Genomic DNA, 112,693 nt, shown 5'->3' on the forward strand with positions numbered 1-112,693 from the left:
CGGCTGGCAGACCTGGACAACCGTCTCCTGCCCCGTCACCGGCGCGACCGGCACCCACGACCTGTACCTCAAGTTCACCGGCGGCAGCGGCTACCTGTTCAACCTGAACTGGTGGCAGTTCACCGGCAACGACGGGCCGACCGCCAGCCCCACGCCGTCTCCCTCGGCATCTCCCTCGGCGTCTCCCTCGCCGACGGGCACTCCGCAGGCGACGAACGCGATCCGGGGCACGGGCTCGGGCCGGTGCCTGGATGTCACCGAGGCCTCCCAGACCAACGGGGCGCAGGTGCAGATCTGGGATTGCAACGGGCAGTCCAATCAGCAGTGGGCCTCCACGAGCGCGAGTGAGCTGCGCGTCTACGGCAACAAGTGCCTGGACGTGAACGGCGCGGGCACGGCGGACGGCACGGCGGTGATCATCTGGGACTGCAACGGGCAGAACAACCAGAAGTGGCGCTTCAACTCCGACGGCACCATCACCGCGGTCGGGGCGAACAAGTGCCTGGACGTGTCGAACTACGGCACCGCCAACGGCAGCAAGGTGCACATCTGGACCTGCCACGGCGGCACCAACCAGCAATGGACCCGCATCTGACGCTGTCCCCAGTCACCCTGGCGGCCAGAGGATCGACCACATCAGGGGCGGCGCGCTGAGCACCGCCCCTGATGTGCGGGCGACAGCACAACCCTGAAGGATGAGCGGCGAACCCACGGAACCCGAGCGAGCGCCGGGCGCCGCGCGACGAGTGGGTTCGCCGCCTTCGCCGTCCGCAGGGCCGTCCGAAGACGCGCACGCCGCGGACAGGCCGCTCATGGCCGAGGGACGGGCCAACCCGCGCACCCCGGCTCTCGGACCGGCCCAGCCGCACGTTACGCGCGTCGGCGAGCGGCTCTCTCGATGATCGCCGCCCCGGTCTCGGACTCCAGCGCCGGGGTGTAGCCGGCGGCGCGCAACCGGGCCAGCGTCTCCTCCTCGCCCACCGCACTGATCAGCACAGTCGGGGCGATCTTGCGCAGGCCCAGCGTGCGCAGCGCCTGGGAGCGGGCGAGTTCCTCGACGAGCGCTTCGTCGTCGGAACGGAGGCAGCACCCGGAGCGCACCACCCGGACGCGCCCGTGCGTACGGGCGGTGTCCTTGATCAGATATTCCAGCGGTTGCGGCAGGGGCGCCTCGGCCACCTCGGTGAGCCGAGCGAGCAGGGCGCCGGCCTCGTGCCCCCGATCGAAGGCCCGGCGCACGGTCGAACCGGAGAAGCGCCAGACCACGGCGTGCCCCTCCGACTCGCGGTCGGCGACGTCGTCGAGCAGTTCGGCGAGCTCCGGGCCGGGCATCCCGCGGACCACGGCCGTCAGGTCGGCCTGGAAGAAGGCGCTGGCCTGCGCGGGCGGGAGCATGACCGCCAGGGCGGCGGTCAGCGCGGGCTCCGGCGACGTCCACGCCTCACCACTCAGCAACAGATCGCGTACGACACGGCCGACGCCGGTGAGGGCGCCCCTGGCGACCAGGCCGAGCGACTCGGCCTCACGCACGACGGCGCCGACCAGATCGTCGCCCGCCCCCGACTCGGCGAAGTGGTGCGGGCGGTGCCAGGCCGCCCGTTCCGTCACGTACGTCAGGCCGTCGGCGGAGACGCCCTTGCCCGGAGGAAGCGCGGCGAGCGCCTCGAAGACGGCGATCCTGATGCCGACCGCGTTCGGATCGTCGGGCTCGGTGAGGGCGACGGGCGTCCCGGCCTCCTCCGGCCAGAACGTGTAGACGGCCGGTATGGTCACCCAGGTGGCGATGATCGTCGCCAGCCGCTCGACGGGAGACCGCTTCAGCCAGTCGTCGTACTCCGTCTTGGGCAGCAGGCTCACGACCGGCTCAGGCAGCTTGCCGCGATGGCCCTTCGGCCGCTGCACCGGCTCGGCATGCAGGCCGAGCAGTCCGGCCTGTGTGGCCAGGTCGAGCCAGAGCCGGGTGACGTCATCGGCCACGCCGGCCGCTTTGGCGATCCGCTTGGTGTCGCGGACCGCCAGACCGCCGGCCTTGCGCAGGAGGGGAGGCTGGTCGGCGCACGCGGCGAGCACGCGCTCGATCTGGGACAGCGCGGCGGTGGCGGCCGCCTGGGCGGAACCGTCGGCCCCGGCGGCGTCGGGCAGGCCGGCCGGGGGCCGCGGCGGCTCCGGGGCGAACGGAACGCGCAGCTCGCCGAGGGCGGCCACGGCGACCTCGATCGGCACCTCCGCCGTGTCGTACGGCCCGGCGGGCAGGAGGAGCCCGCGCGCGGCCAGCCAGTCGGTGTTCGGGTCGCCGGAACCTCCGGGCCGGAAGGCGTACTTCGGCGCCTGCTGGTAACCGAAGCCGCCGCGCGCCTGATAGGCGTGGGTGAGCACCTGCGATCCGTGCCCGATGACGTCGAGCAGCCACTCCCGGGCGTCCGCGGGGGCCTGTCCGAGCAGGGCCCGCACCCGCTCCTGGTCGGTGAGCAGGCCGAGCACGTTCCGCTCCGCGCCCTCCCGCGCGCTGGCCTTCGGTAATCCCAGGGTCTCGGCGATCGCGTGGACCTCCGGAGCGTTGAAGTGGAGCCTGATGAGCTCGGCCGCCGGGCGGCCCAGCCCTGCTGCCTCGGCGAGGTGCGCGTGGAGGCCTGTGGACACGATCACCTGGTCGTCATGCGGCGGAAGCACCAACGCCGTGTCGGCGAGCGCGTCCAGAGTGGCGGCGGCGCGCGCCCGCAGGGCCGGATCGCTCCCGGCCAGCAGGCCGAGCACGTCCGCGCGGGGCACCGCCCTCGTGGCCGGGTCCGCGTCATGCCAGAGGTTGAGGAGCGGCCCGTGCCGCTGCGCCGCCAGCCACGCGACGGCCGACAGCGCCTGGTGCTGAGGAAGGGTGCAGAACCGCGCGAGCGAGAGCGCCGCACGCGGCTGGAGCAGCAGCCGGGCGAGGTCCTGCGGGGTCATGTCGTCATCGGAGGTGAACCCGACCCGGGCGAGGATCAGCCGCCGGTCCTCTGGCGGCTTCGTCTTCAACCATGTCGCCAGGCGGCGCCGGGTGCTCACCACCGCAGCGTATTACGCCGCGTCCGGTGGCCAGACCTGTCGCCGGTTCACGCCCCGATGCGAGCCGCCGGGTGGAGTCGCTTCTCCGCGGCATGGACTGCCGGACCCGCAAGCTCCCGGCAGGCGGCACGATCCGTGCGCGCCGACTCCCCCGGCGCGCAGGGTTTTCCCGTGCGGGCGTGGCGGCGCACCCCCGCCGCATCATGGCCCGGTGAGATAGCGCTGGACCGTGGGACTCAGCCAGGCGATGATCTCTTCCTCCGTTGCCGCCACCATCGGCGGGAATTTCAGGATGTAGCGGGACAGGGCCAGGCCCAGGAGTTGCGAGGCGACGAGGGAAGCCCGCATGGGAGCGCGCTCCGGATCGCCGGTCAGGTCGATCACGAGCGGCATCACCTGGCCGCCGAAAATCGTCCGCATGCGTTCGGCGGCGGCCTCGTTCGTCACGCCGGTGCGGAGCAGGACCTGCAGCCCTTCGTCGGCCTCCCACTTGCGCAGGAAGTGGCGGACCAGGCCGGCACCGGCCTGGTCCGGCGGCAACTCGGGTAGTTCCAGGTCGAATTCGGCCGCGGCGGCGAACAGCTTCTCCTTGGTGCCGAAGTAGCGCATGACCATGGCCGGGTCGATCCGCGCGTCGGCGGCGATGGCCCTGATGGTGGCCTTGTCGTAGCCGTCGGCGGCGAAGCGTTCGCGGGCCGCGGCCAGGATCACGGCCTTGGTCTCGGCGGAGGATTTCCTCATGTCAACGATTGTAGGCCAACAAGTGTTGACTTGCGACTCATGGCGGGCTTACGTTCATGCCAACAGCCGTTGACCAAGGAGGCGCCATGAACGCCGAAGTGCTCATCATCGGAGCCGGACCCGCCGGGCTCACCGCCGCGATCGTCCTGGCGCAGCACGGCAGGCAGGTCATGATCGTGGACGCGCAGGCGGAGGGCGCCAGCACCTCTCGCGCCGCCGTCGTGCACGCACGCACCCTGGAAGTCCTGGAGCCGTACGGCGTGGCGGACCGGCTGGCCGCGCACGGCATCCACACTCCGGTCTTCACCATCCGCGACCGCGACAAGGTGCTGATGCCGGTGCCCTTCGGCGGCCTGCCCACCGCCTACCCCTACACCCTGATGATCTCCCAGGCCGACACCGAGGCCCACCTGCTGGCCCGTTTCCAGGAGCTCGGCGGCAAGGTGATCAGGCCCGCCCGGGTGAGCCGCGTCGAGCACGACGCCGACGGCGTCACCGCCGCCCTGGACGACGGGCAGCAGATCCGGGCCGCCTACCTGATCGGCGCCGACGGCCTGAACAGCACCGTCCGCCAGAGCGCCGGGATCGGCTTCACCGGCGGCACCTACGCCGAGTCGTTCGTCCTGACGGACGTCCGCCTGTCCGGCGGGGTGCCGCGGAACGAGGTCATCCTGTACTTCTCGCCCGCCGGACTGGTCGTCGTCGCCCCGCTGCCCGGCGGCCTGCACCGCATCGTCGCCACCGTGGACGAGGCTCCCAAAGAACCCGGCATCCCCTTCGTGCAGCACCTGCTCGACACCCGTGGCCCCGAGGCCGAGCCCGCGCGGGTGCAGGAGCTGATCTGGAGTTCGCGCTTCCGGGTCCACCACCGCATCGCCGACACCTACCGCCAGGGCCGCCTCCTACTGGCCGGCGACGCCGCCCACGTGCACTCGCCCGCCGGCGGCCAGGGCATGAACCTGGGCATCGACGACGCCGTACACCTGGGCGAGGCGCTGGCCCGGGTGCTCGACGGCGAACCGGACAGCCTGCTCGACTCCTACGCTGCCACCCGCCGCGCGCAGGCCGAGCAGGTGGTCGCCCTCGCCGGGCGGCTCACCAAGCTGGCCACCGCCGCCGCCGGCCGCCGCGTGCTGCGCAACCTCATCCTCGCCCTGGCCGGCCACATCCCCGCCGTCCGCACCCGGCTGGCCTGGCAGTTGTCCGGCCTGAACAGACGGCACGCCGCGTGAACCTGTCCACGTTCCTGCCGGGCCTCCTCTTCCGGCCCACCTTCCGCAGCTTCGTGCTGGCCGATCTCGCGGCGAACGGCATCGCGGCCCAGCCGATCATCTACCGGCGGATCTGAAGCCGACCGTGACCGTCGCCCTGTCGATCCTGTGAGCGCGGCGAGCTAGGGAACTCTGCCCGCTATTCCTCAGGGTCGCTCACGGCCACTGTCGGCGCGTCGCCGTACATCGCGTCATGCTGCTTGCGTGGGGCGCAGACGCTGGCCTTGGAGCAGGCGCAGCGGCGGCCGCCCTCGTTGAGGCGGACGATGACGGAGTCGGACGGCACGTTGTGCCCCACCACCGTGCCCGGACCCTGCGGGGTGTCCACTGCGAGGCCCGTGCGCGGCGCCGACGCCCGGAACTCCTGGTAGAGCGGGTGCTCGTACTTCAGGCAGCACATCAGCCGGCCGCAGGCGCCGGCGATCCTGAGCGGGTTGACCGGGAGGTCCTGGTCCTTGGCCATCCGCACCGAGACCGGCTCGAAGTCCTTGAGGAACGTCGCGCAGCACAGGTCGCGTCCGCAGGGGCCGATGCCACCCTGGAGCCTGGCCTCGTCACGCGGGCCGATCTGGCGCAACTCGACCCGGGCACGCAGGTTGCGGGCCAGGTCGCGCACGAGCGCCCGGAAGTCGACCCGGTGGGGCGCGGAGAAGTACACCGTGTAGACGTTGTCGGCGTCCAGGTAGTCGACGCCGACCACCTTCATCGGCAGCTCGTGCCGTTTGATCAGGCGCTTGGACACGCTGCGGGCCTCCGCCCTGCGGCGGCGGTTGGTCTCGTCGCGGGCCAGGTGCTCCTCGGCCGCGACGCCCTGGCAGACGGGCAGGCCCTCGACGTCCTCGCTCACGTACTGCGGCGCCCACACGCACTCGGCGACCTCCGGGCCCGAGTCTGTCGGCACGAGGACCTTGTCGCCCACCTTGGGAGAGTGGCCGCCCGGATCGAGGTAGTAGAGCCGTCCGTAGCGGGTGAAGCTCACCGCCATCATCATGCCCAAGCGCCGGCCCTCCTCGATCCGTACGGCTAACGCGTCCGAACCCACCATACGTGCCCTACGGCACCGGCAATCATCGCCTGTGGACAACCTCCGGCGGACCGGGAGACCCGGCCCGCCGGAGGACTCCGCCTACAGGCCACCTACCAGGCCGCCGTCCGCGCGACGCCGCCGTCGTCCGTGAACAGCGTGCGGTATCCGGATTCCGTCACCTGTCCCGTCTCGTCCGGCCCGACCACCAGCACGAACCGCCCGGTGCCGTCCACATCCACACGCTCGAAGAGAGGCCGTCTTTCCTCATCGCGATAGAGGGTCTGCACGGCCTGCCCGGTGCCGACGTCGTACGCCACGACCTCGGCGACGGCCCCCGCGAGCTTGGTCACACCCTGCACCTGCGCCAGCCTGCTCCAGCCCACCGTGGCCAGGACACGTCCTCCGTCCGGCGTGAGGGCGACGTCATGGACCCCGCCCGTCGTCGGGGCGGACGATCCCCCCAGCGTGATCGCACGCACGTCGTCGAGGCCGCCGGAGGTGCCGGTGTCGAGCACCCACACGGTGCGGGACATCGAGCACTCCCAGGCGACCGCGGTCGCCGAGCCGGCGGAGGAAGGCGTCGTGCCCGAGACCGGATTCTCCGCCGGATTCTCCATCGTCCTGGCCGGTATCAGGCAGGTCCACCCCTTGGGCAGCGGCGGAGCGGAGGGCTCGGCCGACTCCGCCACGGGCTGCTCTCGCGGTGCGGCCCCCGCCTCCGGTTCCGCCGAAGCAGCCGGGAACGGCGCCGTCCCCGGTTCTTCCGGGGTCACGCGCGACTCCGGCAGGACGCCGCCGTCTTCCTGTGGGAGAGCCGATTCCACGGCGGCGGGGGATCCGGAGGTCGTCTCCGGCATGGCTTCCGGCTCCGCAGTGGCTTCCGGCTCCGCAGTGGCTTCCGGCTCCGCGGTGGCTACCGGCTTCGGGGGCGCTTCCGCCGGGACGGCCGGCTCCGTGATCACCTCCGTCGACGTGCCCCAGACCGCGCCGGCCCGGCGGAACACGAGGGTGCGCCCGTCCTCGCTCATCGAGACGTCCCGGACGGCCGACGTGCGCGCGGACGTCCAGGTGCGGCTGTCACCGGTCGCCATATCCGTGACGACCAGAGAGGCGCCCTTACCGCCCGGAGCACAGGAAGACAGCCCGTAGGCCAGCGTGGAGCCGTCCCCGTTCACCGCGAGCGAGGTGACGGCGGTGCCCTCCGGCGGCGTGAACGGGAGCGCGCCGATGGAGCCGACCTCCCCGCTGTCGCTGAGGCTGAACCGGTAGAAGCGGAACCGGCACGTGTCCTGCTCGGTCACGGCGTAGAAGAGCCGGTTGTCCCGGGTGGCCTGCACCTGGGTGAACCGCTCGCCCCCCGGTCCCGGCACCGTGGCCGTCACGTGGCCGTCGGCGACGCTCCTGACCGCCATGTCCCCGGAGCGGATCTGCACGAGGAAGGACGGCTGGGCGGCGGGGCCCACCGTCGTGCCGGCGGCCGTGTCCATGGTCCCGCCGCCGTGGCGCGCGACGGCCGCCCCGCCCGCGACCGCGACCGTCACGGCGGCCGCCGCCGCGACCGGAATCAACCAGGACCTCGTCCGCCTGGAGCCCGCAGGCGTACGGCGGGCGGGCGCGGCGGCCGGGTCGAACGGCGGGACGGCCTCGACCGTCTCCCCCACCGCGTGGGCGGCGTCCTGCAACCGGCGGATGACGTCGTCGTTCATCGGGTCTCTCCCAGGAGGCGGCCGAGCGCGTCGAGCGCCCGGGAGGTGGTGGACTTCACGGTGCCCCGGCTGATCTTCATGACCCGGGCCGTCTCCTCTTCGGACAGCTCGGCGTAGTAGCGCAGGACCAGGGCCTCCCGCTGGCGCGGGGGCAGGCGGTGGAGGGCCTCCATAACCTCCCGCCGCTCCGCGCCGAGGATCGCGGCCGACTCGGCCGACCAGACGGGCGGGTCGTACGTGCCGGCGAACCAGGACGGCAGCCGCCGCCTGCGCAGCACGGAGCGGGCGTTGTTCAGCACCGCGGCACGCACGTAGACGAGCGCCTTGTCCCGGTCACGCAGGCCGTCGAAGCGCCGGTGCAGGCCGAGGAACGCCTCCTGCACCACGTCCTCGGCGCTCTCCCGGTCACCGACCATGATCAGGGCCAGCCGAGTGAGGCCGAGGGCGTGGTCGGCGTAGAGCCCGCTGATCGTGTCGTCGGCGCCCGCCGACAGGGGCGGGACACTCACGGGCCCCCCGGATTGCTGATCGAGATCGAGCGTTTCGGCCTTCATGTACCAGAGACGCCGTACGCCCGCCGGGGTTGCTCGCGTCCTATGCGGGCGAGCGGAGAGCGAGGGTCATGGCCTCGACCGCGATCTGCGGGTTCACATTGGCCGCCAGCCGCTCCCGGCACTTCATGATCGCATCCGTACGGCGGAGCGTCTGCTCGGCGGTGGACGCGCGCGCGACCGCCTCCACCTCGTGCCTGCGGTCCTCGTTGGCCAGCTCGACCGGGGCCCCGAACTGCACGGCCAGCACGTCGCGGTAGAACGCCACGAGTTCGAGCAGCGCGAGGTCGAGGGAGTCGCGCTTGATGCGGGTCGCCCGCGACTTCTGCATCGTCTCGAGTTCCTTGAGCGCTCCCGCGCCGCCCCGCACGAGGCCCTTGTTGAGCCCCTTGCCGGAGGAGCCCTCGCCGTAGACCTTGCGCAGCTCGGCGGTCTCGACCTCGTTCAACGCGGTCGTGGCCGCGTCCGCGTCCTCGGTGGAGGTCTTCACCAGCCGCTCGGCGGCGGTGATGCACTCCGCCACACCGGTCAGCGACCGGGGGATCGACAGCACGTCGTCGCGCCGGCGCCGCGCCTCCTCGTCGAGCGCGAGCCGCCGCGCCCGGCCGATGTCCCCCTGGGCCGCCCGCGCGGCGTCGAGCGCCACGTCGTGGGGCACCCCGTCGCGGGTCACCAGCACGTTCGCGACCGCCTCGGTGGAGGGCGTGCCCAGCGTCACGACCCGGCAGCGCGAGCGGATCGTGATGATCATGTCGTCCGGGGAGGGCGCGCACAGCAGCCACACGGTCCGCGGCGGCGGCTCCTCGATGGCCTTGAGCAGCGCGTTGGCCGCCGCCTCCGTCACCCGGTCGGCATCGTCGAACAGCACGATCCGCCACCGGCCGAGCGTGGGCGCCCCCGCCGCCTTGAGCACGAGTTCGCGCGTCTGGCGCACGCTGTACGACAGGCCCTCGGGCCGGACGAACGTGACGTCCGGGTGCGAGCCGACCTCGACCTGATGGCAGTCGTCGCAGTGGCCGCACCCCTGGTCGGGGCAGAGCAGCGAGGCCGCGAACGCCGTGGCGGCCGCGGACCGCAGGGCCGGCCCGGTGAACAGCCAGGCGTGGGTCATGCCCGCGCCGCGCCCTCCGGCGACGGCCTCCGCGGCGGCCGAGGCGGCCCGCCGCATCACGTCGATCGCCCGGTCCTGCCCGATCAGATCCCCGAAAACGGTCATGTGCGGCTACCCGAAGTCGCGGATGGCGGGCATCGTGCCGGTGGCCTCCTCGGCCTCCTGCGGCACCGGGTCGGGCAGGATCTCACGCACCCGGTCCTGGATCAGGCGCGTCACCTCCCGCTGGTCAAGCGTGCCGTCCACCATGAGGTAGCGGTCGGAATCGGCCGCGGCCAGCGCCCGGAACTCCCGCCGCACCCGCTCGTGGAACTCCAGCGGCTCGGCTTCGATGCGGTCGGCGGGCGAGGCCATCCGCCGCAGCCCGACCGCGGGCGGCACGTCGATGAGCACGGTCAGGTCGGGGACGAGCCCGCCCGTCGCCCACCTGTTGATCCTCGCGACGTCCTCCTGGTCGAGCGACCGCCCGGCGCCCTGGTAGGCCAGGGACGAGTCCACGTACCTGTCGGAGATCACCGTCGAGCCGCGCTGCAGGGCGGGCCTGATGACCTTCTCCACGTGCTCGGCCCGGTCGGCGGCGTACAGCATGGCCTCGGCCCGCGGGGACAGGCCCTGGTGGGCGGCGTCGAGCAGGATCGCCCGCAACCGCATGCCGACCTTGGTCGAGCCCGGCTCGCGGGTCTGCACGACGTCGAAGCCCTGGTCGCGCAGCCAGATCGCGAGCAGCCGCGACTGGGTGGTCTTGCCCGAGCCCTCGCCGCCCTCGAAGGCGATGAACAGACCGCGCTCGGGGTCCGCCTCCTCCGGCACGAACCGCCGCCCGCGCAGGGCGGTCAGCAGGTCGACCGCGATGGGAACCCCCGGCCGGTCGTCCATGTGCCGCAGCGCGACCACCCCGACGGCGATCGCCAGCAGCGCGCCCAGGAGCAGCACGAGGTTCGTGCCGTCGAAGCGGTAGCTGATGCCGGCGACCCCGAGGGCGTGCGTGCCGAACAGCGCGGCCAGCGTCGAGGCCACCGCCACGACCAGCAGCAGCACCACCCGGGCCAGCGACTGCAGGAAGGAGAACGTGCGGCCGCGCAGCCCGTCCTCCACCTCCAGGCCGATCACCGTGTAGCCGATGATCCAGGCGATGCCGGCGCAGGCGCCCAGCAGCACGGTCAGCACGACCACGACGACCAGGTTCTGGATGAGCGCGACGGCGGCCAGCGTCAGCCCCGCGAGCACGATCGACAGCCCGAACAGCCGCCGCCTGGACAGGCCCTTCAGCAGCCGCAGGCCGAAGAACATGCCGAACGCCATGCCGAGGAAGACGGCGCAGAACACGGTGCCGTACCCCGCGTCACCGCCGCCCAGGGCCTGCACGTACGCCTTGGCAACGCCGACGACGGCGCCCCCGGCGGCGAACGCCCCGAGCATGCCGATGATCAGCCCGCGCACGATGCGATTGCCGCCGACGAACCGCCATCCCTCGGTGATCTGCCGGAGCACCGAGGGCGTGGACACGTGGCTGATGTGGTTCTTCGGAATGGCCCGCAGTGTGAAGACCATCACGGCGGAGGCGAGGTAGGCCAGCGCGTTGGCGTACAGCGCGACGCTGGTGGCCGCGACGTCGAACGACGGGGCGGCCGCCGAGATCGTCGTGACCACGCCCGACACGATCGCGAACAGCGCCGCGGCCACGGGGGCGGTGCCGTACGTGACGAGGAGGTTGAGCTGGTTGGCCTCCTCGAGCCGCTCCTTGGGCACGAGGTTGGGCACGGTGGCGTCCTTGGCCGGCACCCAGAAGAGGTTCACGCACTCGACCAGGAACGTCGCGATGATCACCCACTGGTAGTTGCCGACCAGCGGGATCGACAACACCACCGCGAACCTGGCGAGGTCGGCGACGACCATCGTCAGCCTGCGGTCGAACCGGTCGGCCACCGCTCCCGCGAGCGGGCCGAGCAGGATCGCGGGCAGCATCTTGGCGACGAAGACGCCGCCGATGGCGAGGCTCTGCGCCTGAAAGCCGGACCTCGCGGTCAGGTTACCGGCCAGGGCGGTCAGCGCGATGATGTTGAGCCAGTCGCCGAGGCTGCACGTCGCCATCGCCGTCCACAGCCTGCGGAACGGCGCGTTCGCCAGCACGTGCGGCTGCTTGCGGCGCGCGGCGGCCCGGCCAGTGGTGCTCATGATGTCAGCGTATCCAGGTGCTCGCTGGGCTTGGGAGACGGACGAGCGGGCCGCTGGGGCCTGCCCGTCGCCTGAGGGTATTACGTCCGCCTCGTCCTCGCTGTCGAGATGGCGCCAATGCTCTGCCCGATTCCGCTTCCGGGGATCCGGCGCGGTCAGGTGCGCAGCTCGACGAGGGTGATCTCGGGCGGCGCGCCCACGCGGACCGGCGGCCCCCAGAAGCCCGCACCTCGTGTCACGTAGACCTGGGTGTCACCGCCGCCCGTGCGCGGCACGCTCGCCAGCCCCGCCACCACGGGCTGCTGCAGCGGCACAAGCAGGTTGAACGGCGCCATCTGCCCACCGTGGGTGTGCCCCGACAGCTGGAGATCGACGCCGTGCGCGGCGGCCTGCGTCACCTGGACGGGCTGGTGGGCCATGAGCACGACGGGCCGGTTCGCGTCGCGGCCCCCGAGCGCCTTGTCGAGGTCCGGGCCGTCGCCCGACGGCACGCCGTTGAGGTCGTTGACGCCCGCGAGGTCCAGTACGGCTCCCGCGTGCCGGATCTCGACCCGCTCGTTGCGCAGCGGCCGGACGCCCAGCGAGCGCAACTCCTCGATCCATTCCTGGGGGCCCGCGGCGGTGTAGTACTCGTGGTTGCCGGTCACGAAATACGCGCCGTAGCGGGATTCGAGGGACCTGAGGGGCGTGGCGAGACGGCCGAGCTCGGCAACCGTGCCGTCCACCAGGTCGCCCACGATCGTCACCGCGTCGGCCTCCAGGCCGTTGATCATCCGGACGATCCGCTCGGTGTGCCCCCGGCCGCTCAGCGGGCCGAGGTGGATGTCGCTGACGACCGCGATGCGCAGCCCGCTCATCCGGGGGTCGAGCCGGGGCAGGCGAATCGGCACCCGCTCGATCACCGGATCGCCGAGGGCCCGGCTCACGCCATACCCCACGGTCGCGAGCGCTCCCGCGGCCACGACCGCGGAGGCCGTACGGGAGATGAACACCCGGCGGTCGATCGCCGGGGCGTCTGCCGCGGCCCCCTCCACCGCCGGCCTGCCTGTCGTGGCCGTGCCGTGAGCGGTGGCGCCTCCCCCGGCCGCCGCTCCGGCGAGGACCACCTCGTCCACCGGCGCCGTCTCCCCCTCGGCCCGCTCGGCCGGGGCCGCGGTTTCGGCCGTACGGAGGCGTCTGGACACGACGAACGTCGCGACCGCCCGGGGCACCTCCATGACCAGGCCGAACACGAACAGGTAGAACATCACGGCCAGCCACAGGTAACCGGGCCAGGCCACGACCCGCTCGACGTCCATGCCGAGGCCGAGCCGGCTCCCGGCGAAGGTCACCACCATCAGGGCGGCGAGGATCACGAGCGCCCACGTCAGCACCCGGCGCGGACGCGATCCCGGCGTCGTCGACGCCCTGACGAGCCGCCGCCACAGATAGACGTGCACAACGACGACGGCCGTCAAAATCATGCCGACGAACCCCACGAGAACTCCCCTCGACCGGCTGGCGATCAAGGGCCGGCTGACGACGATGCTACGAGCTCACGCCGACAGCCGCGTTCGTTGTCCACAGCCAGGCCGGGTGTCCACAGGCAGGCCGGGTGTCCACAGGCAGGCCGGGTGTCCACAGGCGCGGCGACGCGATGCACGGCCGCGCCCGGGCATGCCACCGCACCGGCCACCGCACCTGCCATCACACCGGCCCACCGCACCTGCCACCGCGCCCTGACGGGACCGCGAGACGCGGGAATCGGGGGTCAGGACTTCCCGGCGGGCTTCTTCGCGGCGGTCCTGGCCCGGGTCGTGCGCTTGGGGGCGGGCGCCCGCTCCCGCCGCTCGGCCAGCAGCTCCGCCGCCCGCTCCAGCGTGATGTCCTCGACCGTGTCCCCCTTGCGCAGGGACGCGTTGGTCTCGCCGTCGGTGACGTAGGGACCGAAGCGGCCCTCCTTCACCACGATCGGCTTCTTGGAGTTCGGGTCCTCGCCCAGCTCACGAAGGGGCGGCGCCGCGGCGGCACGGCCGCGTCCACGGGCCTTCGGCTGCGCGAACAGCTCCTTGGCCTGCTCGATCGTGACCGTGAGCAGGTCCTCCTCCGAGGTCAGCGAGCGCGAGTCGGTGCCCTTCTTGATGTAGGGCCCGAACTTGCCGTTCTGCGCGGTCACCTCCTCGCCGTCGATCTCGCCGACGACCCTGGGCAGCTGGAGCAGCTTCAGCGCCTGCTCCAAGGTGATCGTGTCGAGGGACATCGTCTTGAACAGCGAGCTGGTCCGCGGCTTGGGCGCGTCGGCCTTCTTCGTCCGCTTCTTTCCGTCGGCCGGCGCGGGCTCCTCGGGCAGGATCTCCGTGACGTAGGGGCCGAAACGGCCGTCCTTGGCCACGATCCTCCGGCCGGTCGCCGGGTCGACGCCCAGCTCGCGGTCGCCGCTCGGGCGCGAGAACAGTTCCTCGGCCTTCTCGGCGGTCAGCTCGTCCGGCGCCATGTCCTCGGGAATGTTCACCCGGGCGCCGTCGCGGTCGAGGTAGGGGCCGTAGCGGCCGACCCTGATCACGATGTCCGTCCCCCTGATCGGGAACGAGCTGATCTCCTTGGCGTCGATCTCGCCGAGGTCGGTGACCATCTCCTTCAGGCCCTCGTCGCCGTCGCCGCCGCCGAAGTAGAACCGGTGCAGCTCGGGCACCCGCTCGGCGCGGTCGTTGGCGATGTCGTCGAGGACCTTCTCCATATCGGCCGTGAAGTCGTAGTCGACCAGGTTGCCGAAGTGCTGTTCGAGCAGGTTGACCACGGCGAACGCGAGGAACGACGGCACCAGGGCGGTGCCCTTCTTGAACACGTAGCCCCGGTCGAGGATCGTTCCGATGATCGACGCGTACGTCGACGGCCGCCCGATCTCCCGGTCCTCCAGCTCCTTGACCAGCGACGCCTCGGTGTAGCGCGCGGGCGGCTTGGTCGAGTGCCCGAGCGCGGTCAGCTCGGCCGCCGTGAGCCGGTCGCCCTCGGTCAGCGTGGGCAGGCGCTTCTCCGAGTCGTCCCGGTCGGTCGAGGGGTCGTCCGCGCCCTCCACGTACGCCTTGAGGAAGCCGTGGAAGGTGATCGTCCGGCCGGTGGCGCTGAACTCCACGTTCTCGCCGGCGCTGGACGTGCCGCCGACCTTGACCGACACCGACTCGCCGACCGCGTCCTTCATCTGGGAGGCGACCGTACGCTGCCAGATCAGCTCGTACAGCCGGAACATGTCCCCGGACAGGCCGGTCTCGCCCGGCGTCCGGAACTCCTCGCCGGACGGCCGGATGGCCTCGTGCGCCTCCTGGGCGTTCTTCACCTTGCTGGTGTAGACGCGCGGCTTGTCCGGCACGTACGCCGAGCCGTACAGCTTGATCGCCTGGCTGCGGGCGGCTGCGACGGCGGTCTCCGACAGCGTGATGCTGTCGGTACGCATGTAGGTGATGTAGCCGTTCTCGTACAGCCGCTGGGCCACCTGCATCGTGTACTTGGCGGAGAAGCCCAGCTTGCGGCTCGCCTCCTGCTGCAGCGTCGTGGTCCGGAACGGCGCGTACGGCTTGCGCGTGTACGGCTTGCGCTCGACCGACCGCACCGCATAGGACACGCCCTCCAGACGGCCGGCGAGGGCCGTCGCGGCGGCCTCGTCGAGGTGGAGGACGTCGGAGCCCTTCAGCCTGCCGGTGGAGGCGAAGTCGCGGCCCTGGGCCACGCGCCTGCCGTCCACACCGGTCAGCGTGGCGGAGAACGTCCGGGTGTCGTCGCCCGCCCGGCCGGTGTCGAACAGCGCCTGCAGGTCCCAGTAGTTGGCGGCGGTGAACGCCATGCGCTCCCGCTCGCGCTCCACCACCAGCCTGGTGGCGACCGACTGGACACGACCGGCGGAAAGCCGCGGCTTGACCTTCTTCCACAGGACCGGGCTGACCTCGTAGCCGTAGAGGCGGTCGAGGATGCGCCGGGTCTCCTGGGCGTCCACCAGGCGGAGGTTGAGGTCGCGGGGGTTGGAGACCGCGTCCCTGATCGCGTGAGGGGTGATCTCGTGGAACACCATGCGGTGCACCGGGATCTTGGGCTTGAGCACCTCGCGCAGGTGCCAGGCGATGGCCTCGCCCTCCCGGTCCTCGTCGGTGGCCAGGTAGAGCTCGTCGGCTTCCTTGAGAAGCTGCTTGAGCTTGGACACCTGCGACTTCTTGTCCGGGTTCACGACGTAGAGCGGCTCGAACTCGTGGTCGACGTTCACCCCGAGGCGGGCCCATGCCTCGCTCTTGTACTTCTCCGGGATGTCATCGGCCTTCTCCGGAAGATCGCGGATGTGGCCGATGCTCGACTCGACGATGTAGCCGCGCCCGAGGTACCCGGCGATCGTCTTCGCCTTCGCGGGCGATTCCACGATCACCAGGCGGGTTCCGCCGGCGTTGCCGTTGTTGGCTGGCACGCTGCTTCCTACCTCGCTGTCCGCTGTCATTCCCCGTGCTGCCGGGCTTCGTTACTCCCGGCTCATGACACCCTCGTCGTCCGGGCCGGGGGCACTTACCCCCGTGGGGCGCCGACGAGGCGCCGCTTTGACGGTACCTGCCGCCGCACGTTCCTCCCCCTCGGGCTACCCGGTTATGTCCGGGAATGTAACCCGCCTGGCGCTGTTATCCACGGAGACGCAGAATAGAGCCCATCGAGTTCCCTAGCACGCCCCGGAGACCAATGGCTGTGCTCGACTACTCTTATCTGGACCTGTATCTCCCTCGGGGCACCCCTCGTGAGGTGGCGAGGCAGATGCTCACAGAGCATGCCGAGCACGGAGACTGGGAACTGGAGCGGCTACGCCTTTATCCCGACGGCAGCAGGCGCGTCCGGCTGCGTCGGAAGATCATACGGGCCGCCCGGACCATGTGAGCCCCGGGGGCGCGGACGCCACGGTCAAAAGGGCTTTGCCCATCCGCAATGTGGTCGACGCCATGACCGTAAGTGCTCCATCCGTCCCGAAACAGTACCCGACAAAAGGGCTTTGCCCGCCCCGGGCCGCGCCCCCGGAACGGGCAAAGCGTTCGTGCCTCCCTCCACTGGCGGTGGGGGGGCGTCCTGGTCGCCCGCGCCGGGAGCATCTGTCGGACACTCCCTGGCGCGGGCGAGTGATATCCCTCGCCTCCGTCAGCCGCGCGCCGCCGGATCACTTCCGTACGGCCGTCGCCGCCGGAGGCGTTCCCGTGCCGTCACGCGCGGCCGTACGACTACTTGCGGCCGAACCGGAAGCGGCGGGTGACGGCGAACAGGCTCGCCGAGGCGGCGAACATGGCGCCGATGGCCAGGGCGAGGAACGACGCCGGGTTCATCCCGGTCAGGCCGACGGGCTGCTCGGCGCTCATCAGCTTGAGGGGGCTCAGCTTGCCCAGCGGCAGCACGTCGGCGCTCTTCCCGAGGTCGCCCGTCGGGAGGTTGCGCGCCGTGTCGGAGACGGGCAGCGAGGCGGTCGCGTCCTCCAGCGTCTGGTTCGTGGGCAGCGAACGAGTCGCGTCGTCGAGCGTGCCGCCGGCCTTGGAGACGGCCGCGGGGGTGCTGCCACCCTTCGCGCCCTTCCCTGCGGGGACGGCGGGCAGGCTCGGCGTCTCCGGCAGGCCGAGCATGTTCGGCAGGTCCCCGACGACCGGAGCGGAAGGAGTGGCGGCGGCGCTCATCGGCTGCACCGTGTGCTTGCCCGACAGCACCGACGCGCCCGGCATGGCGGGCATGACCCCGCCGCGGGCGGCCTTGTGCTGCGGGTGGGCCCAGTAGCCGTGGCCCTTCCAGCCGCCCACCTGGGCGCCGCCCAGGCACCCCGCGGCGGCGTCGCCGAGCACGGCGACGGAGTTGCCGCAGACGTTGATCGGGGCGGTGATCGGGGCGACCACCTGGTTGCCCGCGAGGATCCCGTGCCTGCCCGAGGTGATGTTGCCGCCCGCACCGGCACCGCCGCCGAGGACCGAGGCGCCGCCCCGGCAGCCCGCGTGGGACCGGCCGATGACGCTCACCGCGTTGCCGCAGACGTTGATCGGGGCCGTGATCGGGGCGACCACCTGGTTGCCGCCCAGGATCGAGCCACGGCCGGACGTGACGTTCCCGCCCGCGCCCCAGTGGCCGCCGTGCCTGCTCCAGCCGCCGATCACGGTCGCGCCGCCGCGGCAGCCCGCGAAGGCGTGACCGACGATCGCGACGGCGTTGCCGCAGACGTTGATCGGCGCGGTGATCGGCGCGACCACCTGGTTGCCGCCCCCGATGCTGTGCACCCCGCTGGTGCGGTTGCCGCCCGCGCCGCCACCGGACCAACCGCCGGACCAGCCGCCGTGACCACCGTGCCCGCCGTGCCCGCCGTGACCGGGCGTGGAGCCGCCGTGGCAGCTGCCCGAGCCGTTGCCGCACACGTCGGCCGGCGTGGTGATCGGCGCGACCACCTGGGTGCCGCTGCCGGCCGAGTAGCGGCCGTCAGTGTCGTGGCCGGTCGAACCAGGACGGTGCCAGTGACCGCCTCCGTGGTGGCCGCCGTACCCACCGTGACCACCGTGACCACCGTGACCGCCGTGACCCCCGTGGCCGTGGCCGCCGTGGCCGCCGGAGCCGCCCACGGACGAACCGCCGCGGCAGCCCGAGAACGCGTTGCCGAGAACCGCGACGGAGTTGCCGCAGACGTTGACGGGCGCGGTGATCGGCGCGACCACCTGGTTGCCGCCCAGGATCGAGCCACGGCCGCTGGTGCGGTTGCCACCCGCGCGGACGCCGTCACGGCCGCCACCGACGAAGGCGCCGCCACGGCACCCGGCGGTGGCGTCGCCGAAGACGGCGATCGAGTTGCCGCACAGGTTGATCGGCGCGGTGATCGGCGCGACCACCTGGTTGCCGCCCCCGATGCTGTGCACCCCGCTGGTGCGGTTGCCGCCCGCGTTCGCGCGCCGCCCCGAGCCCTTGACCGCCGCGCCGCCCCGGCAGCCCGCGTCGGACCGGCCGAAGACGGACACCGCGTTGCCGCAGGCGTTGATCGGGGCGTTGATCGGGGCGACCACCTGGTTGCCGCCGAGGATGCTGCCCTCACCGGAGGTCCTGTTGTGTCCGGCGCCCACGCCCGCGCCCTGTGCGGTCGCGCCGCCCAGGGAGGAGGCCCGGGAGTCGCCGGCGACCGCCACCGCGTTGCCGCTGATGTCGATCGGCAGGGTCACCGGGATGTCGACCTGGTTGCCGCCGAGCACCGAGTGACTGCCGTCGGTGTCGGCGAAAGCCGTACCGCTGCCAAGGGCCATGACGCCGGCGGCCAGAAACGCCGCGGAGGCCGAGCCCTTCGCCCACGTTCGCATGATGAATGCTCCTAGTGGTTCTTCTAGGGGGGTTACCTGACAGCTCGCGACGCATGTCCAGGCCGCATGAGCACAGCGGAGCCGTGGACGGTCACGAGGATGGGAAATTCCGCGTCACCCGCGGGAGCCTGCCGCCCGGGCACCACGAGCGAGGGCAGGCGGTGGCACCGGTCGCCGTACGACGGGGACCGGCACGAAGGCGGGATCAGTCAGGAGAGAAAGACGGGTCGTCCGCCGCTGTGCGGACCACCGGGGGAACAACCGCCGCCAGTGGGGCGGGCAGCTTGGTGAAGCGCGGTTCGAACACGTCCCGCGCGACATCCCCGAACAGGATGTTTCCACCGCTCGACTGCGGGACCAGGCCCTGGTCTGCGGGCGCGTGGTCTGCGGTGGAGGGCGGAGGGAGCAGAGGCTTCGACTGGCTGGTGAGCCCGTCGACCGTGCGCCCCGCCATCGCCTCGGCGTTCGCCGAGACGTCGTCCGCCGCCGTGGGGAAACCGTCGGTGCTCTTCCCGTGGGACTCGACCGCGCCCGGCGAGGGCGGCAGACCGAGGTCCGGACCTGAGAGACGATCGGGAAGAACCGACCCGGCGACGTCATGTGAGGGTGCGGTCCCGGCCACGGACGTCGCCGTGCCGGAGACACCGAAGATCACGCCGAGCAGCCATCCGGCGGCGATCAGCCCGCCGATGACCAGCAGGCGGCCCAGACGGGAGCCGGCCGCGAACCGCGCCATCCGGCCCCGCTCCGCAGAGCCGGGAGACGTGACGCGCACGCCGGGAACGGCGGCGGGCGAACTCGCCCTCCGCCGTTCCTGCGACGTGCGCGTCACGCGACCTCCCCAAACCGCTGAGTCAACAGTCCGCTGGGTCAACCCGGTGCGGATCCAACCCCCAACGGAGAGTTACTGTAGCGGCACGGCACGTGATCGCAAGAGCTTTCTCAGCAGTATTCGAGGAAACGGTCAAGGACCCGGACGCCAAACCGGAGCGAATCAACCGGAACCCGCTCGTCGACGCCATGGAACATCCCGGAGAAGTCCAAGTCTTCGGGAAGCCGCAGCGGCGCGAAGCCGTAGCCGCTGATGCCGAGGCGGCTGAACGCCTTGAGGTCGGTGCCGCCGCTCAGCGTGTACGGCACGGCCCGCGAGCCCGGGTCCTCCTCGTGCAGCGCGTCCGCCATCGCCTTGACCAGCGGGCCCTTGAATGGGGTCTCGACCGCCACGTCGTGATAGACGAACTCCCTGGTCACGTTCGGCCCGAGCAGCTCGTCCACGGTCTGGAAGAACTCGTCCTCGTACCCCGGCAGGAACCTGCCGTCCACGTGCGCGGTCGCGATCTGGGGGATGACGTTCGCCTTGTAACCCGCCTGGAGCATGGTCGGGTTGGTCGTGTTGCGGAGAGTGGCGCCGATCATCCGGGCGAGCGGCCCGAGGGTGGCCACCGCCGCCTCCGCGTCCTCCGCCTTGACCTCCGTGCCGAAGACCTCCTCGAAGAACGCCTGCACGGTGGGCGTGAGCCGCACCGGCCACTTGTGACGGCCGAGCCTGCCCACCGCCTCGGCGAGCTCGGTCACGGCGTTGTCGTCGTTGAGCATCGAGCCGTGCCCGGCCCTGCCCTTGGCGGTCAGGCGCATCCAGGCGATGCCCTTCTCCGCCGCCTCGATCAGGTACAGCCGGCCCTTCTCGGTGGTCACGCTGAAGCCGCCGACCTCGCCGATGGCCTCGGTGCAGCCCTCGAAGACCTCCGGATGCCGGTCGGCCAGCCACTGGGCGCCGTAGTGGCCCCCGGCCTCCTCGTCCGCGGTGAAGACGAGGACGACGTCCCTGGGCGGCCTGCGCCCCTCGCTCAGCCGCCGCCGCACGACGGCGAGGATCATCGCGTCCATGTCCTTCATGTCGACCGCCCCGCGGCCCCAGACGCAGCCGTCGGCGATCTCGCCGCTCAGCGGGTGGTGGGTCCAGTCGGCGGCGTCGAACGGCACGACGTCCAGATGGCCGTGGAGGACCAGGGCGTCCCTGCTCGGGTCGGTGCCCTCGACCCGGGCGACCACGTTCGCCCGTCCGGGATCGGACTCGAGGATCGTCGGCTCCAGGCCGACCTCCGACAGCTTGCCGGCCACGTACTCCGCGGCCTCGCGTTCCCCGGGCCCCGCGTTGTCCCCAGCGTTGACCGAGTCGATGCGGATCAAGTCGCGGCACAGCTCGGCGACCTCGTCCTCCCCGTAGCGTGGGGTCATTACGCCTCCTCCTGCCGGGTGGGCCGGTCAGCGGCCCCCCGCCTTTCCCGTCGTACGGCTCGCGCCTCCATCCTGCCGCCGTACAGGCGTGACGTTCACCCCCGGGCTCCGGCGATCTGCGCGAGGGCCGTTTCCCGGTATGAAGCAGGGCCGAGAGAGTGCTAACCTGTATCAGCCGACGCGGGATGACGATCCTGCGTGAGGCACCACGTCCGGGTGGCGGAATAGGCAGACGCGCTAGCTTGAGGTGCTAGTGCCCAGTGATGGGCATGGGGGTTCAAGTCCCCCCTCGGACACGCACTCTGGTACATGTTGGGCCTGGCCTCAACTGCGACCACTCTCTCCAGAGGGTCGTAGACGAGGTGCAGGCCCATCTGCGTGTAGATGTCGTTCCGGTCGGTGGGGTCCGCCTTCTCGATGACCTTGGCCATCTCGGACAACCGTGGGATCACCTCCGCAATCCCCTTTTCACTGATCTCCCTCTTCCTGCTCGGCCAACCGCGCCACCGACTCGCGGCCGCCATGCCCGATCAGGTTCGGGTCGTCGAATGCGGACGAGACCGCCGCCGCGGCATGGGAAGATCGAATCTCGGAAGTTCGCCGGCGGATCGCGCCTGATGTGGCCCTAGAGAAACGTCATCATCGCAGGTCACAAGGCACTTCCCCGTTCCCTGAGAAACTGTCCCCAGACATCAAGCCGATGAATCAGGGATCAAACGACCTCGCCGGGACAAAGTGCTCTTTAAGCACGAAGGGCGTCGATCAGGGCATCGACGGCAGTGAGCGCGGCGGCCGTGTCGAGTCCTGCGCGGGAGACCAGGGAAAGGCCCTGGACGGTGAACAGCAGTAGCTGCGCCTGGGCCTCGGGGGTGGCGGCCTGGGTGACCTCGCCGCTGGCCTGCGCACGCCGCAGGGCGTCGGCGACGATCTGGATGAAGCGGGCGTGCGAGCGGGCTACGATCTCGCGGGCCTCGGCATCCTGCGGAACAAGTTCGGCGGTGGTGTTGCCGATCATGCACCCTTGCGGAACGCCGACGTCGGAGGCGTACTCCTGCGCTCGGGCCGGGTTGGCGAGCACCTCGCGCAGCGCCGGCAGCACCGGCCCGGCTTCCAGCGCCATGACTAGCTGACGCTCGTAGGTGTCCCAGTACAGCTGGACCGCCGCTAGGTAGAACTGCCGTTTGTCGCCGAAAGCGCCGTACAGGCTGCCTCGCTCCAGGGCCAGCGCGTCGACGAGATCCTGAACGGAGGTCGCTTCGTAGCCCCGGGACCAGAACAGGAGGAGCGCGCGCTCCAGGACCTGGCCTTTGTCGAATGCGCGGGGGCGTCCTGTCCGTGCCATACCCCCAGGTTACGACTTTTTGACTGTGCGCACAAAAGTCCGTACGGTGGTGGCCGAGCGACTTTTTGAACGATCACACAGAAGTCGGCGGCGCGCGAGCGCGCCGGCGGACGAGAGGCAGGACCACATGGACTTCGAGGGGAAGACGGCGCTGATCACCGGATCGGGCGCCATCGGCGGGCTCGGGCACGCGACAGCGAGGATCCTCGCCGCCGGCGGGGCCAACGTGATCATCACCGGCACTGACCCGGACCGCGGCGCCCAGGTCGTGGAAGACGTGCGGGGGAACGCGGCCGGCTCCGCCGGCACCGTGCGCTTCATTCCCGCCGACCTGGCCGACCCGCAGGCCGTGCAGCGGCTGGCCGCGGACGCTGGGCCGGTGGACATCCTCGTCAACAACGCGGGCGTTGTTCCGTTCAGCGCGACCGCCGACCAGGACATCGCCGACTACGAAGCCGCCTTCGCGGTCAACGTGCGCGCGCCGTTCATCCTTACCGCCCAGCTCGCACCGAAGATGGCCGCCGGCGGGGGCGGCAGCATCGTCAACGTCAGCTCCACCGCGGCCGGCCTGGGCATGCCGCTGATGGCGGTCTACGGTGCCACCAAGGCAGCGATCGAGTCCCTGACCCGCACCTGGGCGGCCGAGTTCGCCGCGTCGAATGTGCGCGTCAACGCCGTGTCGCCCGGCCCGATGACCACCTCCAAGGTGGTGGCGGCCATGGGACCGGACCTCGGCGGCATGGGCCTGACGACCGCACTGAAGCGCGCCGCCGACCCGGCCGAGGTCGCCCAGGTCATCGCCTTTATCGCCAGCGACCAGGCAAGCTACGTAACCGGTGCCGTCGTGGCCGCCGACGGAGGCCGGACCGCCATCTGACCGAGGACGCGCCGGCTACCGACACGGCGGAGGCGGTCCGGGCGTTCTCCGATCACCTGTATTTCCACGCCGGGCCTGTCGGGGCCGCATGGCGGGTGTCCCGTGATGGCGGGGACAGCCCGTCATCGTTGCCAGAACCACCGTTACCAGAACCACGCGCCTTAACGCGAGTGAGGAGAATGAGCTCAATGGGTCGTCTTGAGGGAAAGCACGCACTGATCACAGGCGGGACGAGCGGCATCGGGCTTGAGACCGCCCGCGAGTTCCTCGCCGAAGGAGCGACTGTCGCGATCACCGGCCGCTCGCGGGAACGGCTGGATGAGGCCGCCCGGCAGCTGAACGGCCCGCTGCTGCCCATCCTCAGCGACGCCGGCGACGTGCCCGGCCAGGCGGCACTCGCGGCGCGGCTGAAGGAGGAATGGCCGCGGCTCGACATCCTGATGAGCAACGCCGCCGACGTCACCCATCTCCCGATCGAGGAATGGACCGAGGAGGCATTCGACAGGCTCCTCGCCACCAATCTCAAGGGACCGTTTTTCCTGATCAAGGCCTTGCTGCCGCTCTTTTCACGGCAAGCCTCGGTCATCCTCGTCGGCTCTGTCTCCGCTTTCATCGGGCACGAGAACGCGGCGGTCTACGGTGCCGCCAAGGCGGGCCTGCTGTCCTTTTCCCGCGGGCTGACCTATGAGCTGAAGGACCGGGGTATCCGGGTCAACGGGCTGAGCCCGGGGCCGACCCTCACAGACACGTTCAAGCCGCTCGGCCCCGAGCGCCAGGCCGCGATCTACGACGAACTCCGGCGGACCGTGCCCCTCCATCGCATCGGCACCGCCACCGAGCTGGCGAAGGCAGCTGTCTACCTCGCCTCTGACGAGTCCGCCTACACCGCCGGCACCGTCCTGCGCGTCGATGGCGGCATCGGCGAACTCGCCTACTAACTGGCTTTGGCCGGTATTCCTGCGAGACTGAACGCTAAGGATGGCGAGCGGCATCGCCTCCGGAACCTCCTCCGGGGGATGGTGACCGCACGCGGGCAGGGCAACGCTCTCCACGTCGTCGTCGGCGGCGAGCTTCATCGTGTCGCCGACCGATGCGCCCAGGTTCTCCGCACCCCCGATCGCCAGGACGGGCACCGACAGCCGCCGCCTGTTGCGCTCCTGGTTGTGCGCGATGGTCGTATGTCGACGTAGTGCCGGACGGCGTAGTCGGGCAGCGCCTGGGCGGCAGACGCCCATCCCGGCAAGCGCGAGGCTAGGGGTCGGATGCCTCGGCGGTCAGAAGGCGTCGACGTACACGTACACCCGGTCGAAGCGGAGAGCGGCCAGGTCGGCGCGGCGAATCACCCAGTGGAAGAGGCCCGCCTCCAGCTCCTCACAGTCGTCTTCACCGCGCCAGGTAGCCAGCAGCGTCCACTCGTCGCCATCCGCGAGCGGCAGCGGCACTTCTTCCCGGACCACCTCGACCGGGTCCCAGTTGAAGAGGACCGGCTCACCGCCAAGCTGGAAGCGCCAGTGAGGGCGCCAGCCGACCACGTGCGACCAGGCCGACTCCAGCTCGGCGGCCCGCTGCGACTCCTCGTCGTCGTCCTCCTCGCGCCACGGCCACGACCACTGGTGGAAGCAGAAGTCCAGCCGCGCCCGGCGGTAGGTGTCCGGACCGCCGTCCCGGTCGACCGGTCGCTCTGCCGACGGCGTCCCGGCCGGTAGATACCGCACGGCGTCAGCGACCACCGCCCCGCTGCCCGGATCGGGGTTGGCGAAGAACAACAGCCGACCCTCGGTGGGCAGCGGCAGATCCGTCGCCCCGGGCGGCAGGGCCGCGCAGTCGACGGCCGCGACGAACGCCGCCACCGGCGCGGGGGCGCCCTCCGGCAGCGGCGGGTTCCCGCCGGTCAGCGCCACCACCGGTCCGGGGCCGTCCTCTGCGAGGTAGACCGCCGGGCGGGCGGTGCGTATGTACGCCTCCACCTCGGCGGCCGGAATCCCCCGTGCGGCGGCCTCCGCGCGGAAGCGGGCGGTCCTCGCCGCCGGGGTCTCGTCAACGGTTTCCGTGTCGGTCATGGGACGACCCTATGGGCGTAATTCGGTTCATGTCGGCCGTTGCGTTATGCGTGGGTTGGACGTCATCACCTAGATGTATCAAGGCCGGTAGGGGCATATCGTCGAGGGCGCCGCGCGGTGCGTGTGGCGCCGCACCGTCCCGACGTGGCCTCGCCGCTGTACCCCTCAGGAGCGCGGCGGGGCCACCGTCTCGGCCCGCCGGCCGTCCCGAACCGGCAGGCGGGAGATCGCAACTTCGCGCGCTGCCGCTCTGGGGATGACCCCGAGCCTCCACAAGTCGTTTCTGGGGCCGTACGTCAATCCGAGCCCTGCCTGTGCGTAGATGCCGGCCTTGTCGACCGTCTGACGCAGTCGCGCCTGCGCGGCGACGAGCTGCACGTTCTTCCTGATGCGCCGCCTCAGCCGAGCGCCAGCTCGGCGACCCGGCGGGCCAGCAGGCGAGCGGGATCGACGACGGGGACGGGGACACGGGAACCGTCCAAGGCCAGGACGATCTCGGTGCACGCGGCGACGACGCGCTCGGCGCCGCGGTCCGCGAGGGCGCGGGAGACCTCCTCGAGCACGTGCCGGTGGGCCGGGCCGACGGCGCCGCTCTTGACCGCGCCGATGGCCGCCATGACCCGCCGCTGGTCGGCCTCGCCCGGCTCGATCACCGCGACGCCGCGACGCCGCAGCGCCTCCGCGTACAGGCCCGCGCGCAGGGTGCCCAACGTGGCGAGCACGCCCGCCGCGCGCACGCCGGCGGCGGCGAGGGCGTCGGCGGTGACCTCGATGATGCTCGCCAACTCCAGACCGGCCTCGTCCGCGAGGCGGGGGACGAACGCGTGAGCGGTGTTGCACGGCACGGCGAGCACCTGGCACCCGGCCCGTTTCAGGCCCTCGATGCCGCGTCGCAGGTATGGGGTCGGGTCCTCGCCGTCGCCGACCAGGCTCAGGGAGCGGTCGGGGACGCGGGGGTCGCCCCAGATGACGACGGGCACGTGCCCCTGGTCGCAGGTCGCCGGCGTCTCCTCAACGAGCTTGCCGTAGAAGTCCACCGTGGCCGCCGGTCCCATGCCGCCCAGGACGCCGACCAGGCGGGGCCCGCTCACCGGTCGCCTCCGGCCGGGCCGCGGACCCGCCGGGTGCCGCGGAACCGAGTCATCGAGATTCGTCCTCTCCCCGAGTGCCAGGGGTTCGCCGCACGGTCGTGGAAGCGTCAGCGCCGTACGTCCGGGAGCCGGGACGGCTACCCGCACAAGGATCGATCTATAAGGTGTTTTCGGCCTGAGAACGCAGCAAACAGCCATTGGAGGGGTGATCGTGCAGGATTCCGGCACAGAGTCGCCTCGGTTGCTGTCGGAGGCCGACCTCGAACTGATCGACGCGCTCCAGATCAACCCGCGCGCCAGCTGGGTGGACATCGGGGCGGCGATCGGCGCCGATCCGGTGACGGCCGCGCGGCGCTGGCAGCGGCTGAACGCGTCGGGCGAGGCGTGGACCACCGTCGCCCTCGGACAGCGCCAGATGCACGCGATGAGCATGGCGTTCCTGGAGATCGACTGCGAGGCCGGAGCCGCGGTCGACGTCGCGGACCGGCTCGCCACGGCCGGGCACCTCATCACCGTGCAGCACGTCGCCGCGGGCCACGACCTGTTCGTGATCGCCGTGGCCGCCTCGATGCCGACGCTGGCGGACTACCTGCTCACGGACCTGCCGCGGGTGCCGGGCGTGGCGAAGGTGCGCACCCACGTCGCGACGCGCGTCTTCGAGGCCTCGTGCCGCTGGCGGCTGCGCGTGCTGCCCCCTCGTGCGGCGGCCGCGCTGGCGCGGCGGCCCGGCCCGCCGGAGTCGACGAGGCGGATGGACGCACTCGACCGCCTGCTGTTCAAGGCCCTGCTCGCCGACGGCCGGGCCGGTTACTCCGAGCTGGCCCGGACCGTCGGCGCATCCGAGCGCACGGTGCAGCGCAGGCTGTCCCGGCTGGTCGCGACGGGCGACATCGACTTCCGCTGCGATCTCGCGCGCTCGCAGGCGGGCTGGCACTCCTCCGCGATCCTGTGGCTGCGGATGCCGGACGGCCTGCTGGAGGAGACGGGCCGGGCGCTGCTCGGCTGGCCGGAGACGCGCACCTGCGCGGCGCTGGCGGGCACCCGCAACATGCTCCTCACCGTGGGTCTGCACGGCGTCTCGGACCTGCACCCGCTGGTGGTCCGCCTGGAGGAGCGGTTCCCCCACGTCAGCGTCGCCGATCGGCAGATCGTGCTGCGGCAGGCCAAGCTGTACGGCCGGGTCCTCGACCGGCTCGGCCGCTGCACGGCCGTCGTCCCGGTGGACCCGTGGACCCTGCCGCGGCACGCCTGAAGGGTCAGCGGGGCTCGGGGACGCCGCCGCCTCGCGCCTCCCGGCAGAGGCCGGCGCGCAGGACGTCCGCCTCGCGGCGTCCCACCACCTGCAAATCACCGACCGCCAGCGCGGGCAGGCCGAGCGCGGACACGACGGCGGTGAGGCGGCCGACCTCGCCGCGTACGGCGGCCTCGTCGCACCCGAACCGGGGCGCGGGGCCGCCGAGCGTCGGCATGATCAGGAGATCGACCCCGGACATCTCCGCGGAGAAGCGGGCCCGGACCGCGGCGAGCTCCTCGATCGCCCGGCGGTACTCCCGGTGGCCGATCCCCGCGGCGCCCTCCAGCTTGCGCCGCACCCCCTCGCTGTAGCTCCCGGCCGCCCTCGGATAGGTGGCCTCGTGCGTGCGGCGGGCCTGCGCGCCCACGATCGTCCAGTACGGCGGGAGGATGTCGTAGGGCAGGGCGATCTCGCGGACCTCGGCGCCGAGGCCGGCGAACTCCCCGGCCTGCGCGCACCCCTCGGCGACGCCGACGACCAGCCCCGACAGCGAGTCCGGCGGCTCGACCGCCTCGCCGGAGAGCACCCGCCACACGCGGGCGCAGTCGTCGACCGAGGTGGTCATGGGCCCGACGACGTCGAACATGGGGGCGAGCGGCGCGACGCCCTCGGACGGGACGGCGCCGGCTCCGGGGCGCAGGCCGACCACGCCGCAGCAGGCCGCCGGGATCCGTACGGAGCCGCCCGTGTCGGTGCCGAGGCCGAACCGGGCGATGCCCGCGGCGAGCGCGGCCGCCGTGCCGCCGCTCGATCCGCCGGGAGACAGGTGTGGGTGGCGCGGGTTGCGCACGTCGCCCCAGTGGGGATTCTCGCTGGTGACGCCCCAGGCGAACTCGTGCTGGTTCGCCTTGCCGACCAGCAGCGCCCCCGCGCGTTCCAGCGCCTCGACGCAGGGGGCGGTGGTCAGGGCCTCCTCGCTCCCGTACAGGGCGGAGCCGCGGGTCGTGGGGAGCCCGGCGATGTCAATCATGTCCTTGACGACGAACGTCCACGCCCACAGCTCCTGCGGGACATCGGGGGCGGGGCGCTCGTTGCGGGCGAGCCGCTCGATGACCGGCTCGGCGCCGGCCTCGATGAGGATGGCGTGTCCGCTGTGAAGGCGGATCGCCTCGGCGGACCGGGCGATCGCCACCTCGCGTGCCGCGACCGCACCGGTCGATCCGGTGATCGCCGCCTCGCGTTCCATGGTCGAGGGCCTCCTCACGCCTGCTCCGGCGGCGGGGGCCGTCCGGTGGGGACGGCGCGACGGGTCGTCGCCGGCCGCGCCCATGATCCGGCAAATGCTGACATATCCCCCGTTCCGCGTCGAGCCCCGCGCGGACCTGGAGCGGCGCGGACCGTACGGTCAGACCGCCAGCGCGTCCAGCAGGGACAGCAGACGGGCGGTCTCCCGCTCGGGGCGGGCGAGAGCGAAGATGCTGCGGCTGGTGTTCAGCCACGGCACGTCAGCGACCACGACGCCCGGGCCGTGCCCGCGCAGCGCGAGATCGGGAATGAGCGCGGCGCCCATCCCCGCCTCGACCATCGCCAGCATGATCTTGAAGTCGTCGGCGTGGCAGGCCACCCGGGGGTGCAGGCTCCAGCGGGAGAACACGCCCTCGAAGAAGGAGGCGTCACTGCTGCCCGGGTGGTGCATGATCCACGGCAGGTCGACGAGCTGTTCTGCCCGGTGCGGCGCCAGGTCGCCCCACTGTGCGGGAAGGACGACCTTGTAGCGGTCCTCGGCGATCCAGCGGCGGCCCAGCGCGGACGGCCACGAGAGGCCGGAGTTCCCCACCTGGTAGACGATCGCCGCGTCCATCTCGCCTCCGGCGCCGAGACGCGGGATGAGCTGGGAGGACTCACCGACGGTGACCCTGACGCCGGCCCGGTCCCTGTCCTCCATCCGCCCGAGCACGCCGGTCAGCACGTCGGCGAAGCTGGGGAAGATGCCCAGGTGGATGCGCCGCTCGCTGTTGCGGTGCACGGCCTGGACGGTGGCGATCATGCGTTCCATGTCGCCGAGCACGGTCGCCGCGTGCCTGGCCAGCACCTCGGCGGCGCCGGTGGGCAGCACGCTGTGCGCGGACCGCTCGAACAGCCGCACGCCGATCTGTCGTTCCAGCGCGGCCATCTGCTGGGAGACGGCCGACGAGGTGTACCCCAGCCGGTTCGCCGCGGCGGCGAAGGAGCCGAGCTGGACCACCTCGCGCAGAGTGCGTAGGTGTTCCGGCTTCAGCATCAGCGTTCCTTGCTCTCAGGGTTGCTAAATGTCGTGTTTATAGCGCTTCCGCCGCTTTTCCGCCACTCCTACAGTGATGGACCACCGTCCTCCGAACCCGTTTGAGAGTCACATGAGCATCCGCGTGTACCGCAACGCCGCCATCCACACGAGAGCCGGCGGCACCCCGCCCGCCCAGGCCATGGCCGTGGACGGCGAGACGCTGCTCGCCGTCGGCACGGAGGCGGAGGTGCGCGAGGCCGCGGGCCCGGGAGCGGAGCTGATCGACCTTGACGGCGCCGCGGTGCTCCCCGGCCTCTACGACGCGCACATCCACACCGCGCAGTACGCCCAGAGCCTCGGCGCGGTGGACCTGCGCGACGTGCGCTCCCTGGACGAGGCCCTCGCCATGGTGGCGGCGCACGCGGCGCGGCTGCGGCCGGGCGCCTGGCTGTTCGGCGGCCGATGGAACAGCAACACCTGGGATCCGCCCGCCCAGCCGGACCGGTACGCGCTCGACTCCGTCTGCCCCGACCTGCCCGTCGCGCTGCCCAGCGTGGACGGCCACACCGTGTGGGCCAACTCGGCCGCGCTGCGGCTGGCCGGCATCGACGCGGGCACGCCGGACCCCGTGGGCGGCGAGATCGTCAGGGACGCGAGCGGGGAGCCCACCGGCATCCTGCGCGAGGCGGCCTCCTACCCGCTGCGCGACCTCATGGTCTCCCCCGACCTGCGCGACCTGCTCCGCGCGGCGCAGGAGGAGCTGCTCGCGCTCGGCCTGACCAGCGTGCACGACATCGACGGCGAGGACTGCCGGGCCGCCTACCTGGAGCTGCGCGACGCGGGCGAGCTGAAGCTGCGCGTCCATAAGGCGATCCCGATGGTCCACCTGGAGACGGCGATCGCCGAGGGCCGCCGCACCGGGCAGGGCGACGACTGGTTCCGCACCGGCCCGGTGAAGATCTTCAGCGACGGGGCGCTGGGCTCGCACACCTGCCACATGAGCGAGTCCTTCGCCGGCGATCATGGCAACACCGGCATCGCGGTCACGCCGTACGCGGAGCTGGTCGCGCTGTTCTCCCGGGCGGCCGCAGCCGGCATCGCCGTGGCGACGCACGCGATCGGCGACCGGGCCAACCACCTGGTCATCGACGCCTACGAGGCGATCGGCCCCACGCCGGGGCTGCGGCACCGCATCGAGCACGCCCAGCACCTGCGGCCCGGCGACCTGGCGCGGATGGCGCGGCTGGGCATCGTCGCCTCGATGCAGCCCGTGCACTGCACCAGCGACATCGACCTGGTGGACCACCTGCTGGCCGGCCACGAGCTGGCCTCCTACGCCTGGCGGGGGATGCTGAACGTCGGCGTGGCGCTGGCCTTCGGGTCCGACGCCCCCGTCGAGCACCCCAACCCCTTCGCCGCGCTGTACGCCGCGGTGACCCGCACCCGGACCGACGGCACCCCCGCCGGCGGGTGGCAGCCGGAGCAGCGGCTGAGCATGGCCGAGGCCGTCACCGCCCACACCCTGGGCGCGGCCTACGCCGCCGGCGAGGAGGAGCGCAAGGGCGTCCTGACGCCCGGCAGACTCGCCGACTTCATCGCGGTGGACACCGACCCCTACCTGGAGTCGCCCGAGGCGGTGCTGCGCACCAAGGTTCTGACCACCGTCGTCGGCGGCGATGTCCGCTGGCGGCGCATCTGAAGGAGCACCCCCCTTGAACACCCGGATCCTCACCATGCTCGCCGTCGGCGGGCTGCTCACCGCGACCGCCGCCTGCGGCGCCCAGTCCCTGGACGCCGGCGACTCCGGCGACTCCGGCACGGCGGCCTCGGCGCCGGCCGTCGTCCTCGACCAGGCCCCCGCCGAGGAGAAGGCGGCCGACGTCATCAACGCCATCACCCCCGACCAGGAGCTCGCGGCCAAGGCGCCGGCGAGCCTGAAGTCCGGCGGCCTCAAGGTCGTCTCCTCCATCGGCTATCCGCCCATGGAGCTGTACGCGAGCGACGGCAAGACGCCGATCGGTTTCGACCCCGCCCTGGCGCGCGCCATCGCGAGGAAGCTCGGCGTCAAGGTGACCATCACCGACGAGGAGTTCAACTCGCAGATCCCCGGTGTGCTCACCGGCCGCTACGACTTCGTCATCTCCTCCATGAGCGACACGCCGGAACGGCAGGGCCAGGTCACGTTCGTCGACTACGTGCAGGCGGGCGCCGCGCTGCTGGTCAAGAAGGGCAACTCGGCGGGCATCACCGGGCCCGGGAACCTCTGCGGCAAGACGGTCTCCGTCGTCGACAACGGCTCCTCGATGGAGCTGGCCGAGAGCTATGACGCCGACTGCAAGAAGGGCGGCAAGCCCGCCGTGGACATCCTGAAGTTCCCCGGCGACACGGAAGCCATGCTCCAGGTGAGCAACGGCCGCGCGCAGGCGAGCGTCACCGACTACGTGGTCGCCGCGTACAAGGCGGCCGACCCCAAGCTCGACATGGAGGCGATCAGCCTCGACGGCACCGCCAGCCCCTGGGGGATCGGGATGAAGCCGGACAACAAGCAGCTCGTCGACTCCGTCAAGGGCGCGCTCGACTCCCTCATCAAGAGCGGGGAGTACGGCGGGCTGCTCAAGGCGTGGAACCTCGACGCGCTGGCCGTCGAGTCGGCCGTGGTCAACGGCGGTAAGTGACGTGCGCACCGAACCGATCGCCGACGGGTCCGGCACGCCGGTCCCCGTCGCGCGCCCCTGGCACTGGGGCCGCTGGCTCACCGCGGCCGTCGCGCTCGCGGTCGCCGGCTGGCTGGCCTACCTGGTGGTGGTCAACCCCCGCCTCGACTGGGGCAAGGTCGCCGAGTATCTGTTCAACGAGCGGATCCTGTCCGGGGTCTGGGTCACCATCGAGATCTCCGTGCTGGCGACGGCCCTCGGGCTGGTGCTCGGCGTCCTTGTCGCGGTCATGCGCCTCGCGCACAACCCGGTGCTGAGCGGGCTGGCCGCGTTCTACATCTGGTTCTTCCGCGGCACGCCGGTGCTGGTGCAGCTCATCTTCTGGTACAACCTGGCGTTCCTGTTCCCCGAGCTGGTGCTCAGGATCCCGTTCACCATGATCGGCCTCAAGTGGGACACCAACCAGGTGATGACCGGCTTCACCTCGGCCATGCTGGGGCTGGGGCTGAACCTGGCGGCGTACTTCGCCGAGACCGTGCGCGCCGGGATCCAGGCGGTGGACCGCGGCCAGACCGAGGCGGCGTACGCGCTGGGCATGACGCCGGCCAGGCGGATGCGGGTCATCGTGCTGCCGCAGGCGCTGCGCATCATCATCCCGCCGACCGGCAACGAGTTCATCTCCATGCTGAAGACCACCTCCCTGGTGTACGTCGTCGCCGGGCACGACCTGATGACCAACGCCAGCCAGATCTACAAGGCGAACAACCGGATCATGGAGCTGCTGATCGTGGCGAGCGTCTGGTACATGGTCATGACCGCCGTGGCGACCTTCCTGCAGGGGCGGCTGGAGCGCCGCTTCGGCTCCGACGCCGTACGGCTGGTCCGCGGCGGCGGGGTCGCGGCCCGGGTCCTGCCGAAGGTGGCCGCGTGAACGCCGGGGCGGCCCCCGCGGCGGTGGCCCCCGTGGTGGTGGCGACGGGCGTCCGGATGGGCTACGGCGGCGTGCAGGTGCTCAACGGGGTGGACTTCACCGTGGCCTCCGGCGAGGTGAGCTGCGTCATCGGGCCGTCGGGCTCGGGCAAGTCCACGTTCCTGCGGTGCCTCAACGGGCTGGAGCCGGTGCTGGGCGGCAGCCTGCGCGTGCTCGGGGAGGAGGTCGGCCACACGCTGCGGGACGGCAGATACCACCCCTGGACGCCCAAGCGGTTCGCCGCCTTCCGAAGGAACATCGGCATGGTGTTCCAGCGATTCAACCTGTTCGCCCACCAGAGCGCGATGGAGAACGTGGCCTGCGGCCCCGTCCATGTGCTGGGCACGCAGCCGGATCGGGCGCGGACACTGGCGATGGAGCACCTCGACCGCGTGGGCCTGGCCGACCACGCGCACAAGCGGCCCCACCAGCTCTCGGGCGGCCAGCAGCAGCGGGTGGCCATCGCCCGGGCGCTGGCGATGAACCCGGCGCTGATGCTGTTCGACGAGCCGACCTCCGCCCTCGACCCCGAGCTGGTGGACGAGGTGCTGGAGGTCATGAAGAGCCTGGCCGCCGAGGGGATGACCATGGTCGTGGTGACCCACGAGATCACCTTCGCCCGTGAGGTCGGCGACCGGCTGGCCTTCTTCGCCGACGGCGTGGTGGTCGAAGAGGGCCGCCCCCGCGAGCTTCTCGCCGCCCCGGAGCACGAGCGCACCCGCGCGTTCCTGTCCAGCGTCCTCGGAACCCAGGAGGGCCCGTTCGAGAAGTGAGCGCCGGCTGCCGGAGGATCCTCTCCTGGTCGGGGGAAACCGCGATGCTAACCTAAGTCAGTCGCTTGATTTAAAGGCGCATCGCACCCCCGACCGCGCATCGGAGAACCCGCGCATGTCCCCTGCCTCCGTCGTCCACGCAGCGCGCCGGCTCAGAGGCGCCGCCGCCGTCGGCGTGGCCGGAGTGGCGCTGTTCGCCCTCAGGGACAGGATTCCCGACCCGGACGCGGTCTGGGCGTCGGTTCGAAGGGTGAACCCGGGCTGGCTGGCCGTCGCCGTGGTCGCCGAGGGCCTCTCGATGAGGCTCTTCGCGGGGCTGCTGCGCCGCCTGCTCAGGAGCGGCGGCATCATGCTCACCCGGCCGCGCTCGGTGGCCGTCGCGTACGCGCGCAACGCCGTGTCCGGCTCCCTGCCCGCCGGACCGGTGCTATCGGTCGCCTTCACCATCCGTGAGCTCGGCCGGCTCGGTGCGTCAAAGCCGCTGTCGGTCGCGACGCTCGTGCTCAGCGCCGTGTACTCGACCATCAGCTTCGCCGTGCTGGGGCTGGTCGCGCTGCTGGGCGGCGACGCGACCCGGATCCCGGCGCTGATCGCGCTGGCCGCCGTCGCGGCGGCCGTCTTCGCGCTGATGCGGCTGCGCCGGCGGCCCGGCTCGGCGTCACCGAGCTCGGCATGGCTGCCACATTCGTCGGAGCGGGGGTCACCGGCAGCATGGCGGCGGCCGTCGTCGCGCTCTACCGGCTGATCTCGTACTGGGCCGTGCTCGCCGTCGGCTGGGTCGCCTGGCTGCTGCTCCGCGACGGGGTCCGGGCCCGGCTGGCCACGGCCGGACGGTGGCTGCTCGGCGTCGTCGGCCGCCATGAGGACGAGGCGGGCGTGCGTCCGGTGGGGTGAAGCTCACGAATCCCGGGAAACGGGTGCCAGCCACAGTCCGACGAGCGCGTCGATCAGCCCGGTCGCCGTGCCGTGCCAGCTGGATCTGGGCGTGGGGGCGCCTTCGGCGAGGGCGCGCTCGCGTTCGGCGCACACGTGTGTGATCAGCTGCCGCGCCATGTCGCCGCGCTCCGCCCGGACTTCGGCGGGCAGTTCGGGCAGGCAGCGGATGAACCCGTCCAACGCCTGTCGCAGCGAGGCGTGCGTCTCCTCGGCGATGATCGCACGCAGCGCGGGATCGGTCACCACCTGGGCGAGGAAACGGGCGTACCAGGTCGGGTTGCCCTGCGCGGCCAGATGCTCGGTGACCGGGCGGACCAGGCAGGCCACCCAGTCGCGTACGTCGGCGGAGTCGCCGATGTCGGCCAGCATCCGCTCGCGTATCCGATCGACCGGCTCGGCGTGCCTGCGGGCGATCGCGCGTACGAGATCCGCCTTGGTGCCGAAGTGGTAGCCGACCGCGGCGTTGTTGCCCTGCCCCGCGGCCTCGCTGACCTGGCGGTTGGACACGGCGAGCACGCCGTGTTCGGCGAACAGCCGCTCCGCCGCCGACAGAATCCGCTCGCGGGTCACGCTGGCCCGTTCGGCTCGTAACTTACCGGTCATCCTCACCAGCGCACCGGAATCGACGCGGTAAGTCAAGCAATTGAATTAGACGTCTTCCGGCGCTCGCGGGCGCGGACCGCCAGCGTCACGGGCACGGCGTGGCCCAGCACTCCGACGCCCCAGCCCAGGATGGGCCAGATCGGCCACGGATACCAGAAGTCCGTCGCCCGCCCGACGACGAGCCAGACGACCACCATGAGAAGCGATGTGCCGGCATAGACGCCGGCGTGGATGCGCACGCCGAGCCTGGCCGCCCTGGCCTTGCGGGCCCGGCGCAGCGCCCGGTCCCTCGACGTACGCAGCTTGGCCGGCAGGTCGGCGAGGAGGGCGTCGAGCTCGGTGCGGTGCCGCGCTCGCGTGGCGACGTCGAGGCGCTCGTCGAACTCCTCCTTGGTCAGGTAGCCGGCGCCGAACGCGTCGCCGAGCAGTTCGACGGCACGGTCGCGCTCGGCGGCGCCGACCCTGGGCGCGGTGGCCGGGGCGGCGGCGGGCCTGGAGCGCAGCGCTGTGCCGGAGTCGATGTCCAAGGGATGCCTCCAGGGTCGGGCGGCGATGACCGCGAACGTGAATAACCCGAGCATCCCATGAACGCTTGAGCTAACGCAATACGCTAGAGTTAACATGTGTCAACAAGAGAGGGGGGCAGAACCGATGGAGGGGTCCTCGACGACCAGTCCTTCACGACGCCAGAGGGTGCGTGACGCCACGCTGCGTGAGCTGATCTCGGTGAGCCGCGAGATCCTGACGACCCAAGGCGTCGAAGCGCTGACGATCCGGGCGGTCGCCCGGGAGATGGGGATGACCCCGCCCGGGGTCTACCGCTACTTCGACGGCCACCGCGCCCTCCTCGACGCGGTCATCGTGGCGATCCTGGACGAGCTCACCGAGTTCGTCGCCACCCGGGTCGGCGAGGTGGACGAGGCGGACACGGCGGGCAGGCTCGTCGTCGCCAGCAGGGCGTTGCGGCGCTGGGCGGTCGAGCACCCCCGGGAGTTCCACCTCTCCCTGGTCGTGTCCCCACCGGAGGAGGAGAACCAGGCGGTCGGCCGTGCGCGAGGCCAGGTGGGCAAGCTGTTCGGGGAGATCTTCGCCGGAGCATGGCGGGACTACGGCAGCGCCTCCCCCGCTCCCTGGCCCCGCGAGCCCCGGATCGAGCCGCTGGCCGAGCGGCTCGTCCAGATCCTGGAGATCACGATGCCCTCCACCGCCGCCGCGGCCGCCTTCACCCGCTGCTGGACGCGGCTCTACGGAATGGTCTGCCTGGAGTCGCTCGGCCTCCCGCGGGTCATCGGCGACGAGGCGGGCGATCTGTTCGAGGCGGAGCTGACCGACCTCGCGCGGACACTCGGCCTTCCCGAGGCCGCCCTGGGCGCCGCTCGCTGACGTCCCCCACCACCATCCTCACAGGAGTGCCCAATGACCCCCCTGCAGCTCAGCCAGCCGACCCAGGTGATCGCCGGTGTCGTCCTGCTGACCGTCGTGACCATCGAATTCGGCGGGTGGTTCCTCACCCGGATCGTCCGCGGCGCGGTGCCGATGACGCCCTTCCAGCAGACGTTCGCCCGCGCCGGGCACGCGCACGCGGGGGTGCTGGTCACCCTCGGGCTGGTGTGCCTCCTCTTCGTCGACGCCACCGGCCTTGACGGCGTCGCCCTGTGGACCGCCCGGCTCGGTGTGCCGGCCGCCGCCGCGCTGATGTCGGCCGGATTCTTCCTGTCGTCCCTCGGACGGGACGCGACCCGGCCGAACCGGCTGATCATCCTGCTCTGGCTCGGCGCGCTCTGCCTGGCGGCGGGCGTGCTGACCCTCGGCATCGGCCTGCTGACGACCTGACCGGGGCGCCCGGTCCACGGGATGTGCATGAGACCGGATTCCGGGGGTAAGCGAGAGCGGGAGAGTGCGCTACGGGGCCCGCGCGGGACGGCGGCGGACAGGTCATCCGTCACGTCCCGCGCGGGCCTCGCTCACTTATCGTGGACGGTGACCACGTATCCGTCGGGGTCGCTGAAGGAGAACGTCCGGCCGAACGGCCCGTCGACCGGCTCGGACAGGATCGGCACCCCCGCCGCGGCGAGCTCGTCGTGGAGCCGCTGGGCGTCGTCGGCCTTGAACCACAGCGCCACCCCGAGGCCCGGACGCGGGGCCGCCTCGAGGTCGACGCCGGGCAGCGGCTCGCGCACCGCGAACGGGATGGGCGCGGTGGCGAACACCACGGCGTGCGGCGGCCCCGCCGGGTCCCGTCGCAGCCCGAGGCGCTTCTCGTAGAACGCGGCCGCCGCCTCCAGGTCGCGCACCTGCAACGCCACGAAATCCAGTCCGGTGACGGTCACGACTACCTCCAATGTCAGAACTTTGACATTGGAGACCATATGTCAGAATGCTGACATGAGGCAAGAGAGCAACGGCGCCGCCCTCGGCCGCCTGGTGGGCTACCAGTTGAAGAGGGTCCAGGCGGCCCTGCGCTCGGCCATGGACGCCGCGCTGCGCCGCCACGACCTGACCACTCCGCAGTACGCCTGCCTGGAACTGCTCGACCAGCGACCGGGGCTGTCCAACGCCGAGCTGGCCAGGGGCGCCTTCGTGACCCGGCAGTCGATGAACGTGTTGCTCCGCAACCTGGAGGACGCCGGGCTGGTCGAGCGGCCGGCGTCCGCGCCGCAGGGCAGAGCCCTGCCCACCACCCTGACGCCGGAGGGCAGGGCCCGGCTCGCCGCCGCGCGCGGCGACGCGCTCGAGATCGAACAGCGGATGACCGCCCACCTGGACGCGGAGCAGGCCGACCTGCTGCTTGGCCACCTGGAGCGGATGACGGACGCCCTGGAGGACCGCCCTTCCCCGGTCCGCCGGCAGCGGTAGCGGAGCCGCCACCCCGCCGGGCTGGGAAGACATGCCCCCGCCCACCCTCGGGATTTGCCGGCTCTGACGTCAGAGTAGGGTGATGCAGGTCACGTGGTTCTCCCGGCCGACGCGCAGCCGTCCCGCGACGTCCCCGCGCCCCGCGTCGTGACCGCCGGGAGGCCAGGGAACCGGGCGGCCCCGCCGCCCGCGGGGGCCGGCCCGCGCGGGAGCCTCCTCCGCGGTGGGTCCGGCCACACGAGAGACCGCACGTGGAGAGGAGGACGATGTCCGTCTACCGCGTCAGGATGTACAGCGGCTTTCAGCGCACCCTCACCGCCGACCGCGTCGTCGTCAACGGCGACAACGTCTGTTTCGAGCGGAGCAGGAACGGATCCTGGGTGGCGGCGCTCCAACTGCCGACGCAACTGGTCACCCGGGTCCGCCGGCGGTGCGTCCAGCCGGACGGCACGGTGATGTGGAACGTCGAGGAGCCGGAGCCCAGCACCTACTGATCGCGCGCGCTCGCTCCCGCCGGGCGTCGGGGGTTTATTGCTCTATAAGGCGGTCGCGGAACGCGTCGACAAACTGCGCGAGCAGCTCGCGATGGCCAGGGAGTTCGCCGAGCAGCTCCGGCGTCAGCGGTTGAACGTCCCGAAAACCACCTCCGCCCGCTGATCCGTCTCCCTCGCGCCTGTCTAAGTCCGTCCCAAGTGCCGCCTAAGCCCTGCCGCCTAAGTTCACCGGCGTAAGGAATTCCGCTGCGAAGGAGCATGGGATGTCCCTGTCGCCCGCGTCCGGCACGGCCAGGCGCACGAACTGGCCCGCCGAGATCCTGCCGGTGCTCGAAAACGCGCTGACGTGCGAGTACGCCTCGCTCACCCGGACCGGCGCGCCGATCACCTGGCCGGTGGGGCAGGCCAACACCGATCTCTATCTGCGGCGGACGCTGGCGAAGTATCCGCAGGCGATCGCCCGGCAGCCGTGGTTCCTCGTGCGACGCCAGGCCTGGTACTGGGCGCGCATATGGATCGAGGTCACTCCGCTGCGCGTGCTGTGGTGGCCGCACGGGCGGCTCGACGCGCCTCCTCAGCGGTGGGAGGCGGCCCGGGAAGCGACCGCGCCGCCGTCGGATCCCGCCCCCACCGGAGCCGGCGCTCCGGGGTGGCTGGAGCCGCCCGCCGACTGGCGCCCGCGCGCCGACCACGCCGTCCGCCTCGGTGATCCCGTGCTGACCGTGATCGGCGAGGACGGCTGGCCCCTGCCGCTGCGTTCGCTGGGCGCGACCCGTGTGGACGACGGCTTCTTTGTGCGGACCGGCCCGCCCGGCGTCCTGGCGCGTGGACGGGCCTGCCTGACCTTCCACACCCATGGCGCCGACATGAGCGGCCAGGAGAACGTCGTGCTGGTCGGCGAGGCCACGCCCCTGCCCGACGGGGTCCACGTGCGGGTCGAGCGCGCCCTGGCCGACTTCAGCCTCAGCGGGAGCCGTCTCGGGCAGGTGCGGAAGATGATGCGGACCGCCCGCGCCCTGGCACCGCGTCTCGAACGGGAGGCCGCGCGACGCGGGCAGCCCGTTCCCGCGCTCCGGCGTCCTCGCTGATCACAGGCGCGCGAGCGCGTCACGGGCCGCCTTCTCCCAGTGGGGGGAGCCCACCTGCCGGGCCACCTCCACCGCACGGGCGTAGTGTCCCGCCGCGGCCTCGGACCCGCCGAGGAAGACGGCGAGGTCGCCGAGCGTGTGGGCCACCGGACCGAAGGTGACCGACGCGGTGCTCATCCCGGCCATCTCCCCCTCCACGGGGAGGAGCCGGCGGTAGCACTCTCCGGCCGCCTCGCGGTCCGCCAACGCGATCGCGGTCGTCGATCGCGCCGCCATCATGCCCACCCAGGAGAAGTCGCGGCGCGGGAGGGCCGCCGGCCATACGGCCCTGGCCTCCTCCAGGCGGCCGGCCGCCACGAGAGCGCGGGCGTACAGCTCTTCGACCTCCTGCGGGATCCGCTCCCACACCGGGGTGATCGCCTCCACGCACTCGTCGAAGCGTCCGGCCGCGAGACGGACCGCGAAACAGCCCACAGCGCCCATGAGGGACGATATCGACGCCCCCGACTCCGCCATCCGCTTGCCCAGCGTCGTGTACGCCTCCTCGGCCTGCTCGAACTCTCCCCGCAAGAGCAGATGAAGGGCGTCGAGGAACGCGAGGATGCCGAGGGCGTGGCCGAGCTGGCCGCTCGTCGAGTGCTCCGCCGCCTGGTCGGCGTGGTGCCGGGCGCCGGCCCAGTCGTTTCGGCTCAGCGCGACCATGCAGAGCGCCGCGTGGCCGAGCGTCTGGTAGCCGAGCAGCCCGGCCGACGAGGAGACCCGCAGCAACTCGTGCCCCAGTCCTTCGAGCTCCTCGCGCCTGTCCGGGGCCTGGCAGGCCCAGTATCGGGCGTTCAGCGCCATGCACAGCAGGTGGGGGTCACCGATGTCGCGGGCGATGGCCACCGCCTCCGCGCTCGCCGTCTCCACCCGGGCGCCGTCGTGTCCCTCGACGGCGTGGCACAGCGTGACCAGCAGAAGGCAGCGCCGCTCGCCCGTCTCCCGGGGAATCGCGTCCTCGACGGCGTGCACCAGATCGCGATCGAGCCTCCGCTCCGGCTGGATGGTCCAGATGACGGGCGCGTCGAAGGCCACCGCCGCCCGGGCGACGGCCTTCGGATCGGCGGTTCTCCTGGCGACGGTCAGCGCCTTCGCCCGGGCGTCGAGCGCCCTTTCCACCTCGCCGGCGTGCGCCAGCGCGGACACCAGGCGGCACATCAGGTCGAGTCGCAGCGCCTCGGGCGGGTCAGGCGCGAGATCGAGCGCACTCAGCGCGCCGTCCAGGAAGGCCGCCGCGTCCCGGTGGGCGTACAGCGCGGACGCCTGGGCCGCCGCACGCGACGCGTACTCCGCCGCGGCCGGCGCGGTCGCGGTGGTCGCGGCGGCGAGGGCGTGATGCCCAAGCGCCCCGACGTCCCCGGGCCGCACGGTCTCCAGGGCCGTCACGACCTTGCGGTGCATCCGGGCGCGCCGTAGCCGGGGAATGTCCTCGTAGAGGGTCTCGCGGACCAGCACGTGGGCGAAGCGGACCCGGCCCGGCCGGGGTTCCTCCAGCAGCCCGGCCAGCACCCCCGCCTCCAGCCCGTCGAGCACGGTCTCCTCGTCGGCTCCCGGCATCGCGATGAGCACGTCGGCGTCGACCTCCCTGCCGAGCACCGCCGCGTTGCGCAACGTCACCTGGACCGCGCCGGGGAGGTGGGCCACCCGCCGCCGGATCAGGTCCCGCACCCCGGGCGGCAGCACGTTCACCGCGGAGGGGCCGTCGATCGCGAGCAGCCGCGCCGTCTCGCTCACGAACAACGGGTTGCCGCCGGTGCGCTCGCTGACCTTCCGCGCGGTCGCCCGATCCACCTCCATGCCGGACCGCTCGGTGAGCAGCCGGGCGACCTCGTCCGGTGCGAGACCGCTCAGCTCCAGGTTCTCCACGGTCTGGACGGCGAGGGCGGCAGCGGTCGCCATCAGGTCGGCGCTCGACTCCCCGGGCCGGTGCGTGAGCAGGACGAGGACGGGTGTCGCGGCCAGCCGTACGGCCAGGTGGCGCAGCAGCTGAAGGGTCTCCTCGTCGGCCCTGTGAACGTCCTCCAGCACGATCAGCAGCGGCCCCGGCACCCCGTCCACGTAGTCACCCACGGCCCTGGCCAGCCAGAACTGGCCGACCGGTGCGGCGTCGTCGGTCAGCAGCGGCGCCAGCCGCGCGGCGGTCTCCGGCGGGGGCGGCGTGGTCGCCGCGAGATCGCGCAGCACCTCGCTCCACGCCCACGCGGGCGGCACCCCGCCCGTCGTCTCCGGGCACCTGCCGACGACGGTCCGCCAGCCGCGCGACGACAGGTGCCCCACCAGGGCGTCGGCCAGGGTGCTCTTGCCCAGCCCGGCCTCCCCGCCGAGCCACGCGACCCGGAACCCGTCCCCGGCCTGCTCCGCGGCGGCGGTCAGGCGGGACAACTCCCTCGTACGGCCGACCATCCTGCCGGGGGTCGGCGGGCGCGGCCGGTCGGGCGGAACGACCGGCGGCGCCGGCGCGGGCTCCCGGATGATCAGGTCGAGGGAGGGGGCCTGGGCGAGGATGTCCGCCTCCAGGCTCCGCAGGGCGGGCCCGGGGTCCACGCCGAGCTCATCCGCCAGCAGGGCCCGGGTGCGGCGCAGGACCGCGAGGGCCTCCCCCTGACGGCCGGCCCGGTAATAGGAGAGCGCCAGCAACCGGACCGCGTTCTCCCGCAGCGGGTGGGCCGCGACATGCCGTTCCAGCTCGGGGACCAGTTCGGCGTGGCGGCCGAGCGCCAGGCCCGCCTCGGCGCGGTATTCGACCGCGACCGCCCGCAGCTCCAGCAGGTGGCCCACCTCGGGCACGGCCCACTCCTGGTCGGCGAACTCCGCGTACGCCTGGCCCGTCCACAGCGACAGCGCCTCGCTGATCGTGTCGAAGGCGCCGGCGGGTTCGCGCCGGGCGAGGAGGCCGGCCGCGGCGTCGACCAGCTTGGGGAAGAGCCAGGCGTCCACGTCCTCGGTGTCGAGTGCGAGGCGATATCCGGGCGGCGCGCTCACCAGCACGCGGGCGGCGGCCCGTGGCGCCCGCTCGGGCTCCAGGACACGGCGCAGGTTCGAGACGTACACCTGCAGGGCGCCGAGCGCCTTCGGCGGCGGCTGGCCCTTCCACAGGTCGTCGATGAACCGGTCGGTGGACACGATGTGCCCCTGTGCGCAGACCAGCCGGGCCATCACGGCCCGGTGGAGTGACGTGCCGAGCTCTACAGGACGGCCCGCCACCTCCGCGCCGATGTGACCCAACACCAGAACGCGCACCATAGCGGGAAAAGCATAGGTCTGTTTCCTTTTACGGTGACAGCTCGTCAGTGTGAGCGCTCGATTCCCGCAACGGCGGCCCGCCGTCCGCCCGGGCCTGCGGGTAATAGTTCGTTATGCGGATACCCGCCCTCGCCTTGGGGATAGCGTGCCTTCGTATGGCCTGCCTAATCTGCGATAAGTGACGCTCTTCCCGACCGTACGACGCGCCGCGCACGGAGCGTCGGGGTGCTTCGCGACGGGAGGTGCCCGCTGGTGACCAAGGAGCACGACACGATGAACTCGCAGACCATGGACCGGGCCGACGTCTCCGCGGCCGAGGTCGTCAGTTCCGTATATACGTGTCCGGTGCCGCACTCTCCTCAGGAGGTCAGCGGCGTGCGACGCCACGCGCTCGGTGTCCTGGCGGCCTGGGGAACGCCCGGGACCACCGCGCAGGAGGTCGTGCTGGTGATCTCCGAGATGGTGACCAACGCCGTACTCCACGCCCTGCCACCGGCCGAGCTCCGGCTCTTCGTCTACGCCGACGGCGATCGCCCGGTCATCCGGGTCGAGATCACCGACGGCGGAGCGGCGCCGGTGTGGCCGGGAACCGCCCCGTCCCCGGACGAGAGCGGACGCGGCGGCGTCGTCGTCGACGCCCTCGCCATCCGGCACGGCTCTCTGAACCGTCCCTCCGGCACCACCACGTGGTGGGCGGACCTGCCGGCCCGCTGAGCGGCCGTACGCCCGCGCTCAGCGGCGCAGGGTCTCCGACGGGGACTCCCCGAAACGCCGGCGGTAGGCGAGGGCGAACCGCCCCAGATGAACGAACCCCCAGCGGTAGGCGACGTCGGTGACCGTGGTGGCGCCCGGATCGTGGACCGTGAGTTCGGCCCGCACCCGCTCGAGGCGCACCTCCCTCAAGTAGCTCATGGGCGTCGTCTCCAGCTGACGCCGGAACCCCTCCTGAAGCGCCCGCGCGCCGACGCCCACCGCCTCGGCGATCTCCTCCACGGTGAGCGGTTCCGCCGCCCGCGCCTCGATCACGTCCACGGCCCGTTCCACCGCCGTCGGTGCGACGCGGGGCTGCCCGCCCGACAGCGCCTCGCTGTAGTTGCTGGGCTGGGCCAGCAGCAACTGCGTCATCAGCAGCCCCTCCAGCTGCCTGAGCGCGACCGGCTGCTCCAGCATGGCTCCGCCTGTCTCCGCCTCTCGCCTGAGCAGCTCGACGACCGAGAGCCACGATCGGGCGGGGGGCCGGGTCAGGTCCATGCCGAGGGAGAAGGTGAGCGGACTGCGGGGCGTGCGCCCCATGAGCTTGCCGAGGTGGGCTTCGAGCGCGGCGCGGTCGAAGCGGACGATCAGCGACTCGTGCCCGGGGGCCCATCGCATGGACATGGGCCGCGTCAGCGACAGTACGGAGGCGAGCTCGGGCGTCGACACGATCCGTTCACGGCCGTGGGACACCTCCGCCACGCCGGTCAGCGGGATCTCGACGAGCAGGTAGCTGTCCAGCGGCTGCGGCGTGATCAGCACCTCCGTGCCGTAGCCGAGCGAGTACAGCCCGACTCCGTCGAACGTCATCCCGTTCAAGTGGGCGTCGAACCGGATCTCCGAATTCACCGGGCGCAGCCCGTGGTCGCCGAGGTCGTTTCCGACCCGCGTACGGGCCTCGTCGACGTCGTGTGTGTACAGCCGCAAATGCGCGGCGAGTGGTAGCGATTGTTCGGCCATTTCGCCTCCCCAAGCGGGCAGGCCCCCCGTTCCCGCAGGTGGCGGGCGCGACACAAGCCTACGCGCGCGGCCCGCTGCGGCGGGACACGGCCGCGGTGAGGACCGGCCGGATGGTCAGATCAGACGGCGGGAGACGATCCCGCTGCCGACGTCGTGGCCGCACCACAGGCGGAAACGCTCCCCGGGGCGCAGATACTCGACCGCGTCATCGTCGGTCGTCGCGATGGTCACCACGTGCAGCCAGTCTCCCGGGCTCAGCGGCTCCTCGTCGTCCGCGGTGATCGCGACCTGGAACGGCCGGCTGAACCGCATGCCCTCCTCCCCGGCGCAGGCGCAGATCACCAGCGACTGCGTGCGGAAGGGCAGTTCGTGCGGCAGACCGCCCTGGTCAGAGGGCAGGAGCGTGATGAGTGCCTTTGCCTGGACGGTCATCGAGACCACCAACTTTCACGCGACTATTGCATTATGCAACGTTCGCCGCGGCGGATTGCTTCCCCAAGCCTCACCGTCCAGTGTGCGCCGCGGGGGCGGTCGAGCCGCGCACCACGAGTTCCGTCGCGAGTTCGACGTGGTGGGACTCGACCTGTTCCCCGGCCGCCAGGCGCAACGCCGTACGCACCGCGACGGCGCCCATCTCCCGCAGCGGCTGCCGCACGGTCGTCAGGGGCGGCGAGGCCATCCGGGCGATCTGCGTGTCGTCGAAGCCCACGATGCTGAGGTCCTCGGGCACGCGCAGCCCCCGCGCCCTGGCCGCCTCCAGCACGCCGAGCGCGATGTCGTCGCAGCCCGCGAAGATCGCTGTGGGCGCCTCGGGCAGGCCGAGCAGGGCCGCTCCGCCCGCCATGCCGTCGTGGTAGTGGAAGTGCCCGGTCCGCACGTAACCGGGCAGGACGGGAGCCTCTACGGCCTCCATGGCGGCCCGGTAGCCGTGCAGCCGGGCCTGGTTGCAGGCCGCGGTGGCCGGGCCGCCGAGGTAGGCGACGCGCCGGTGGCCGAGCGCGAGCAGGTGCTCCGTCGCGGCCATGCCACCGGCGAAGTTCGTCGAGCCGACGCTGGTCACCCGGGCCCTCGGCAGATTCAGCGGGTCGATCACGACCAGGGGCAGCCGTGCCCGGGCCAGGGCGGTGAGCTGCCCGGCGGTCAGTTCGCCGGTGACGGCGACCAGCGCCCGCCGCCCGGCCGCGACCAGGTCGCGCGCCCACCCTCCCGTGCGGTCGGCGTCGCGCCGGATGCTCACCACCACGGCCACGTCGCGATCGGCGCCGGCCTGCACCGCGCCCTGGACGATCTCCGTGGAGTACGCGTTGAGGTCGGCGTCGAACTCCACCTCGATCGTGTCGGGCGTCGCCTCACCCCGGCGCTGCGGCGGCGCGACGTAGTCGTGCTGCTCCAGCAGCGACAGCACCAGGGAACGGGTCTCCGGCGCGACGTCGCTGCGGCCGTTGAGCACCTTCGACACGGTCGCGACCGATACCCCCGCCGAGGCCGCGACCGTGGCGAGAGTGGCCCGCCTACGACTGGGCGGCATCTGTTCCTCCCTGATCGGGGCCCGCCGCCGGTCGCACCTCCACGGGAGTGACCAGCCGCCGGTCGTGGCCGACGTGGCGCAGCGGGCCGGTCAGCCGTACACGGCCCCGGCACGGCAGGTCCGACGCGGAGGTGCCGACGAAGACGTCGATGTCTCCGGGCTCGACGATGCGCCGCAGGTCGCGGCCGGTGAAAGCGGTCCTGTCCGCGTGCACGGTGAAGGTCGCCCGCGCGCTCTCGCCGGGCTCCAGCCGCACCCGGGCGAACCCGGCGAGCTGCCGCACCGGCCTGGTCACCTGCGCCAGCACGTCGTGCAGGTAGAGCTGGACGACCTCCTCGCCCGCCCGGCCGCCGGCGTTGCGCACGCGCACCGACACGGTGAACTCCCCGTCGGTGGAGACCTCGGAGTCGCCGATCTCCAGGTCGCCGACCTCGAAGGCGGTGTAGGACGCGCCGTAGCCGAACGGGAACAGCGGTGTCGGGTCGAGGTTGCTGATCCCGTGGCTGTCGGAGCCCAGCGGCGGCTGCAGGTAGGTGCCCGGCTGCCCGCCCGGGGTCCGCGGGATCTGCACCGGCAGCTTCCCGCTGGGCTGCACCCGGCCGGACAGGACGCCCGCGATGGCCGCCCCGCCCTCCTCGCCCGGCATGAACGCCTGGACGAGCGCGGCGGCCCCCTCGCGCACCCGCCCCAGCGCGTACGGCCGGCCCGACACCACGACCACCACGACCGGCGTGCCGGTGGCGGCCAGCTCGACCAGCAGGTCCTCCTGCGTCCCCGGCAGCCGCAGGTCCTCGGCGTCGCAGCCCTCGCCCGAGGTGCCCTGCCCGAACAGCCCGGCGAGGTCGCCGACGACGGCCACGCACAGGTCGGACTCGCGGGCGGCCGCGAGCGCGGCGGCGAAGCCGGACCGATCCTCGTCCCGCCAGTCGCAGCCCCGCTCGTGGACGATCTCGGCGTCCGGCAGCTCGGCCCGCAGCGCGTCGAGCAGGCTGGGCGCCTCCACGCCGAGCCCGAGCTTCGGGTGGCGGGGCAGCACGTGGTTGGGGAAGGCGTAGCAGCCCATGAACGTGCGCGGGTCGTCGGCGCAGGGCCCGACCACGGCCACCCGGCGCGGCCCCGGGCGCCCCTCCCCGAGCAGCGGCAGCGCGTCGCCCGCGTCGAGCAGCACGATCGACCGCTCGGCCAGCTCCCGGGCCAGCGCCCGGTTGTCCGGCGAGTCGAGGTCCACGGCGTCCGCGCCGGCCACCGACCCCTCCGGCGTCCAGTCCGGGTCGAGCAGCCCGAGCTGCACCTTCTGGGTGAGCAGACGGCGCGCGGCCCGGTCCACCAGTTCCTCGGGCAGCTCGCCCCGCCGCACCCGCTCGACCAGGTGCCGGCCGAAGCCGAGCGTGTCGGGCAGCTCGACGTCGATGCCCGCGGTCAGCGCGAGGACCCCGGCCTCTTCGTGGTCCGCGGCGACCTGGTGCATCTTCGCGAGGAACGCGATCGCCCAGTAGTCCGACACGACCGTGCCGGTGAACCCCCACTCGTCGCGCAGCACCTCGGTCAGCAGCCAGGGGTCGGCGGCGGCGGGCACGCCGTCCACGTCCGAGTAGGAGTTCATGACCGAGCGCGCACCGCCCTCGGCGATGGCGGTCTCGAACGTCGGCAGGATCATGTCCATCAGCTCACGGCGGCCCATGGGGACCGGGCCGTGGTTGCGGGCCGCCCGTGAGGCGGAGTAGCCGGCGAAGTGCTTGAGCGTGGCGATGACCCCGGCCTTCTCCAGGCCGCGCACGTAGGCCGCGCCGAGCATCGCGACGAGGTACGGATCCTCTCCCAGGGTCTCCTCGACCCGGCCCCAGCGGTAGTCGCGCACCACGTCCAGCACCGGCGACAGGCCCTGGTGAGCGCCCACGGCCCGCATGTCCCCGCCGATGGCGGCGGCCATGCGCTCCACCAGCTCGGGGTCGAAGGTCGCGCCCCAGGCGATGGCCGCCGGGTAGACGGTCGCGCCGTAGGTGGTGAAACCGGTCAGGCACTCCTCATGGACCAGCGCCGGGATGCCGAGCCGGGAGTGCTTCACCACCTCGCGCTGCAGCCGCACCACCTCCGCCGCGCCCTCCACCGCCGTCACCGGAGCACTGCCGAACACCCGTGTCAGGTGGCCGAGCCCATGGCGTACGGCCTCCTCGATGGGCACCGTCCCCGAGGCGGCGAAGACGTCCTGCATGGGGGCCACGTTGTGCGCGTTGTCGGGCTCGACCTCCTCGGGCGCCTGCATGTCGTTGCCGATCCACCGGCTGCCGAGCTGGCCGACCTTCTCCTCAAGGGTCATCTCGGCGAGGAGGGCCTCGACCCGGTCGGCCACGGGAAGTGCCGGGTCCTGCCACGCCCGGAGCGTGCCGTCCGCCGCGTGCGTCCGATCTGGGGCCGTCATCTGCTCTCCTCAAAAAAGTTTCGAAACATTTCGGCGTCGCGGTCAGTTCTGTCGTCAATATTTCGGTCGACCATGATCACCAGGTGTGACGCCTGTTCGTCGGTACTTTACACACGCATCACGTTGAGCTGGAGAGCCCGTGAGAGCGCTCTTGACAGTCAGGTATCGCAAATCTAGATTGGCGTGCCACGCGGCTTGTGTCGAAATATTTCGAAACGAGCTGACTTCAAGAAGGAGTGGACAGTGGCACCGGGGTGCCGATCCACGTCGCCCCCGCCGCGTCCGAGTTACTTTTCAACGAGCCGCGGCCAGCCTCGGCGTTCGACGTACGGAGATCAGCGTGGAGTCCAGGACATCATCCCGCCGCACCTTCCTCACCCTCTCCATGGGCCTCCCCCTCGGTGCCGCGTTGGCGGCCTGCGGCACGTCCGGCCCCGCCCCGTCCGGCGGAGGCACGGGTGGCGGCGCCGCCGGGGGCAGCGGTGGCGGCGGGGGCAAGGCCACCTACTGGTTCCTCCAGGGCCCTCCCGGTGAGGCCCCCCGCACCGCGTCCGTCCAGCGGTTCAACAAGGCCAACCCCAGCGGCCAGATCGCGATCACCACGATCCAGAACGACGCGTACAAGACGAAGATCAAGACGGCGATCGGCGCGAACCAGGCGCCCACCATCATCTGGGGCTGGGGCGGCGGCGGTCTGCGCAGCTACGTGCAGGCCGGCCAGGTCGAGGACCTCACCTCGTGGTTCGGCGAGAACGCCGCCGTGAAGGACCGGCTGTTCCCCGGCGCCTTCGGCGCCGCGACGATCGACGGCAAGATCTACGCGATGCCGTGCGAGACCGTGCAGCCGATCGTCCTGTTCTACAATAAGAAGGTCTTCGAGAAGGTCGGGGCCCAGCCGCCGCAGTCGTACGGCGACATCCTTGACCTGGTGAAGAAGTTCAACGCGGCGGGAATCGCGCCGTTCTCCCTGGCCGGCCAGTCGCGCTGGACGAACATGATGTGGCTGGAGTTCCTCTTCGACCGCATCGGCGGCCCCGAGGTGTTCCAGGCCGTCTTCGACGGCGAGAAGGACGCCTGGAACAACCCCGCCTCCATCGAGGCCCTGACCAAGATGCAGGAGCTCATCAAGGCCAACGCGTTCATCAAGGGCTTCTCCTCGGTCACCGCCGACTCCAACGCCGACCAGGCGCTGCTGTACACCGGCAAGGCCGCGATGATGCTGCACGGCAGCTGGTCGTACGGCATCCAGCAGGCGCAGGGCGGCGACATCGTCCCCAGCGGCGGCCTCGGCTGGATGAACTTCCCGGGGGTCGACGGCGGCAAGGGCGACCCGACCAACACCGTCGGCAACCCCGGCCAGTACCTGTCGATCTCCTCCAAGGCGACGCCCGAGCAGAAGGAGATCGCCAAGAAGTTCTTCGCCACCGGCGTCCTCGACGACCAGGAGCAGAAGGACTGGGTCGGCACCGGTGGCGTGCCGATCGTCAAGGGCTCCGACAAGCTGTTCGCCGGCTCCAAGGACGCCGAGTTCCTGAACTTCATCTACGGCGTCGCCAGCAACGCCAAGGTGTTCGCCCAGTCGTGGGACCAGGCGCTCAGCCCGACCGCGGCCGAGAAGCTGCTGGACAACATCGCCAAGCTGTTCCAGCTGTCGATCACGCCGCAGCAGTTCGCCACGAACATGAACGCGGTCATCGGTAAGTGAGCATGTCGGCTATCAACGCAAGAAGGACGTCGTCCGCCGGCGCGCCCAAGGCGCGCGGCGGCGGCGTCCTGCCGTGGCTGGCCACGCCGGCGCTGGTGTTCTTCGCCGCCTTCGCGCTGATTCCGCTGATCGGGGTCCTGCTGCTCAGCTTCACGTCCTGGGACACGCTGGGCGAGATCAAGCTGACCGGGGTCGAGAGCTGGCGGGCCGTGCTCAGCGACCCCGGCCTGCCCCACGCGCTGTGGGTGACGTTCCTGATCACGGCGCTCTCCTGGGCGGTCCAGACACCGGCCAGCATCCTGATCGGCGTGTTCCTCGCGGGCCGTCAGCGCTACCGCGAACTGCTCGCGGTGCTGTACTTCATCCCGCTGCTGCTCAGCTCGGCGGCCATCGCGATCACCTTCAAGGCGCTGCTCGACCCGAACTTCGGGCTCGGCGCGGGGCTGCACATCGACCTGCTCAACCAGGACTGGCTCGGCGAGCCCGGTCTCGCCATGGGCGTCGTGATCTTCATCGTGTCCTGGCAGTTCATCCCCTTCCACGCGCTGCTCTACCAGGGCGGCGTACGGCAGATCCCGCGGTCGCTCTACGAGGCCGCGGAGCTGGACGGCGCGGGGCGGGTCCGCATGTTCTTCAACATCACGTTGCCGCAGCTCAAGTACACCGCCATCACGTCCTCCACGCTGATGGTCGTCGGCTCCCTGACCTTCTTCGACCTGATCTTCGTGCTGACCGAGGGCGGTCCCGGCGACGCCACCCGCGCGCTCGCCCTGGACATGTACAAGCGCGGTTTCCAGGCGAACCTCATGGGAGCGGCCTGTGTGATCGGTGTGATCCTCGTTCTCGTGGGTCTCGCCCTGGCGCTGCTGCTGCGCCGGCTGGGCGGCCGCAACCCCAACGCCAGCCAGCTGGAAGGGGCCTGACCGTGACCGCGACCCACACCTCGAGGGCAGCCCAGCGCACGGCGGCGCCAGGGGCGCACGGACGCCGCCGGCCGAAAACGACCTCCCAGCGCCCCAACTGGGTGGCCGGGCTGATGGGCTGGCTGTGGCTGGCCGTGGTGATCATTCCGATCTACTGGATCGTGATCACCAGCTTCAAGACGCAGTCCAACTACTACATCACCAACCCGCTGGTGCCGCCCAGTGATCCGACGCTGGACAACTACCGGCTGGTGCTCGACCTGGACTTCCCGCTGTACTTCCTGAACAGCCTCCTCGTCGCCATCGGCACGGTGATCCCGTCGGTCCTGTTCGCGTTCATGGCGGCGTACGCGATCGTCCGGAGCGGCGGCGCCAGCCGCTTCCTCCGCGGGGTGAACTCGCTGTTCCTCATGGGCCTGGCCATCCCGCTGCAGGCCACGGTCATCCCGGTCTACCTGCTGATCATCAAGCTGCACCTCTACGACTCGCTGACGGCGCTGATCCTGCCGTCGGTCGCCTTCGCGATCCCGCTGTCGGTGCTGGTGCTGGCGAACTTCATCAGGGACGTGCCCAAGGAACTGTTCGAGTCGATGCGGATGGACGGCGCGACCGAGTGGAAGACCCTCTGGGGCCTGACCTTCCCACTCACCCGGCCGGCCGTGGTGACGGTGTCGATCTACAACGCGCTGCAGGTCTGGAACGGGTTCCTGCTGCCGCTGATCCTCACCCAGAGCCCCGACAAGCGCACGCTGCCGCTGGCGCTGGCGGCGTTCCAGGGCGGACCGTACGGCGTGAACGTGCCCGCCGTGCTGGCCTCCGTCGTGCTGACCATCCTGCCGATGCTGATCCTCTACACGGTCGGCCGCCGTCAGCTGCTCAGCGGCCTGACCGCCGGTTTCGGCAAGTAGACGAAGAGTCTCACGCCCCGCCGTACAGACGGCCCAGGTCGACGAGTTCCACGTCGGGCCGTCTGTCGGCGAGGCGGACCAGCGCGGCGGAGAACCCCGAGCGCGCGAACAGGAGCAGCTTGGGCAGTGCACCGACCTTGCCGCTGGGCAGCAGCCCGCGCAGGTGTTCCAGGCGTTCCAGCTGAGGGACGTCGACAGGCGCCTCGGTGCTCTTGGCCTCGCCGATCGCGGTGATCCGGTCGGCGGCGAACGAGGCGGACTCCGTCACGACGACGTCGAGCTCATGCCCCCGGCGGTGCTCCCGGCACGGCAGTTCCGTCGGACGCACCGCGCTCGCGACCCCGCCGAGGGTGTCCGGTGAGGCGTGCTCGAAGCACCACTGCCGCGCGAGGTCCTCGAAGTGCGCGCCGTAGATCTGCGAGGCGACGGTGTCCGCGTTGGCCTTCCAGACACGCTCGGCACGCCCGGCGACCAACTCGGCCTCGTGGCGTTGGATGACGAGCTGGTGCAGGCGCACGACGGGCTCGGCGATGCGGTAGACGCTGCGCTTACCCCGCAGGGCGTCGTCGATGTGCTCGATCAGCCCGATGTCCTCGAGGCCGCCCAGCAGATGGGCGAGGGCACTACTGGGGCGGCCCAGCGCCGCCGCTATCTCCGAGCGCCGACGGTTGCCGGCGCTGATCGCGCTCAACGTGGCCGAGTACGAGGTCGGATCGGCGATCGAGGGCTCCTCCCGGAGCAGCAGGCCGCCTTCGCGGAACATCGCGGAGGCCGGATTCAGCAGGCGCCGCTGAACCCAGCGGTCGAACTCGGGGACTCCTGCGGGCCCCGATCCCCCGCTCATCTCCAGATAGGCAGGGGTTCCACCGAGCAGGGCGTGCAGCCGGAACGCCAGCTCCGGATCGTGATCGACCCCCCAGAACGCCGCGGCCTCACGGAACCTGAACGGGCGGACCACCAGCTCCATACCGGCACGGCCACGCAGGGGCGCACCCCCGGAGAGCAACTGCGCCATGGTCGTCAACGCGCTGCCACACAGGATCAGCCGGGTTTGGGTGTGTTGTTTCGCGTAGCTCAACGGGCTGAGCGCCTGCTGGAGGTAGGAGGGCAGTGCGGGCGTCACCGAGACGAGATAGGGAAACTCGTCGATGATCAGAGGGGTGGCCTGGTCCTCCCCGAGCCGGAGCAGCTCGTCGATGGCTTCACGCCACGTACGGAAGGCGACGGGCTGACGCAGGCCACGATGAGCGGCATAGGCCGCCCCGAGGTCGGCGAGGTTCTGCGTCTCGGTCTGCTGTGTCGCGCCGAACAGGAACCCGCCGGTCTGCTGGGCCAGCAGTTCGAGCATGAGGGTCTTGCCCTGACGGCGGCGGCCGTAGACCAGCCCGAGCGTCGCCCCGGACATGGGGGACGCGACGAAGTCGGCGAGGTTCTCCCACTCGGCGTCCCGGCCGAACAAGCGTTCCGGCTTCTCCAGCAACGGCTGCTCCTTCATGGTGTAACGATAGCCGCGCCTATCATAGTTGTAGCTATCATTCGTTCGCCCACCATGCCGCTTTTGGGTCTTGTACGGCCGTCTTTCCGGGGCTACGCTCGCCCAAAACTATTAAGAAACTTTCCTAAGGAAAGGAAGGCCACGCGACCGGCCGTCGTGTCACCCGACGCCTCCTCGCGGACGCCGATCGGCAACCCGGAAGGACGGCATTGATGAAGAAACGGCTGCTCAGCGCGTTTTTGCTCGCGTTGGGCCTCTGTCTTGCAGGGGTCGGGGCCGGCCCCGACCCCGCGTCGGCGGCGTCCAGTGCCGTGCTCGCGTACGCGGCTTGGGCGCCCAACACCTATTACGCCACGGGCACGCGGGTGACCTACAACGGCGCCGACTACGAGTGCATCCAGGCGCACACGTCGCTGACGGGCTGGGAGCCGCCCAACGTCCCCGCGCTGTGGAAGGCGCTCGGGAGCCAGGGCACCGGCACGCCGGGGCAGCCGGGCGCCCCCACGGTGACCGGCGGCACCGACACGTCGATCTCGCTGTCGTGGGCCGCCTCAAGCGGCACCGTGACCGGCTACCGCGTCTACGAGGGCACTACCCAGCGGGCCCAGGTCACCGGCACCACCGCGACGATCGGGTCGCTCGGCACCTGCACCACCCACACCTACACCGTCAGGGCGTACAACTCCGCGGGCGAGTCCGCGGCGAGCGCCGCCGTCACCGGCACGACCACCGGATGCTCCTCCGGTGGAGGGCTGCCCAAGCACATCCTCACCGGCTACTGGCACAACTTCGTCAACCCCGCCGTCGAGCTCAAGCTGTCGCAGGTGCCGCAGGACTACGACGTGGTCGCGATCGCGTTCGGAGAGGCGACCACCACGCCGGGGCAGGTGACGTTCGCCCTCGACCCCGGCCTGTCCACCGCCCTCGGCGGATACACCGAGGCCCAGTTCAAGGCCGACGTGCAGGCGCTCAGGCAGCGCGGTCAGAAGGTCATCCTCAGCGTCGGCGGCGAGGCGGGCCACGTGCAGGTGGCGAGTTCCGGAGCGGCCACGGCGTTCGCGAACTCGGTCTATTCGATCATGCAGACCTACGGGTTCGACGGCGTCGACATCGACCTGGAGAACGGCCTCAACGCCACCTACATGGCCCAGGCGCTGCGCGAGCTGCGGACGAAGGCGGGCTCCGGGCTGATCATCATGATGGCCCCGCAGACCATCGACATGCAGTCGACCGGCATGGAGTATTTCAAGCTCGCGCTGAGCGTCAAGGACATCCTCACCATCGTCAACATGCAGTACTACAACTCCGGGGCGATGCTCGGCTGCGACCAGAAGGTCTACAGCCAGGGGTCGGTGGACTTCATGACCGCGCTGGCCTGCATCCAGCTGGAGAACGGCCTGCGCCCCGACCAGGTCGCGCTCGGCTTGCCGGCCGGTCCCGGCGCGGCCGGCGGCGGCGTCGTCTCCCCCGGCACGGTCACCGGCGCGCTCAGCTGCCTGGCGCGGCGCACCAACTGCGGGTCGTTCGTCCCCTCGAGGACCTATCCCGACATCCGGGGCGCGATGACCTGGTCGATCAACTGGGACGCCGCGAACAACTGGAACTTCTCCAGGTCCGTCAAGCCCTTCCTCGCCACCCTGCCCTGAGCGACTGGACGCCCCGTACTCGGGGGTACGGGGCGTCCGGTCGAAGCGTCAGGCGTAGAGGAACCAGAAGTTGCCCCCGCCGGTTCCCCATTCGCAGCGGAAGGAGGTCCACCAACCCCACTGGATGCCGAGGTTGCCACCGTTGTAGCAGTCCGACTGGTAGTAGTAGGCGTACCGGATGCTGTCCGCGTGTGCCGGCGCCGTGGCGACGGACGCCAGGCCGGCGGCCAGGACGGCGGAGACGAGTAGAGCCCGTACCGTACGCATGCGATCCTCCCGGGATAGACGCCCACAAGGCGAGCGGCACCCGCACTATCGCATCGCTGATCATGGGCGGCCAGAGAGCGCCGGAGGGCACGGTCCCCACCTGCCCGGCCGCCGCGGCGGCGCTGAAAGATTCACGAACGCCTGGTCACAGGGCCACGGTGCGGAATCCGGCGTTGGCCATGGAGGAGTCGGGGGTGTTCGACGACCGCGCCGAGTTGCGGTAGCGGTTGCAGTAGGAGTCGTGGCACAGGAACGAACCGCCGCGCAGCACCCGGGCCCTGCCGCGCAGCGGACCACGCGGGTTGTCCGAGGGCGAATAGACGTAGTAGTCGGGCGCGTACCAGTCCGCGCACCACTCCCAGACGTTCCCCACCGTCTGCCACAGCCCGTACGCGTTGGGCGCGAACGTACGAACCGGAGCGGTCGTGAGATAACCGTCGTCCAGGGTGTTTTCGGTAGGGAAGACGCCCTGCCAGATGTTCACCCGCCACTCGTCCTGAGGCAGGTCGTCTCCCCAGGGATAGCGGGCGCCGTCGAGGCCGCCCCGGGAGGCGTACTCCCACTCGGCCTCTGCGGGCAGCCGGCGGCCCGCCCACGAGCAGTACGCCGTCGCGTCGTTCCAGCTCACGTGGACCACCGGGTGGTCGGGCTCGGCCTGCGACAGCCGCCCGGCGGGGTGCCGCCAGTCGGCGCCGCGCACGCCCACCCACCAGGGGGTGCCGGGCACGGGCCCCATCACGTCGTCGGGGTGGGCGCGCATCGCCAGGTGGAAGACGGCGGAGAAGCCGTACTCCTCCGCCTCGGTGCGGTAGCCGGTCGCCTCGGCGAAGGCGGCGAAGTCCGCGACGGTCACCGTCGTGGCGTCGATCGAGAACGGCGCCACGGTGACCGCGTGCACGGGCCCCTCACCGTCGCCGGGGTTGCCGTCGCCGGTGGCGTCGCCCATCCGGAACTCGCCGCCGGGCAGGCGCGCCTGCTCGATCCCGTGCCGGCCCCCCGCGGTGAAGCGAACCGGCTCACGGGGCTGTCCCGGCGTGGCGGGCGTGCAGCAGCTCCCCGACATGGTCAGACCCCCGTGTTTTCCAGCGATTGGGGCGCCGGCTGGCTCTGGTGCGGCTCGTCGCCGAGGGCCGCCTGCGCGTGCCACATGCGGACCTTCATCTCCTCGCGGACCTCGCGGTAGGCCGGGTCGTCGTAGACGTTGCGCAGTTCCTCCGGGTCGGCCTCCAGGTCGTACAGCTCCCACTCCCCCGGGTAGGTGAACGCGCCCGTGCCGGGGATGCCCATGCCGTCGTTGTAGAAATAAATGATCTTGTAGCGGGACGTCCGGTAGCCGTAATGGGCCGGCGCCTTGTGGAAGACGTCGTCATGCTCCCAGTAGCGGTAGTACATGCCCTCCGCGGGCGGCGGGCCCGGCTCGCCGGTCAGGTCGGCGAGGAAGCTGCGGCCCTGCATCCGGGGGTGGTGCGCCACCCCGGCCGCGTCCAGCACGGTCTGCGCGAAGTCGACGTTCGTGACGATCCCGGTGTGCACCTGGCCGCCCGGGATGCGCCGCGGATAGCTCAGCACGAGCGGCATCCGCAGCGACTCCTCGTACATGAACCGCTTGTCGAACCAGCCGTGGTCGCCCAGGAAGAAGCCCTGGTCGGAGCAGTACATCAGCAGCGTGTCGTCGAGGTCGCCGCGCTCGCGCAGCCAGTCGACCACCCGGCCGACGTTGTCGTCCACCGACGCGACGACGGCCAGGTAGTCCTCCATGTAGCGCTGGTACTTCCACAGCGCCAGTTCCTCGTAGGACAGCCCCTCCGGCGGGTCCTGCTTGAGGTCCTCGGCGTTGAGGTGCTCGGCGATCCGCATGGCGGCCCGCCGGGCCGACGACGAGCGCGTCGCGTAGTCGTCGTCGAACGTCGAGGGCACCGGGATGGGGTCGGTGTACATCCCCGCGTGCTTGTCGTCCGGCTCCCACGGGCGGTGCGGCGCCTTGTGGTAGATCAGCAGGCAGTAGGGATCGTCGCCGTCGAGCGAGTCGGCCCAGCTCAGCGCCATGTCCGTGATGAGGTCGGTGGCGTAGCCGGGGACGGTCCGAAGGCCCTCCTCCGACAGGAACGACGGGTCGAAGTACTCCCCCTGCTCGATCAGCACGTCCCAGTAGTCGAACCCCTGAGGGTTGTGCCCCGGGCCGTCCCCCATGTGCCACTTGCCGACGATCGCGGTGCGATATCCGGCCGCCTTCAACTGGCTCACGAACGTCGGCTGCGCCGCGTCGATCGGCGTGACCAGCGTCGAGACGCCGTTCACGTGCGAGTAGGTCCCGGTCAGGATGCTGGCCCGGCTCGGCGAGCACAGCGCGTTGGTGGCGAAGCAGTTGTCGAACCGGACGCCGAGGTCCGCGATCTCGTCGATCCGCGGCGTCCGGTTGACGACCGATCCGTACGCGCTGACCGCGTGCGACGCGTGGTCGTCGGTCAGGATCATGACGATGTTCGGACGCCTGCTCACCGGTAGGTCGCCTCGTCCAGTCCGCTCAGCGTCGGGTCGTAGGAGACGTCGCCGACGTCGTACATCGAGGTCATCCAGTGGTAGAAGTTGTCGCCCCGGTCGCGCAGCACCTGGTAGAGGCGCCGCATCAGCCGTCCGCGCACCTCCGCCATCTCGGGGTGGTCGTAGACGTTGAGCAGTTCGTCCGGGTCGGTGAACAGGTCGTACAGCTCGTTGGTCGAGTCGGGGTTGACGACCAGCTTGTAGCGGTCCGTCCTGATCATCCGCTGCGGGTACGGGAAGTGGTGCCCGTGGAACTCGCAGACGATGTCCTGCTCCCACGGCACCTCGTGGGTGGAGGCGAGCGGCACGAGGCTGCGCGAGTCGACCGCCGGGGCGGGGTCGATCCCGGCCAGCTCCAGGATGGTCGCCGTGCAGTCCAGCAGGCTGACGAACTCGGTACGCACGACCCCGGGCTGCTGGCCGGGGATCCGCAGCAGGCCGGGCGTGCGGTAGATGTCCTCGTACATCGCCGGGCCCTTGTCGTGCAGCCGGTGGGCGCCGGTGAACTCGCCGTGGTCGCAGGTGAAGAACACGGCCGTCTCATCGTTCAGGCCCAGGCGCCGCATGGCGTCCATGACCCGGCCGATCTCCATGTCGATGAGCGCGACGTAGCCCCAGTAGACCGCGATGAGCTTGCGCGTGACCTCCAGCGGCATGGTGTCGAACGTCCAGTGCGCGCTGTAGTTGGCCTGCACCCGCGGCTTGCCGGCGAAGGTCTCGGCGATCGACTTGGGCAGCTCGACCAGCTCGGGGTCGAACATGTCGAAGTACTCGTCCGGCACGATGTACGGCAGGTGCGGGCCGAAGAAGTTGAGCTGCAGGAAGAACGGCTTCGGCTCGGCGGCGTACCGCTCCAGCATCTCGATCGCCCGGGTGGCGAGGTAGTGCTCGAACGTCGCCTCGACCGGCTGGCGCAGCCGCGCGGCGAGCAGGTTGCCCGGCCCGCCGTTCGGCAGCGTCCCGCGGATGCGGTCGTGGATCTCGTAGGGCGGCAGGGCGTTCGCCTTGAGGTAGTCGAGGTAGTCGGGGTGGTCCACGGGGTTGTGCCACCCCGGCAGGTCCGGCCCGTCGAACCCGAAGTCGGCGGCCCGCCGGTGGTGCCCGACGTGCCACTTGCCGATGAGCCCGCAGTTGTACCCGGCGTCCCGCAGGGCCGTGGAGAAGGCCCACTGGTCGTCGGGCAGGTCCTCGATGTAGCCGACGTTCCTCTCGTGGTTGGCGAGCAGCTTGTGCCGGAACGGCGCCTGCCCGGTGAGCAGGCTCGCCCGCGCCGGGGTGCAGATCGCGGTGGGCGTGTACCAGCGGTCGAACCGTGTCCCGGTCCGGGCCAGCTCGTCCAGCACCGGGGTCGCGGCGAGACGGTTGCCGTACGTCCCCAGGGTGTCGGCCCGGTGCTGGTCGGTCATCAGGAACAGGACATTCACTTGGCCGCGCCCGTGAACAGATCGCCGGTGTAGTACGTCTTCGGGTCAACGGCCGAGGGCAGCTTGCCCGCGCCGACGAAGTAGTCACCCATCCCGCTCAGCCACTTCTCGATCGTCCCGTCCTTGCTGTAGCCGTCCAGGTCGGAGAGCGACAGCACCTTGGAGTTGGCGGCGTCGGCCTTGACCTGGTCGGCCGGCAGCTTCAGCATCTCGGCGGTCGCGGCCACGGTCTCGTCGAGGTGCTCGCTGCGGTACTGGATGGCGTCGCGCAGCACGCCGATGACCTTCTCGGTCTTGTCCTTCTCCTTGGCGACGACGTCGTTGCCGGCGACGAACGCGGTCGGGAACGACACGGTGTCGGCGAAGTCCTCGTTCTTGGCCAGCTCGACCAGGTCGGGGACGCTCTTCTTGATCGTGGAGATGGCCGGATACCAGAAGCCGGCCGCGTCGATCTGCTTGGAGGTGAACGCCGACACGATGGTGGAGGCGTCCATCGGGACGATCTTCACGTCGTCCTTGGTCAGCCCGGCCTTCTTCAGCGCGAGGGTGAGGATCATGTCGCCGGAGGTGCCCTCGGGCACGCCGATCGTCTTGCCCTTCAGGCCCGCCAGGGACGTGATGCCGGCCTGGGCGATGACGCGGTCGGCGTTGCCGAGCGTGTTCAGCGCGACGACCTTGGCCTTGCCGGAGGCGGGCAGCCACATGGCGCCGGGGCCGATGTAGCCGAAGTCGAGGTCGCCGGTGCCCAGCGCCTGGATCTGCAGCGGGCCGTTGGTGAACACGCTGACCTTGGCGTCGAGGCCGTGCTTCTTCCACAGGCCCTGCTTGTCGGCCACGGCGAGCAGGCTCGCGCCGTTGAAGTCGGCGATGTAGCCGAAGTCCACGTGGGTGGTGCCGCCGTCCGCGCCGCCCGCGGCGCCGGAGTCGTCCGATCCGCAGGCCGCCGCCGACAGTGCCACGACGACCGCCGCGGCGGCCAGGAGAGTCTTCTTCATTTCGCGGGCTCCTTGATCTGCCGCTGGTGGTACACCGCGTGCCAGACGCGGTTGCGCAGGGCCCCGAACTCGGGGCTCAGCCTCATGTCCTCGTCGCGCGGGTAGGGGAGGTCGACGTCGACGATCTCGGCGATGCGGCCCGGCCGGGCGGCCATGACGACCACCCGGTTGGCGAGGAACACCGCCTCGTCGACGTCGTGGGTGATGAACATGACCGTCCGCCGTTCCTTGCTCCAGGTCTCCAGGAGCTGCTCCTGGAGCCGCACCCGGGTCAGCGCGTCCAGGGCGCCGAAGGGCTCGTCCATGAGCAGGATCGACGGGTTCACCGCGTACGCGCGGGCGATCGCGCACCGCTGCTTCATGCCGCCCGACAGCGTCTTGGGCAGCGCGTCGGCGAACTGCTCAAGGCCGACCAGGCGGATGAAGTGCTCGGCCCGCTCCCGCCGCTCCCCCTTGGGGACCTTCGCGGTGCGCATGCCGAACTCGACGTTCTCGCGGACGGTCAGCCACGGGAACAGCGCGTACTGCTGGAAGATGACGCCGCGCTCGGGGCCGGGGCCGGTGACCGGCTTGCCGTCCACCAGCGCGGTGCCGCCGGTGGGCTGCTCCAGCCCGGCGAGGATGTTGAGCAGCGTGCTCTTGCCGCAGCCGGAGGGGCCGACCACGGTCACGAACTCGTTGTCGCCGATGTCCAGCGAGACGCCGCCGAGCGCGACGAACGGCTCCTTCCCCACCGGGAAGACCTTCTGGACGTCGCGTACGGAGATCTTGGGAGTGCTCATCGGTTCTCCTGCCAGGCCGTCAGCTTGTTGCCGGCGATCATGAGCAGCCGATCCATGATCAGGCCGAGGACCCCGATCGCGATGATGCCGACGAAGATCGTCGGAAGGTCGTAGTAGAGCTGCGCGCTCTGCATCCGGTGACCGAGCCCGGCCTGCGCGGCCAGGAGTTCGGCGGCCACCAGCGTCCCCCAGGCCGAGCCGAGCCCGACCCGCATGCCCACGAGGATGAACGGCGTCGAGGCCGGCACCACCACGCGGCCGAAGATGGTCCCGTCGCTCGCGCCGAGCACCCGCGCGGCGTTGATGAGCGTCTTGTCCACGTTCACCACGCCCTGATAGGTGGAGATGACGCAGGACAGGAACGCCGCCAGGAAGATGACGAAGATCTTCGGGCTCTCCCCGATGCCCATCAGGACGAGCACCAGGGGCAGCATCGCCAGCGGCGGGATGGTGCGGAAGAACTGGATCCACGGCTCGAACAGGCCGCGGGCCACCGTGTACCACCCCATCACGAAGCCGACGATCACCGCCGCGACCGAGCCGAGGGCGAACCCGGCCAGCACGCGCCCGAGCGAGGCGCCGACGTCGGTGGCGAGCGTGCCGTCCTGGATCATCTTCCAGGCGGCCGAGACGACCTCGACCGGAGTGGGGAACTGGAGTCCGGCCAGGGACAGCCCCCACCAGATCGCGATTCCGGCCACGATCGAGATGATGTTGAGGACCAGGAAGGTCCGGTTCTTGCGCGGCCGGGCGGGGGCGTTGTCGGCCCTCGTGGCGCCCGCACTGGTCACGGCCACTATCGGCCTCCGTCCGTCGTGACGTTCGCTTCGTATCCGGCGAGCAGGGGGGACTCGTGGAACAGGGCCGCGATGGCCCCGCGCGCTCCGCCGTCGTCCGAGAGCAGGGCGGGACGGATCACGGGCGCCGCGTCGAGGCGCCACGACAGCTCGTAGGTGACCGTGTCCGCGACCTGGCGCAGCAGGGCCGGGGCGACCTGGATGATCTCGCCGCCGAGCACGATCTCGTCCGGATTGAGTGTCATGGCCGCCGTGCCGAGCACCCGGCCGACCGCCATGCCCGCCTCGCGGAGCACCTGGTCCACGGTGGGGTGGGCGATCTCCACCGCGGCCTTCAGGTCGTCCAGCGTGTCCATCGGCACGCCGAGCTCGCGGCACCGCCCGAGGATCGCCGGGACCGACGCGACGGTCTCCACGCACCCGCTCTTGCCGCAGCGGCACCGCGCGCCGCCCGGGACGGCGGTCACGTGGCCGAGCTCCCCCGCGTACCCGTTGGAGCCCTTGACGAGCTGCCCTCCCACCACCAGACCTCCGCCGACGCCGTCGGACAGGCGCAGGTAGATGAGGTCGCGTACGGAGTCGGACTGAGCGTGCAGGGCCTCGGCCAGCCCGGCGAAGCGCACGTTGTTGTCGACGATCACGCCGGCGTGGAAGCGGGTGGCGAACACCTCGGCCACGCCGTCGGCGCTCGAACGGTCGCCCCAGCCCGGCACACCGATGGCGATCGCCTGAAGCGCCCCGTAGTGGACGCCGGTCTCGGCGCTCAGCCGGTCGATCAGCGCGAGCCCGGCGTCGAGACGCTCGGGCCACTGTGCCGACTCCTCGTAGCGGGCGGTCCCGGACGCGATGATGTCGTGCGCGGCGTCGGCCACCAGGACGTTCACGCGGCGGTGGCCGAAGTCGACGCCCATGTACTGCCCGGAGGCCGGGTCCAGCGCGAGCCGCTCGGCCGGCCGGCCGCTGCCCACGCGCTCCACGGCGTCGGTGTCGACGACGCGGATGGCGCCGCGGCCGAGGAGATCGCTGGTGATCTCGGAGACCGTGGTGCGTGACAGGCCGACCCGGGCCGCGATCTCGTTACGGCTCTGCGCGCCGTTCTGGCGGAGCACGCGCAACACCCGCTCCTCATGGGAGCGGCGCACGAGGGCATGCACGCCGTTGGGGGTCGTTGACACGCTGGAAACCTAAGGTTCGTCTGTTTTTTACGTCAACCATCCGACAAAAAGATTCGATAAATATGTCCGGTATCTTGACGAAAGCCTCTGACCAGCACGGACACCTCCCCGACAAGCTCCCAGGCATCCTGCCGCACCCACCGGGGGCCGCTGAGGCCCCTGGGACACGGGATTCTGACGGCGTCTCGACGGAAAAATTTCACCTGTCTACGGTGCTCGCCGTGAGACAACTGGTGATCGGAGCCTTACTCCTCGCGTCCTCCGTGGTCCCGGCGACGCTGCCCGCCCAAGCATCGACAGCGCAGGCATCAACAGTGCAGGCGGCGTCCGGCCCCACCTACACCAACCCGGTGAGCGCCGGGGCGGTGCAGACCTTCCCCGACCCGACGATGATCCGCGGCAAAGACGGCCTCTGGTACGCCTACGGCACCACGAACCCGATCGACGGGAAGAACGAGCACATCCTGCCGATGCTCACGTCCTCCGACATGGTGCACTGGACGTACGCGGGAGACGTCTACACCGGAGACGACCACCCCTCGTGGTGGCCGAACGGCACACGCCCCTGGGCGCCGGACATCCGGTATGTGAACGGGACCTACCACCTGACGTATGCGCTCTCCACCGGCGGCGTGGGGCTCGCGACCAGCCCGCACCCGACCGGCCCCTGGACCGACCACGGCCTGATCGTCCGGGCGGGCGGCAGCGGCTGCCCCACGGGCAACATCGACCAGGCCATGTACACCGACGTGAACGGTGACAACTACCTCTACTGGGGCAGCTACGACACGATCTGCGGCGCGAAGATGAACGCCGAGGCGACCGAGGTCACCGGCCCGGTCACGCAGATCGCCCGCGGGCGCCGCATGGAGGGCGGCTTCGTCGTCCGGCGCGACGACAAGTACTACCTGTTCTACTCCGACGCCGGGTGCTGCGACGGCGCGTTCAGCGGCTACACCGTCAAGGTCGGCCGTTCCGACAGCCCGCTCGGGCCGTTCACCACCCCGACCGGCGTCGACCTGATGGACCTGACCAGCAAGGACGGCATCGTCCTCGCGGCCAACGGCAACGGCTGGGTCGGCCCGGGCCACAACGCCGTCCAGACCGACCTCAGCGGGCAGGACTGGCTGGTCTACCACGCGATCCCCTCGTCGGCCCCCGAGTTCGGGCAGGCCACGACGACCTGGGGCACGACCATCACCAACCTGAGCCGGCGGCCGCTGATGATCGACCGGCTCGACTGGATCGACGGCTGGCCGGTCGCACGGGCCGGGGCCGGGCCGTCCACGGGCGAGCAGCCGGCGCCGGTCACCACGTGGACCGTGGGCGGCACGTTCAACGAGGGCAAGGACGGGTGGACCGGGCCGTGGAAGCTCGCCTCCGACCCCGACTCGCTCGGCTACCTCAGTGGCAAGGGCGTGACCAGCGAACTCAGCGACGACCGGGTCCGGGGCGACGTGCGGGTGGAGGCCGACCTGCGCCTCGGCGCGGACGGCGACGCCGCCGGGCTCTTCGTGACCCGCGAGAACGGCGCGCGGAACATCACCGCGTGGCTCGACCGGGAGCAGGGCGCGCTCGTGGTGACGGCCAAGGTGAACGGGAAGACGACGACGGCCTCCAGCCCGCTGCCGGCCTCGTTCGACTACGGCTCCTGGCACAACGTCGCCGCCGAGCGGCGCGGGAACGCGCTGGTCGTGTCGGTGTCGGCCGACCGGCTCGGGGACCCGCTGGCGACGGTCTCCATGACGCTGCCCGACGGCGCGCCCACCTCGGGTGCCATCGGCGTGACCACGCGCGGCGCCGCCGACGCCGACAACGTGGGCGCCGCCCCGCTGTACCAGCCGGTGACCGAGCGGGTGCCCGACCCCGTCCTAGGCAAGCAGCTCCCGGCGTACTCCGACGAGTTCGACGGCACCGGCTCGCCCACCGGCTGGACCAAGGTCCGCAACCCGTCGGCCACCCTGTCGAACGGCTCCCTGGTCTGGCCGACCCAGAACGCCGAGCTGTACCTGGGTAACAACAGCGCGTCGATCCTGCTCCGCGACGCGCCGCAGGGTGACTTCGCCGTGGAGACGAAGCTCACCTTCAACGGCACGAAGGGCAACCAGCAGGCCGGTCTGCTGCTGTACGAGAACGACGACCGGTGGCTGAAGCTGACCCACTCGATCCTGCCGCTCAACCAGGGCAACGGCGCGGTGCTCCACCAGACCGAGTTCGGCAAGGAGGGCCCGCGTCCGGGCACCACCCCGCCCACCGCGGTCGCCAACGCGCCGATGTTCGGCGGCCCGGCCGCGGAGACCACCTGGCTGCGGCTGCTCTACCACTACGACGAGGAGAACGGCGAGCACGACGTCCGCATGGCGTCGAGCACCGACGGCACCCACTGGATCTGGGGCGGCACCTGGTCGCTCCCGCGCACCGGGCCGGTGAAGATCGGCCTGATCTCGATGAACACGGCGGGCGCCACCGCGACGTTCGACTACCTGCGGACGTACGAGGTGACCAGCCGATAACCGGCGACCGGCCGCCCCTTCACCCGAGGGGCGGCCGATCAATGTGCGAGGAATGATCCGCTGCGGTTTCCGCCGGGGCCGGGGCGCGGGCCCACGGGCGGGGTAGAGGCACTCCGATGCCGACCATCCACACCCTCACGGGATTCCCTGACTCCCTTGCGCGACGGCCCACGACGACGGCGGCGACACTCGCCCTCGCGCTGGCCCTGCCCCTGGCCCTGGCTCTGGCCCTGGCGGCGCCGGTGGCCGCGGGCGCGGCGGCGGCCGGTGACGGCAACGGGAACGGCTCCGCCGTACGCGTGGGCAACGGCTCGGCCAACCGCAACCTGGTGGCGATGGGCAGCACGCACCTGCGCGGCGCCCTCCACCAGTTCTCGGCGGGAGTGGGCGGGCTCAGCAGCGTGCAGGGCGGACTGTGCAGGCCGCGCGGCCGGCTCTGCGCGCTGTCGCAGGACATCCGCGCCACCAGAGCCAGGGCCACCCGGCGGTGACCCGCTGATGCGCGGCGGTCTCGCCCTGGCGGCGGTCACGATCGCGACGGCGGCGCTCGCCGCGTTGCCCCCTGCCGCCGCCGCACACGCGGCGGTCACCCATGCGGCGGTCACCCATGCGGCCGGGAACGGCGACCGCAACGGCAACAGCGCCACCGTCCGCCTCGGCAACGGGATCCGCAACGTCAGTCAGCTGACGGTGGGCAGCGCGCGAAGCGCGACCGGCATCCAGCAGAGGACTGTCGGCGTCGGCGGCCTGGCGAACGCGCAGAGCATCATGTGCCGCCGGTGGTCCCGCCTCTGCGACCTGACGCAGCGGGTGCGGGCGTCGGACCGGCAGAACGACGTGGTCCGCCTTCCGGAGACGCGAACCCGACGAGGCGTCGGGTCGTCGCCCTTGCGCCGGACGTCTACGGCCAGCCCGCGCCGGGCACCGTGACCCGGGTCGAGAGCACCTGCCCGGTTCCGGGTGGCACCATCTCGGGCATGCGCCACTCGGCCGCCACGATGAACAGCGTCTTCCCGTCCTGGCCCCCGAGCGCGCAGGCGAAGCATCCCCGGTCGACTTCGACGGTCTGGAGGACCTCACCGCCCTCCCGGATCCGGACGCAGCGCTTGTTGCCGACGTCGGCGTACCAGACGGCGCCCTCGGCGTCGACGCAGATGCCATCGGGGTGGTCCTCGCCGGTCTCGGCCCAGACCCGGCGATGGGACAGGCCGCCGTCCGCCTCGATGTCGAAGGCGACGAGCCTGTTGCCGTACGAGTCGGCCACGATCAGCGTCGAGTTGTCCGGCGTCACGGCCATGCCGTTGGGAAAGGCGATGTCGTCCGCCACCTGGCGCGCCGAGCCGTCGGGGCCGACGTGCACGACGTATCCGGGGTCGAACGCCGCACCGCTGAGCATGTCGAAGCCGATCCGGTTGACGTAGATGTTGCCGCGGCCGTCGATGACGATGTCGTTCCAGCCGCGCCCGAGACCGGTGAGGTCGGCCAGGGTCGTCGACGAGCCGTCGGGTTCCAGCCGCTGCAGCAACCCCCGCGCGGAATCGACGATCACCAGCCGTCCGTCGGCCTGCCACGCCGTGCAGAGCGGAAGCGAGTCCACCCGGGCCACCACTTCGTGCGTGCCGTCCAGGCCGAGCGCGATCACCTCGTGCGCCGTCCAGTCGGAGAAGTACAGGCGGCCGTCGTGCCAGCGCGGCGACTCGACCAGCCCGAGACCGGTGAGCCACGTGCGCACTTCTGTCATTGAAGACTCCCATCGCCGCGTTCGGTTGGACAGTACGCGGCCGCTACGACAGTTTCCGCGTGCTTCTCACCGGCGCCGTGAGGGATCAGAGCACAACGGAGATCGTTCCGTTGGGAGGTCCTAATCCTCGTTCAGCGGCCGTGACGAGCGCGCCACCCCGGGGTAGATGCCCGGCAGGTCCGTGCGAACGGATCTCCTTGACGGACGACGGGGAAGGCGCGGGAGAACATGGCTCGTCACAGGGCTCGCGACAGGGCTCACAACAGGGGGCGGCACGCGCTCACCGGCCCGGCGGCGCGACTGCTGGCGCTGACCGCGCTGACCCTCACGAGCGCCGGCCTCGCGCTCTCCCCCGTGAGCGCGGACGCGGCGACGAGCCGGGGATGGGGCGGCGGCGACGGGAACGGCGCCAACTCCAGGTATGTGATCAACAACGGTCAGAACAACCTGAACTCCCTGCTCGTCGGCAGCCAGCGGAACGCGACGGGCGCTCAGCAGGTCATCACGGGCGTGGACGCGTCGGTGAACACGCAGGCCTCCAACTGCCTGCACCGGCCCGGCTGCAGGGGCTCCCAGAACCTCCGGGGCCGTAACCAGAGCTCCCCCAGGACGAGCGGCACCGTGATCAACAGACGCTGACGTGCCGCGAAACGGCCGAGAACATGGCGGGACACGCGCGCCGGGGATCATCGGCAGGACCGCTGCGGAAGCTACGGTGTGACCAGGCTTCGAATCGGCGGACGGGCGGTGGCGGATGCTTCATTCCTGCGGCGCATCTCGGCGTGTCCCGCTGTTCGCCGTCGTCCTCGTCGCGGCCGCCGCCGCGCAGGTCCTTCTCACCGCTCCCGCGAACGCGCGGGCCGGGCGGGGGGACGGGGACGGCCCGGCCTCCGTCGGCAACGGCACCCGCAACCGGAACATCGTCTATCTGGACAGCCCCACGCGCAATCGCGGTCACCAGCACACCGCGGCCAGCACCGCGGGCGGGGCGACCAGCGTGGCGGACGGTTTCTGCCGCCGGGCCAGGAACTGCGACATCAGGCAGAACATCGCGGTCACCGTCGCCGCGCCCCTGTAGCCTCCCTCACCTGCCCCTGCTCACTTACTCAGCGCGCGTACGGCCTCTTCCGGGCTGTCGTAGAAGGAGAGCAACCGGTCCAGGCCCATGATCTGGAAGACGCGGGCGATGTCGGGGTCCAGGCCCGCCAGGAGCAGGGCGGCGCCCGCGTCGGCGGCGCGCTGGTGGGCCGCGACCAGTATGGCGATGCCGGTGGAGTCGCAGAAGTTCAGGCCGGACAGGTCGATCACCAGGTCGGCGTCCGGGCCGAACTTCACCTCCTCCAGGGCCGCCCGTAGGCGTGGAGTCGTGTGATGATCCAGGTCACCGGCCACGACCAGCAGGTGCGGCCCGGAGGTGTGCGGCTGGAGGCTGACGGTCAGACCGTTGTCATGCTGCACCGAAACTCCCGGAGGACGGCGTTCGAGTGGCGGGCGGGACGGACAGGGCGAGGATCGCGGTGTCGTCTGACACCCCCTTGCCCAAGGCCCTGATCAGGTCGTGCACGGTGGTAAGGAGGGCGTCGGCGCTCGTGGGCTTGGTTGCGGCGAGATACGCGGTCAGTCCGTCTTCGTCGAGCATCGAGCCGGACGGCGTCCGCGCCTCGGTGAGGCCGTCGGTGTAGAGCAGCAGCGCGTCACCGGCGTTCAGGCGCGCGCTCACCTGGGCGAAGTGGGGATCGCGCAGGATGCCGATCAGCTGACCGCCGACCGGGTGGATGGGCTCGACGGCGCCGTTCGCCCGCACCGCCAGCGCCGGGGGATGGCCCCCGGTGGCGAGCGTGACGCCGAACCCGTCACCGTCGGGCTGCAGGACGCCGAAGACCGCCGTGCAGTACGGCACCGGGGCCTCGCCGCCCGCGTGCTCCTGTTGCAGGACCGCGTCGAGATTGGCCAGCACCGCGTGCGGGTCGGCGTCGTAGACGGCCGCGGCGCGCAGGGTGTAGCGGACCAGTGACGTCAGCGCAGCGGCGTCGGCGCCCTTCCCGCAGACGTCGCCGAGGAAGAAGCCCCACCGGTCGCCGTCGAGGGGGAACAGGTCGTAGAAGTCGCCACCCACCTCGTCGGCCGAGACGGGATGATAGGCGGCGGCCGCGCACAGTCCGGGCACCCGGGGCAGCGCCGGCGGGAGCAGGGTGCGCTGCAGGGTGCGGGCCAGCCGCTCCGCGCCCGCGCGCAGCTCCCTTTCGACCTCGACCGTACGGTGCGTGGCCAGCCGCACCTCGAGTTCGTCCATGACGAGGCCGGCCAGGTCCCGCAGACAGGCCAGCTCCTCATCGCCGGCCTCACGGGGGCGGACGTCCATGACGTTGACGCTGCCCAGTGCCTCGCCGTCGGGCGTCGTGATCAGCGCGGCGGCGTAGAAACGGATGCCCGGCTCACCGCGCACCGCCGGGTCGCCGGCCGCTTGAGGGTCCAGCAGCGCGTCGTGGACGACGTACGGGCCGCCGTGCCGTACGGCCGCGGCGCACAGGCTCTCGACGAGCCCGCGGCGCGGTGGCAGCCCGTGCGCGGCGATGACGCGGACCGTCTCGTCGCCGACGATCGTCACAGTGGCGAAGGGAGCGCGGAAGATCCGCGCGGCCAGGGCGGCCACCCGGTCGAACGCGGCGCCGGAGGCGGTCTCCAGGGCCGCGTAGCGGCGCACGGCCGCGAGACGGCTCGCCTCCGTGGCGGAGACGAGCGACATCGGCCTGCCGGGCGCTTCGTCGACGGTGCTGACCTCGGGCTCCTTCCGCTCTCACCCGACCGGGGGCCCTGGAGCCCGCCTGCCCGGTGAACGATTTGCCCTATCCTACGTATCGTTGAACTGCGGCCAGGCGTCGCCCCAGACGACGTCGCGCGCCTCGCGGTAGGTCTCACCCTGGCGCTTGGAGACCGCGCGTTCGGCCAGCCCGTCCTCGGCCGTGCACAGGCGCAGCGTCACCAGCCCCTTGCGCTTGAGGGGGTGGCGCAGGATCCGGCTCTCCGCTCGCGGCCATGGCCGGGCCGAAGCCGCGACATAGGAGAACTTCTCGTCCTCGAAGCTCAGCGTGCCGTCCTTGATCCGCCGGTGCAGGGCGGTCCGGTTGAGGCGGACCGCGAAGTGACACCAGTCCTGGTCCGGGCGGATCGGGCACTCGCCGTCGTGCGGGCAGGGGGCGACCAGGTGCAGGCCCGACTTCGCCAGCAGCCGCCGGGCCGCCGCGATCCGGGCGTAGCCGGCGGGCGTGCCGGGCTCGACGATCACCAGCATGCCCGCGGTGCGGGCCAGGGACCCGATCACGTCCTCCTGGACGGCGGGCGACAGCTCGCCGAGCACGTAGGACATCGTGACCAGGTCGGCCACCGGCGCGGGCGCGCTCCGGTCGACGAACGCCTGCTGCCAGCGCGCCTCCCTTACGGCCGCCGCGGGCGCGCGACCGGCCAGCCGCCGCCCGAAGGCGATGGCGGAGGGGGACTGCTCCAGGACGGTGACCGTGCGCAGCGTCGGCCAGACCGCGCTCGAGGCCCACAGCGCGCTGCCCGTGCCGCCGCCCACGTCCACCTGCGTCTCCGGCGCGAAACCGGGGGCCAGCAGGGCGACCTGGCGCAGCGCCGCGCGCACGGCGCTGTAGGTCGCCGGCATGCGATATCCGGCGTACGCGGCGACCGCGACCTCCGAGCTCAGCGCGGGCACGGTCCGGTCGAAGCCCTCCCGGTACTGCCGGATGAGCGTCTGCACGCTCCGCGTCAGCTCGGCCGTCGGGAAGCCGCCGAGCGACGCTTCCAGCGCGTCGTCCAGGTCATCAGGCAGGGTGGACACGGCGTTCATGATGCCCGGCTCCGCTCAGGCTGTCGAAGCGCCGAACCGCACGGTCACCGTGCAGGAGGCGCCCTCGTGACCGGCCGGCCCGCCGAACGTGAGCGTGAGCCGGGCGCCGGTCTCCGCGCGATGCAGGAGCGGGTGGCCGCGCGTGACCCCGGCCACCGGGCGGTCCCACGTCACCGTCAGCCCGTCGAGGGCGCGCCGGGGGTCGGCCACCGTCACCGTGGCCGTGCCGTCGCCGAGGTCGCGCACGAGGACCGCGCACGGATCGGAGGCCGTCAGGCCGCCCGCCCGTCCCCCGGCCCGTCCGCCCGTCCAGAAGTTGACCGCGGTGACGCCCAGCGACGGGACCTCGATCCCCTGCTGCGCGGAGGTGTTGGCGAGCACCCGGGCCCAGCCGGGATCGGCGGCGCGGGCGGCGGTCTCGGCCGGGCCCGCCCCCGGCATGAGGTGGTAGACGTAACCGGCCGCGTCCGGGTCCACGCCGTGGTCCAGCCACAGTGTCGCGTAGGCCCGGGTGATCCCCGCGGCCGCGCGGTCCTCGCACAGCGTGCGCAGCGGCTGCCCGGCGGGCACGACGTAACCGCCGTGGCCGTCCAGATGAGCCCATCCGGCGTCCACGGTGAGCAGGGCGCCGGTCCTGCGGTTGTCCACGACGGTCTCGACCGGCACGCCGTCGCGGCAGGTGATGCCGGCGCCGAGGCAGACCACGGCGTCGTCGAGGAAGAACCACGACTTGAACGCCTCCAGCGTGCTCTCCAGGCCGTAGAGGTGCTGGCCCACGGTGGCGTACACGCCGTCGGTCGCGCCGCCCACCCATTCGGCCGGCGGGCGGGTGTCGCCCCACTCGCCGCCCGCGCCGTCCGGCAGCCGCCGGGTGGAGACCGTCGTGCCCGGCAGCCGGTAGGGATCCACGGTGGGCCAGAAGGCGTCGGAGTACTGCTCGCCCTGTTCCTGTGCTGATGGGCCGGTGGCCCACCAGTAGAGCATTCCTGAGCCGGTGTGCCAGCCGCGCAGGTTCTCGCCGTTGCCGTACTCGTAGTGCGCGACGCGGGAGGAGGCCATGCTGACCGCCGCGCACCAGCCGGGTCTGCGGTGCACGGCGCGGGCGCTCATGGGGAACAGGCGGTGCCCGATGGGCTCGGCGGCGGCCGGGACGGTCGCGTCGCCCAGCACGGCAGACAGGCGCGCGTGGAACGCCAGGTCGCTTCCCTCGGCCGCCCCCTCGGCCGCCCCCTCAGCCGCCCCCTCAGCCGCTCGGAGCATCGGCTTCGCGGTGTCGCGCACGGCCCAGCCCTTGACCATGGCCCGCCAGCGGGCCCGGTCCGGGTCCGGAGCGGTCTCGGCCAGCAGCAGGACCGCCGCGGCGATCTCCCTGCCCCTCCTGTGGTCGCCGTACGGCCGCCTGTCGATGCCCCGTCCGCGTACGAGGTCCATACAGGCGCCGTCATGGACGAAGGGTGCGAACGCCCGGTCCACCGCGTCGAGGACGGTGCGCGCCGCCGGGTCGGTGATCTCCCACGGCGTGCCGCGCAGCACGGCGAACAGCGTCGCGAGGCCGGTCAGCAGCACCGCGCCGTACCCGCCCTGGTAGGGGACGGAACCGTGCTGGATGAACGAGCCGTCGCGGTAGAAGCCGTCGCCCTCGGTGACGTAGGGGAACACCGGGGAGAGCGCGGAGGCCGCGAGCGCGGCACGACCGGGGTCGCTGCCGGCGATCGCCCGCAGCAGCGTCACCGTGCACAGATCGACCCGGTTCGCTCCGGTGCTGTTGCCCTCGTAGTCGTCGAGGCGGCTTTCCGGGACGAAGGTGTCCACCGCCTCGCACAGCGCCGAGACCTGGGTGTCCGTCAGGTGCGGAGCGGCCAGCACGGCCGCGTCGAGCAGCGCCCTCGGCGTCCCGATCTGCCAGTCCCACCAGTTGCCGGTCTGCTCGGCGTCCGCGGCGTACACGTGCCGCACGTAGTGCTCGACGCCCTCGCCGACGGCCGTGCCGAGGCCCGGCTCGGCGGTCAGCCCGGTGCCCGGCAGCGCGTACGCCCGGGCCATCGCCCGCAGCCGGGCCGGCGTGGCGTCGAGAGAGGGGAAGGGCAGGTCGGGCCAGAGCGACCGGCGCGCGGGCGTCATGGCGTCGCGGTGCCGCGCGGCCTTCGCGCCCAGCCGCGCCAACCGGGTCCGGTACGGCTCCCGCTCCGGGTCGAACGTCCCCGGGTAGCCGAGCGTGACCTCCCGCCATCGGCGGCGCAGCGGGGCGAGGGTTCCGGCGTCGGCCTTCTCCCGGGGAGCACAAGCGGCCAGCGCGGCGAGCCCGCCGAGCTGGAGAAATAATCGCCGGGAAGGTCCTTTCACGCGTAGATTATCCGCGCGATCCCTCCCTTTTATCGATCTTCCACGCGCCTCTATGGGAGCGCTCCCAAATGACGTACCTTACTTCTGCCGTTGTCATCGGGAAAAGGAGCGCGTCGTGCGACGACTGTTACCCGTGGTGTCGTCCTGCCTGGCCCTGCTGCTGCCGCTGACGGCAGCGCCGGCCGCCTCCGCGTCCAATGCGGCGTCGAAGTCGGAGTCCGCGTCGCACGGGCCAGGGAGCTGCGCGAAGGGCGGCACGCTGTTCTGCGAGGACTTCCAGTCGCTGCCGGTCGGCGGCGCGGCGAGCCTCAAGTGGGGCGTCGACACCAAGCACGGCACGCTGACGGTGGAGCGCGGCGTCCGCGGACAGAAGATGCTGCACGTCCACACCGAGGGCAACGGCCGGGCGTTCCTCAAGGTGGACGACTTCGCCCCGCCCGGCAACGGCTTCTACGGCCGCCTGCGGCTGCGTGTCAAGGCGTTCCCCACCGCCCCCGACTGGGCCCACTACACACTGGTCGAGGCCACCGGCGCGGGTCCGGAGATCGTCCGGCCGCTCGGCGGCCAGTACGTCCCCACGCTGGGCAAGGACCTGTGGGGCGTCGGCGCGGACGGCGGCCCGACCGGCGACTGGACCAACTGGCGCGAGTCGGCTCCGTCGCGGGCGGACGTGTGGCAGTGCGTCGAGTGGCGGATGGACCCCGCCGACAACACGATCTCGCTCTGGTTCGACGGCGTGCCCAAGCCCGACCTCACCGTGTCCACCCGCGGCCACGGCGGCAACGACGTCGACTTCGTGTTCCCCCGCTTCGACACCGTCAAGATCGGCTGGCAGCTCTACCAGCCGAACCCCTCCCCCGCGGCGTACGACCTCTGGGTGGACGACATCGCCCTGAGCACCCAGCGCGTCGGCTGCGCCTGACGTCTCACGCGGCCTCTCAAGCGGCCTCGGCGCGGCTGTCCCGCGGACCGGTCAGCAGGCGCAGCGAGCCGACGGCCAGACCGGTGACGAGCACCACGTGGACGACCAGGTGGACGGCCATGAAGTAGGCGGCGAAGACCGGCCCCCGCTGCCGGCGGACGAATCCGACCAGCTCCGGATCGGCGAGGACGAACCCGGCGACGAACACGGCGGGAAGGGCGAGCAGAAGGGGGTGGAACAGCCCGAACGGCAGGCTCAGCACCACCAGCCCCAGGCCGGCCAGGGCGAGCCCGCAGGACAGGATGCCGGCCGGGCTGTTGGCGTGCTCCGGCTTGGCCGCACCGCGCCGGGTGGTGGTCAGCGCGAGCGGGATCAACGGCAGGGCCCGCCGCCACTGCTCGGTCAGGATCGGCAGCAGGCGGCTGCCGTCGTCGTGACGGCCCACGACCGTGTCCGTCAGCACGATCCGGCTGCGTACGGCGAGCCTGCTGCTGTATTCGACGTCCTCGCAGTCGCGCAGCCGCTCGTCGAGCCTGCCCACGGCGAGCAGCACGTCGCGGCGGACGGCGGCGAGGGCGAACACGACGCTGTTGACCTCCCCCAGGTGGCGGCGGCGCCAGTGCACCGCGTGGAGGATGCGATACCACTCGACCGGCCCGTCGTCGATCAGCGGCACGGTGTCGTAGACCCCGTGGACGCAGCCGACCTCGGGATCGTGCTCAAGGATCTCCATCGCGTTCGCGACGGCGTCGGGCCGCAGCGCCACGTCGGCGTCGAGGAAGAAGACGACCTCGCCCGTGGTGGCGTCGATCCCGGCGTTCCTGGCGGCGGACACGCCCCGGTTCTCCGGCAGGCGCACGACCCGGCAGCCCAGCTCCTCGGCGATCTCCGCTGAGCCGTCGGTGCTCGCGTCGTCGACCACGACGATCTCGCCGGGCACGCGGGTCTGCGCCAGCACCGACTCCAGGCACAGCCGCAGCGTCCTGGCCGCGTTGTAGCACGGCACGACCAGCGAGATCATCGCCTCGTCCCCTCCGCCGAGAGCACCCGCGCGTAGACGGCGAGCGTCTCCCCGGCGGCGCGGCTCCAGCTCAGCGTCTCCCGCACCAGCCGCTCGCCCCGCTCGGCCAGGGCGCGGCGCAGCCCGGGATCGGTCATGACCTCGATCACCCCGTCGGCGATGTCGCGGGGATCGGCCGCCCGCACGAACCGTACGGCGGGCCGCGCGGGGTCGCCGAGGAAGATCCGGGAGAAGCCGTCGCCCAGGATCACCGGCCGGGCCAGGGCCATCGCCTCGGTCGCCACCAGCCCGAACGGCTCGAAGAGCGAGGGGAACACGCAGGCGTCGGCCATCGCGTAGTACTCCAGCAGCGCCCGCCCGTCCACGAAACCGCCGGAGGTCAGCACCCGGCCGTCGAGCCCCGTCTCGGTGACGATCCGCGCGACGCCCGCCTCGTCGCCCTCCCCCACGAGCACCAGACGCAGCCCCGGCACGGCGGGCGCGATGTCGCGCATGGCCTCGAGGAGCGGGTAGATCCCCTTCTGCCGTTCGAGGCGGCCGACGAACAGCAGCACCGGGTCCTCCTCGGCGATGCCGAGCCTGGCGCGCAGGTCCGCCGCGCCGAGGCGCAGCTTGTCGCGGTCGAACGCGGGGTCGGCGACCACCCGCTCGTACGTGCCGCCGAGGCGGACGACGTCGATCGGCGAGCGGTCCCAGCCCGCCTCCAGCAGTTGCTCGCGCACCTCCGGCGTGGCGACCACCACCCGCCGGGAGACCCGCGCCAGCCACCGCTCCAGCGCGGCGAAGAGGTTGAGCGGGTCGGTGATGCTGCGCTGCGGGGCGACGCCGTACTCGGTGGTGTGGACGTGGAACACGACCGGGAGCCGCAGCACGTAGTGGCACAGCAGGCCGCACAGGAAGTTCGTCGAATCGTGCACGGCGACGAGGCCGGGCCGCCGATCGGGACGCAGCCGCCGCAGGAGCAGGAAGTAACGCCAGTTGCTCACCACGACGGTCAGCGCGAGCAGGAGGAACTCCAGGCCCCGCGTGCGGTTGAGCCTCCGGCGGCGCGCGATCGCGCCGAGCACGCGCCCGCGCGGCCGATACACGGTGACATCACCGATCCGCTCCCACACGGGCAGGCGGCCGTCGTTCAGCGTGAAGACCGCCATCTCGTGATCGCGTGCCAGATGCGGCGCGATCAGCTCGGCATACCGGCCGAGCCCCGCCGTGATGTTGGGCGGGAACTGGTTGATGACGTGGGCGATCCTCACCCGCGCACCTCCATTGCAGGCCGGTAGAGCCGGGCGGAGACGGCCGTCACGACGGCCACGAGGACGACATTGCTCAGGGCGAAGGCCACCAGCCCGCCGGCCAGCCCCTGCCAGGCGATGAGCGCCGCCTGGCAGGTGAGCGCGAGCGGCGTCCCGGCCAGCAGGCAGCCGATGAGCACCTTCGCCCCCCGCACCCCGTCCATGGTCAGGGCGACCTGCTGGAGGTTGAAGACCGTGTGCGCGCCGATCCCGAGCGCCGACAGCGCCATCAGGCCCAGCGAGTACGGATACTCGCCCCCCATGAGCAGGAAGAACACCGTGCTCGCCGCGAACGAGAACACGACGGTCGCCGCGAACACGACCGGGGCGAGCCGGGCGATCCGCCGCATCACGGCGGGCTTGTCCGACGTCGCCAGGGTGGGCAGCAGCACCAGGCCGACGCCGTCGGTGAACACCACGCCGAGCAGGCGCTTGGGAAAGCCGTTGTAGACGGAGTAGACGCCGACGTCGGCCCGGGGCGCCCAGTGGTTGAGGAAGATCACGTCCACCCCGAACACCACCGCCGTGAGCGCGGCGATGGCGGTGACGTACGCGCCGTGCCGGTAGAGCGAGCGGGCCAGCGCCCACGACCAGGACCGGGGCACGACCTCGAACCCGGCGACTGAGACCAGGGCGAAGACCAGGTTGGTGCCGATCAGCGCGACCAGGTAGGGCTCGGCGTCCCGCACGCCGAAGACCAGCAGGCAGCACGCGGCGGCGCCCAGGTAGACGACGGCCACGGCGAGCTTGAGCCCGGCGACGAGGCGGAACCTCTTCAGCCCGCGCAGGAAGCTCTCGGTGAGCTGGTTGAGCGTCATCGACAGCGCCAGCGCCAGCGCGAAGGCGAGCGTGCGGGTGTCCACGCCGAGCGCGGCGGTCAGCAGCGGAGCGGCCGCGAGACCCGCGATGAACACCACCGCGCCCAGCACGAGCGTGGCCAGCAGCGCCGTCGTCACCAGGGCGGGCCGCGCATCCGGCTCGGCCCGCGGCAGCTCCTGGAACATGACATAGTTGAGGCTCGTCAGCATGCCGACGGTCACGATCAGCGCGATCGACAGGACGACGGTGAAGTTGCCGAACGCGGCGGCGCCCACCCCTCGTGCGATGACGAGCGTGGTCGCGGCGGCCGTGCCGCTGGCCACGGTGCTCACCAGCGTGGGCCCGGCGGCCCAGCGGTGGGCGGCCAGGAGCCCGGCCGCCCGGTCCGTCAGCGCGCCCACCCCGTCACGCCCACCGCAGGTGTGCCCGCCGGGCGAACTCGAGGTCGTCGGCCGTGTTGACGCCGCGCGCCTCGTCGGGGTCGGTCACCGGCACCACCGTCAGCGGCCAGTTCCGCTCTGCCGACAGATAGGGCAGGAACGGCAGGAAGTTGACCTCTCCGGTGCGGGCGCCCGCGGCCGCCTCGCCCAGGTAACGCGTCCACTCCTCACGGAGCCCTTCGGTGTCCAGGCAGAAGACGCCGACGTCGCTGAGCCCGCCGGGGCGGCACTCGTCGCCCTCCCGCGACTGGCGCACCCGCACCAGCGTCCCGTCGTCGTCCAGTTCGTACTCCACGTACGGGTCGGCCATCGGCACCAGCGGGAGCGTGAACCCCTTCTCGTGCGCCCCGGCGACACGGCCGACCGTGTCGGGGGACAGGCCCGCCTGGTCGCCCCAGACCACGAGGATCGCGCCGTAGGCCTCCCAATGCGGTGCGGCACCGAAGATTGCGCCCCCCATCCCGGTAGGCGTGTCCTGCACGCTCACCGAGACCGCGCCGGTCGCGATCCGGTCCGCCGCCAGCGCGCGGAACGGCCCCTCCCCCTCCGGGGACATCACCACGTGGACGTGCTCGACGTACGGCCGCAGCCGCTGGTGGAGCACGTGCCACACGGTGACGCCGTCGGCGATCTCCACCATGATCTTGGGGATGCCCAGGCCGAGGCGGGTCCCCCGCCCGGCCGCCGGGATCACCGCGCACAACCGTTCAGCCGGCACCGCCCACCTCCGCGAACAGGAGAGACACGATCTGTTCCAGGTCGCGTACGGCCACCGCCCCGGGAGCGGGCTCGGCCACGTGGACGTGCAGGGTCGCCAGGCCCGCGCCCACCGCCGACGCCACCCCGTGCGCGGAGTCCTCCAGCACCACGGCCGCGCCGGGATCGAGCCCCCAGCGCTCGCACGCGTACGCGTAGAAGGCCGGATCGGGCTTGCTCGCCGGGACGTCGTCGCTGGTGAGCACGCCACGGAAGTACGCGCCCAGCGAGCAGGCCGCCAGCACCCGCGCGACCGACGCCCGGCTGCCGCTGGTGACGAGGTAGGCGTCGCGGCCCCCGGCGACCAGGCGGCCGAGCAGCCGCCGCGCGCCGGGGAACACGGCCACCGCACCGGCCCGCTCGCGGTACAGCCGCTGCTTCAACCGGGCCAGCCGGTCCGCGTCTCCGGTGTCGCCCAGCAGGCGCACCGCCACCTCGCGGGTGCTCGCGCCGGCGTGGTCGGCATACCGGAAGGACGCGAGCAGGTCGGGCGCGACCTCGTCGATGGCCTGCAGGAAGGCCGCCTCGTGGGCCGGGCAGGAGTCCACGAGCGTGCCGTCGAGGTCGAAGAGCCAGACGCGGCGGGCACACGCCTCCGCCAGGAGCGCCGTCATTGGGCCCGCGCCAAGGCCGCCTCGTCCCTGATCGCGAGCAGGGCCTCGGCCGTACGCTCCGGGTGGTGCAGGCCCGGGCGGCCGGGGTGTCGCAGATCGGCAGGGTGTTCCAGGTCGGCGGTGACCCAGCGGGCCCCCGCCCACTCTCCCCGGTCGAGCACGCCGTGAGGCACCGCGGGGGCGTCCGGCGCGGACGTGCGATGGCTCAGCACGTGGGTCACCAGCCGCCGCCCGTTGCGGGGGTCGCCGAGGTAGGCCAGCGTGCGGTCCACCAGGTCGGGCGCGCTCAGCCCCCGGATGTCGTGGTCGCTCCGGGTGTTGACGACGAACACCTTGGCCGCCGCCCGGCTCCGCGCGACGGCGTCGGCAACGCCCGGCGTGAGATAACTGGGCAGGAGCGAGGAGTGCGGGGTGCCGGGACCGTAGACGATGAGGTCGGCGTCGCGGATCGCCTCAAGCGCCCGCGGGCTCGGCGTCACCTCGGCGCGCTCGCGGCCCAGGACCTCCCTGGTCCATGCGGGCGGCAGCGCCTCCAGTTCGTCCCGCCGCCGCGCGCCGAGCGGTTCGCGCAGCAGGAACAGATCGGTGATCACTCCGGGGCCCTGCGGCGCGACGATGTCGGCCTCGTCGGCCAGCAGGCTGCCGTCCCGCCTGAGCGCGGCCAGGAAGGCGTTCTCCCCGTTGGTCACGTTGAGCAGCCGTACGGGCGAGCCGAACGTGCGCGCGCAGGCGTCGACGGCGGCGTTGAAGTCCCGGCCGAGCCGCAGGTAGGCCCCGGCGAACACGAGGTTGCCGAGCGCGCAGTCGGCGAGGTCGAGCCCGTGCGGGTACGCGGCGAGCCGCCGGGCGAACACGCGCAGGTCCGCCGTGACGGCCTCGCGGGCCGCCTCGGGCAGCGCGGCGAACGGGCCGCGCCGCGCGGCGATCGCCTCGATGACGGCGGTGAGCCCCGCGGGCGTCGTCCCGCCCGGCAGGCGGTGTTCGAGCACGGTCGCCTGCGCGGCCTGCGCCGGATCGGCGGGGTCGAGGTGGAGCAGGAGGTTCTTGCGGAAGTCCGACGGCCCGAGCATCCCGGGCAGATAGCGTCGCAGCGCGCCGGTGGACAGGCCGTTGTCGTAGCCGTTGACGACCAGCGACAGGCCGACGCCCGGAGTGCCCAGCATGCCCCTCGCGATGCCGGCCGCCCCGCGCCCGCCGCTGAACATCGTCACCGCGACGCTCATCGGATCTCCTCACGAGCGGCCGGCCGGCGCAGGACGCCCCGGCGCAGCAGCCAGTGGCGGTAGCCGAGATAGGCGACGAACAGGGCCCGGTCGCGGGCACCACGCCAGTATCGCCAGCCGCGACCGCCGCCGCCGCGCTCCCGGTGCTCGATCGGGACCTCCACCCACGCGTGGCCCATTTCGGCGACCCGCGCGGTGATCTCGGTCGAGCAGTTCATCCCGCCCGACTCCAGCGGCAGCGACCGGAAGAGCGGGCCGTGCACCACCTTGAAGATCGAGTTGAAGTCGCGGTAGCGCGTGCGGTGGAGCAGGTTGCTGACCGCCCCGCTGGCCGCCGACCCCCACCGGTACGCCACGCCGTCGGCCTTCCTGATCCGGGCGCCGGAGAACGCCAGGGCCTCCCCGGCCTGAACCCGCGGCAGGACGCGGTCGAGGTTGGCGATCGGGAACTGGCCGTCCGAATCGAGCAGCACCACCCAGTCGAGCCGGGTGTGGGCGATCGCGGCGGCGATGGCCGCGCCCGCGCCCCGGTTGCGCTCGAACGTGACGACGACGAGCCGCGGGCACCGGGCCCGCAGGCCGGCCAGGATCTCGCCGGTCGCGTCACCGCTCCCGTCGTCGCAGACGACGATCTCCCAGTCGCCCACGGCCGGGGCGTTCTCCAGGTAGTCCTGCCATTCGCCCACCACCGCCGCGATGGTGTCCGCCTCGTTGTACGCGGGCGCGGCCACAGAGATGTTCACGGCGACGCTCACGGGTCACCCGCCCCCAGCAGGCGGCCGATCCAGCGGTCGAGGGGAAGCAGGTTGACCCCGACGATGATCGGGACGTGTACGAGCGCGAACACGATCGTCGCGCCGTACGAGATCGGTCCCCCGGTGAACAGGTTGATGTGCGGCGCGTCGATGACCTCGGGGATCTCGACCGGGTTGACCACGAACCACATGAGGTCGAGGAAGCCGGAGAACACGATGAGGATCCCGCTCAGCATGATCTTCAGGCAGCGTCCCGGGGTGCCCCCGCCGATGCGGTACGCGGCGGCGACCGTGAGCACGATGCCCGGATAGAGCAGGAGATAGAGGTGCGTGTAGAAGCTGTCGCCCTGGGCCCGCGCGCCGTCGCCGTAGTAGAACCAGCTGATCCGCGGGATGAGATAGCCGGTGAAGAAGACGAACGGGACGTAGAGCAGCCAGTTCAACCGCGGCGACACCCAGGGGAAGACCGCGATCGCCACGCACAGGCAGGCGAACGCGACCAGCTTGGCCACCAGCTCCCAGGGTGAGCCGATCTCCCTGGCGTGCGGCGTGGCCAGCCACACGAAGGCGAAACCGAGCGCCCCGACGGCCAGGGCCATCCACCACAGGTGGGGCGCCCAGGGGCGGGAGCCGGCGCGGACGACGTCCGCCGGAACATTTCCGTCGAGATGCGGCCGGGACGGAGGACTTTTGCCGAATGCCGTCATGAAGACGCGGCACCTTCCTTCCAACGTGCCCTGCGGGCAGGCGTGCCGGATGGCGCTGCGGAGAATGCAGCCGGGAGCGCGGGAGCGCTCCCACGCATTATGTCATTCTCATCCGGAAATCCGTCCGCAATATCAGATATTGGGCGTCAGGCATCGACATTTACGGCATACGACCAGGTCAGCTGGGGTCCAGAGCGAGAAAATTGTACTGGTGGGTAGTTGAATCTCGCGCTATCTCCGCCATTTCATTGCATTACGGACAATGTCAATCGCGTTTGCGGGCCCATGTCAATTTTGGACCGGTCCTATTTCGCTCAGCCTCAATCAGAAATCGTTTCCCGGGCCAGCCGGCCCAGGAGGACGTCGAGGTGCCGCACCCGGCGCACGGGCGGGCTCTTCTCCGCGACCGTGTACATCGCGACCAGCGAGCCGAACCAGATGGGCTGGGCGGGCTGGACCAGACCGGGCTGGGTGAAGAGGAAGGGCGCGGACTGCCCGGCGAGCACCGCCAGCACGAGGGCCGCGTCCACGACGGGCGGGGGCAGGCCCCGCAATCGGCTCTGCAATCGGGTCATCAGGGACGAGAGTGACACAACGCCTCAGTATCGCCAGCCCGGGGGATCGGCGGATCGCCCGTACGAGCGATCCCGCGATGGCGATGAACGTTTCATCGAATCTTGTCGCCGACCCGTGAACCGGTTAATTTGTTTGGCCAATTGACGAACTAAATGAAACTCGTTTCCGGGAGGATCGCACCAATGAGCCAACCCCCCGGCGGCCCCCTGACCAGCCGCCGCGGATTCCTCGGGATGGTCGGCGCGGGCGCGCTCGCCGCCGCCGGCCTCACCGGCTGCGCGGCCAAGAAGGAAGTGTCCAAGGGCACCGCCGTCACCGCCGACAAGCTCAAGGGCCTCGTGCCCACCCGCGTGCCGTTCCAGGTGACCGGCCTGACGCCCGACCTGCCGGGCAGCGAATTCGTCGAACCCGGCTTCCTGACCAGGCCGGGCACGATGGTCCAGGCCGTCACCGCCAAGCCGATCACCAGCGGCGCGGAGGTGAAGGCGATGACCCCGCTGTGGGGCACCGTCCCTCCCGGCCTCGGCGAGAACTCCTACTACGACGCCGTCAACGAGCGGCTCGGCGGGGTCGTCCGGTTCAACATCTCCGACGGCAACACCTACGTCGACAAGCTGAACACCCTGCTCGCCAGCGGCGACGTCCCCGAGATAATCCAGATCCCGGGCTGGAACATCGACTCCATCGCCCACTTCACCGAGGCGGCCAACAAGCTCTTCGCCGACCTGTCGCCCTATCTGGCGGGCGACAAGGCCAAGGAGTTCCCGCTGCTGGCCAACTTCGACACCGCCGCGTGGACGTACGGCGTGTTCGGCGGCGTTCTCCAGGGCATCCCGTGGCAGAACGCGCCCTACCCGTTCGCCACGATCGCCCGCCAGGACATCATCGACGAGCTCGGCCTGTCCGCGCCCAAGAGCGCAGACGACCTGCTCGCGCTGGGCAAGGAGCTGACGAACCCGAAGAAGAAGCGCTGGGCGTTCGGCGGCATGGACCAGGAGCTCCAGCGGGCGTTCGGCGCCCCGCGCGAGTGGCGCAAGCAGCCCGACGGCACGCTCATCTACAAGTACGAGACGCCGGAGTTCCTGCAGTCCATCGAGCTCATGACCAAGCTGTTCGACGCCGGATACGTCCACCCTGACGTCGTGGCGAACCAGTTCGCCGACCACAAGGAGCCCTTCGGCACCGGGCAGCTCGTCATGTACAAGGACGGGCTCGGCGCGATCCACGAAATCCTCGGCCGCTACCTGCCCAGCACCCCGAAGATCAACGTGCGGGCCGTGGACCCCTACCCGGCCCACCCGGGCGGCAAGGTCATCGTGTGGCGCAACGAGCCCGCCGGCATGTTCTGCTTCATCAGGAAGGGCCTCGGCGACGCCCGCACCCGCGAGTTGCTCGGCATCGCCAACTGGTGCTCCGCGCCGTACGGCACGCAGGAGTACGACCTGATCAACAACGGCGTCGAGGGCAAGCACTTCACGCTGAAGGACGGGCAGGTCCAGCAGACCGCGCTCGGCCGCAAGGAGGTCGCCCCGACATACCTGTTCCTGTCCGGACGGCCCGGCGCGATCACCGAGAACCAGTATCCCGGCTACGTCGAGGCCTACCACGGCTGGGAGCAGACGGCCTCGCGATACCTGGAGAACGACCCGTTCGTCGGCGTCCGGGTCGAAAGACCGTCCAAGATGGCCGGGCTGACCCAGCCGACCGAGGACAAGATGAACGAGATCTTCCGCGGCAAGCGGCCGGTCTCGGAGTGGGCACAGATCGTCAAGGACTGGCAGGAGCAGGGCGGCAACGAGGCCCGCGAGTTCTACATGAAGGTCGCCAGGGAGAACGGGCGGCTGTGAGTGCCGACGCGGACACGAGGAGCGTGACGGAGGTCCGGCCCGGGGCGACCCAGGCCGGACCGGCCGTCGGCGCGCGGCGGGACTCCTTCGCGGCGCGGCTGCGCCGGGACTGGCCGCTGCTGGTCATGGCCATGCCGATGCTGGTGATCGTCACGGCCTTCTGGTGGGTCCCCGCGCTGGGGAACGTCATCGCCTTCCAGGACTACAACCCCTTCAGCGGCGGCATCCTGGGCAGCCCGATCATCGGTTTCACCAACTTCGCCCAGCTGTTCGGCGACCCGCAGTTCATCCGGGCGGTGGTGAACACGGTCGGTATCACCGCGTTCCAGCTCGTCTTCTACTTCCCGGTGCCGATCGCGCTCGCGCTGCTGCTCAACAGCGTGGTCTCCGGGCGGCTGCGGGCCTTCATCCAGGGCGTCGTCTACCTGCCCCACTTCTTCTCGTGGGTGCTGGTGGTCGCGATCTTCCAGCAGATGTTCGGCGGCGCCGGCCTCATCGCGCAGATCCTGCGCGACCACGGGCACGCGGGCATCGACTGGATGACGAACTCCGACACGTTCATCCTGCTCGTGACCGCGGAGACGGTCTGGAAGGACGCCGGCTGGGGCACGATCGTGTTCCTCGCCGCGCTCAGCACGATCGACCAGAACCTGTACGAGGCCGCCGCGGTCGACGGTGCCCGCCGGTGGCGCCGGATGTGGCACATCACGCTGCCGGGCCTGCGGCCGGTCATCGTGCTGCTGCTGATCCTGCGGCTCGGCGACGCGCTCAACGTCGGCTTCGAGCAGTTCATGCTGCAGCGCGGCGCGGTCGGCAGCAAGGTGTCGGAGGTCTTCGACACCTTCGTCTACTGGTCCGGCCTGCGCACCGGCGACTTCGGGTATGGCGCGGCGGCCGGGCTGTTCAAGGGCCTGGTCGGGCTCGCGCTCATCCTGGTGGCCAACCGGGTGGCGCACGCCCTGGGCGAGCGGGGGGTGTATTCGCGATCATGAGCAAGACGAAGGTGTCCGGGCTCGCGCCCTGGGAGGAGCCGGGATCGGCCGCGGGCCGGATCGGCAAGGGCGGCGTGCTGGCGCTCATCGTGCTCGCCGTGCTGCTGCCGCTCTACACGATCGTGCTGACCAGCCTGTCGTCCGCCGGCACGGTGAACCGGGCCGGCGGCCTGGTGCTGGTGCCGGACGGCATCACGTTCGACGCGTACCGCCAGATCTTCTCCGACAGCGTGGTCAGCCGCGCGGTGCTGGTCAGCACCGGCGTCACCGTCGTGGGCACCGCGGTCAGCCTCGGCGTGAGCGTCCTCGGGGCGTACGCGCTGTCGCGGCCGGGGACGCTGTTCCACCGGCCGATCCTGTTCTGCGTGCTGCTGATGTTCGTGTTCTTCCCCGGCCTGATCCCGACCTACCTGATGGTGGCCTCGCTCGGGCTGAAGGACTCGTACTGGTCGCTGATCCTGCCGTCGGCCGTGTCGGCCTTCAACGTGGTCGTGCTGCGCGCGTTCTTCATGAACATCCCTCGCGAGCTGCTCGACAGCGCCCGCATCGACGGCGCCGGGGAGTTCCGCATCCTGTGGCGGATCGTGCTCCCGCTGTCGAAGGCGGTCACGGCGGTCATCGGCCTGTTCTACGCGGTCGGCTACTGGAACGCCTGGTTCAACGCCATGCTGTTCATCGACGACACCCGCAAGTGGCCGCTCGCGCTGATCCTGCGGTCGTACGTCGTGGACTCCAACCCGCTGCCGACGGCCACCGTGGGCGTGAGCGGCTTCGGCCACGTCGCGCCGCCGACCCTTGCGATCAAGATGGCCATCGTCGCCATCGCCGTGCTGCCCGCCCTGGTCATCTATCCGTTCGTGCAGCGTCACTTCACCAAGGGCGTCATCATCGGCGCCATCAAGGGCTGACCCCCTTCCCTCGGACGCTCCACCCCACGGACCGACGCCCCGCCGCACCTCCCACCGGCGGGGCGTCCCTGTGCTGGACAAGCCCGTTGACTCGGCGATCCGGCCCAATTAGTTTGGCCTCCAGCCAAAAGAAGGGCACATGCATGGCGCTGTGGTACGGAGGGGACTACAACCCGGAGCAGTGGCCCGAGGAAGTCTGGGCCGAGGACGTCGCGCTCATGCGCCGGGCCGGGGTCACCCTCGTCACCGTCGGCGTCTTCTCCTGGTCGCGACTAGAGCCGTCCGAGGGCCGCTACACCTTCGGCTGGCTCGACCGGGTGCTCGACCTGCTCGCCGACGGCGGGATCGGCGTGGACCTGGCCGTCCCGACCGCCTCTCCCCCGCCGTGGTTCTCCCTGGCGCATCCCGATGCCCTGACCGTCACCCGGGACGGCGTACGGCTCACGCACGGCAGCCGCGACACCTACTGCGTGAGCGCCCCGGCGTACCGCGAGGCGTCGTCGCGGATCACCCGCGCCCTCGGCGAGCGCTACCGCGACCACCCCGCGCTGGCAATGTGGCACGTGCACAACGAGTACGGCACGCCCTGCCACTGCGACCACGCCGCCGCGGCGTTCCGGGCCTGGCTGCGCAAGCGGTACGGCGGCCTCGACGCGCTGAACGACGCCTGGACGACCGCGTTCTGGGGCCAGCACTACTCGGACTGGGCGCAGATCACCCCGCCCCGGGCGACTCAGTACCTCCCCAACCCGGCGCAGGCGCTCGACTTCCGCCGGTTCGTCTCCGACGAGATGCTCGCCCACTTCACCGAGCAGCGCGACCTGCTTCGCGAAGCGACCCCCGAGGTGCCCGTCACCACCAACTACGTGCTCGCCGGCTGGGCCTGCGTCGACCATTGGAAGTGGTCGCGCGAGGTGGACCTGGTCTCCATCGACGACTATCCCTCCGGGCGGGGCATGGCGGCGGCCGAGCAGACCGCCTTCGCCGCCGACCTGGCCCGATCGTGGGCGGGCGGGCGGCCCTGGCTGCTGATGGAGCAGGCCACGGGGTATGTTCTGGGCCCGCGCACGTCGCCCAAGGAGCCCGGCGAGATCGCCCGGCACAGCCTGCAACACGTCGCCCGGGGCTCGAAGGGCGCGATGTTCTTCCAGTGGCGAGCCTCCCGCGGCGGTGCCGAGCAGTGGCATCCCGGCATGGTCCCGCACACCGGCCCGGACTCCCGCGTCTTCCGTGAGATCTGCGCCCTGGGCGAGGCGCTGAAGCGCGTCCCCGCGCCGCCCGATGACCCGCCGGTCGTCGGGTCGCTCATCGAGGCGGAGGTCGCGATCCTGTGGGACGAGGAGGCGTGGTGGGCCGTCCAGGGGCCCGGCCTGCCGTCCGCCGAGATCGACTACCTCGCGGCCGCCGAGCAGGCCCACCGGGTGCTGTGGCGGCAGGGCGTCGCCGCCTGCTTCGCCCATCCGTCGCACGATCTGTCGGCCTACCGGGCCGTCCTCGTGCCGAGCCTCTACCTGATCTCCGACGAGGCCGCCCGGAACCTCGCGGCGTACGTGGAGGGCGGCGGCACGCTCGTCGTGTCGTTCTTCAGCGGCATCGCCGACGAGCACACCCGGATCAGGCTGGGCGGCTACCCGGGGGCATTGCGCGAGATCCTCGGCATCCGCGTGGAGGAGTTCCGCCCGCTCGCCGACGCGATCGAACTGCCGGAATTCGGCCGCGCGACGGTGTGGAGCGAGGTCGTCCACCTGGACGGGGCCGAGGCGGTCGCCCGCTACCCCGGCGGCGGGCCCGCCGTCACGTGCCACCGCCTCGGCGGCGGCACGGCATGGTATGTCTCGACGCGGCTCGACGACCCCGGCTACGCCCGCGTCCTCGCGCACGCCGGGCTGGCGGGGAGCGGCATCCCCGGCGTCGAGGTTGTCCGGCAACGGGACTGTGTCTTCGCCGTCAACCACACAGAGGACGAGCAGCCCGTGCCGGTCGACGGCACCGACCTGATCACCGGCAAGCCCGTCGACGGCAGGCTCGACCCCGGCGGATACGTCGTCGTGCCCCTATAGGTGGGCCCTGACCGAGCTCCTCGATGTCCTGAACGCTCAGCGCGCCGGCGGCGACGCGCGGTCAGCGTCCTACGGGGATCCGGGGATCCGGCGCCTCGGCCGACCGGCGGTGCCGGGCGGCCTCCGCCGTCCCCTGCTGCGCCCTCTCCGGCTGTCCGGGCTGCGGCTTCTCCTGCGCCTGTTCCCGCGCGGGGCGGCCCTCGGCCTGCCGGATCTCGTTCTCCAGGCCGTCCGCCGTCGGCGCCTCCAGCATCCGGGGCACGATCGCGGTCCCGGCCCGGGGGACGGCCCAGAAGTTTCCGGTGCGCTCGCCGTACCAGACCATCCAGCCGGGCGTCCTGGCCGCCAGTGCCCGCGCCGCGTTCCTGCCCGCGGTGATCTCGTCCGCCATGCCGATCCTCCCGTTCGCCGTACTTCCGGGAACCGGCCCTCTACCCGCGCGCGGACGGGTCAAGCGCCGGATCCTGGCGTTCCCGTGACCTTCCGGATGCACCGGTCAGGTTTGGGCCATGAGCCCGGCATGGTCGGTAATGCGCCCATAAAGAAGGAATGGGGAGAGTAAGCATTTTTCGAGAATGGCGGGATACGCCTCGTTTGTCTGGCTAGCTGGTATGTTTGAAGTGCTCCAGTCTCCACCCCCGCGAGACCGGGCGACGCGCAGCGGTCACCGCGTCCGGGCCCCCGCCTCCGGCGATCACCCGAAGGCCGCGAGCCCCTATGGGGCAGGGGTTCCCCGTGATCCCGGGAGGTTCGGGACACACCGCCAAAGATCCCCACAAAGCCCGACTTCTTTACCTATTTGCCACATTCTGGCGTACAGGTGGGATTGCCGGACTGACTCGCATACCATCGACCGTCGCGCATTACCGGGACCTGACACTCCGCCGGGTAGCGTCGTTCAAGACAGTACGCCCGAAAAATATGGATGAAGGCGCGTATATGACAACGCAGCAGCTCGAGATTACTGTGAGCGATCACCAGCCGGCCGTCGTGGTCGCGCTGCGAGGTGAACTCGACATCGCCAGCGGGGACACGCTCCGGAGGGCGATCAGACATCTTGTCCGCCAGGGTCGCATCAAGATCGTGGTGGATGCGTCCGGTCTGCGGTTCTGCGACTCCTGCGGCTTGGAAGCGCTGCTGGACGCCCGGGACGACATCGAGAAGGCCGCCGGTTCGATGCGGCTCACCGGAGTTCACGGCATCTTGAAGATCGTCCTTGAGGCGACCCGGCTGCGCGACACGTTCACCATCGACGGCACGCCCGTCGAGGCCGTCGCCGCCATGGTGCTGTCGGCCTCCCACGACGTTTCCATGGTCTGACCGTTTGACCGCCGCCCCCGCCCTCTCGCCGAGGGCGGGGGCTTCTGACCGCCTGCCGCGGTCGTTTGTGCCGGTCAGGTCCGGGTACGCGCGGACGAGGGGGAACGGCCCCACGTCGTTCAGGGGAGGAACACGGACATGGATCAGTCCCGCGCACCCGTGCTGGAGGCCCTCACCGCCTATCGCCGGCGGGGAGACCTCAGCTTCACGCCTCCGGGCCACAAGCAGGGGCGGGGGGTGGATCCGCGGGTCCTGGAAGTCCTGGGCGAGGACCTTTTCAGGGACGACGTGATGATCATGAACGGCCTGGACGACCGGATGCAGAGCAACGGTGTACTCGAAGAGGCGCAGCAGCTCATGGCGGAGGCGGTCAACGCCGAGCAGGCGTTCTTCTCCACCTGTGGCAGCTCCCTGTCGATCAAGAGCGCCATGCTCTCCGTGGCCGGTCCCGGGGAGAAACTGCTGGTCGCCCGCAATGCCCACAAGTCGGTCATCTCGGCACTGATCCTGAGCGGCGTCGAGCCGGTCTGGGTGCACGGGGACTGGGACGGCGATCTCCACATGTCGTATCCGCCCACGCCGGAGGCGGTGGAGGAGGCGTTCAAGGCGGCCCCCGACGCCAAGGGCGTCATCGTCGCCAGCCCGGTGGACTACGGCACCTGCGGCGACCTGGAGGGCATCAACGAGGTGTGCCGCAGGTATGACCGGACGTTCATCGTGGACGAGGCCTGGGGCGCCCACCTGCCGTTCCACGAGGACCTGCCCACGTGGGGCATGAACGCCGGGGCGGACCTGTGCGTGACGAGCGTCCACAAGATGGGCAACGGCCTGGAGCAGAGCTCGGTGTTCCACCTGCAGGGCAACCGGGTGGACCCGGCCGTGCTCAAGGCCCGCGAGGACCTGCTCGGCACGACCAGCCCCTCCACTCTGATCTACGCGGCGCTCGACGGCTGGCGCAGGCAGATGGTGGAGCACGGCAAGGACCTGCTCGACCGTACGCTGGAGCTCGCGGAGTCGGTCCGCAGGGAGATCGACAAGATGCACGGCCTGTGGGTGCTGAGCAAGGAGAACACCCGCGCCTTCGACATGGACCCGCTGAAGATCGTCATCGACGTGTCGGGGCTCGGCGTCGACGGCTATCACGCCGCAGACTGGCTGCGCGAGCGCTGCCACGTCAACCTCTCGCTGAGCGACCACCGCCGCGTCAGCGCCGAGATCACCGTCGCCGACAGTGAGGAGACGGTCGGCGTGCTGCTCGACGCGCTGCGCACCCTGTCGTCGGCCCGCGACCTGCCGCCCGCGGCCGTGATCGACGTGCCCGAGCCGGGGGAGCTGGAGCTGGACATCGCGATGCTGCCCAGGGACGCGTTCTTCGGCCGGGTCGAGATCGTGCCCACCGGTCAGGCGGTGGGCCGGATCGTGGCCGAGATGGTGACGCCGTACCCGCCGGGCGCACCCGCCCTGTGCCCGGGCGAGCGCATCACGCAGCCGGTGCTGAGCTACCTGACCAGCGGGCTCGAAGGCGGCATGAACATCCCCGACGTCGGCGACCCCAGTCTGAAGACGCTGCGCGTCATCGCCGAGTGACGGGGGTCTGACGAGAGCGCCCAGTCAGGACCAGCACGGTCAGGCCCAGCAGGAGGCGGCCGTCTGCGCCATGAGCAGCTCGACCACGTCGCACAGCCGGCCGCGCCGGGCGTACGCCGCCCGCTGACGCGCCGCCCCCGACCCGCTGCGGCGTACGCGCTCGAGCTGGTCGGTCAACGGCGTCCAGTCGCCGTTCTCCTCCAGCACCGGCCGCACGTACTCGAGCAGGCGGTCGACCAGCCGCCAGGCCGGCACCCTGCCCATGGAAACCCCGGCGCCGGCGAGCAGATCGAGGGCCTCGCCGTCCACGCCGTCGCGGGCTGCCCTCCAGTAGGCCGCACGCAGCAGGGTGTCCTCGACCTCCGGGGCGGGCACGCCTGCCCGCACGTCGCGCAGCGCCGTCTCGGCCAGCCCCCGCACCAGTCCGGCCAGCAGCACGGTCTCCCCGGCCGTCGGGCACACGTCGGCCGCGCGGATCTCCAGCGTCGGCACATGATCGGATGGGCGGACCAGCCAGTAGATCATCTTCCGGTCGAGGATCGTGCCCCCGGCCAGCATGCCGGCGACCAGGCTCTCGTAGTGCTCGACCGAGCGGAAGAAGGGCGGCGGCTCCGCGCTCGGCCACCTGCCCATCATCAGCGCACGCCAGCTCGCGTAGCCGGTGTCCCTGCCGTCCGAGATCGGCGAATTGGCCGCGAGCGCCTGCAGGACCGGGAGCCACGGCCGCAGGTGGTTGCTGACCCGCACCGCCTCCTCGCGGTCGGCGATCCCGACGTGGACGTGGCAGCCGCAGACGCCCTGACCTTCCATGATCGCCCCGAACTCGCGGAGCATGGCCTGATAGCGAGGGCACGACGAGAGGGGCGGCACTCCCTCGTTGCCGTCCAGAGCGGTGCCGCACGCGACGAGCGCGAGCCCCGCGTTCGCGGCGGCACAGGCGGCCGCGCGGCGCATCTCGAGCAGGTCGCCGTGCAGGTCGCGCAGGCTGGTGTGCACGGCGGTGTTGCTCTCCAGTTGGAACTGTGTCAGTTCGAACACCAGCCGGTCCGCCCCCGGCCCGGCCGCCCGCTCGCGGATCTCCCGCGCCGCCGGGGCGACCCGCCCGGTTCGCGGGTCGGCGAGCAGGAACTCCTCCTCGACCCCGAGCGTGAGCGTCGCCGAACTCGCGGTTGCCTGCGCGACGAGGGAAGGTCCGTGCACGGTGTCGAACTGGACCTCCCTTGTCACGTCTGGCATAAGCGGTCTTTTCAGGAGGGGTCCAGTCGGTCAGTTCCCCATTCCCCCCGACCATCGGGCGAAAAACCACATATGGCGTTTCTTGACCGTCCAGCTCGACCGTCCGGCTCGATCCTCCATTCGTGGCCTTCCGCAGGCCGTACGCCCCGGTTCAGGGGCGTCGCTGCTCTAGACTGACGAACCTGGCCGGGACTCCGGCCAGGTCCTGTCCCCCCGTCTCCCCTCCCCCCACCGCCCGACCGTCCCCGCAGCGTCCGCCGAGGTGTGCTCCGTGACCGCCGCCGTCGTACTGACTCCCGTATCCGCCCCAGTCGCCGACCATGTGCTGGTCGTCGCGCTCGACGGCGCCCTGGACTACACGAACGCCGAGCGGTTGCGCCAGGACGTCGAGGCGGCCCTCGGCGAGGAGCACCGCGAGCTCGTCCTCGACCTGAGCGGCGTGAACTTCTGCGACTCCACGGGCATCCGGATCCTGCTGTCCGTACGGAAGCTGATACAGGAGCGCAACGGGGCGGTGACGCTGGCGAGCCTGAACGCCCGGCTGGCGAGGATCTTCAGAGTCACCGGACTGATCAGCGCCTTTGTCGTCGTACCGGGCCTGACGGAGGCCGTCGACGCGGTCAGCGCGCGGTCAACCCCCAGGTGAAGGCAGGCAACGAGTAACGAGACGGTAGCCTCGAAGACATCGGGCGGTAGCCCCAACAGCGGCGAGGAGGACAGTGGTGGATCACCGCCGGCAGTGGCCGATAACGGATGATCTCGCGGCGCTGCGCGAGAACATCCAGCGGTACGCCGTGCAGGCGGGCCTCACCGGCCCCCGGCTGGACGACCTCGTCATCGCCGCCAACGAGGCCGCCATCAACGTGCTCGAACACGGAGGGGGAGCCGGCACTCTGGCGATCTCCTGCGACGGCGGCGTGCTCGCCGTCGACGTCGCCGACCACGTCGGCGTCCTGCGGCCCGGCGCGGTGCCGAGCGAGCGGCCCAGCGGTCGCGGCGACCGCGGCTTCGGCCTGTGGCTCATGGGCGAGCTGTGCGACTCGGTGACCATCGACCGGGTCCCCGGGCAGTCGACGATCCGGCTGTCCATGCAGGTTGACGACGGCGCCGCCGACGGGGGCTCCGCCTCCCTCGGGCGCAGCGCCCACCCCGTCTGAGCGGGCGCCCGCCCCCATCGCCTGGCCCCCATCGCCTGGCCCCTGCCGCCTGTCGCCCGGCTCTGTCGCCTGGCCCTGTCGCCTGGCTCTGTCGGCAAGCGGCGGCCCGTCGCGGACCCAGGCAGCGCCCGGGTTGGCCCTGGTTATCGTCCCGATCCCGTAAACCGGGCCGTCACGGCTCTCCTGCCGCCTTAACCTGGGTCCGCGACCACCTCCTCATGGCTGCTGGACGGCTACCTGAGGAATGCCCATGACGCGGCGGCAACCGCGATCAGGGCGCAGAGGCGGATGGTCCGGGGTGTGCTGTCGACCACGTCCCGGACCGCTCTGGCCACCTCTCCGATCCACGAGCCGAACTCCGGGTCGTGAATCCGCCCTTCGTGACGGCGTCCCCCGCTCCCGCGGGGCCTGATAGCAGTCATCGGGGCCCCCTCCCCATATGCGCTGTCCGAGATCGATGTCTCGGATCTGTCGATCGGCCCGATCAGGAATCCGTTCCCGGCCGGTCCGAGGCGCGCCATGGGCGGAATCCCCGCCGCCGTCGCGCCGCCGACCCGGTAGGAGGGATTCCGGACCTTTCCCTGATGTTCACAGGTGACCCACCGTGCACGCAACGAATGCGAGTGGGATTCGGGGTTCCGTACGAAGAGTGACGATCAGATCACAGCTTGCGATAGCTTTTGATCCTGATTTGTCCGCTGACGCGAAGTTGTCTGTCCGATTTGTCCGCAGCGCTTTCCGGAATTTTGGGTCAGCGCGCGACACGCCGTCATTTGTCTCAGAGGACGGCATCGGGCGGCATATCCGGGCCGCCCGCGCCACGCCTCCACGAGGCCGGGACCGCGTTCGGATGGGGGATGCCCAAGACGATGTTACCGAACGTGACGCCTCCGTCACGCATCAACAGTCCGGTGGCGGCTTCAGGCCCCGAGGTCGCGAACGGTGTTCTCGAGGCACCGCGTGAGCGCCTCCACCCGCTCCTCCGTCACCGGCTCGTCACCGTGGGCCTCGGGCAGGTCCGCGCGGCGCACCACCACGAGCTTGCGGTGCCTCTCGTCAATCTCGTCGAGCCGCATCACGCGGCACTCGCCCCGGACGAAGACCAGCGCGACGTCCGGGTCGGCCGACTCCAGCAGCCGCCGTACGCAGTCGGGGTCCAGCAGCGCCATCGTGCCTCCCTCGCCGATCGCCGATGCCTTCTACGGCCGCATGCCCACGCCCGTCGTGACCTCCTTGATCCGCTTCCGGCCCGAGTCGGGCGCGAGCGGCGGGGTCGCCATGCCCGCACCTCGCCGCATTCCCTCGATCACGGCGCGCAGCGCGTCCACCGCGCTGTGCCGGGGCTGCCAGCCCAGCTCGTCGCGGGCGCGGGTGGTGTCCATGATCGGGACCTGCAGGACCATCTCCACCAGGCCGGGCGAGGCCGGGATCAGCCGCAGGTGCCAGCCGGCCGACACCGCCGTGCGGACCACCGCGGCCGGGACCGGCACCCGCCGCGCGCCGAGCAGGTCCGCCAGCACGGCGGGGTCGATCACGGGGTCGGCGGCGATGTTGAACGCCCCCCGCACGTCACGGGTGAGCGCCAGCCGGAACGCCTCGCCGGCGTCCCGCGAGTGGAGCGCCTGGAACCGCAGGCGCGGCATGTCCGGCACGAACGGGATCAGCTCCGGCCGCACCAGCCGCTGCGGCAGGAACGGCCCGGCGAACAGCCGCCGCTGCTCGGTCGCGGCCTCCTCCTTGAAGATGAACCCCGGGCGCATCCGCACCACGCGGATGTCCGGGTGGTCGCGCTCGAAGATGTCGAGCACGCGCTCGACGTAGGCCTTCTCCCGCCCGTACGCGGCGTTCGGCCAGCCGTGGGTCGGCCAGGACTCGTCGACGGGCGGGTCCTTGGGCCCCGGCGAGTACGCCCCGACGGACGACGAGTGGACGAGGACGGAGACCCCGGCCCGGACGGCGGCGTCGAAGACGCGCATACTGCCGAGCACGTTGGAGTTCCAGGTGGTGACCGGGTCGTGCGTGGGCTGGAACAACCAGGCCAGGTGCACGACCGCGTCGGCGCCGGCGAAGATCGGATCGAGGTCGTCCCTGAAGACGTCGGCCGTACGCCATTCGGTCTTCGCCGGTTGCCAGCCCGGCATCCGCCTGGCGACCCCGACGATCGAGGTCACGCTCGGCTCGGACTCGAGGGCGGCGAGCACGCTCGTGCCGACGTTTCCGCTCGCACCAACCACGACAACTCGCATGAAATACTCCGTTTCCTGGCATCAGCCGCCACAAACCGCGATAGCGCCCATCCCCGACAATTGGGTGATCATGCGCTTCGTGGTCGCCCGGCTGGAGCGGGCCCGAAGATGGAGTTCCAGATTTCCCCTGGGACAATGCGGGGGAATCAGTGGTGGCGCGGGAATACCGCTACCTAGGAGGATTAAGTTCTCAATCTGGTCAGAGAGGCGGAGCAGCAGAGATGGCTCAGATCGTCGGTGGCGGACGCCCCGTCAATGACGCCGAGCGAAGGGTCATCGCGCACCTGCGGGACAACGCCCCTGACGACTGGCTGCTGCTGCACAACATCGAGATCCCGCGCGGGGCCGACCTGTTCGAGGTGGACGTGGTCGTGCTCACCGGCCACTCGCTCGTGGTGATCGACGTGAAGGGAGCCCGGGGCCGGTTCGAGGTGTCGGGCACCCGGTGGTTCCCCCAGCACCGGGAGGCGTTCGGCTCGCCGGTGGCCAAGCTGCGCGGCACCGCGCGGGCGCTGAAGGGCCTGCTGATCGAGGAGCACCGCGAGCTGGAGCGGTTGTACGTCGACAACGTGGTGGTGCTGACCGCCCCAGGCGCCGTCCTCGTCGACCCCAGCGGCCGCGACGCCCGGCACGTCACCACGATCGCCGGGCTCGTCCCCATGCTCAGCGACGTGTCCCGGGTGCGGCACGGGTGCAGCCGCGACGCCGAGCCGTACCGCACCGCGATCCTCGAGGCGCTGAACGGCACCGTGCGCCGCTCGACCGCGCCCCCGCGCTTCGGCAACTGGGAGGTGGAGGAGCAGCTCGGCGGCGACAGCCGGGTCACCGAGTATCGCGCCGTCAACGCGACCGCCCCGACCAGCGGGACCGTGCTGCTGCGGGTCTACCGCGCCGACCCGATGGCCGAGCAGCGGCGGCGGGTGGCCGAGCAGCGGCGGATCGCCAACGCCTACCAGTCGCTCGCCAAGATCCCGCCGCATCCCTGCGTCGTTCGCTCGCGGGACTTCTTCGCGATCGACGACGAGAGCCGGTTCGTGCTCGTGCTCGACGACGTCCACGGGCAGGCCCTGCACCTGCACCTGACCGGGCGGAGGCTGGGCATCGACGCCAAGCTCGGCGTGATGGAGGACATGCTGGACGGCCTCGCCCACGTCCACGCCAACAACGTCATCCACCGGTCGCTGACCCCCGCCTGCGTGCTCGTCACCGACGACGGGAACGCGATGCTGACCGGCTTCGACTATGCCAAGCCCGGCCCGCGCAAGCACACCGTGGCCAACGAGCTGCCCAACATCCTCGACGTCCACTACGTCGCTCCCGAATGCCGGGCGAGCCCCGATCGGATGACCCCCGCCGCCGACGTGTACTCGGCCGGGGTGATCGCCTTCCAGCTCCTCACCGGCGAGCTGCCCGCGCCCGGCGTGGACGCCGAGCCGGACGCCGGCGGCGTCGCCCCCGAGGTCATGGACCTCGTACGGCGGATGCGCGACCCCACACCGGCCAAGCGCCCGGACGCGGCCACGGCCCTCGTGGAGCTGCGGGTGGCCCGCGACGCCCAGCCCCGGCGGCGCGCGCCGTTCGGCGGCAGGATCAGGAGCGCCCTGCGCCGCCTGTCCCGCCACTCGTAGGACCTTCGTCACTGTTACGGCCGTCAAAGGGAGGCTAACGTCCAGGTCATGATTCGGGTGTTCCTGGTCGACGACCACGAGGTCGTGCGGCGTGGTGTGGCGGCGTTGCTGGACGCCGAGGACGACATCGAGGTCGTCGGCGAGGCGGGGACGGCCGAGTCGGCCGTGGCCCGCATCCCCGCGCTGAAGCCGGATGTGGCGGTGCTCGACGTGCGCCTGCCCGACGGCAGCGGGGTGGACGTCTGCCGTGAGGTGCGCTCGAAGGTGCCCGGCCTGGCCTGCCTGATGCTGACCTCCTACGCCGACGACGAGGCGCTGTTCAACGCGGTCATGGCCGGGGCGGCCGGGTATGTGCTCAAGCAGATCCACGGCTCGGACCTGGTCGGCGCGGTGCGCACGGTGGCCGTCGGGCAGTCGCTGCTCGATCCGCAGACCACGGCCGCGATGTTGCACCGGCTGCGCGACCAGGCCGCGAAGAAGGACCCGCTGGCCGCGTTGTCGGACCAGGAGCGGCAGATCCTGGAGCTGATCGGCGAGGGCCTGACCAACCGCCAGATCGGCGAGCGGATGTTCCTGGCCGAGAAGACGGTCAAGAACTACGTGTCCAACCTGCTGAGCAAGCTCGACATGCAGCGCCGCACCCAGGCCGCCGCGCTCGCCGCCCGTCTCAAGGCCGGGCAGGAGAGCTGAGCCGGGGCCGATCGACGTCGACAACGGGACCTTCGTCCCTAACCCGCGTGGCGGTCGATCCCCCAGGCTTGCAGACATGAAGCTCGACTCGGCCGGCCTGGAGATCCTCAGCGGAGGGGAATGCCTGGACCTGCTGGCCTCCACCCCCATCGGCAGGATCGTCTTCACCGATCGTGCCCTCCCCGCCGTCCAGCCGGTCAACTTCTGCCTGTTGGACGGGAACATCGTCATCCGCACCGCCCCCGGTTCCAAGCTCGCCGCCGCGGCGCGGAACGCCGTCGTGGCCTTCGAGGCCGACGACTTCGACGCGACGTTCCGTACGGGCTGGTCGGTGACCGCGGTCGGGCACGCCCGCGCGGTCTCGGAACCGGAGGAGATCGCCCGCCTGTCGGCGCTGCCGCTCACGCCGTGGGTGCCCGGAAGCCGCGACCACTTCATCGTGATGGCCCCCGAGCAGATCTCCGGCCGCCGGCTCAACAGATAGCTCCCCGACAGGAACGCCCGCCTCGTCTCCCGAGGCGGGCGTTCTTGCCGTGCGTCAGCGGGTGACCGTCAGACGGCGGCGGAACACCCAGTAGGTCCAGGCCTGGTAGGCGAGGACGACCGGAGTGAAGATCGCCGCCACCCAGGTCATGACGCCCAGCGTGTACGGCGTGGACGCCGCGTTGTGGACGGTCAGGCTGTTGGCGGGGTCGAGCGCGGGCATGACGTCCGGCCACAGACCGCCGAAGAGCGTGACGGTGACCGCGACGACGGCGGCCGCGTTGGCCGCGAAGGCCCAGCCGTCCCGGCCGCGCAGCGTCGCGACGAGCGCGCCGGCGATCCCGGCGGCGGCGGCCGCCACGCTCACCCAGGTGCCCGCGGTGCCGGTCATGAGCTGCGTGACCAGCAGGAACGCCCCGCCCAGCACGAGGGCGGCCAGACCGGTCCACCGGGCGGCCGTCCTGGCCCGCTCCCTCAGCTCGCCGGTGGTCTTGAGCGCGGTGAACACGGCCCCGTGCAGGGTGAACAGCGCCAGCGTGGCCGCGCCTCCCAGCAGGGCGTAGGGGTTGAGCAGGTCGAGCAGGCCGCCGGTGTACTCGTGCCGGGCGTCCAGCGGGACCCCGCGCACGATGTTGGCGAAGGCCACGCCCCACAGGAAGGCCGGGCCGAGCGAGCCCCAGAAGAACGCGCGGTCCCAGCCCCGGGTGCTGTCGCTCTTCGAGCGATACTCCAGAGCCACCCCGCGCACGATCAGGGCCAGCAGGACCAGGAAGAGCGGCAGGTAGAAGCCGCTGAACAGGGTGGCGTACCACTCGGGGAAGGCGGCGAACGTCGCGCCGCCCGCGACCAGCAGCCAGACCTCGTTGCCGTCCCAGACCGGGCCGATGGCGCGCACGAGCGTGCCGCGCTCGGCCTCGTCGCGGCCGAGGAACGGCAGCAGGACGCCGACGCCGAAGTCGAACCCCTCCAGCACGAAGTAGCCCGTCCACAGGACGGCGATGAGCAGGAACCAGACGGTGGTGAGCTCCATGGGATCGTCCTTCAGTACGACAGCGCGGGGAGAGCGGGCTCGTCCTGGTGGACGGCGTCCTCGGGCTCGGGCCCCTGGCGGATGAACTTCAGCAGCAGGCGGACCTCGATGACCGCCAGCACGGCGTAGACCAGCGTGAAGCCGATCAGGGTGGTGGCGACCTCACCGACGTCGGAGCCCGGGGAGACGGCCGCGGCGGTCCGCATGATGCCGAACACGGTCCACGGCTGGCGGCCCATCTCGGTGAAGATCCACCCGAGCGTGTTGGCCAGGAACGGCAGCCCGATGCCGAGCACGCCGATCCGGTAGAACCAGGGGTTGCCGGGCAGCCTGCGGCGGCGGGTGAGCCACAGACCGGCCAGCGCCAGCAGCCCGGCCAGCGCGCCGAAGCCGATCATCAGCCGGAACGACCAGTACGCGAGGCCGACGACCGGCCGGTAGTCGCCGGGGCCGTACGTCTTCTCATAGCGCGCCTGGATGTCGTTGATGCCTTCGACCTTCCCGTCCAGGGTGTTGGTGGACAGCAGGCTCAGGCCGTACGGGATCTGGACGTTGATGTGGTTGCGGCCGCTCTCCACGTCGCCGACCGCGAAGATCGAAAAGCCCGCGGAGGTCTCGTCCTCCCACAGGGCCTCGGCGGCGGCCATCTTCATGGGCTGCTGCTTCGTCATGATCTGCGCCTGCCAGTGGCCGCTCAGCATCACCCCGGCCGACGCGACCAGCGTGACGACCAGGGCGGCGCGGGCCGAGGCGCGGAACAGGTCCACCTCGCGCCTGCGCGCGAGCTGCCACGCGCTCACCCCGATGACGAACGCCCCGGCGGTCACGAACGCGCCGAAGATGACGTGGGGGAACGTCGCGAGGGTGGTGACGTTCGTCAGCACGGCCCAGATGTCGGTGAGCTCGGCGCGCCCGGTGGCCGGGTTGAGCCGGTAGCCGACCGGGTGCTGCATCCAGGAGTTGGCCGCGAGGATGAAGTACGCGGAGATGTTCGTGCCGATCGCGGCCAGCCAGATCGTGGCCAGGTGAACCCTCTTCGGCAGCCTGTCCCAGCCGAATATCCACAGGCCGAGGAAGGTGGACTCCAGGAAGAAGGCCATCAGCCCTTCCATCGCGAGCGGCGCGCCGAACACGTCGCCGACGAACCGCGAGTAGGCGCTCCAGTTCATCCCGAACTGGAACTCCTGGACGATGCCGGTGACCACGCCCATCGCGAAGTTGATCAGGAACAGCTTGCCCCAGAACTTCGTCATCCGCAGGTACGCCGCATCGCCCGTACGGTGCCAGGCCGTTTGGAACCCGGCCACGAGAACCGACAGGCCGATCGTGAGCGGCACGAACAGGAAGTGGTAGACGGTCGTGATGCCGAACTGCCACCGGGACAGATCCAGGACGTCCATAGGGGCTCCACACGCTGATGAGGGACGTCTGAAGCCTGGCCCAGCCCGGATCACCGCCCCAGGGCTGGCGGACCCGACTGGGAGAGGACCTTGGTCACGATCCCTCGGGACCGTTGGCGATGATGGACCTGTGCGTGTGCGTCCCGTCTCCCCGTCCCTGCTCGTGGAGGAACTCGCCGACCTGATCGCCGACCGGCCGCGCGACGCGTGGGTGCGCGTCGCCGTGGACGGCGCCCCCGCCGCCGAACCGGGCCGGCTGGCCGACGATCTGGTGGAGCCGCTGCGCCTGCGCGGCCGGGAGGTCCTGCGGGTGCCCGCGGCCGGGTTCCTGCGCCCGGCCTCGCTCCGGCTGGAGTTCGGCCGCACCGACCCCGACGTGTTCCACGACGAGTGGCTGGACGTGGGCGGCCTCACCCGCGAGGTGCTCGGGCCGCTCGAACCTGGCCGTACGGGCCGGGTGCTGCCCTCGCTGTGGGACAGCGAGCGCGACCGGGCCACCCGCGCGGACTACGTGACGCTGAAGCCGGGCGGGGTGGTGCTGCTCGACGGCGCGCTGCTGCTCGGGCGCGGCCTGCCGTTCGACCTGACCGTCCACCTGTCCATGTCGGCCGCCGCGCTGGCCCGCCGTACGCCGCCGGAGGAGCGGTGGACGCTGCCCGCCTACGAGCGGTACGAGCGCGAGACCGGCCCGGTGCGGGCCGCCGACGTGGTCGTCCGCGTCGAGGACCCGCGCCACCCCGCGGTAGTCGGTTTTTAGAGCCCGTACGCCTCCAGCAGGCGCAGCCACACCTCGCTGACGGTCGGGTACGCCGGGACGGCGTGCCACAGGTCGTCCAGGGTCACCCCGGAGGTGACCGCGATCGTCGCGGCGTGCAGCAGCTCGGCCGCCCCCGGGGCCACGAAGGTCACGCCGAGCAGCACCCGGCGGCGCTCGTCGACCACCGCCTTGGCCTTGCCCCGATAGCCGTCGCCGAGGAGGTAGCCACCGGCCACCTGCTCCATGTCGTACTCCAGGACCCGCACGTCGAAGCCCTCGGCGCGGGCCTGCGCCTCCGTGCGGCCCACGGCGCACACCTGGGGATCGGTGAAGACCACCTGCGGCGCCCCGGCGCGGTCCGCGCGGTCGCGCATGCCGGGCCGGTCGTCCGCCTCGCCCCGGGCCCGGGCGACGATCACGTCGGAGGCCACCCGTGCCTGGTATTTGCCCATGTGCGTGAGGAGCGCGAGGCCGTTGACGTCCCCCACCGCGTAGAGCCAGCCGTCCGCCACGCCGGTGGCCCGCATGCTCTCGTCCACCGCGACCGGGCCGGTCTCCGGCAGCCCGACCGAGGCCAGGCCGAGATCGCCGACGGCGGACCGGCGGCCGGCGGCGACCAGGATCTCGTCGGCCGTGACCGTCCCCCCGCTCGCGAGCCGCACCGTGACCTCGCCGCCCGGCTCCGGCCGCTCGACCTTCTCCGCGCTCTCGTGCGTGCGGATGTCGATGCCCTGGTCGGTCAGCGACCGCGCGACCGCCTCTCCGGCGAAGGGCTCCAGCCTCGTCAGCAGCTCGCCGCCCCGGACGAGCATCGTGACCTCCCTGGCCCCGAGCCCGCGCATGGCCTGGGCCATCTCGCACGCGACCACGCCGCCGCCGATCACCACGAGCCGGTCCGGTACGGCACGCACGCCGGTCGCCTCACGGTTCGTCCAAGGCTCGGCCGCGGCGAGACCGGCCACGGGCGGGATCACCGGGCGGCTCCCGGTGGCCAGCATGACGGCGTGGTTCGCGACGAGCGTGCGGGTGCCGCCGTCGGCCGTCGCGACCTCGACCCGCCGGGGGCCGGCGAGCCGTCCCGTGCCGCGCACGAGCGTCACGCCCGCAGAGTCGAGCCACCTCGCCTGCCCGGCGTCGTCGTAGTTCGACACCACGGCGTCGCGCCGGGCCAGCACCGCGGCGGCGTCGATCGGCCCGCCCCCGGCTGACGTGTCCAGCCGCAGCCCCGTGACCCGGCCCACCTCTCCCGCGAGGTCCACCGGGCGCAGGAGCGCCTTGCTCGGCATGCAGGCCCAGTAGGAGCACTCCCCTCCCGCCAGCTCGCTCTCCACGATGACGGTGCTCAGGCCGGCCGCCGCCATCCGCCCCGCCGCGACCTCGCCCGCCGGACCCGCGCCAATGACGATCACATCGAAGACTTCCACGGGCTCCACCCTGTCACGGGTGCCCCCGTGACGTGGAGACGAGCCCCCCTTCATAGGCGGCGATGACCAGCTGGGCCCGGTCGCGCGCGCCGAGCTTGGCGAGCAGGTGACCGATGTGGGTCTTCACGGTGGCCGTGCTCACATGCAGGTTCGCCGCGATCTCCAGGTTGGACAGACCGCGCGCGACGAGCGTGAGCACCTCCCGCTCGCGGGCGGTGAGGCCGTCGAGCAAGGGGCCGGATCGAGGCCGGTCCGCGGCGGTCCTGGCGAACTGTGTGAACTGGGCGATCAGCCGCCGCGTCACGCTCGGCGCCAGCAGCCCCTCGCCCGCGGCGATGACGCGGATCGCCGTCAACAGGTCGGCGGGCGGGGTGTTCTTCAGCAGGAACCCGCTCGCCCCGGCCCGCAGCCCCGCGTAGACGTACTCGTCGAGGTCGAACGTGGTGAGGATCAGCACCTTCACGCCAGACGTCCCGGCGCAGATCTGCCGGGTCGCCTCGATGCCGTCCATGCCGGGCATCCGCACGTCCATCAGCACGACGTCGGGACGCTCGGCGCGGGCCAGCTCGACGGCCCGCGCCCCGGTGCCCGCCTCGCCGACCGCGACCAGCCCCGGCGTGCTGTCGACCAGCAGGCGCAGGCTGCCGCGCAGCAGTTCCTGGTCGTCAGCGAGCAGCACCCGGATCGGCTCGGACTCGTTCACGTCCCCTCCTCTCCCAGCGGCAGGCGGGCGAGCACGCGGAACCCGCCGCCGGGCAGCGGACCCGCCGTGAAGACCCCGCCGTGCGCCGTGACGCGCTCGCGCATGCCGATCAGGCCGTGGCCGGGCGGACCGGGGGGCAGGACCCGGCGGCCCGGCCCGTCGTCGGTCACCTCGACGCGCACCTGTTCTCCCTCGTCGTGCACAGAAACCCGGCAGGCCGCCGGGGCCGCGTGCCTGACCACGTTGGTGACGGCCTCCTGGACGATCCGGTGGACCGCCAGCTCCAGCGCCGGGGGCAGGCCGTCCGTCACCCGCACGTCCAGGTCCACGCGTACGCCCGCGGCCGCCGCACGCTCGGCGATGTCCGGCAGCGCCTCGAGGTCCGGCGCCGGAGACAGCGCACCGGTGACATCGCCAGTGACAGCTCCGGGGGCCGTACGCAGCACGCCGAGCATGTGCCGCATCTCGGTCAGCGCCTGCCTGCTCGTGGTCTCGATGACCCGCAGCGCCTCCAGTGCCTCCTCCGGCCGCCGGTCCGCCACGTGCGCGGCGACCCCGGCCTTGACCCCGATGAGGCTGAGCGTGTGGGAGACCACGTCGTGCATCTCTCTGGCGATGCGCAGCCGCTCCTCGGTGACGGCGCGCTCGGCGGCCTGCTCGGCCCCGCGCGCGGCGTACGCCCGGCGCTCCCGCACCGCCCGGCCGATCGTCCAGGCGCCGCCCAGCGCGAGCGAGCCGAGCACGACGGTCTCCACGATCCGCCTGACCTCCGGCTCGGCCGCCACGCCGCCGAACGCCGCCAGCAGCAGCGCCCCGACGGTCAGGACGCCGATCGCCGCCGTCGGCTCCCACCGGCGCCGCCGCGTCGTGAGCGCGACCGGATAGAGCGCGTACGCCATGGCGGCCAGCGGTTCCCGCGCGACGCCGAGCGCCATGACCGCCGCGGACGCGACCGCGACGACGCAGAAGACCGGCAGCGGCCACCGCCGCCTGACCGCGAGCGGCAGCGTCATCGCGGCGATCAGGGCCCAGGCCGCCGGGTGACGCACGTCCGGGGAGTTGACGACCAGCACCAACGCGTACCCCAGCGCGGCCAGCAGGTCGAGCGCGACCAGCTCACGGGGGCGCAGCGGCCGGGGGAACAACGGCCGCACGTCCGGATCGTCCACGCGCCCACGCTAGCCATCCGCGCACACGCCCGCCTCCTGCCCTGGTCTGTCATGCCACGGTCTGAGGCGCGTCCGGCGGATCACACTTCGCTCCGACGCGAGGGACGGGCGCCCCGCGAGACCGTCAGGACATGATCGAAGTCAGAGAGCTGACCAAGCGCTTCGGGCGCACGGTCGCCGTGGACGGGCTGACGTTCCACGTGAAACCAGGCCGCGTGACCGGGTTTCTCGGGCCGAACGGCGCGGGCAAGACCACGACCATGCGGGTGATCCTCGGCCTGGACCACCCGGCGAGCGGCGAAGCGCTGGTGAATGGCCGCCGCTACGACCGCATCCGCCACCCCATGCGGGAGGTGGGCGCGCTCCTTGACGCCGGCGCCGTTCAGGGCGGCCGTACGCCCCTCGGCCACCTGAGCTGGATCGCCCGAGCCAACCGCATCGGCCGCGACCGGATCGTGTCCGTCATCGAGCAGGTGGGCCTGGCCGGCGTTGCCCGCAAGCGGATCGGCGGCTTCTCCCTCGGCATGCGCCAGCGCCTCGGGATCGCCGCCGCGCTCCTCGGCGACCCCGCGGTGCTGCTGCTCGACGAGCCGGTCAACGGCCTCGATCCGGACGGCGTGCGCTGGATCCGCGAACTGCTGCGCGGCCTCGCCGCCGAGGGACGCACGGTGCTGCTGTCGAGCCACCTGATGAGCGAGATGGAGCTCACCGCGGACCACCTCGTCATCATCGGCCGCGGGCGGCTCATCGCGGACACCCCGATGCGGGAGCTGACCGCCGTGAGGGACGTCCTCGTCCGCAGCAGCCGCGCCGGTGACCTCGCCGCCGCGCTGTCGGCCGCGGGCGGGACGGTCACCGCCGAGGACGGCGGGGGCCTGTCGGTGCGCGGCCTCGATCCGAAGGAGATCGGCGACCTCGCCGCCCGGCACGCGATCCCCCTCCACGAGGTCACCCCGCGCGGCGCCTCGCTGGAGGAGACCTACATGCGGCTCACGGCTGAGCTCACGGGTGGGGGTGCCGGCCGGTGATCGACGCCCTCGCCGCCGAATGGCTCAAGCTCCGCACCCTCCGGTCCACCTTCGTCGTCCTCGGCGTGGTCGGCGTCGTCGTCGCTCTCATGGCCCTGCTGGCGTGGTATGCCGTCCACCTGTGGGAGGGCCTGCCGCCCGGCCAGCGCGATCGCCTGGAGGTGTCGTCGCTGCCCGAGCTCGCCAACTGGCTCGCCTCGCTGTGCCTGGCCGTGCTGGGCGTCCTCGCCTTCTCGGGTGAGTACGGCACCGGCATGATCCGCACCACGTTCACCGTGCTGCCGTCACGCGGGCGGGTGCTCGCCGCCAAGGCGGGCGTCGTCGCGGTCGTCGCCTTCTGCACGGGGCTCGCGGCTGTGCTCGCGACGTACGCCGCCGGGCGGCTCATCATCGGCGATCGGCCCATCCGGGGGCAGTCGGCCGAGGCGCTGAGCGAGCAGATGCCGCTCTTCCTCGCGTTGAGCCTGTCCATCGCGATGTTCGCGCTGCTCGGCCTGTGCCTGGCTGCGATCACTCGGTCGGCCGTCGCCGCCGTCGCCGCGCTCGTGGCGGTCTGGTACGTGCTCCCGATCATCGTCAACAACGTCCCGGCGCCGTGGAACGAGCGCATCGGCTCGATCCTGCCGGGCGCCCTGGCGGGCCAGCTGGCCGGCACCGGCAACCCCCAGTCGCTCGGCGGCGCGCTCCTGTCGCCGCTCGCCGCGCTCGCGGTGACGGTCGCCTGGGTGGCGGTGCCGTACACGGTGGCCGCCGTCCTGCTGGCCCGCAGGGACGCCTGACGGCTCAGCTCGCGCTCAGCGGCGCGCAGGCCCCGGTGGTCGCGGTGGCCGCGGTGGCCGGCTTCGCGGCCGTGCTCGCACCCGCGTCCGCCGCGAGGGACACCTTGGCCGTGAGCGAGAGGGTCAGGGGCAGGGTGAGACCGGGCGAACAGGCGGGAGCGCACGTCGCGGGCGCGGGCACCGGCTTCACGACCGGCTTCACGACGGGCTTGACGACCGGCTTCACGACGGGAACGGGCGCCGGAGCCGGGGCGGGCTTGACGACCGGCTTCACCACCGGCTTCACCACCGGCTTCACCACCGGCTTCACGACGGGCTGCACGAGCGGTGCCGGGTCGGGCTTCGACACGGCGGGCGTGGACGTGACGTCGGCGGGCCGCTTGCCGGGATCGACGTGCGGCCGGGGCGCCGGTGCGTCCTGCTTGCCGTCCTTCTTCACGTTGGCGGAAAGGTCCACGTCGCGCTTTTCCACCTGCGGGGAGACCGTCGTCTTGCCGTTCTCCTCCTGGCCGTCGCGGTTGATCTCGACCGTCTCGGGCGTGTCCAGCAACGCGGCCAACTGGTCCTGGTTGGCGTACTGCAGGGCGGAGACGCTGTCGTTCTGCCAGTTGTAGGGCAGCGCGGCCGCATCCGTCGTCTCCTTCTGGAACGGCGTGAGGACCAGCGTGAGGTCACGCATCAGGAACTGATGCTGGCGCTGCTGCTCCCGCAGCCGCTGATTGTGCCGGTGCCCGTTCTTCTGGCTGTTGCGCTGGCCCCGGGAGTGCGGATGGCCGAACCGGACGAGGCCGTGCTGCGCGGACATCGTGGCGGCCCCCGCCGGAGCCGCGACGAGAGGAACACTCGCGATCACGGCGCCACCGGCGAGGACGGCGCCGATCGCGAGGATCCCGGCGACGCTCGTGCTGTTTGCCATTTCGTTTTCCCCCTAGAACAACCGCAGAAGAACCACCGTGCTTACCGATCTCGGGGTTTCCGCGCAGATCACCGGACAAACGAGCTAAGACCCGGTCTTTCCCTTCCCCTGCGCATTGTTGAGGGCGCCGCAGGTTTAAATGTCCGTCTTATGAGAGAAATGTCCTGACACCGCCCGATGCCGCCCGCCGTACCGTCGCGAAGTGAGGGTGGGGCGGGTCAGGGTACGGCTCAGGCATGACCTCTGCACGGGACGAACTGGCGGGGCTCGACCCCTTCGACATCTTCGACACCGAGGCGGCGCGGCTGGACCGCTTCTTCTCCTCCCTCGACGAGGACGGCTGGAACCGCCCCTCCCGGTGCGACGGCTGGACGGTGCGCGACGTGCTCGCACACCTGGTCGGTGAGGAGTTGTACAACCACGCGTGCCTGGACGACGACATCGACGGGTTCTACGAGCTACTCGAACACGAGGGCGTGCGCGGCGGCTTCGACGGTTTCAACGAGTGGTGCGTGCGCAAGCGTCACGGCCTGCCGGTGGAGCAGGTGCTCGACGAGTGGCGGACCAGGAACGGGGAGACGCGAAGGCGGATGCGCGCCCTCGGCCGCGACGGCACGCTCCACACGTCGGCCGGCCCCTACCCGGCCGGTCTCCAGACCTTCCACTACGACTCGGAGTACGCCACGCACGCCGACGACGTCGGGGCTCCGGTGACGCCCGACGAGGCCGGCGACCGCCTCGGCTGGCGGGTCCGGGTCGGCATGTTCGTGCTGGAGGAGCAGGGGTCCAAGGCGCGGATCGAACACGCCTGCGGCCGGTTGCAGGTGCAGGTGGACGACGGCCTGACCGCCGACCTCTCCCCCGAGGAGTTCGTCGAGGCGACGGTCGGCCGGCTGCCCGCCGGGCATCCTCTCGACGCCCGCGTCCGGGGCGCGCTGCGCTGCCTCGCCTGAGCCGCGCACCGGAAACACGGCTCCGGCGACAAGACGAGACACGCCGGGTGCCCCTGCGGGCACCCGGCGTGCTGGACATAACGGATCGGACCGCGCCCTCGGCACCGGTGGTAATAAGACGCTCGTCTCCCGCCTCGGCGGGACCGCCGCCCACGACCCGGCGTTCCCGGGAGCGGGCCGTACGGGCAGGGCCGCACGCACGGTCACGGCCCTCGGAGTGAGGGCACTCGCGGCGACGGGCGCGGCGGAGCCCCGGCGTGCGGCTCCGCCCCCCACCGTGCCTCCCACTGGGCCCCCCACCGTGCCTCCCACTGGGCACCGGTACGGCAGACTGGCCGGACGTTCGCGGCCGGGCGGCCGGGTGGGACCTCCGGGCCTTCGGTCGACGGCGGCGCGCCGGCGCGCCGGATATGGAATGCGTATCGATAAACGCCTCATGCGAATTCCCCGAATATAAATACGGCCAGGACAGGCCGGTTTTGCCCGGGGGGATCCAGACGTGCGGCGGCCCGTCAACGATGCACCGGGATCGGGCCCAAATCAATCAGGCGCGCCGGAGAGAACGCATTCCGCCCGATTAGACAGGAGATCAGGGCAGCCAGGAAACGCGACCGCGCAGCACGCCGTACCCGACGAAGGCGACCACGTCGATCAGCGTGTGCGCGATGATCAGCGGCATGGTCCGCCCCCAGCGCTGGTAGAGCCGGCCGAAGACCACGCCCATGGCGATGTTGCCGACGAAACCGCCGAAGCCCTGGTAGAGGTGGTAGGAGCCGCGCAGGACGGCCGACGCCCCCAGCGCGCGCCACGGCGACCAGCCGCGCTGCCCCAATCGATGCAGCAGATAACCGGCGACCAGCACCTCCTCCAGCACGCCGTTCTGGGCGGCCTCGGCGACCAGGACCGGGATCCGCCACCACATGTCCGGCAGGCTGTCGGGCACGACGTTCAGGTTGAACCCGGACCGGAAGGCGAACAGGTAGAACAGCAGCCCGGTGCCGCCGATCACCGCAGCCAGCACGGCGCCGCGCAGCGTGTCGCGGCCCGGCTCGCGCCAGTCGGCCCCGATCGTGCGCATGGACTCGCCCGATCGCGCCAGCAGGTAGGCGACGAGCCCCACCGGCGCCACGTTCACCGCGATCCCCGCGAGGTGCAGCGAGAGATCCAGCCACGGGCGGCCGGGGGCCAGCGAGCCGACGAGCACCGCGTGCTGGTCGCCCAGGTCCTTCGGCGCGGTCAGTGCGCCGATGAGGCGGATGAGCGACAGCAGGGCGCTGGCGCCGAGCGAGACCGCGAAGACCGCGATGATCTCCGGGCCGATCAGCCGCGGCGTAAGTCCGCGCAGGGCGGTCGCGTCGGCGGTGGCGTCGTCCATGCTGGCAGGGTAGCCGCCCCCGCACGGTCATCCGTCCCGTCAGTACGGCAGCGCACGGGACGTGAACGACGGTGCGACGAAGGCCGCCTTGAACTTCGGAAAGGCGACCGTGCTGGGGTTGCCGTCCGAGGTGTAGCGGTCGGTGGGGTTCGCCTTGAGCCAGTCGAGCCACGCCATCGAGCAGAACTTCTTGCAGTCGCCGACCTTCTCCTTCGACCTGATCCGCGGGATGCCGACGGGGTCGAAGTCCTTGGTGTACGGCGACGGCGCCGGGGTGTAGCCCGCGAGGAACACGCCCTTGTAGTCGTAGCGGGTGCCGCCGGACGCCCCCTGCAGCGCCCACTTCTTCTCGTGCGGCTGGTTGCCGTACGGCAGGGCGAGCGTGACCGGCGGCGTCTTGATCAGCGAGGTGATCAGCGTCTGCCCGGCCGCGATCTGGTTCTCCACCTGGTCCTTCGGCTTGCCGAGCAGGTTGAGGTGATCGCGGGTGTGGTTGCCGACGTCGAAGTTGTGGTCCTTGAGCCACTGCAGGACCTGGATCTGCTCCTCCTGCCGGGACTTGCCGAACAGGTCCTTGATCACGTACATGGTCGCCACCGGCCGGAAGCCCGGGTGCTTCTTCGCGACGTCCATCAGGATGCCGATCGCGCAGTCCGGCGCCGGATTGCCCATGCCGTCGAGCGTGAGCTGGGAGGGCGAGGAGTCGTCGAAGGTCAGCACCACCGGGTGCTTGCCCGCCGGAATGTCGATCTTTCCGGTGACGTACTCGGCCGCGGTGACCGGCACGTAGTCCTCCGCCGCGAGCCGTTCCAGCTCGTCGCGGAAGTCCTTCGGGCTGCGGTCGTCGCCCGGCGGCGGGTTCTTGACGATCCGGTGATACATGATCACCGGGACCTGTCCCAGCTCGTTGGCCTTCACCTGGGCGGCGGCGGCCGTCTCGGACTTGCGCAGCGCCGCCCCGGCCGCCGCGTTCTTCTGCTGGTGACCGGCCGGGCTCGCGTGCGTGATGTGCTTGCCTCCGCCGGCGGCGCAGGCGGAGAGCGTGACCACCCCCAACGACGCCGCGGCGATGCCGGCAACCCTGAAGCGCCCCATGGATCCCCCTCATCGGGCCGCGCTTGACGATGAGGGGCTCCTACCCGCGTGACGAGGTCACATCACGCGGCGTAGGACAAACATCACGCTAAGTGAGTCACAGATGGGGCTCGGCGCAGAAGGCGACGCCGTCCCCGCCGATCTCGACGGAGCCCTCCGACGCGGCGGCGAACACCGACTCGCCGGGCCGCAGCTTGACCTCCGAGCCGGCCGTACCCACGTTCACGACGCCTTCGGTGCACAGCACGATCCTCGGCAGGCCCCCCGGAAGCGTCTCGTTCGCGCCGGATGCGATCCTGCGGAGCAGGAACTCCGGGACCGGGGGCAC

At 71.5% G+C, this 112,693-nt stretch carries 105 protein-coding genes and 1 tRNA gene (1 of these 106 cut by a window edge); 45 read left to right on the top strand and 61 right to left on the bottom strand.

Annotated elements, in window-relative coordinates:
• A partial coding sequence (locus QSK36_RS27875) for a lectin (RefSeq protein ID WP_285784416.1) occupies positions 1–595 on the top strand: 595 nt, incomplete at its 5' end.
• 275 nt (positions 596–870) lie between these two features.
• Here QSK36_RS27875 and QSK36_RS27880 read toward each other — a convergent pair.
• Both QSK36_RS27880 and QSK36_RS27885 read right to left on the bottom strand, forming a co-directional pair.
• The gene (locus tag QSK36_RS27880; RefSeq protein WP_285784417.1) at positions 871–3,042 is read right to left on the bottom strand and encodes a helicase-associated domain-containing protein; all 2,172 of its coding nucleotides are present in this window, start codon (positions 3,040–3,042) and stop codon (positions 871–873) included.
• 201 nt (positions 3,043–3,243) lie between these two features.
• Positions 3,244–3,783: a TetR/AcrR family transcriptional regulator gene (locus QSK36_RS27885; RefSeq protein ID WP_285784418.1), complete on the bottom strand. Its 540-nt coding sequence runs from the start codon at positions 3,781–3,783 to the stop codon at positions 3,244–3,246.
• 86 nt (positions 3,784–3,869) lie between these two features.
• On the opposite strand from QSK36_RS27885, the gene QSK36_RS27890 reads away from it, so the two are divergent.
• Positions 3,870–5,015, top strand: a complete 1,146-nt coding sequence (locus QSK36_RS27890) for an FAD-dependent oxidoreductase (RefSeq protein ID WP_183543232.1) — start codon at positions 3,870–3,872, stop codon at positions 5,013–5,015.
• A 178-nt stretch (positions 5,016–5,193) separates the two neighbouring features.
• On the opposite strand, the gene QSK36_RS27895 is transcribed toward QSK36_RS27890, so the two are convergent.
• From QSK36_RS27895 to topA, 7 genes are all read right to left on the bottom strand, one after another.
• Positions 5,194–6,045: a PSP1 domain-containing protein gene (locus QSK36_RS27895; protein WP_285784627.1), complete on the bottom strand. Its 852-nt coding sequence runs from the start codon at positions 6,043–6,045 to the stop codon at positions 5,194–5,196.
• A gap of 146 nt (positions 6,046–6,191) precedes the next feature.
• On the bottom strand, positions 6,192–7,787 hold the full coding sequence (locus tag QSK36_RS27900; RefSeq protein WP_285784419.1) for a hypothetical protein: 1,596 nt from the start codon (positions 7,785–7,787) through the stop codon (positions 6,192–6,194).
• Positions 7,784–8,296 carry a SigE family RNA polymerase sigma factor gene (locus QSK36_RS27905; RefSeq protein ID WP_285784420.1) on the bottom strand — a complete coding sequence of 171 codons (513 nt, stop codon included), beginning with the start codon at positions 8,294–8,296 and terminating at the stop codon, positions 7,784–7,786. Before QSK36_RS27905 ends, QSK36_RS27900 begins: the two co-directional genes overlap by 4 nt.
• A gap of 85 nt (positions 8,297–8,381) precedes the next feature.
• Positions 8,382–9,554 (bottom strand): DNA polymerase III subunit delta', encoded by a 1,173-nt coding sequence (locus QSK36_RS27910; protein WP_183543226.1) that lies wholly within the window; start codon positions 9,552–9,554, stop codon positions 8,382–8,384.
• A gap of 6 nt (positions 9,555–9,560) precedes the next feature.
• A complete protein-coding gene (gene tmk, locus QSK36_RS27915; RefSeq protein WP_183543224.1) occupies positions 9,561–11,624 on the bottom strand; it encodes a dTMP kinase in 2,064 nt (687 codons plus the stop codon).
• Positions 11,625–11,779: 155 nt separating this feature from the next.
• Entirely contained in the window at positions 11,780–13,102 is a 1,323-nt protein-coding gene (locus QSK36_RS27920; protein WP_285784421.1) for a metallophosphoesterase, read from the bottom strand.
• Between the two features lie 272 nt (positions 13,103–13,374).
• A complete protein-coding gene (topA, locus tag QSK36_RS27925) occupies positions 13,375–16,080 on the bottom strand; it encodes a type I DNA topoisomerase (RefSeq protein ID WP_183543222.1) in 2,706 nt (901 codons plus the stop codon).
• A gap of 233 nt (positions 16,081–16,313) precedes the next feature.
• On the opposite strand from topA, the gene QSK36_RS27930 reads away from it, so the two are divergent.
• The gene (locus tag QSK36_RS27930; RefSeq protein WP_220499497.1) at positions 16,314–16,505 is read left to right on the top strand and encodes a DUF5703 family protein; all 192 of its coding nucleotides are present in this window, start codon (positions 16,314–16,316) and stop codon (positions 16,503–16,505) included.
• A gap of 335 nt (positions 16,506–16,840) precedes the next feature.
• On the opposite strand, the gene QSK36_RS27935 is transcribed toward QSK36_RS27930, so the two are convergent.
• The 3 genes from QSK36_RS27935 to QSK36_RS27945 form a co-directional block, all read right to left on the bottom strand.
• Positions 16,841–18,931, bottom strand: a complete 2,091-nt coding sequence (locus QSK36_RS27935; RefSeq protein WP_285784423.1) for a chaplin family protein — start codon at positions 18,929–18,931, stop codon at positions 16,841–16,843.
• A 205-nt stretch (positions 18,932–19,136) separates the two neighbouring features.
• Complete coding sequence (locus QSK36_RS27940; RefSeq protein WP_183543218.1) at positions 19,137–19,763, bottom strand: hypothetical protein; 627 nt, start codon at positions 19,761–19,763, stop codon at positions 19,137–19,139.
• Between the two features lie 110 nt (positions 19,764–19,873).
• A complete protein-coding gene (locus QSK36_RS27945; RefSeq protein ID WP_183543216.1) occupies positions 19,874–21,169 on the bottom strand; it encodes a M20/M25/M40 family metallo-hydrolase in 1,296 nt (431 codons plus the stop codon).
• Between the two features lie 210 nt (positions 21,170–21,379).
• On the opposite strand from QSK36_RS27945, the gene QSK36_RS27950 reads away from it, so the two are divergent.
• Positions 21,380–21,465: transfer RNA gene (locus tag QSK36_RS27950), tRNA-Leu, on the top strand.
• A 446-nt stretch (positions 21,466–21,911) separates the two neighbouring features.
• Here the strand turns inward: QSK36_RS27950 and QSK36_RS27955 are convergent.
• Positions 21,912–22,511, bottom strand: a complete 600-nt coding sequence (locus QSK36_RS27955; protein WP_183543214.1) for a TetR/AcrR family transcriptional regulator — start codon at positions 22,509–22,511, stop codon at positions 21,912–21,914.
• A 46-nt stretch (positions 22,512–22,557) separates the two neighbouring features.
• On the opposite strand from QSK36_RS27955, the gene QSK36_RS27960 reads away from it, so the two are divergent.
• Both QSK36_RS27960 and QSK36_RS27965 read left to right on the top strand, forming a co-directional pair.
• Complete coding sequence (locus tag QSK36_RS27960; protein ID WP_285784424.1) at positions 22,558–23,388, top strand: SDR family NAD(P)-dependent oxidoreductase; 831 nt, start codon at positions 22,558–22,560, stop codon at positions 23,386–23,388.
• A gap of 188 nt (positions 23,389–23,576) precedes the next feature.
• Positions 23,577–24,326 carry an SDR family oxidoreductase gene (locus QSK36_RS27965; protein ID WP_285784425.1) on the top strand — a complete coding sequence of 250 codons (750 nt, stop codon included), beginning with the start codon at positions 23,577–23,579 and terminating at the stop codon, positions 24,324–24,326.
• Between the two features lie 336 nt (positions 24,327–24,662).
• On the opposite strand, the gene QSK36_RS27970 is transcribed toward QSK36_RS27965, so the two are convergent.
• Positions 24,663–25,448, bottom strand: coding sequence for a DUF1963 domain-containing protein (locus QSK36_RS27970; RefSeq protein WP_285784426.1), 786 nt, complete (start codon positions 25,446–25,448; stop codon positions 24,663–24,665).
• Positions 25,449–25,846: 398 nt separating this feature from the next.
• Positions 25,847–26,539, bottom strand: coding sequence for a cysteate racemase (gene cuyB, locus QSK36_RS27975; protein ID WP_285784427.1), 693 nt, complete (start codon positions 26,537–26,539; stop codon positions 25,847–25,849).
• Between the two features lie 211 nt (positions 26,540–26,750).
• Between cuyB and QSK36_RS27980 the strand changes: the two genes are divergently transcribed.
• Entirely contained in the window at positions 26,751–27,791 is a 1,041-nt protein-coding gene (locus QSK36_RS27980) for an Lrp/AsnC family transcriptional regulator (RefSeq protein ID WP_285784428.1), read from the top strand.
• 4 nt (positions 27,792–27,795) lie between these two features.
• Here the strand turns inward: QSK36_RS27980 and QSK36_RS27985 are convergent, their stop codons facing one another.
• On the bottom strand, positions 27,796–29,019 hold the full coding sequence (locus tag QSK36_RS27985) for an amidase (RefSeq protein ID WP_285784429.1): 1,224 nt from the start codon (positions 29,017–29,019) through the stop codon (positions 27,796–27,798).
• A 159-nt stretch (positions 29,020–29,178) separates the two neighbouring features.
• On the bottom strand, positions 29,179–30,054 hold the full coding sequence (locus QSK36_RS27990) for a LysR family transcriptional regulator (protein ID WP_285784430.1): 876 nt from the start codon (positions 30,052–30,054) through the stop codon (positions 29,179–29,181).
• 112 nt (positions 30,055–30,166) lie between these two features.
• On the opposite strand from QSK36_RS27990, the gene QSK36_RS27995 reads away from it, so the two are divergent.
• The 6 genes from QSK36_RS27995 (at position 30,167) to QSK36_RS28020 (ending at position 35,327) form a co-directional block, all read left to right on the top strand.
• Complete coding sequence (locus QSK36_RS27995) at positions 30,167–31,735, top strand: amidohydrolase (protein ID WP_285784431.1); 1,569 nt, start codon at positions 30,167–30,169, stop codon at positions 31,733–31,735.
• 13 nt (positions 31,736–31,748) lie between these two features.
• Positions 31,749–32,711: an ABC transporter substrate-binding protein gene (locus QSK36_RS28000; protein WP_285784432.1), complete on the top strand. Its 963-nt coding sequence runs from the start codon at positions 31,749–31,751 to the stop codon at positions 32,709–32,711.
• A 1-nt stretch (position 32,712) separates the two neighbouring features.
• Positions 32,713–33,621 carry an amino acid ABC transporter permease gene (locus QSK36_RS28005; RefSeq protein ID WP_285784433.1) on the top strand — a complete coding sequence of 303 codons (909 nt, stop codon included), beginning with the start codon at positions 32,713–32,715 and terminating at the stop codon, positions 33,619–33,621.
• A 56-nt stretch (positions 33,622–33,677) separates the two neighbouring features.
• Positions 33,678–34,433 carry an amino acid ABC transporter ATP-binding protein gene (locus QSK36_RS28010; RefSeq protein ID WP_285784628.1) on the top strand — a complete coding sequence of 252 codons (756 nt, stop codon included), beginning with the start codon at positions 33,678–33,680 and terminating at the stop codon, positions 34,431–34,433.
• A gap of 115 nt (positions 34,434–34,548) precedes the next feature.
• Positions 34,549–35,178 (top strand): lysylphosphatidylglycerol synthase transmembrane domain-containing protein, encoded by a 630-nt coding sequence (locus QSK36_RS28015; protein WP_285784434.1) that lies wholly within the window; start codon positions 34,549–34,551, stop codon positions 35,176–35,178.
• A complete protein-coding gene (locus tag QSK36_RS28020; protein ID WP_285784435.1) occupies positions 35,145–35,327 on the top strand; it encodes a hypothetical protein in 183 nt (60 codons plus the stop codon). Before QSK36_RS28015 ends, QSK36_RS28020 begins: the two co-directional genes overlap by 34 nt.
• A gap of 3 nt (positions 35,328–35,330) precedes the next feature.
• Here the strand turns inward: QSK36_RS28020 and QSK36_RS28025 are convergent, their stop codons facing one another.
• Complete coding sequence (locus QSK36_RS28025; RefSeq protein ID WP_285784436.1) at positions 35,331–35,972, bottom strand: TetR/AcrR family transcriptional regulator; 642 nt, start codon at positions 35,970–35,972, stop codon at positions 35,331–35,333.
• Between the two features lie 32 nt (positions 35,973–36,004).
• Entirely contained in the window at positions 36,005–36,499 is a 495-nt protein-coding gene (locus QSK36_RS28030; protein WP_285784437.1) for a DUF1707 domain-containing protein, read from the bottom strand.
• Positions 36,500–36,665: 166 nt separating this feature from the next.
• Here QSK36_RS28030 and QSK36_RS28035 point away from each other — a divergent pair, with 166 nt between their 5' ends.
• Both QSK36_RS28035 and QSK36_RS28040 read left to right on the top strand, forming a co-directional pair.
• Positions 36,666–37,355: a TetR/AcrR family transcriptional regulator gene (locus QSK36_RS28035; RefSeq protein WP_285784438.1), complete on the top strand. Its 690-nt coding sequence runs from the start codon at positions 36,666–36,668 to the stop codon at positions 37,353–37,355.
• 33 nt (positions 37,356–37,388) lie between these two features.
• A complete protein-coding gene (locus QSK36_RS28040) occupies positions 37,389–37,805 on the top strand; it encodes a hypothetical protein (RefSeq protein WP_285784439.1) in 417 nt (138 codons plus the stop codon).
• 131 nt (positions 37,806–37,936) lie between these two features.
• On the opposite strand, the gene QSK36_RS28045 is transcribed toward QSK36_RS28040, so the two are convergent.
• Entirely contained in the window at positions 37,937–38,302 is a 366-nt protein-coding gene (locus tag QSK36_RS28045; RefSeq protein ID WP_285784440.1) for a VOC family protein, read from the bottom strand.
• A 55-nt stretch (positions 38,303–38,357) separates the two neighbouring features.
• Here QSK36_RS28045 and QSK36_RS28050 point away from each other — a divergent pair, with 55 nt between their 5' ends.
• The 4 genes from QSK36_RS28050 (at position 38,358) to QSK36_RS28065 (ending at position 40,410) form a co-directional block, all read left to right on the top strand.
• Positions 38,358–38,828 carry a MarR family winged helix-turn-helix transcriptional regulator gene (locus QSK36_RS28050; RefSeq protein WP_183538479.1) on the top strand — a complete coding sequence of 157 codons (471 nt, stop codon included), beginning with the start codon at positions 38,358–38,360 and terminating at the stop codon, positions 38,826–38,828.
• A 266-nt stretch (positions 38,829–39,094) separates the two neighbouring features.
• Positions 39,095–39,322, top strand: a complete 228-nt coding sequence (locus QSK36_RS28055) for a hypothetical protein (protein WP_183538477.1) — start codon at positions 39,095–39,097, stop codon at positions 39,320–39,322.
• A 37-nt stretch (positions 39,323–39,359) separates the two neighbouring features.
• A complete protein-coding gene (locus QSK36_RS28060; RefSeq protein ID WP_285784441.1) occupies positions 39,360–39,485 on the top strand; it encodes a hypothetical protein in 126 nt (41 codons plus the stop codon).
• A gap of 100 nt (positions 39,486–39,585) precedes the next feature.
• Positions 39,586–40,410, top strand: coding sequence for a hypothetical protein (locus tag QSK36_RS28065; RefSeq protein ID WP_285784442.1), 825 nt, complete (start codon positions 39,586–39,588; stop codon positions 40,408–40,410).
• Here the strand turns inward: QSK36_RS28065 and QSK36_RS28070 are convergent, their stop codons facing one another.
• Entirely contained in the window at positions 40,411–43,692 is a 3,282-nt protein-coding gene (locus tag QSK36_RS28070; RefSeq protein ID WP_285784443.1) for an ATP-binding protein, read from the bottom strand.
• A gap of 252 nt (positions 43,693–43,944) precedes the next feature.
• Here QSK36_RS28070 and QSK36_RS28075 point away from each other — a divergent pair, with 252 nt between their 5' ends.
• Positions 43,945–44,406: an ATP-binding protein gene (locus QSK36_RS28075; RefSeq protein ID WP_221263888.1), complete on the top strand. Its 462-nt coding sequence runs from the start codon at positions 43,945–43,947 to the stop codon at positions 44,404–44,406.
• A gap of 18 nt (positions 44,407–44,424) precedes the next feature.
• Here QSK36_RS28075 and QSK36_RS28080 read toward each other — a convergent pair whose 3' ends face one another.
• The 4 genes from QSK36_RS28080 to QSK36_RS28095 form a co-directional block, all read right to left on the bottom strand.
• Entirely contained in the window at positions 44,425–45,405 is a 981-nt protein-coding gene (locus QSK36_RS28080; RefSeq protein WP_183538472.1) for an AraC family transcriptional regulator, read from the bottom strand.
• 114 nt (positions 45,406–45,519) lie between these two features.
• The gene (locus tag QSK36_RS28085; RefSeq protein ID WP_182901660.1) at positions 45,520–45,837 is read right to left on the bottom strand and encodes a hypothetical protein; all 318 of its coding nucleotides are present in this window, start codon (positions 45,835–45,837) and stop codon (positions 45,520–45,522) included.
• Positions 45,838–45,907: 70 nt separating this feature from the next.
• On the bottom strand, positions 45,908–46,933 hold the full coding sequence (locus QSK36_RS28090; protein WP_285784444.1) for a LacI family DNA-binding transcriptional regulator: 1,026 nt from the start codon (positions 46,931–46,933) through the stop codon (positions 45,908–45,910).
• A complete protein-coding gene (locus QSK36_RS28095; protein ID WP_285784445.1) occupies positions 46,917–49,352 on the bottom strand; it encodes a beta-xylosidase/alpha-l-arabinosidase in 2,436 nt (811 codons plus the stop codon). Before QSK36_RS28095 ends, QSK36_RS28090 begins: the two co-directional genes overlap by 17 nt.
• A gap of 340 nt (positions 49,353–49,692) precedes the next feature.
• Between QSK36_RS28095 and QSK36_RS28100 the strand changes: the two genes are divergently transcribed.
• Genes QSK36_RS28100 through QSK36_RS28110 form a run of 3 tightly spaced genes read left to right on the top strand, consistent with a single transcriptional unit; the run spans position 49,693 to position 52,888 of the window.
• Positions 49,693–51,057 carry an extracellular solute-binding protein gene (locus QSK36_RS28100; protein WP_285784446.1) on the top strand — a complete coding sequence of 455 codons (1,365 nt, stop codon included), beginning with the start codon at positions 49,693–49,695 and terminating at the stop codon, positions 51,055–51,057.
• A gap of 2 nt (positions 51,058–51,059) precedes the next feature.
• Positions 51,060–51,980, top strand: coding sequence for a carbohydrate ABC transporter permease (locus QSK36_RS28105; RefSeq protein WP_183538717.1), 921 nt, complete (start codon positions 51,060–51,062; stop codon positions 51,978–51,980).
• Positions 51,981–51,982: 2 nt separating this feature from the next.
• Positions 51,983–52,888, top strand: a complete 906-nt coding sequence (locus QSK36_RS28110) for a carbohydrate ABC transporter permease (RefSeq protein ID WP_406540469.1) — start codon at positions 51,983–51,985, stop codon at positions 52,886–52,888.
• A gap of 10 nt (positions 52,889–52,898) precedes the next feature.
• Here QSK36_RS28110 and QSK36_RS28115 read toward each other — a convergent pair whose 3' ends face one another.
• Positions 52,899–54,383 carry an AAA family ATPase gene (locus tag QSK36_RS28115; protein ID WP_285784447.1) on the bottom strand — a complete coding sequence of 495 codons (1,485 nt, stop codon included), beginning with the start codon at positions 54,381–54,383 and terminating at the stop codon, positions 52,899–52,901.
• A 212-nt stretch (positions 54,384–54,595) separates the two neighbouring features.
• Between QSK36_RS28115 and QSK36_RS28120 the strand changes: the two genes are divergently transcribed.
• Positions 54,596–56,029, top strand: coding sequence for a chitinase (locus tag QSK36_RS28120; protein WP_285784448.1), 1,434 nt, complete (start codon positions 54,596–54,598; stop codon positions 56,027–56,029).
• 48 nt (positions 56,030–56,077) lie between these two features.
• Here QSK36_RS28120 and QSK36_RS28125 read toward each other — a convergent pair whose 3' ends face one another.
• The 8 genes from QSK36_RS28125 to QSK36_RS28160 all read right to left on the bottom strand — a co-directional run bounded on the left by QSK36_RS28125 (position 56,078) and on the right by QSK36_RS28160 (position 64,010).
• Positions 56,078–56,296, bottom strand: coding sequence for a hypothetical protein (locus QSK36_RS28125; RefSeq protein WP_183538464.1), 219 nt, complete (start codon positions 56,294–56,296; stop codon positions 56,078–56,080).
• Between the two features lie 145 nt (positions 56,297–56,441).
• Complete coding sequence (locus QSK36_RS28130; protein ID WP_285784449.1) at positions 56,442–57,359, bottom strand: formylglycine-generating enzyme family protein; 918 nt, start codon at positions 57,357–57,359, stop codon at positions 56,442–56,444.
• Positions 57,360–57,361: 2 nt separating this feature from the next.
• Positions 57,362–58,795, bottom strand: a complete 1,434-nt coding sequence (locus QSK36_RS28135; RefSeq protein WP_285784450.1) for a sulfatase family protein — start codon at positions 58,793–58,795, stop codon at positions 57,362–57,364.
• Positions 58,792–60,261, bottom strand: coding sequence for a sulfatase family protein (locus tag QSK36_RS28140; protein ID WP_285784451.1), 1,470 nt, complete (start codon positions 60,259–60,261; stop codon positions 58,792–58,794). The genes QSK36_RS28135 and QSK36_RS28140 overlap by 4 nt, the downstream gene beginning before the upstream one ends.
• Entirely contained in the window at positions 60,258–61,256 is a 999-nt protein-coding gene (locus QSK36_RS28145) for an aliphatic sulfonate ABC transporter substrate-binding protein (protein WP_183538459.1), read from the bottom strand. The genes QSK36_RS28140 and QSK36_RS28145 overlap by 4 nt, the downstream gene beginning before the upstream one ends.
• On the bottom strand, positions 61,253–62,038 hold the full coding sequence (locus tag QSK36_RS28150) for an ABC transporter ATP-binding protein (protein ID WP_183538457.1): 786 nt from the start codon (positions 62,036–62,038) through the stop codon (positions 61,253–61,255). Before QSK36_RS28150 ends, QSK36_RS28145 begins: the two co-directional genes overlap by 4 nt.
• Positions 62,035–62,835, bottom strand: a complete 801-nt coding sequence (locus tag QSK36_RS28155; RefSeq protein ID WP_182901913.1) for an ABC transporter permease — start codon at positions 62,833–62,835, stop codon at positions 62,035–62,037. The genes QSK36_RS28150 and QSK36_RS28155 overlap by 4 nt, the downstream gene beginning before the upstream one ends.
• Positions 62,835–64,010 (bottom strand): ROK family transcriptional regulator, encoded by a 1,176-nt coding sequence (locus QSK36_RS28160; RefSeq protein WP_221263886.1) that lies wholly within the window; start codon positions 64,008–64,010, stop codon positions 62,835–62,837. The genes QSK36_RS28155 and QSK36_RS28160 overlap by 1 nt, the downstream gene beginning before the upstream one ends.
• Before the next feature lie 221 nt (positions 64,011–64,231).
• Between QSK36_RS28160 and QSK36_RS28165 the strand changes: the two genes are divergently transcribed.
• The 3 genes from QSK36_RS28165 to QSK36_RS28175 all read left to right on the top strand — a co-directional run bounded on the left by QSK36_RS28165 (position 64,232) and on the right by QSK36_RS28175 (position 67,453).
• The gene (locus QSK36_RS28165) at positions 64,232–66,523 is read left to right on the top strand and encodes a glycoside hydrolase family 43 protein (protein WP_285784452.1); all 2,292 of its coding nucleotides are present in this window, start codon (positions 64,232–64,234) and stop codon (positions 66,521–66,523) included.
• Positions 66,524–66,639: 116 nt separating this feature from the next.
• A complete protein-coding gene (locus tag QSK36_RS28170; protein ID WP_285784453.1) occupies positions 66,640–67,014 on the top strand; it encodes a hypothetical protein in 375 nt (124 codons plus the stop codon).
• Between the two features lie 7 nt (positions 67,015–67,021).
• Positions 67,022–67,453 (top strand): hypothetical protein, encoded by a 432-nt coding sequence (locus QSK36_RS28175; RefSeq protein ID WP_285784454.1) that lies wholly within the window; start codon positions 67,022–67,024, stop codon positions 67,451–67,453.
• Here the strand turns inward: QSK36_RS28175 and QSK36_RS28180 are convergent.
• Positions 67,425–68,264, bottom strand: a complete 840-nt coding sequence (locus tag QSK36_RS28180) for an SMP-30/gluconolactonase/LRE family protein (protein WP_285784455.1) — start codon at positions 68,262–68,264, stop codon at positions 67,425–67,427. The two genes, QSK36_RS28175 and QSK36_RS28180, sit on opposite strands and share 29 nt — an antisense overlap.
• Before the next feature lie 228 nt (positions 68,265–68,492).
• Between QSK36_RS28180 and QSK36_RS28185 the strand changes: the two genes are divergently transcribed.
• A complete protein-coding gene (locus QSK36_RS28185) occupies positions 68,493–68,903 on the top strand; it encodes a hypothetical protein (protein ID WP_285784456.1) in 411 nt (136 codons plus the stop codon).
• 115 nt (positions 68,904–69,018) lie between these two features.
• Complete coding sequence (locus QSK36_RS28190; protein WP_183538445.1) at positions 69,019–69,342, top strand: hypothetical protein; 324 nt, start codon at positions 69,019–69,021, stop codon at positions 69,340–69,342.
• Positions 69,343–69,362: 20 nt separating this feature from the next.
• Here the strand turns inward: QSK36_RS28190 and QSK36_RS28195 are convergent, their stop codons facing one another.
• The 4 genes from QSK36_RS28195 to QSK36_RS28210 all read right to left on the bottom strand — a co-directional run bounded on the left by QSK36_RS28195 (position 69,363) and on the right by QSK36_RS28210 (position 74,457).
• Positions 69,363–69,722 (bottom strand): STAS domain-containing protein, encoded by a 360-nt coding sequence (locus tag QSK36_RS28195; protein ID WP_285784457.1) that lies wholly within the window; start codon positions 69,720–69,722, stop codon positions 69,363–69,365.
• Positions 69,712–71,010, bottom strand: a complete 1,299-nt coding sequence (locus QSK36_RS28200; RefSeq protein ID WP_285784458.1) for a PP2C family protein-serine/threonine phosphatase — start codon at positions 71,008–71,010, stop codon at positions 69,712–69,714. The genes QSK36_RS28195 and QSK36_RS28200 overlap by 11 nt, the downstream gene beginning before the upstream one ends.
• Positions 71,011–71,115: 105 nt before the next feature.
• Entirely contained in the window at positions 71,116–72,105 is a 990-nt protein-coding gene (locus QSK36_RS28205) for a small ribosomal subunit Rsm22 family protein (RefSeq protein WP_285784459.1), read from the bottom strand.
• A 24-nt stretch (positions 72,106–72,129) separates the two neighbouring features.
• Positions 72,130–74,457, bottom strand: coding sequence for a polysaccharide lyase 8 family protein (locus tag QSK36_RS28210; protein ID WP_285784460.1), 2,328 nt, complete (start codon positions 74,455–74,457; stop codon positions 72,130–72,132).
• Between the two features lie 115 nt (positions 74,458–74,572).
• On the opposite strand from QSK36_RS28210, the gene QSK36_RS28215 reads away from it, so the two are divergent.
• Positions 74,573–75,379: a hypothetical protein gene (locus tag QSK36_RS28215; RefSeq protein WP_183538440.1), complete on the top strand. Its 807-nt coding sequence runs from the start codon at positions 74,573–74,575 to the stop codon at positions 75,377–75,379.
• Positions 75,380–75,395: 16 nt separating this feature from the next.
• Here the strand turns inward: QSK36_RS28215 and QSK36_RS28220 are convergent, their stop codons facing one another.
• From QSK36_RS28220 to QSK36_RS28260, 9 genes are all read right to left on the bottom strand, one after another.
• The gene (locus tag QSK36_RS28220; RefSeq protein WP_182901678.1) at positions 75,396–76,400 is read right to left on the bottom strand and encodes a glycosyltransferase family 2 protein; all 1,005 of its coding nucleotides are present in this window, start codon (positions 76,398–76,400) and stop codon (positions 75,396–75,398) included.
• Complete coding sequence (locus QSK36_RS28225; protein WP_285784461.1) at positions 76,397–77,653, bottom strand: glycosyltransferase family 4 protein; 1,257 nt, start codon at positions 77,651–77,653, stop codon at positions 76,397–76,399. Before QSK36_RS28225 ends, QSK36_RS28220 begins: the two co-directional genes overlap by 4 nt.
• Entirely contained in the window at positions 77,650–78,912 is a 1,263-nt protein-coding gene (locus tag QSK36_RS28230) for a lipopolysaccharide biosynthesis protein (protein ID WP_285784462.1), read from the bottom strand. The genes QSK36_RS28225 and QSK36_RS28230 overlap by 4 nt, the downstream gene beginning before the upstream one ends.
• Before the next feature lie 4 nt (positions 78,913–78,916).
• Positions 78,917–79,669: an NTP transferase domain-containing protein gene (locus tag QSK36_RS28235; RefSeq protein ID WP_285784463.1), complete on the bottom strand. Its 753-nt coding sequence runs from the start codon at positions 79,667–79,669 to the stop codon at positions 78,917–78,919.
• The gene (locus QSK36_RS28240) at positions 79,659–80,321 is read right to left on the bottom strand and encodes an HAD family hydrolase (RefSeq protein WP_285784464.1); all 663 of its coding nucleotides are present in this window, start codon (positions 80,319–80,321) and stop codon (positions 79,659–79,661) included. Before QSK36_RS28240 ends, QSK36_RS28235 begins: the two co-directional genes overlap by 11 nt.
• On the bottom strand, positions 80,318–81,544 hold the full coding sequence (locus tag QSK36_RS28245; RefSeq protein WP_285784465.1) for a 2-phospho-L-lactate transferase CofD family protein: 1,227 nt from the start codon (positions 81,542–81,544) through the stop codon (positions 80,318–80,320). The genes QSK36_RS28240 and QSK36_RS28245 overlap by 4 nt, the downstream gene beginning before the upstream one ends.
• Complete coding sequence (locus QSK36_RS28250; protein WP_183538429.1) at positions 81,541–82,299, bottom strand: glycosyltransferase family 2 protein; 759 nt, start codon at positions 82,297–82,299, stop codon at positions 81,541–81,543. The genes QSK36_RS28245 and QSK36_RS28250 overlap by 4 nt, the downstream gene beginning before the upstream one ends.
• On the bottom strand, positions 82,296–83,006 hold the full coding sequence (locus QSK36_RS28255) for a hypothetical protein (RefSeq protein WP_225898241.1): 711 nt from the start codon (positions 83,004–83,006) through the stop codon (positions 82,296–82,298). Before QSK36_RS28255 ends, QSK36_RS28250 begins: the two co-directional genes overlap by 4 nt.
• A gap of 320 nt (positions 83,007–83,326) precedes the next feature.
• Positions 83,327–83,581 (bottom strand): hypothetical protein, encoded by a 255-nt coding sequence (locus tag QSK36_RS28260; RefSeq protein ID WP_285784466.1) that lies wholly within the window; start codon positions 83,579–83,581, stop codon positions 83,327–83,329.
• Positions 83,582–83,764: 183 nt separating this feature from the next.
• Between QSK36_RS28260 and QSK36_RS28265 the strand changes: the two genes are divergently transcribed.
• From QSK36_RS28265 to QSK36_RS28280, 4 genes are all read left to right on the top strand, one after another.
• The gene (locus tag QSK36_RS28265) at positions 83,765–85,429 is read left to right on the top strand and encodes an extracellular solute-binding protein (protein WP_285784467.1); all 1,665 of its coding nucleotides are present in this window, start codon (positions 83,765–83,767) and stop codon (positions 85,427–85,429) included.
• Positions 85,426–86,421 (top strand): ABC transporter permease, encoded by a 996-nt coding sequence (locus tag QSK36_RS28270; RefSeq protein WP_406540466.1) that lies wholly within the window; start codon positions 85,426–85,428, stop codon positions 86,419–86,421. The genes QSK36_RS28265 and QSK36_RS28270 overlap by 4 nt, the downstream gene beginning before the upstream one ends.
• On the top strand, positions 86,418–87,329 hold the full coding sequence (locus QSK36_RS28275; RefSeq protein ID WP_285784468.1) for a carbohydrate ABC transporter permease: 912 nt from the start codon (positions 86,418–86,420) through the stop codon (positions 87,327–87,329). The genes QSK36_RS28270 and QSK36_RS28275 overlap by 4 nt, the downstream gene beginning before the upstream one ends.
• A 143-nt stretch (positions 87,330–87,472) precedes the next feature.
• On the top strand, positions 87,473–89,389 hold the full coding sequence (locus QSK36_RS28280) for a beta-galactosidase (RefSeq protein WP_285784469.1): 1,917 nt from the start codon (positions 87,473–87,475) through the stop codon (positions 89,387–89,389).
• Between the two features lie 61 nt (positions 89,390–89,450).
• Here the strand turns inward: QSK36_RS28280 and QSK36_RS28285 are convergent, their stop codons facing one another.
• A complete protein-coding gene (locus tag QSK36_RS28285; protein WP_285784470.1) occupies positions 89,451–89,780 on the bottom strand; it encodes a hypothetical protein in 330 nt (109 codons plus the stop codon).
• A 530-nt stretch (positions 89,781–90,310) separates the two neighbouring features.
• Here QSK36_RS28285 and QSK36_RS28290 point away from each other — a divergent pair.
• Entirely contained in the window at positions 90,311–90,709 is a 399-nt protein-coding gene (locus tag QSK36_RS28290; protein WP_205825842.1) for an STAS domain-containing protein, read from the top strand.
• Between the two features lie 138 nt (positions 90,710–90,847).
• Entirely contained in the window at positions 90,848–92,296 is a 1,449-nt protein-coding gene (locus QSK36_RS28295; protein ID WP_285784471.1) for an aminotransferase class I/II-fold pyridoxal phosphate-dependent enzyme, read from the top strand.
• 39 nt (positions 92,297–92,335) lie between these two features.
• Here the strand turns inward: QSK36_RS28295 and QSK36_RS28300 are convergent, their stop codons facing one another.
• Positions 92,336–93,532, bottom strand: coding sequence for a carboxylate-amine ligase (locus QSK36_RS28300; protein ID WP_285784472.1), 1,197 nt, complete (start codon positions 93,530–93,532; stop codon positions 92,336–92,338).
• Positions 93,533–93,803: 271 nt separating this feature from the next.
• Between QSK36_RS28300 and QSK36_RS28305 the strand changes: the two genes are divergently transcribed.
• Positions 93,804–94,178, top strand: coding sequence for an STAS domain-containing protein (locus tag QSK36_RS28305; protein ID WP_285784473.1), 375 nt, complete (start codon positions 93,804–93,806; stop codon positions 94,176–94,178).
• 76 nt (positions 94,179–94,254) lie between these two features.
• The gene (locus tag QSK36_RS28310; protein ID WP_285784474.1) at positions 94,255–94,689 is read left to right on the top strand and encodes an ATP-binding protein; all 435 of its coding nucleotides are present in this window, start codon (positions 94,255–94,257) and stop codon (positions 94,687–94,689) included.
• A 920-nt stretch (positions 94,690–95,609) separates the two neighbouring features.
• On the opposite strand, the gene QSK36_RS28315 is transcribed toward QSK36_RS28310, so the two are convergent.
• Together QSK36_RS28315 and QSK36_RS28320 are read right to left on the bottom strand one after the other, a co-directional pair.
• A complete protein-coding gene (locus QSK36_RS28315; RefSeq protein WP_183538409.1) occupies positions 95,610–95,858 on the bottom strand; it encodes a hypothetical protein in 249 nt (82 codons plus the stop codon).
• 30 nt (positions 95,859–95,888) lie between these two features.
• Positions 95,889–96,935 carry an NAD-dependent epimerase/dehydratase family protein gene (locus QSK36_RS28320; RefSeq protein WP_285784475.1) on the bottom strand — a complete coding sequence of 349 codons (1,047 nt, stop codon included), beginning with the start codon at positions 96,933–96,935 and terminating at the stop codon, positions 95,889–95,891.
• 221 nt (positions 96,936–97,156) lie between these two features.
• On the opposite strand from QSK36_RS28320, the gene mads6 reads away from it, so the two are divergent.
• The 3 genes from mads6 (at position 97,157) to QSK36_RS28335 (ending at position 99,737) form a co-directional block, all read left to right on the top strand.
• A complete protein-coding gene (gene mads6, locus QSK36_RS28325; protein WP_183538405.1) occupies positions 97,157–98,563 on the top strand; it encodes a methylation-associated defense system protein kinase MAD6 in 1,407 nt (468 codons plus the stop codon).
• A gap of 48 nt (positions 98,564–98,611) precedes the next feature.
• Positions 98,612–99,253 carry a response regulator transcription factor gene (locus tag QSK36_RS28330; protein ID WP_183538403.1) on the top strand — a complete coding sequence of 214 codons (642 nt, stop codon included), beginning with the start codon at positions 98,612–98,614 and terminating at the stop codon, positions 99,251–99,253.
• 76 nt (positions 99,254–99,329) lie between these two features.
• A complete protein-coding gene (locus QSK36_RS28335; RefSeq protein WP_182901697.1) occupies positions 99,330–99,737 on the top strand; it encodes a pyridoxamine 5'-phosphate oxidase family protein in 408 nt (135 codons plus the stop codon).
• Positions 99,738–99,791: 54 nt separating this feature from the next.
• Here the strand turns inward: QSK36_RS28335 and cydB are convergent, their stop codons facing one another.
• Together cydB and QSK36_RS28345 are read right to left on the bottom strand one after the other, a co-directional pair.
• Positions 99,792–100,766 (bottom strand): cytochrome d ubiquinol oxidase subunit II, encoded by a 975-nt coding sequence (gene cydB, locus QSK36_RS28340; protein ID WP_285784476.1) that lies wholly within the window; start codon positions 100,764–100,766, stop codon positions 99,792–99,794.
• A gap of 11 nt (positions 100,767–100,777) precedes the next feature.
• A complete protein-coding gene (locus QSK36_RS28345; protein WP_183538399.1) occupies positions 100,778–102,166 on the bottom strand; it encodes a cytochrome ubiquinol oxidase subunit I in 1,389 nt (462 codons plus the stop codon).
• A gap of 130 nt (positions 102,167–102,296) precedes the next feature.
• Here QSK36_RS28345 and QSK36_RS28350 point away from each other — a divergent pair, with 130 nt between their 5' ends.
• The gene (locus QSK36_RS28350; RefSeq protein WP_183538397.1) at positions 102,297–102,923 is read left to right on the top strand and encodes a nucleoside/nucleotide kinase family protein; all 627 of its coding nucleotides are present in this window, start codon (positions 102,297–102,299) and stop codon (positions 102,921–102,923) included.
• Here the strand turns inward: QSK36_RS28350 and QSK36_RS28355 are convergent.
• The 3 genes from QSK36_RS28355 to QSK36_RS28365 are packed head-to-tail and all read right to left on the bottom strand — an operon-like array spanning position 102,920 to position 106,219.
• Positions 102,920–104,347: a dihydrolipoyl dehydrogenase family protein gene (locus tag QSK36_RS28355; RefSeq protein ID WP_285784477.1), complete on the bottom strand. Its 1,428-nt coding sequence runs from the start codon at positions 104,345–104,347 to the stop codon at positions 102,920–102,922. The two genes, QSK36_RS28350 and QSK36_RS28355, sit on opposite strands and share 4 nt — an antisense overlap.
• A 13-nt stretch (positions 104,348–104,360) precedes the next feature.
• A complete protein-coding gene (locus QSK36_RS28360) occupies positions 104,361–105,050 on the bottom strand; it encodes a response regulator (RefSeq protein WP_183538393.1) in 690 nt (229 codons plus the stop codon).
• Positions 105,047–106,219: a sensor histidine kinase gene (locus tag QSK36_RS28365; RefSeq protein ID WP_285784478.1), complete on the bottom strand. Its 1,173-nt coding sequence runs from the start codon at positions 106,217–106,219 to the stop codon at positions 105,047–105,049. The genes QSK36_RS28360 and QSK36_RS28365 overlap by 4 nt, the downstream gene beginning before the upstream one ends.
• A 131-nt stretch (positions 106,220–106,350) precedes the next feature.
• On the opposite strand from QSK36_RS28365, the gene QSK36_RS28370 reads away from it, so the two are divergent.
• Together QSK36_RS28370 and QSK36_RS28375 are read left to right on the top strand one after the other, a co-directional pair.
• Complete coding sequence (locus tag QSK36_RS28370; protein WP_183538389.1) at positions 106,351–107,247, top strand: ABC transporter ATP-binding protein; 897 nt, start codon at positions 106,351–106,353, stop codon at positions 107,245–107,247.
• Entirely contained in the window at positions 107,244–108,026 is a 783-nt protein-coding gene (locus QSK36_RS28375; protein WP_183538387.1) for an ABC transporter permease, read from the top strand. Before QSK36_RS28370 ends, QSK36_RS28375 begins: the two co-directional genes overlap by 4 nt.
• 4 nt (positions 108,027–108,030) lie before the next feature.
• Here the strand turns inward: QSK36_RS28375 and QSK36_RS28380 are convergent, their stop codons facing one another.
• A complete protein-coding gene (locus QSK36_RS28380) occupies positions 108,031–108,942 on the bottom strand; it encodes a hypothetical protein (protein WP_285784479.1) in 912 nt (303 codons plus the stop codon).
• A gap of 236 nt (positions 108,943–109,178) precedes the next feature.
• Here QSK36_RS28380 and QSK36_RS28385 point away from each other — a divergent pair, with 236 nt between their 5' ends.
• A complete protein-coding gene (locus QSK36_RS28385) occupies positions 109,179–109,895 on the top strand; it encodes a maleylpyruvate isomerase family mycothiol-dependent enzyme (RefSeq protein WP_183538383.1) in 717 nt (238 codons plus the stop codon).
• Between the two features lie 589 nt (positions 109,896–110,484).
• Here QSK36_RS28385 and QSK36_RS28390 read toward each other — a convergent pair.
• The 3 genes from QSK36_RS28390 to manA all read right to left on the bottom strand — a co-directional run.
• Entirely contained in the window at positions 110,485–111,270 is a 786-nt protein-coding gene (locus QSK36_RS28390) for a CPBP family intramembrane glutamic endopeptidase (RefSeq protein ID WP_183538381.1), read from the bottom strand.
• A 39-nt stretch (positions 111,271–111,309) separates the two neighbouring features.
• Positions 111,310–112,365, bottom strand: coding sequence for a polysaccharide deacetylase family protein (locus tag QSK36_RS28395; protein ID WP_285784480.1), 1,056 nt, complete (start codon positions 112,363–112,365; stop codon positions 111,310–111,312).
• 97 nt (positions 112,366–112,462) lie between these two features.
• Positions 112,463–112,693: the 3' portion of a mannose-6-phosphate isomerase, class I gene (manA, locus tag QSK36_RS28400; protein ID WP_285784481.1), read on the bottom strand. 876 nt of this gene lie beyond the right edge of the window; 231 of the gene's 1,107 nt are visible here — the last part of the coding sequence; its start codon lies off the right edge, out of view; it ends in the stop codon at positions 112,463–112,465.

This window comes from Microbispora sp. NBRC 16548, from assembly GCF_030268985.1.
Taxonomy (GTDB): domain Bacteria; phylum Actinomycetota; class Actinomycetes; order Streptosporangiales; family Streptosporangiaceae; genus Microbispora; species Microbispora catharanthi.

Excerpts from the sequence above, each read along its gene's own strand:
- QSK36_RS28345 (WP_183538399.1), bottom strand. The coding sequence starts at position 102,166 with ATGGACGTCCTGGATCTGTCCCGGTGGCAGTTCGGCATCACGACCGTC.
- QSK36_RS28080 (WP_183538472.1), bottom strand. The coding sequence starts at position 45,405 with ATGGCCGAACAATCGCTACCACTCGCCGCGCATTTGCGGCTGTACACA.
- QSK36_RS28050 (WP_183538479.1), top strand. The coding sequence starts at position 38,358 with ATGAGGCAAGAGAGCAACGGCGCCGCCCTCGGCCGCCTGGTGGGCTAC.
- QSK36_RS27970 (WP_285784426.1), bottom strand. The coding sequence starts at position 25,448 with ATGACCGACACGGAAACCGTTGACGAGACCCCGGCGGCGAGGACCGCC.
- QSK36_RS28395 (WP_285784480.1), bottom strand. The coding sequence starts at position 112,365 with ATGGGGCGCTTCAGGGTTGCCGGCATCGCCGCGGCGTCGTTGGGGGTG.
- QSK36_RS27955 (WP_183543214.1), bottom strand. The coding sequence starts at position 22,511 with ATGGCACGGACAGGACGCCCCCGCGCATTCGACAAAGGCCAGGTCCTG.
- QSK36_RS27895 (WP_285784627.1), bottom strand. The coding sequence starts at position 6,045 with ATGATGATGGCGGTGAGCTTCACCCGCTACGGACGGCTCTACTACCTC.
- QSK36_RS28180 (WP_285784455.1), bottom strand. The coding sequence starts at position 68,264 with ATGACAGAAGTGCGCACGTGGCTCACCGGTCTCGGGCTGGTCGAGTCG.
- QSK36_RS28125 (WP_183538464.1), bottom strand. The coding sequence starts at position 56,296 with ATGCGTACGGTACGGGCTCTACTCGTCTCCGCCGTCCTGGCCGCCGGC.
- QSK36_RS27990 (WP_285784430.1), bottom strand. The coding sequence starts at position 30,054 with ATGCTGAAGCCGGAACACCTACGCACTCTGCGCGAGGTGGTCCAGCTC.
- QSK36_RS28190 (WP_183538445.1), top strand. The coding sequence starts at position 69,019 with ATGCTTCATTCCTGCGGCGCATCTCGGCGTGTCCCGCTGTTCGCCGTC.
- QSK36_RS28130 (WP_285784449.1), bottom strand. The coding sequence starts at position 57,359 with ATGTCGGGGAGCTGCTGCACGCCCGCCACGCCGGGACAGCCCCGTGAG.
- QSK36_RS28295 (WP_285784471.1), top strand. The coding sequence starts at position 90,848 with ATGGATCAGTCCCGCGCACCCGTGCTGGAGGCCCTCACCGCCTATCGC.
- QSK36_RS28285 (WP_285784470.1), bottom strand. The coding sequence starts at position 89,780 with ATGGCGGACGAGATCACCGCGGGCAGGAACGCGGCGCGGGCACTGGCG.
- QSK36_RS28175 (WP_285784454.1), top strand. The coding sequence starts at position 67,022 with ATGCGCGGCGGTCTCGCCCTGGCGGCGGTCACGATCGCGACGGCGGCG.
- QSK36_RS27910 (WP_183543226.1), bottom strand. The coding sequence starts at position 9,554 with ATGACCGTTTTCGGGGATCTGATCGGGCAGGACCGGGCGATCGACGTG.
- QSK36_RS27985 (WP_285784429.1), bottom strand. The coding sequence starts at position 29,019 with ATGGAACGCGAGGCGGCGATCACCGGATCGACCGGTGCGGTCGCGGCA.
- QSK36_RS28020 (WP_285784435.1), top strand. The coding sequence starts at position 35,145 with ATGGCGGCGGCCGTCGTCGCGCTCTACCGGCTGATCTCGTACTGGGCC.
- QSK36_RS28145 (WP_183538459.1), bottom strand. The coding sequence starts at position 61,256 with ATGAAGAAGACTCTCCTGGCCGCCGCGGCGGTCGTCGTGGCACTGTCG.
- QSK36_RS28330 (WP_183538403.1), top strand. The coding sequence starts at position 98,612 with ATGATTCGGGTGTTCCTGGTCGACGACCACGAGGTCGTGCGGCGTGGT.
- tmk (WP_183543224.1), bottom strand. The coding sequence starts at position 11,624 with ATGAGCACCACTGGCCGGGCCGCCGCGCGCCGCAAGCAGCCGCACGTG.
- QSK36_RS28255 (WP_225898241.1), bottom strand. The coding sequence starts at position 83,006 with ATGACGGCATTCGGCAAAAGTCCTCCGTCCCGGCCGCATCTCGACGGA.
- QSK36_RS28315 (WP_183538409.1), bottom strand. The coding sequence starts at position 95,858 with ATGGCGCTGCTGGACCCCGACTGCGTACGGCGGCTGCTGGAGTCGGCC.
- QSK36_RS28090 (WP_285784444.1), bottom strand. The coding sequence starts at position 46,933 with ATGCCGCCCAGTCGTAGGCGGGCCACTCTCGCCACGGTCGCGGCCTCG.
- QSK36_RS28300 (WP_285784472.1), bottom strand. The coding sequence starts at position 93,532 with ATGCCAGACGTGACAAGGGAGGTCCAGTTCGACACCGTGCACGGACCT.
- QSK36_RS28220 (WP_182901678.1), bottom strand. The coding sequence starts at position 76,400 with ATGATCTCGCTGGTCGTGCCGTGCTACAACGCGGCCAGGACGCTGCGG.
- QSK36_RS27945 (WP_183543216.1), bottom strand. The coding sequence starts at position 21,169 with ATGACCCCACGCTACGGGGAGGACGAGGTCGCCGAGCTGTGCCGCGAC.
- QSK36_RS28150 (WP_183538457.1), bottom strand. The coding sequence starts at position 62,038 with ATGAGCACTCCCAAGATCTCCGTACGCGACGTCCAGAAGGTCTTCCCG.
- QSK36_RS28010 (WP_285784628.1), top strand. The coding sequence starts at position 33,678 with ATGGGCTACGGCGGCGTGCAGGTGCTCAACGGGGTGGACTTCACCGTG.
- QSK36_RS28245 (WP_285784465.1), bottom strand. The coding sequence starts at position 81,544 with ATGAGCGTCGCGGTGACGATGTTCAGCGGCGGGCGCGGGGCGGCCGGC.
- QSK36_RS28380 (WP_285784479.1), bottom strand. The coding sequence starts at position 108,942 with ATGGCAAACAGCACGAGCGTCGCCGGGATCCTCGCGATCGGCGCCGTC.
- QSK36_RS27930 (WP_220499497.1), top strand. The coding sequence starts at position 16,314 with ATGGCTGTGCTCGACTACTCTTATCTGGACCTGTATCTCCCTCGGGGC.
- QSK36_RS28185 (WP_285784456.1), top strand. The coding sequence starts at position 68,493 with ATGGCTCGTCACAGGGCTCGCGACAGGGCTCACAACAGGGGGCGGCAC.
- QSK36_RS28275 (WP_285784468.1), top strand. The coding sequence starts at position 86,418 with ATGAGCAAGACGAAGGTGTCCGGGCTCGCGCCCTGGGAGGAGCCGGGA.
- QSK36_RS28025 (WP_285784436.1), bottom strand. The coding sequence starts at position 35,972 with ATGACCGGTAAGTTACGAGCCGAACGGGCCAGCGTGACCCGCGAGCGG.
- QSK36_RS28115 (WP_285784447.1), bottom strand. The coding sequence starts at position 54,383 with ATGAAGGAGCAGCCGTTGCTGGAGAAGCCGGAACGCTTGTTCGGCCGG.
- QSK36_RS28370 (WP_183538389.1), top strand. The coding sequence starts at position 106,351 with ATGATCGAAGTCAGAGAGCTGACCAAGCGCTTCGGGCGCACGGTCGCC.
- QSK36_RS28040 (WP_285784439.1), top strand. The coding sequence starts at position 37,389 with ATGACCCCCCTGCAGCTCAGCCAGCCGACCCAGGTGATCGCCGGTGTC.
- QSK36_RS28200 (WP_285784458.1), bottom strand. The coding sequence starts at position 71,010 with ATGTCGCTCGTCTCCGCCACGGAGGCGAGCCGTCTCGCGGCCGTGCGC.
- QSK36_RS27935 (WP_285784423.1), bottom strand. The coding sequence starts at position 18,931 with ATGCGAACGTGGGCGAAGGGCTCGGCCTCCGCGGCGTTTCTGGCCGCC.
- QSK36_RS27890 (WP_183543232.1), top strand. The coding sequence starts at position 3,870 with ATGAACGCCGAAGTGCTCATCATCGGAGCCGGACCCGCCGGGCTCACC.
- QSK36_RS28085 (WP_182901660.1), bottom strand. The coding sequence starts at position 45,837 with ATGACCGTCCAGGCAAAGGCACTCATCACGCTCCTGCCCTCTGACCAG.
- QSK36_RS28290 (WP_205825842.1), top strand. The coding sequence starts at position 90,311 with ATGGATGAAGGCGCGTATATGACAACGCAGCAGCTCGAGATTACTGTG.
- QSK36_RS28065 (WP_285784442.1), top strand. The coding sequence starts at position 39,586 with ATGTCCCTGTCGCCCGCGTCCGGCACGGCCAGGCGCACGAACTGGCCC.
- QSK36_RS28095 (WP_285784445.1), bottom strand. The coding sequence starts at position 49,352 with ATGACGGCCCCAGATCGGACGCACGCGGCGGACGGCACGCTCCGGGCG.
- QSK36_RS28240 (WP_285784464.1), bottom strand. The coding sequence starts at position 80,321 with ATGACGGCGCTCCTGGCGGAGGCGTGTGCCCGCCGCGTCTGGCTCTTC.
- QSK36_RS28170 (WP_285784453.1), top strand. The coding sequence starts at position 66,640 with ATGCCGACCATCCACACCCTCACGGGATTCCCTGACTCCCTTGCGCGA.
- QSK36_RS27900 (WP_285784419.1), bottom strand. The coding sequence starts at position 7,787 with ATGAACGACGACGTCATCCGCCGGTTGCAGGACGCCGCCCACGCGGTG.
- topA (WP_183543222.1), bottom strand. The coding sequence starts at position 16,080 with ATGACAGCGGACAGCGAGGTAGGAAGCAGCGTGCCAGCCAACAACGGC.
- QSK36_RS28265 (WP_285784467.1), top strand. The coding sequence starts at position 83,765 with ATGAGCCAACCCCCCGGCGGCCCCCTGACCAGCCGCCGCGGATTCCTC.
- cydB (WP_285784476.1), bottom strand. The coding sequence starts at position 100,766 with ATGGAGCTCACCACCGTCTGGTTCCTGCTCATCGCCGTCCTGTGGACG.
- QSK36_RS27965 (WP_285784425.1), top strand. The coding sequence starts at position 23,577 with ATGGGTCGTCTTGAGGGAAAGCACGCACTGATCACAGGCGGGACGAGC.
- QSK36_RS28105 (WP_183538717.1), top strand. The coding sequence starts at position 51,060 with ATGTCGGCTATCAACGCAAGAAGGACGTCGTCCGCCGGCGCGCCCAAG.
- QSK36_RS27995 (WP_285784431.1), top strand. The coding sequence starts at position 30,167 with ATGAGCATCCGCGTGTACCGCAACGCCGCCATCCACACGAGAGCCGGC.
- QSK36_RS28390 (WP_183538381.1), bottom strand. The coding sequence starts at position 111,270 with ATGGACGACGCCACCGCCGACGCGACCGCCCTGCGCGGACTTACGCCG.
- QSK36_RS28335 (WP_182901697.1), top strand. The coding sequence starts at position 99,330 with ATGAAGCTCGACTCGGCCGGCCTGGAGATCCTCAGCGGAGGGGAATGC.
- QSK36_RS28385 (WP_183538383.1), top strand. The coding sequence starts at position 109,179 with ATGACCTCTGCACGGGACGAACTGGCGGGGCTCGACCCCTTCGACATC.
- QSK36_RS28280 (WP_285784469.1), top strand. The coding sequence starts at position 87,473 with ATGGCGCTGTGGTACGGAGGGGACTACAACCCGGAGCAGTGGCCCGAG.
- QSK36_RS27885 (WP_285784418.1), bottom strand. The coding sequence starts at position 3,783 with ATGAGGAAATCCTCCGCCGAGACCAAGGCCGTGATCCTGGCCGCGGCC.
- QSK36_RS28120 (WP_285784448.1), top strand. The coding sequence starts at position 54,596 with ATGAAGAAACGGCTGCTCAGCGCGTTTTTGCTCGCGTTGGGCCTCTGT.
- QSK36_RS28055 (WP_183538477.1), top strand. The coding sequence starts at position 39,095 with ATGTCCGTCTACCGCGTCAGGATGTACAGCGGCTTTCAGCGCACCCTC.
- mads6 (WP_183538405.1), top strand. The coding sequence starts at position 97,157 with ATGGCTCAGATCGTCGGTGGCGGACGCCCCGTCAATGACGCCGAGCGA.
- QSK36_RS28015 (WP_285784434.1), top strand. The coding sequence starts at position 34,549 with ATGTCCCCTGCCTCCGTCGTCCACGCAGCGCGCCGGCTCAGAGGCGCC.
- QSK36_RS28070 (WP_285784443.1), bottom strand. The coding sequence starts at position 43,692 with ATGGTGCGCGTTCTGGTGTTGGGTCACATCGGCGCGGAGGTGGCGGGC.
- QSK36_RS28260 (WP_285784466.1), bottom strand. The coding sequence starts at position 83,581 with ATGACCCGATTGCAGAGCCGATTGCGGGGCCTGCCCCCGCCCGTCGTG.
- QSK36_RS28320 (WP_285784475.1), bottom strand. The coding sequence starts at position 96,935 with ATGCGAGTTGTCGTGGTTGGTGCGAGCGGAAACGTCGGCACGAGCGTG.